Source organism: Mycobacterium sp. EPa45 (assembly GCF_001021385.1).
In the GTDB taxonomy this organism is placed as follows: Bacteria; Actinomycetota; Actinomycetes; order Mycobacteriales; family Mycobacteriaceae; genus Mycobacterium.
Map to the genome: position 1 here is coordinate 4,987,994 of NZ_CP011773.1, position 115,343 is coordinate 5,103,336.

Here is a 115,343-nt window from a genome sequence, read left to right on the forward strand (position 1 = left end):
GCGGCGGCATCGGAAACCGACGAGCCGGTGATCGAAACCGGGTCGTTCACAGTCGATCTGGCAGCCAAGAAGGTCATCAAGAACGGCGCCGAGGTGCACCTGACCCCCACCGAGTGGGGCATGCTCGAGATGCTGGTGCGCAACCGCGGCAAGCTGGTGGGCCGCGAGGAGTTGCTCAGGGAGGTGTGGGGCCCGGCGTATGCCAAGGAGACGCACTATCTGCGGGTATACCTGGCGCAACTGCGCCGCAAACTGGAAGACGACCCGTCGCGCCCGCGGCATCTGCTGACCGAGGCGGGCATGGGTTACCGCTTCGAGCCGTAACGCCGAGATCGACGCCGGCGCGGCGGAATTCGAGAAAACCCCACGGGGGTGTCGATCTCGGCGAACCGCTCGATACCCGTGGGGCGCATGTTGCCGACGGGGCGCAATGGAGCATCAGAAATCGGAGACGGCGACTGCCCTGCGAACTATGGTGAGAGGCATCAGGGCGAAGGAGTTGATCTGTCATGAATGAGCCCAAACACACGGGTGGCTGTTCCTGTCGCTGTAACGCCTGCGACGGCGGCCATCACTGTCACAACATCGGCAGCGGCTGCAAGGTCAAGCTTTAATCGAGAGGCGTCGCCACCGAAACTACGGTGGCGGCGCCTCTACTTTGGCGTTTGCCTGCCTCGTGCCGGGCCGGATATCGGCACCGAAAGCCGGGCCCACTTCGTCCCGGTCAACACGGGGACACCTGGCTGCACTTCGCGCTCGCCGTCGTGATGGTCGCGCTCGGCGTGTGCTGACCAGGCGCACGACAGGGTCTCGGACCCGGCGGTACGCCGGCCGACGCGGTGATCGCGGATTGACCTCCGGTATTGACGGGTATGCAGGCCCACATGGAGACGGCTCGTTCCGGAAGACTCCAGCGCCCGAGAGTCGGCCTGCTGGCGGTACAGGGAGCCGCGGTGCTAGTCGCCGCGGCGTTTCTGGCCGTCGCCATCGCCGGCTTCATTCCCGGGCTGACCACCCATCTGGACCAGCTGCACTGGGCGCACGAATCGCATTCCCAGCTGTTCGGAGTATTCGGGGTGTCGGTGGTGCACAACCTCGTCCACCTTGCGTTCGGTGTGGCCGGCCTGATCCTTGCGCGCACGTTCGCCCGCGCGCGGGCCTACCTGATCGGCGGCGGGGTGATCTATCTCGGACTGTGGGTCTATGGCCTGCTGATCGACCTGGCCGGACCACGAAACATGCTGCCGCTCAACAACGCCGACAACTGGCTGCACTTCGCGATCGGTGTGGTGATGACGGTGCTGGGCTTGACATTGGCCGGAACCAAGACGCCCACCGGCGCCGACGGGGTGCCGCTGATCCTGCCGGAGGACGAGGACTGAGCAGTACTCAGACGATCGACAGCGCAATCCCGTCGAGGATGTCGTGCTCGCTGACGATCAGCTCATCGATTCCCGCCCGCTGCCCCAACGAGTAGGCCAGCTCCTCGACGACGATCGAACCGCCGCCGATGACGTCGACGCGGCCCTCGTGCATGGGACCCAGCGCTGCGCGCTGCTTGCGGGTCATCCCGACAAGCTGGTCGCAGACCGCCAGCAGATCCGGGAACCCGACCCGGGAGAGGTGGATCGCCTCCGGGTCGTAGACGGTCATGTGCTGGGCCAGCGCGGCGAGGGTGGTGAAGGTGCCCGCCACCCCCACCCACGTCTTGGCCTGATCCACCGGCACGACCCGCAGCGCCTCGCCGAGCCGTTCCCGCACCACATCACGCGCGGCGGCCACCTCCGCGGCGGTCGGCGGATCGGAGTGCAGGCAGCGCTCGGTGAGCCGCACGCAACCGATATCGGCTGAGAAGCTGGCCTGCACCCGACCCGCCGCGTCACCCAACACCACCTCCGTCGAGCCGCCACCGAGGTCGACCACCACGAACGGCGCTGCGGCACTGTCGAGTTCACCGACGGCGCCGTTGAAGGACAGCTCGGCTTCCTCCTGGCCGGTGATCACCTCGGCGACCGCACCGGGCACCACCGGGTCCAGCACCTCGGCGGTCATCGAGAAGAACTCATCGCGGTTGGCCGCATCCCGCGTCGCCGACGTCGCCACCATCCGCACCTTGGCGACGTCGAACTGCTTGAGCAGCGCGGCGTAGTCGGCCAGTGCGGCCTGGGTGCGGGCCAGCGCGTCCGGCGCGAATTGCCCGGTGGCATCGACGCCCTGACCCAGCCTCACGATGCGCATCTCCCGGTGCACATCGTGCAGACGCCCCCCGGCGAGGTCAGCGATCAGCAGCCGGATCGAGTTGGTGCCGCAGTCGATGGCCGCAACCCGGTTCGTCTCTACGATGATGTCCACTCCTCTTTGTCGAGAATTCCCGCCATCCCGGGCTCGGCGGCCAGCACGGCCAACGCTTCGTCACCAAAGGGGTTGACGCCACGGCCTTTTGCCAGCGAATGCGCGATCACCACATGCAGGCACTTGACCCGATCGGGCATCCCGCCCCCGGTGAACGTCGTGCCCAACGGCTCGATCGCGTCGCGCTCGGCCAGATACGACTCGTGGGCCAGCCGGTAAGCCGCGGCGAGCTGCGGGTCCTGCTGCAGTCGCTCGCTCATCTCACGCATCAGTCCGTCGGACTCCAGCCGGCTCGCGGCTGCGGTCAACACCGGATGGGTCAGGTAGTACAGCGTCGGGAACGGGGTCCCGTCCGGTAGCCGGGGCGCCGTCTTCACAACTGCCGGTTCACCATTGGGGCATCGGTAGGCGATCTCCAGTACGCCGCGCGGCTCGCGTCCGAGCTGCCGCGCCACCGCGTCGAGATCGACGGGATCAACCACCGGGCGCCGGAGGTGGGGCTGGAAGAGGTTCCGGCGGCGGCGGGCCGGGGTCGGTCGTGGGGACCGGGGGCGGGCCGTGCGGGGTGTCGGCGATGGTGTGCCACAGCGAGGTGTACCAGGGGTCGTTGCTGCGCACCGGGGCGGCCTGCGGACCGGTGTCGGGGGCGACGACGGCACCGGCGGGCAATTGCACCTGATAGGGAATGTCGCCGGGCATCACGAAGCCCAGCCGCTCGCGGGCCTGGGCGGCGATGTACACCGGGTCCGCCAGCTTGGCTTTCTGCGACTCCAGATCGGCAATCTGCTTGCGCAGTGCGGCTTCCGAGGCGGAAAGCTGCTTCATCTCGGTGCGCTGCGCGAAATACGTCCGTACCGGGCCGGCGATGGTCAAGGTGAGCACGCAGACCACCGCGGCAAGGATGGCCGCGCGGCGCGCGGTGAAGCCGAGTCGCTGTTCACTCTGATGCTCCGCCGAGGCCGCGATCGCGCGGCGGACCGGTTCGGTGACACTGTGGCCTCTGCTGGATGTCGCCGGCCCATCGGCTCCGACAGCTTCGGGTGCGGCCTTTGTGTCCGCGGGACGCGGATCCTTCTTCGCCGTAGGCGACGTGCGCGAGCGGACCCGACCCGGCGCACCCGGCCGGGAGGCCGGGGAGCGCCGCTTCGAATCGGGCCGCTTGCTTTCCGCCACAGTCTCTTTCGGGTCCTATTCGCCGACCACGAACCGCGGGAAGGCGAGATCGCCTGCGTAGCGCGCGGCGTCGCCGAGCGCCTCCTCGATGCGCAGCAACTGGTTGTACTTGGCGACCCGCTCGCTGCGCGCCGGCGCACCGGTCTTGATCTGACCGCTACTGACGGCGACCGCCAGATCGGCGATGGTGGTGTCCTCGGTTTCACCGCTGCGGTGGCTCATCATCGTGCGGTAGCCGCTGTTGTGGGCCAGCGCGACCGCATCGAGCGTCTCGGTGAGCGTGCCGATCTGGTTGACCTTCACCAACAGTGCGTTGGCCGCGCCCCGCTCGATGCCGTCCTCGAGCCGTTCGGGATTGGTGACGAACAGGTCGTCACCCACCAGCTGCACCCGGTCGCCGATCGCGGTCGTGAGCTCGATCCAGCCATCCCAGTCGTCTTCGGACAGCGGATCCTCGATCGACACCAGCGCGTAGGAGTCCAGCAGCTCGGCGTAGAAGTGGCCCATCTGCTCGGCGGTGCGGACCTCCTTCTCGAAGGCGTAACCCTTACCGGCAGTGAAGAATTCGGTTGCGGCTACGTCGAGGGCCAGCGCGACGTCGGTGCCGAGCGTGAAGCCTGCCGCCTCGATGGCCGTCCCGATCAGATCGAGTGCCGCCCTGGTGCCGGCGACGTCGGGCGCGAAGCCGCCCTCGTCACCGAGCCCGGTGGACAGCCCCTGCTTCTTGAGCACCGCCTTCAACGAGTGATAGACCTCCGTACCCCAGCGCAGCGCCTCCTTGAAGCTGGGCGCACCGATCGGCGCCACCATGAACTCCTGGACGTCGACACCGGTGTCGGCGTGCGCGCCGCCGTTGAGGATGTTCATCATCGGCACGGGCAGGATGTGGGCATTGGGTCCGCCCAGGTACCGAAAGAGGGGAAGACCGGCACTGTCCGCGGCGGCCTTGGCCACTGCCAGGGAGACGCCGAGGATGGCGTTGGCGCCCAGCCGCGACTTGTCGGGGGTGCCGTCCAAGTCGAGCAGCGCCTGGTCGACGAGACGCTGGTCGTCGGCGGACAGCCCGATGACCGCGGGGGCGATCTCGTCGAGCACCGCCTCGACGGCTTTCTGCACACCCTTGCCGCCATAGCGGGCCGCGCCGTCACGCAGTTCGACGGCCTCGTGCTCGCCGGTCGATGCACCCGACGGAACGGCGGCGCGCGCGAAAGTGCCGTCGATCAGGGCCACCTCGACCTCGACAGTCGGGTTGCCGCGGGAGTCGAGGATCTCGCGGGCCGCGACCTGCTCGATGATGGGCACTGGCTGTCTCCTTGCGTCGTGGGGTGCGACGAATAGCCTAAATGGTCGCCGGCGCGCAGGCCTCGTTGAGCTTGGGTTCAGAGCGCGTGGCCCTGGGCGTAGGCCGTCGCCCAGTCGCGCACGGTGCGGGCGTACTGGTCGGAGTGGTTGTAGGCGTGCAGCGCGTTCATCCAACCGCGCGGCGAGGCCAGATCCTTGCCGCGGAAGCACAGGTAACCCGCCGCCGACAGCGCCGCGTCGTCGATGTTGTCCGGGCTGATCACCCCGTCGTTGTTGGCATCGACGCCGTAGAGCCGCCACGTCTCGGGGATGAACTGCATCGGTCCCATCGCCCGGGCATAAATCGGCTCGTCATTGCTGATGGTCTGCTCGTCGTCGATGATCTCGAGGTTGCCGTTGGTGCCGTCGAGATGCACCCCCCTGATCGGCGGGCTGACGTCGCCGTTGGGCGCAATGATCGCGTCGCGGTAGGTGCCGTGGTGGCTTTCGACCATGCCGATGCCGGCCAGCGTCGTCCAGGCCAGATGGCAGTTGGGATTTTCCACCTCCGCCACCCGCGCGGCGTAGGCATAGGCTTCGAGCGAGGTTATCGGGATGCCGAGTGCGGGTGCGCGCTGCGCAGCCCACTCGTGCAGCTGATCGGCCGGCCGGCCCTTGGCGTGGGTGTCGACCGCAGGCACCGGATCGCCCGGCGGCGGGGGCACACCATCCGGAATCGGCGTACCCAGCTGCCAGGAGCAACTTGCCGCCAGCAACATGGCCGCCGCCGCAACGACGGCGACAGGACGCAGCCAACGCGTTGACGACACAGCACTCCCTGGGGCCTCAATAATCTTGTTCATCGTCCCATGGCCGCCGTGTCGTTAGTCCCTACCGGCGAAGCCGACGAGTCGGTAATTTGGTTACCAGACGTCTGTTAAGGTGAGCCGAACCTTGGTTTGGTAAGCCTTGCTTGAGCGGGCAAGGTAATGAAGTTAGTTAGGACGCGCCGATGACCGACCTGGCGGCAATTCCGACCGGCATCCACACCACATACAGCGCTGCCGCGCCGAATGTCGGCGCGCAGCTGTTCGGCAGCGGGCTGATCGGCGTGCGCGAGGGTTTGGAAGCCGGGATCATCGTCATGGTCCTGATCGCGTTCCTGGTGAAATCCGATCGCCGCGACGCCCTGAAATGGGTGTGGCTCGGTGTCGCTGCAGCCGTCCTGATGACAGTGGGCGTGTTCCTCACGATCCAGTACAGCGCGTACACGGTCGACAACCTGGCAGCCGAGGCCATCGCCGGGGTGGCGTCCCTGGTCGCCGTCGTGATCGTCACGTCGATGGTCCTGTGGATGCGTAAGGCGTCGGCCAGCATGTCCGGTGATCTGCGCGCAGGAATGACGAAGGCGCTCGAAACAGGTGCGTTGGCGGTGTTCTCGCTGTCGTTCCTGGCAGTGGGCCGAGAGGGCTTCGAGACTGCGCTGTTCATGGTGGGCTACGCCGAGGCCGAGACCGCGTGGCCGCTGGTGGGTCTGTTCATCGGTGTGCTGGTGGCCGCCGTGATCGCCTGGGGCATGTACGCCGGCGCCGTGCGGATCAACCTGGCTAAGTTTTTCTCCTACACCGGCGTGTTCCTGATTCTGGTGGCGGCGGGCGTCCTGTCCTACGGCGTCGGAGCTCTTCAGACCGTGGGCTGGGTGCCCGGCCTCGGCAACAAGGCCTTCGACATCAGTGCCGCGTTCAACTGGTCGGCCTGGTACGGCGAAATCATCCAGGGCGTCCTCAATGTCACCCCCACCCCGACGGTGTTGCAGCTGATCTGCTGGCTGGCCTACATCGTCATCGTGCTTGCGCTGTTCCTGCGGCCCACCCGCCCTGCGGCCACGCAGGCCCCGGCCACTGCGGTCTCCACTGAGAAAGCCGACGCCTCCGAAGAATCGGGGCACTCCCTCCTTCCCGAAAGGTCTCATAAGTGACGCTCACCCACGGCATCAAGACCAGCGCTGCCGCTGCCGCGGCCATCCTGGCCGGAGTCTCCATGGCCGCCTGCACGGCCAAGGAGAACAAGTCCGCGGATGCGAGCCCCAAGGCGGCTTCCGAGATCACCGTCAACGCCTCCGACACCGAGTGCAAGCTGTCGGCCACGCAGGCCGGCACCGGCCCGAGCACCTTCGTGATCACCAACAACGGGTCCAAGGTCACCGAGTTCTACGTGTACGGCAAGGGCGAGCGGGTGATGGGTGAGGTCGAGAACATCTCCCCCGGACTACAGCGCAAGCTGGTCGTGCAGCTCGCCGAGCCCGGCACCTACAAGACCGCGTGCAAACCGGGCATGGTCGGCGACGGCATCCGCGGCGACTTCACGGTGACCGGCAACGCCGTCGCGGCCGACACCGAGGGTGAATTCTCCGAAGCCAGCGAAAGCTACAAGCGCTACGTCAACAGCCAGACCGACGCTCTGATCCCGGCGACCCAACTGTTCGTCGACGCGGTCAAGAAGGGTGATGTCGCGGCGGCGAAGGCGCAGTATCCAGTCGCGCGCACCTACTACGAGCGCATCGAGCCGGTCGCCGAATCGTTCCCCGACGATCTCGACCCGCGCATCGACCTCCGGGAAGCCGACCTGGAGCCGGGCCAGAAGTGGACGGGCTTTCACGCGCTGGAGAAGCAGCTCTGGGTCACCGGCCTGCAGCCCGACGCCAACGCCCTGGCCGACCAGCTGCTGGCCGACATCAAAGAACTGAACGACGGTGTGAAGGCACCGGGCTGGACCATCGACTCCACCCAGATCGCCGGCGGCGCACAGGGTCTGCTCGACGAGATCTCCAAGAGCAAGATCACCGGCGAAGAGGACATCTTCAGCCACACCGACCTGTGGGACTTCACCGCCAATGTCCAGGGCAGCCAGACCGCGGTGGCCTCGGTGCGCCCGATCCTCGACAGCCGCAACGCCGAGTTGGGCAAGCGGGTCGACAAGGGCTTCACCGACGTCGAGGCACTGCTGGCCAAGTACCGCAAGGGGGACGGCTTCGTGCTCTACGACACCGTGACCGAGCCGCAGCGACAAGAACTCTCGCGTGCCATCGACGCGTTGAGCAAGGAAGTCAGCCAGGTGCAAGGTGTCATCGCTCCCCAGTAACGACGAACGGTCGGCCCCGCCTTCGCCTGAGGCATCCCCGGGGTTGTCCCGGCGCAAGCTGTTCGGCGCGGCCGGCGTCACCGCTGCTGTGGTCGGCGCGGCCGGCGCCGGGGCGCTCGCCGGCCGGGCGGCGGCGGCCAGCACCGACAACAGCGGGCTCGACAAGCCGGTGCCCTTCCGCGGCGAACACCAGGCCGGGATCGTCACCCCGGCGCAGGACCGGATGCACTTCGCCACGTTCGACGTGACGACCGACAACAGGGCCGACGTCGTCGCCATGCTCAAAGAGTGGACGGGCATGGCCGAGCGGATGACCGCCGGCCAGGAAGCCGTCCATGACGGCGCGATCGGCCTCAATCCCTATGCACCACCGTCGGATACCGGTGAGGCGCTTGGTCTTACGCCGTCCCAGCTGACGCTGACCATCGGGTTCGGTCCGTCGTTCTTCCGCAAGGACGGCAAGGACCGCTTTGGGATTGCGAGCCAGAAGCCGCAGCTGCTCGAGCCCCTGCCCAAGTTCCCCAACGAGACCATGGACCCGGCACGCTGCGGCGGTGACATCGTCGTGCAAGCGTGCGCCAACGACCCCCAGGTCGCGGTGCACGCCATCCGTAATCTGGCCCGGGTCGGCTTCGGCACGGTGGCGGTGCGCTACTCCCAGCTCGGGTTCGGCCGCACGTCGTCGACCACCCGGGAGCAGACCACACCGCGAAACCTGTTCGGGTTCAAGGACGGAACCAACAACATCAAGGCTGAGGACACCGACACCCTCAATGAGCAGGTATGGGTGGCCAAGGGCGACGGTCCGGACTGGATGACCGGCGGAAGCTACCTGATCAGCCGGCGCATCCGGATGCGCATCGAGTCCTGGGACCGCACAACGCTTCTCGAGCAGGAGCGGGTAATCGGCCGGCAGAAGGGCAGCGGAGCGCCCAACGGACGCAAGCAAGAGTTCGAGGAACTCGATCTCGACATCGTCGACAACAAGGACACCCCGCTGATCGATCTCGACGCCCATGTGCGGCTGGCATCCCACCAGCACCTGGGCGGGATCCGGATTCTGCGCCGCGGATACAACTTCACCGACGGCTCTGACGGGTTCGGGCACCTGGATGCCGGGCTGTTCTTCATCGCGTTCGTGCGTAACCCGGTGACCCAGTTCATCCCCATGCAGACGGAGTTGGCTCGCCGCGACGCGCTGAACGAGTACATCACCCACACCGGCAGTGCGATCTTCGCGGTCCCGCCGGGTCTGCGCGACGGCGACTACTGGGGTTCGACGCTGTTCGGCTGATCGGCCTCGTCGTCGGGCTCGGCCGGCTCGACGTCGTCGGTGAGCTCGGGTAGGTCCAATTCCTCGTCGACGCGGACAGTGTCGACGTCGTCGAGCAGGTCGTCGTCGGTGACCACCTCGGGCACCAGCGGCAATTCCAGCGCCTCGGCGGCCGGCGCCGGCCAGTGCCTGCGCCACTCCTCGGCGGTGACCGCACCCAACGGGGCGACGACGTCCAGTTCACTGGGGGTATCGGTGTCGCGCCGGTTCGCCGCGATCGCGCTTTCGACGGCGCGCACGGTGTCCATGAACTCCAGCACGTGCGTGCGCAACTCGTTCTCGGCATCTCTCTCGGCCGCGACGGTCACCGACACGACCGATGCGGGGATCAGCTCGGGCGGCAGACCGGCGGTCAGCACGCGGGCGATGACCTTCTGCGCCAATGCCAGCGCAGGCTGAGCTGTCGGCACGTCGTCGACACAGGATATTCGGCGCTCGTCGCCCGATCTTTCAGCAGCCTTGCGCTGCTCCCATTGCGCCAGCTGGTCTTCCAGCGAGATCGACTCGCCGGCCAGCACGGCGGGTACCCGGTTGCCGAGCTTGCGCACCAGCGCGTCGGCCACATCGTCGATGGTGAATGCATGCTGCGATGCCTCTTCGGCAATCCGCGCATGAAAAAGCACCTGCAGCAACACATCTCCGAGTTCGTCACGCAGCTCGTTCAGATCTCCGCGGTGGACCGCGTCGAACAGCTCGTAGGTCTCCTCCAGCAGGTAGCGCCGCAACGAGTCGTGGGTCTGTTCGCTCTCCCAGGGACCCGCCGTGCGTAGCTTGTCCATGATCGCCACGGCATCGACGAGTCGCTCGCCCGCTTGCGGCTCGGGCGCGGCGATCAGCCGCTCCCCCGCGGCCAGCCGGGCCTGCACCTCGGGGTGCTGCCGATCCGAGGACAGCAGGACCGCAGCGTCGTCACCTGTGAACACCGGCCGTCCCGACGGCAGCGACCACGGCACCTTGATCGGCAGCTCCTCGGTGTACTGCACGTCGCCGCCGAGCAGCTCGACCGCCTCCACAGGCACCAGCGACGGGCGGCGGGGGTCGACCAGGATGACGGTCACCGCTCTCCCTTCGCCGCGCCGGCCGGTGTGAACGTCGTTATATCAAGCTCGCCCTGCGGTTGCCCGTCAAGTGCGCGAAGCAGATCGGCCGCCATCTGCACCAGTTCCAGGTCCCGGATCCGCGGGGCGCCGACACCGCTGCCGGCCCGCGGGATCGGCACCGTCACCGTCGAGGTTGTCGCGCGGTAGCTCGCGCCGGGATAGACCCGCTTCAGCCGAAGCTGCGCCGAGTCGGGCAGCGTCAACGGTGACACGCGAAGCGTTGTGGCAGAACCACTTCCGGTGGCCGCCAACTCGGTCACGCCGTAGCCGCGGCACACCAGCCGCAGCCGTGCCACCGCGATCAGACGCTGCGCGGGCTCGGGCAGGGGTCCGTAGCGGTCGGTCAGTTCCTCGACCACCGAGACGATGCCGGCATCGTCGGCGGCGGCGGCCAGCCGGCGATAAGCCTCCAACCGCAACCGGTCGCTGGCGATGTAGTCCGGCGGCAGATGGGCGTCGACGGGCAGGTCGATGCGCACATCCTTGGGCTCTTCGGCGGTGGTCACCGTCTTGCCGTCGGCGGCGGCCCGGTACGCCTCGACGGCCTCGCCGACCAGCCGGACGTACAAGTCGAAGCCGACACCGGCGACGTGACCGGACTGTTCGACGCCCAGCACGTTGCCCGCACCGCGAATCTCCAAGTCCTTCAACGCAACCGCCATGCCCGCACCGAGCTCGTTGTTCTGCGCGATGGTAGCCAGCCGGTCGTAGGCGGTCTCGGTGAGCGGCATCTCCTTGGGATAGAGGAAGTAGGCGTAGCCGCGCTCGCGGCTGCGGCCCACCCGTCCCCGCAGCTGGTGCAGCTGGGACAGCCCGAAGGTGTCGGCGCGTTCGACGATGAGGGTGTTGGCGTTGGAGATGTCCAGTCCCGTCTCGACGATCGTGGTGCAGACCAGGATGTCGTATTCCCGGTTCCAGAAACCTTCGACGGTGCGCTCCAGCAACTCCTCGGGCATCTGGCCGTGCGCGACGACGACCCGCGCCTCGGGCACCAGCTGACGGACCCGCGCAGCCGCGGCGTCGATGCTGCTGACCCGGTTGTGGATGTAGAAGACCTGCCCGTCGCGCAGCAGCTCGCGGCGCAGCGCCGCGGCGACCTGCTTGTCGTCGTGCGCACCGACATAGGTCAGCACCGGGTAGCGCTCCTCGGGTGGGGTGAGGATGGTCGACATCTCCCGGATACCGGCCAGGCTCATCTCCAGGGTGCGCGGGATCGGGGTGGCACTCATGGTCAGCACGTCGACGTGGGTGCGCAGGGCCTTGATGTGCTCTTTGTGCTCCACACCGAAGCGCTGCTCCTCGTCGACGACCACCAGGCCGAGATCCTTCCAACGGATCGCCGTCTGCAGCAGCCGGTGGGTGCCGATCACAATGTCGACGCTGCCATCGGCCATCCCCTCGATCACCGCGCGGGACTCGGCGGGATCGGTGAATCGCGACAGCCCCTTCACGGTGACCGGGAAGCCCGCCATCCGCGCGGTGAACGTCTGCAGATGCTGGTCGGCCAGCAGCGTGGTCGGCACCAGCACCGCCACCTGCTTACCGTCCTGGACGGCCTTGAACGCCGCGCGCACCGCGATCTCGGTCTTGCCGTAGCCGACGTCGCCGCAGATCACCCGGTCCATCGGGACCGGCTTCTCCATGTCGGCCTTGACCTCCTGGATGGCGGTCAGCTGGTCGATCGTCTCGGTGAAACCGAACGCGTCCTCCATCTCGGCCTGCCACGGGGTGTCCGGGCCGAAGGCGTGCCCGGGCGCGGCCTGACGCTTGGCGTAGAGCGCCACGAGTTCGCTGGCGATTTCTCGAACGGCCTTGCGCGCCTTGGTCTTTGTGTTCGTCCAGTCACTGCCGCCGAGCCGGCTCAGGCCAGGTTCTTGACCGCCGACGTAGCGGGACAGCTGGTCGAGGGAATCCATCGGCACGAACAACTTGTCGGCCGACTGTCCCCGCTTGCTGGAGGCGTACTCCAGCACCAGGTACTCGCGCCGCGCACCGCCCACGGTGCGCTCGACCATCTCGACGAAACGGCCGATCCCGTGCTGGTCGTGAACCACCAGATCGCCGGCGGTCAATGCCAGCGGGTCGACGGTGTTGCGCCGCTTGGCGGCCAGCCGCCTGCCTTCCGGGGCTGCGGCGCGGTTGCCGGTCAGGTCGGTTTCGGTGATGACCACGAGGTTGGCGCCGGACACGATGATGCCGTCGTGCAGCGGGCCCTTGAGCACGCCCACCACACCGGGCTTCGGCGCCTGGCCGGATTCCAGCATGGCAGCCGGAGTGTCGCGTTCACCGAGTTGTTCGACCACCCGGTGCGCCGTACCGGCACCGGGTGCGACGACCGCGGCATAACCACCGGTCAGCACATGCGCGCGCAGCATCGCGAAGATCTCGTCGACGTTGCTCTGCTGACCGCGCGCCGACGGGGCGGCCCGCACGTCGAGTTCGATCGCATTCTCGGCGGCCAGTTGGCTCAACGTCCACCACGGGCGGTTGCTCGCCCGGGCCGCGTCGCGCACCTCGTCGAGGTCGCGGAAACCGGAACCGCCGAGCTGCTCGACGTCGATCGGGGCGTCACCGCCGATCGCGGCGACCGACCACGACGCTTCCAGGAACTCGCGACCGGTCTTGATCAGGTCCGCCGCACGGGTGCGCACCTTCTCCGCGTCGCACACCAACACCGGGGTGTCGGCGGGCAGGTGATCGATCAGCAGGGCGAGTTCGTCCGGGCGCAGCACCGGCTGCAGCGCCTCCATCCCGTCGACCGGGATACCTTCAGCGATCTTCTCCAGCATCTCCCCGACGCTGCCGGTGATGTGATCGTCGTCGGGCGGACGTGTCTCGATGAGCTTGGCGGCCCGCGCGCGAACCTCTTCGGTGAGCAACAGCTCGCGACACGGCACCGCGACCACGGTGTCGACGTCGATCTCGGCAATCGAGCGCTGGTCGGCGACGGCGAACATCCGCATCTCGCTGACCTCGTCGCCCCAGAATTCGACCCGGACCGGGTGTTCGGCGGTGGGCGGGAACACGTCGAGGATGCCGCCGCGGACTGCGAATTCACCGCGCTTGCCGACCATGTCGACGCGGGTGTAAGCGAGCTCAACCAGTCGCGCGACCAGTGCATCGAAGTCGAACTCAGCGCCTACGCGCAGTGTCACCGGCTCGATGTCGGCGAGGTCGGGCGCCATCGGCTGCAGCAGTGAGCGCGCGGTCGTCACCACCACTCGCAGTGCCGGCCCCAGCCGGGCATCGTCAGGGTGGGCAAGCCGGTACAACACCATCAGGCGCGCACCCACGGTGTCGACGCCGGGCGAGAGCCGCTCGTGCGGCAGGGTCTCCCAGGACGGGAACATCACCGCCGCGTCGCCGAACACACCGCGCAATTCGGCGGTGAGGTCATCGGCCTCGCGCCCGGTCGCGGTCACCACGAGCAGTGGGCCCCCGCGGGCCAGTGCGCATGCCGCATAGAGCTGAGCACTGGCCGGCCCGACCATCGCGAGCTCGTCGGGACGTTCGGCCGCACGTTGTGCGAGTTCTACGAAGGCCGGCGCGGTCAGCGCCAAGTCCACCAGCCCCGCGATCGGGGTGTGAACATACTCCTGCCCCGGTGCGGTCATGATGACCCCATTCTAGGCGGCACGACCGAAGACGTTGCGGCGGGCCGCGATTCGCTCGCGCCCTGTGACGCAGGTCGCGTCAGCGGCCGGCGACGGTGAACCCGGGGTCCGGGATGCCTTCGGGGAACCGCTGCAGCGCGGCCACTGCCAGGGCGGCCAGTTTTTTCAGCGCATCGATCACGGCCGGATCGGGCTGCCCCGGCTGCGCCCAGTACACACCGATCGCGCCCACCGGATCGGGCCCGAGCATCGGGGTCATCACCAGGCTGCGCACGAACGTCGGCCGGTACGCGGCCTGTGGAATGCGTTCATCGCGACGGATGTCTGCGATCGCCACCGATGTGCGGTGAATCATCGCCCAGCCGCTGATGCAGTCCGAGACGGGGAAGCGCTGGCCCTTCCACAACGGACTCATCGAGTCTTCGTCCGCGTAGTAGCACATGTCGTGGTCGAGGAGGACGAACGTGGCGCCGTGCGCACCGGCGATCCGGCGCGCTGCGCCCTTCACGATCTGCTGGACATCCTCGAGCCGCTCGGCGCCCCTCAGCTGGGCGTCGACCTGGTCGATGACCTCCGGCTTGCCGACCAACGCGCCGACCCCCCTCCTGCCAGGCCCCGACAGCTTCGTTGCGACGTGTGCGTCGATTATCGCAGGTGCCATCGCTACTCGCCCTCTAACTGCGGATCGGCTTCCAAATGCGTCAGCCCGTTCCACATCAGGTTCACCAGATGAGCGGCCACTACTTCTTTCTTGGGTTCGCGGGTGTCGAGCCACCACTGCGCAGTCATCGACACCGAACCGACCAGGGCCTGGGCGTACAGCGGGGCGAGCACAGGGTCGAGGCCGCGGCGGGCGAAATCGCCGGCCAAGATCGAGGACACCTGGCTGACCGCGTCGTTGAGCAGGCTGGAATAGGTGCCGGTGCTGATCGCCGCGGGTGAGTCGCGGATCAGGATGCGGAATCCGTCGGTGCGTTCCTCGACATACGTGAGCAGGGCCAGCGCCACCCGCTCGACCCGGACACGCGAGCGGTTATTGGTCAGCGACGACGTAATGCCGTCCAGCAGAGCCGACATCTCGCGGTCGACGACCACGGCGTAGAGGCCTTCCTTGCCGCCGAAGTGCTCGTAGACCACCGGCTTGGAGACATTGGCGCGCTGGGCGATCTCCTCGATCGAGGTGCCCTCGTAACCGCGCTCGGCAAACAGGGTGCGCGCGACATCGATGAGCTGGCGCCGGCGTTCGGTGCCGGTCATCCGCGCGCGCGGCGGACGAGGCTCCTTCTCCGGTGCTGCCACTGTGAGTCCTTCCCGCGTCGCTGCGCTCCTGCCCTCCGAAAATCCTTTTCCCGGGTCGCTGCGCTCCTGCCCTCCGAAACCCCTTCCCGGGTCGCTACGCTCCTGCCCTCCGAAACCCCTTCCCGGGTCGCTACGCTCCTGCCCTCCGAGCGAGAGTAGCTGTTTGCATTAGAGTCTCAGGCGGACATTTCGGCCAGTCCGTCGTGGTGTAATCGGCAGCACCTCTGATTTTGGTTCAGATAGTTCAGGTTCGAGTCCTGGCGACGGAGCACAGACTCTTGGAGGTTCGGGTGACCACACACACCGATGCCGCCGTCCTGGTGCTGGCAGCCGGGGCCGGAACCCGTATGCGCTCCGACACCCCCAAGGTGCTGCACACCCTCGGCGGGCGCAGCATGTTGGCCCACACCTTGCACGCGGTCGCGGCACTGCAGCCCAGCCACATCGTGGTGGTCGTCGGGCACGGCCGCGACGACGTCACTGCCGAGGTCGTCCGCGTCAACAACCAAGCCACCACGGTGGTGCAGGAACAACAGCTGGGCACCGGGCATGCCGTAAGCGTCGGGCTGTCCGGGCTGCCCGCGGACTTCGCCGGAACCGTCGTGGTCACCACGGCCGATGTACCGCTGCTGGACAGCGAAACGTTGGTCACCCTGACGCAATCTCACGCCGGGGCGGGTGTGACGATCGTGACCACCACACTGCCGGATCCCACCGGCTATGGCCGCATCCTTCGCGACGCCGACGGTGCGGTCACCGCAATCGTCGAGCATGCCGACGCCGACGAGGCGCAACGCGCCATTGCCGAGGTCAACTCGGGGCTCTACGCGTTCGATGCGGCCGCGCTGCGGTCGGCACTGACCCGGCTGCGCACCGACAATGCCCAGGGTGAGCTCTACCTCACCGATGCCATCGCCTTGATCCGTGCTGACGGGCTCCCGGTGCGGGCCCAGCACATCGCGGACACCGCGCTGGTCTCCGGCGTCAACGACCGCGTTCAGCTGGCGGCACTCGGCGCCGAACTGAATCGCCGCATCATCGAACGCCATCAGCGGGCCGGGGTCACCATCACCGACCCGGCCACGACCTGGATCGACGTCGACGTCGAAATCGGAGCCGACACCGTCATCGCCCCCGGCACCCAGTTGCTGGGCATCACCTCGATCGGCTCCGGCTGCACCATCGGGCCGGACACCACGCTCACCTCGATGGAAATAGGTGACGGCGCCACGGTGATCCGAACCCACGGCGAGTTGTCGGTGATCGGCGACCATGCCGCCGTCGGCCCGTTCACCTATCTGCGGCCCGGCACCAAGCTGGGCACGAAGGGCAAGCTCGGCGCGTTCGTGGAGACCAAGAACGCGGTCATCGGTGCGGGCACCAAGGTGCCGCACCTGACCTACGTCGGCGACGCCGACATCGGCGAGCACAGCAACATCGGCGCGTCCAGCGTGTTCGTGAATTACGACGGCGAGAACAAGAGCCGCACCACCATCGGCTCGCACGTGCGCACCGGCTCGGACACGATGTTCGTCGCGCCGGTCACCGTCGGGGACGGCGCCTACACCGGTGCCGGCACCGTGCTGCGCGACGACGTGCCGCCGGGTGCGCTGGCGGTGTCGGCTGGACCACAGCGCAATATCGAGGACTGGGTGCTGCGCAAGCGGCCCGGCAGCGCATCGGCGCAGGCCGCGGCCAAGGCCAGGGAGTCCGAGTCGGACGCGGCGACGGAGTGATCGGCGTCGCCGAATGTTGCCTTTTTGGTAACCCGGGGTCATAGCACCGTACGATTGCCCCGTATCGACCTCCGACCGGCAAGGGCAGCACACAGTGGGCACGGACTGGACCGACAACCGCAAAAATCTGATGCTCTTCTCGGGCCGCGCGCACCCGGAGCTGGCCGAACAGGTCGCCAAAGAGCTCGACACCCAGGTCACCGCGCAGACCGCACGAGACTTCGCCAACGGTGAGATCTTCGTCCGCTTCGACGAATCGGTGCGCGGCTGCGACGCCTTCGTCCTGCAGTCCCATCCCGCGCCGCTGAACAAGTGGCTGATGGAACAGCTGATCATGATCGACGCGCTCAAGCGTGGCAGCGCCAAGCGAATCACCGCGATCCTGCCGTTCTATCCCTATGCCCGCCAGGACAAGAAGCATCGCGGCCGCGAGCCGATTTCGGCGCGGCTGGTGGCCGATCTGTTCAAGACCGCGGGTGCCGACCGGATCGTGTCGGTCGACCTGCACACCGACCAGATTCAGGGCTTCTTCGACGGGCCGGTGGATCACATGCGGGCCCAGCCGCTGCTCACCGGCTACATCCGGGACAACTACAACTGCGAGAACGTCGTCGTGGTCTCACCGGACTCCGGTCGCGTGCGCGTCGCCGAGAAGTGGGCCGACGCCCTCGGCGGCACCCCGCTGGCGTTCATCCACAAGACCCGCGACCCGAAGGTGCCCAACCAGGTTGTGTCGAACCGGGTCGTCGGCGATGTGGCGGGCAAGACCTGCGTGCTGACCGACGACATGATCGACACCGGAGGCACCATCGCCGGCGCGGTGAAGTTACTGCACAACGACGGCGCCAAGGACGTCATCATCGCCGCGACCCACGGCGTGCTGTCGGACCCGGCCCGCGAGCGGCTGGCCGACAGCGGTGCGCGCGAAGTGATCGTCACCAACACCCTGCCGATCGACGAGTCCAAGCGATTCCCGCAGCTGACCGTCCTGTCGATCGCGCCGCTACTGGCCAGCACCATCCGTGCGGTCTTCGAAAACGGTTCAGTGACAGGTCTTTTCGACGGGGACGCGTAGTTGTCGAGCACCATCTACCACAACCCGCGCTGCAGCACCTCCCGCAAGACCCTGGACCTGCTGCGCAACAACGGCATCGAGCCGAGAATCGTCGAGTACCTCAAGACACCGCCGTCGCGAGCCGAGATCGCCACGCTGATCGCCGACGCCGGCATCGAGGTGCGCGCGGGCGTCCGCAAGCGTGAATCGCTGTACACCGAGCTGAATCTCGCCGACGCCAGCGATGACGAGCTGTTGGACGCCATGGCGGCCAACCCGATTCTCATCGAGCGTCCGTTCGTGGTGACGCCCAAGGGAACTCGGCTGGCAAGGCCGATCGAATCGGTACACGAAATTCTGTGAGAGCGCGTAGCGCAGCCCTGCTCATCACGCTGGCCACGACCGTGGCGGCGTGCGGGACGACGCCGCCGGACTACTCCTCGATCTGGAGCACACCGCCCACCATCACCTCGAGCAGTCCCACCACGTCGGCCAAGCCGCAGCCGATCGCCGAATACCTCTACGGCGTGGGCGTCATGGGTGAGCAGGTCCCGCTGAACAAACTGACCGACATCACCGTGACTTTGCCGCGGCCACCGGGCTGGACCAAGTACGACAATTCGAACTTCTCGCCGGGCACCGAGGTGATCGCGAAGAACAACACCTACCCGACCGCGATGGTGATCGTGTTCAGGCTGACCGGCAACTTCGATGTGGGTGAGGCACTCAAGCACGCCAGCGTCGATGCCGAGATGTCGCAGAACTTCACCAAACTCAACTCCTCCACCGCTGATTTCAACGGGTTTCCCTCCTCGATGATCGAGGGCAGTTACGACCTCAACGGCCAGCGTCTGCACTCCTACAACCGGGTGGTGATTCCGGTGACGCCGGCACCGGCGTTCCAGCGCTACCTGGTGCAGCTGACGGTGACCACCCGCGCCGACCAGGCCGCCGCGGCGTCCGACGATGTCGAGGCCATCATCAAGGGCTTCAGTGTCGCGCTGAAGAAGTAGCCTCGCCGCCGCGCAGCGCTCTCATCGGCGAGCAGACGCAGAATCGCCCTTCGGCGGGCGAATTCATGCGAGTTTGCGTCTGCTCGCGAGAGATAAGGTAGCGGGATGAGTTGGACCGCTGCAGATCTGCCTTCGTTCGCCGGACGCACTGTCATCGTCACCGGAGCCAACAGCGGGCTGGGACTGGTCACCGCTCGCGAGCTGGCCCGCGTCGGCGGCCATGTCGTCCTTGCGTGCCGCAACGCGAGCAAGGGCGCCGAAGCCGCCGCCACCATGACCGGTGACGTCGAGGTGCGCAGCCTCGACCTGCAGGACCTGGCCTCGATCCGGGACTTCGCCTCCGGGGTGGACAGTGTCGACGTCCTCATCAACAACGCCGGCATCATGGCCGTCCCCTACGCCGTCACCAAGGACGGATTCGAAAGCCAGATCGGCACCAACCACCTCGGCCACTTCGCGCTGACCAACTTGCTGCTGCCCAAGGTGACCGACCGCGTCGTCACGGTGTCGTCGTTCATGCACATGCTGGGCAGGATCAGCCTCAAGGACCTGAACTGGAAGGCTCGGCCGTACTCGGCGTGGCTGGCTTACGGCCAGTCCAAGCTGGCCAACTTGCTGTTCACCAGTGAGCTGCAAAAGCGCCTGGACGCGGTGGGGTCGCCGCTGAAATCCCACGCCGCCCACCCTGGGTACTCGGCCACCAATCTGCAGGGCCACACCGGCAACCGGTTCGGCACCCGGATCTGGGACGCCGGGAACAGCCTGTTCGCCACCAGCGCCGACTTCGGCGCCCGGCAGACCCTGTACGCGGCAGCGGCGGACCTGCCCGGCAATAGCTTCATCGGCCCCAGGTTCGCGATGCGCGGGCCGACCGGCCAGTCACCGCGCAGCCCGCTGGCCCGCAACCAGGCCACCGCGACGGCCTTGTGGCGGCTGTCCGAGCAGCTCACCGGCATCGAATTTCCGCTCTGAACCCCTGATCGGCTACCCTGATGGCCGCGTCACGGCGAGGGTGGTCCAAGCCACCGTTATCGACGAGGCTTCCTATTGATGGTGCCGCCTGAGCCGTGCGGAAGACCCACTGATAACTCAGGAGCACCCATCATGGCCAAGAACGCCACCAACAACCTCACCGCCGGCGTGCGGGGTAAGACCGGTAAGGGCGCATCGCGCCAGGCCCGCCGCGAGGGCAAGGTTCCTGTCGTTCTCTACGGCCACGGCACCGAGCCCCAGCACCTCGAGCTCAACGGCCACGATTTCGCCGCCGTCCTGCGCAAGGCGGGCACCAACGCGGTGCTGACCCTGGACATCGAGGGCAAGGAGCAGCTGGCGCTGACCAAGGCCATCGCCGTACATCCGATCCGGCGCAGCATCCAGCACGCCGACCTGATCGTGGTTCGCCGCGGCGAGAAGGTGACCGTCGAGGTCAACGTCGTCCTCGAGGGCGAGGCCGCCCCGGGCGCGCTGGTCACTCAGGACGCCAGCACCATCGAGATCGAGGCCGACGCCATGTCGATCCCGCAGCAGCTGACCGTGTCGATTGAAGGTGCCGAGGAAGGCACCCAGATCAACGCCGGCCAGGTCGAGCTGCCCGAGGGCGTGACCCTGATCAGCGATCCCGACCTGCTGGTCGTCAACATCGTCACCGCACCGTCGGCCGAGGAGCTGGAGGCCGAGGGCGGCGGCGAGTCGATCGAGGAGCAGGCCGCCGACGCCGCCGAGGCAGCCGAAGCCGGCGAGGGCGAGGGCGAGTCGGCCGAGGCCGAGTAAGCCCGGATGGCCGATCCCCTGCTGGTTGTCGGCCTCGGCAACCCGGGTCCGCAGTACGCCAAGACCCGGCACAACCTCGGCTTCATGGTGGCCGATCTGCTGGCCGCCCGCATGGGCGGACAGTTCAAGGTGCACAAGCGTTCTGGCGCGGAGATCGTGACCGGCCGGCTGGCTCACCGTCCCGTCGTGCTGGCCAAACCACGCACCTACATGAACGAGTCGGGACGTCAGATCGGTCCGTTGGCGAAGTTCTACTCGGTCATGCCGACCGACATCATCGTCATCCACGACGAGCTCGACATCGACTTCGGCCGGATCCGGTTGAAACTCGGCGGTGGCGAGGGCGGCCACAACGGTCTGCGATCGGTGGCGAACTCGCTGGGCACCAAGAACTTTCAGCGGGTCCGCATCGGGGTCGGCCGACCGCCGGGGCGCAAGGACCCGGCGGCCTACGTCCTGGAGCCGTTCACCGCCGCCGAACGCACCGAGGTGCCGGCGATCTGTGAGCAGGCCGCCGACGCTACCGAGCTGTTGATCGAGGCCGGGCTGGAGCCTGCCCAGAATCACGTGCACGCCTGGTAGGGATTGCCAGCCACCATCCGAGCGCGATCAGCGCGGCCACCTCGAATCCGGCGATGCCCCGTTCCACCAAGCCCAGCGGGATCAACGTCCACCACCGTTGATCGGTTGCGATGCCGACCGCGATGGCTCCGAACAACACTGACAGCCAACCGATCCCGACGACGGTGAGCCATCGCGCGGCCCGCACGGCACCGTCCCGGCCGCGAGCGATCAGAAGCACCGCCAGCGGCAGCGCGACGAACGCAACGAGGGTCGCGACCCGGTGCACACTGCCCGACACACTCGGACCGGTGACCCAGTTGTGTTTGGGAAACGCGACGATTCCGACCAGCGCCACCACCCACAGCGTCATCGACACCGAACCAGCGGACCACGGCCGTACCCGGCCGGCCCGGATGAGCCCGTAGAGCAACCCCGCCGAACCACCCGCCAGAATCAGCACGGCCGTGACGAAAGCCGCACTGCCGGAGGTGTACACGTACTCGGAGATCGTCGCCGCGCGCAACTGCCGGCCGCGGGTGTGCTGGCCGCCGACCGTCGCATCGAGTCCGAGCACCACGACTATCGCGAGTGCCGCACCGAAACCGCCGATCCAGCCGAGCGCACGCACCATCGGCCCAGCCTACGCGCGGCCCCGCACTCCGGAGTCGATCACCTTGACCGGCTTGTGCGGGTAGCGCCGCTCGGCGTGCGCCTTCGCCGCTGAATTCGGCAGCACATAAAGGGTTTCGACCTTCTCCTGTAGCGGTCGCAACACAAGGTCCATGAACCCCTTGCGGTCGTCGAGGTAGGGCTCGATAACGTCCTCGCCGGCCGGGCAGACCGCCAGGCAGTAGGCGGCCTTGTAGTTCGCCTTGAACGACAGGCTCTGCCACATCGACGCGTTCTCCGAATCGGTGACACGCGAACGAAAGTCGGCAGCGTCTTCGCTGTCGGCGATCGTCTGCACCCAGTCGGTGAACCCGCCCATGAACTCCCGGTAGTTGTGCACCGAGCACGCCACGAAGTCGAACTCGCCGTCCTTCTTGATGGCCCCGACCGGGCACGCTGCGACACAGAGTTTGCATTCCAGGCAGGGCGAATAGTCCAGCGGTGCACCGTAACTGCTGACCGGAGCGTCGATGAGGATGGTCGCCAGCAGGATGAAGTTTCCGAATTTCGGGTGGATGACGTTGCGGTGAATGCCCATCACTCCCAGGCCGGCGGCCACCGCGACGGGCTTGTGGGCGACCACCCAGATCCGGCCGGGATAGCGGTCCATCTCCATGGGAAACGTGGCCGAAGGATTGAGCGCACGATAGCCGGCGTCCTGCAGCTCGCGGGTGATCCGGTGCGCGGCCTCGTTGATGACTTCCCCGCTGCGGTGGAACTCCTGGTTGGCCACGCTGCGCGCAACCGACCGCACGTTGTCGCGGTTCATCCGGACCACCAGCGAGATGTAGGTCTTGGTGGCGGGCAGCGCAGCCTCGACATGCTCGCGTTCACTGGCCAGGTCTGGATTGTCGACGCTGGCGAAGGCGACGTCGTCGGCCCCGGCGGCCAGACAGAGCTCGCGCAGCCACGCGGCGTCGATCACTGCCGGCGGCGCTTGGCGTTGCCGGGCTCGCACGGCCCGCACGGTCGGATGGTCAGCCAGACTCATAGCTGAGTACGGTACACCATACTCAGCTATGGACGCACGGGTGATCCCCAACACGCCGAGCGCGGAATATTCATTACCTATGTAAAGTTGTTCTACGCCATGCCCTGTCTTCCCGCGCCCCAGCACCTGTCGGCCGTGCATCCCGCTCCCGCAGCGGGGATGGGAGAAGGGAGCTGATGCGCCAGGGACCGCTGGCAGGCCGCTATCCGGCAGTGGCCGCGATGGTCACCCTCGCCCTGATTCCCTACTTGGCGCTGTCCGCCGCTCTCGATCCGCTCGTCCCGATCATCTCCGGGCAATTGCACATGACGACCCAGTCGTTGGCGCTCAGCTCGGGCCTGGGCAACGCGGCCTACGCCGTGGGCACGGTGCTCGCCGTGCAATTCGCCCAACACCTTCCGCAGCGACGGATGCTGCTCGTGTACGCCGTTGTGCTGGTGGTCGGCTCGGTCATCGCCGCCGCCGCACCGAATGCGACGGCGTTCATCGTCGGCCACGTCCTGCAGGGCCTGGCGACCAGCATGCTGTTGATCGCCGCAGCCCCGCCACTGACGATCGGGTTTCCGCGCGAGAAGCTTCGCAACACCGCGGTGATCATGAACATGTGCGTGTTCGGCGCCGTCGCACTCGGGCCGTTCATCGGCGGCGTGCAGGCCGAAGCGCACGCCTGGCGGCCACTGTTCTGGATCGTCGCGGGCGTTGCACTCTCGGCGCTCGTGTTGGCGGTGCTGACCTTCGACGATGCGCCGCCCGCCGATCCCGAGGCGCCACGTGACCTCAAGGCGATCGCGCTGGCTACCGTCGGATGCACGGCCGCCTTCGTGGGCGCAGCGCAGCTGACCACCCACGAGATCTCCGACCTCGCCGTCACCGCACCGATGTTCGGCGGCCTCGCTCTGATTCTGGCGCTGATCGTTTACCAGTTCCGCGCGCAGCGGCCGCTGTTGACCATCCGGACGATGCTGACGAGCGCGATCCCGGTGGCGGGTGTGGGTGTCGCCCTGTTCGCCGCGGCGGCTTCGATCGCGGCGACCGCGCTGACCGCGTCGGTGTTCATGCAGCACTTCAGCCCGGTCCAAGTCGGCCTCATCTATCTGCCGGAACTCGGCGGCGCCGTGGTCATGGCCGTGGTGTTCGGCGCCGTCATCACCAGGCGCGGCATGCATTACCTACCTCTCGTCGGCATGGCCCTGCTGGCCGCCGGCATCGCGGTGTTCATGGCGTCGCTGCCCGCCAATGTTCCACTGGCGCTTGTCGGTTCGGCGCTGACGGGACTGGCCTTGGGCGCCACGGTCGCGCCGGCATTGTTCGTCGCCGGTTTCTCCCTGCAGTCCGACAGTCTGCAGCGGGTGTTCGCGATCATCGAATTGCTCCGCGCCGTCGCGGCATTCATGGTGGCCCCGATCTTCGCGCACCTGGCGACGCGATACTCCGGCGACCTCGTGGAAGGCACCGGCGTCGCGCTGTGGGTGGGATTCGCGCTCGCGATCGGCGGTGCGGTGTTCGGTATCGCGGTCTATGCACTCAGCGGTGCGCGACCCCAGACACCGGATCTCGACGAGTTCCTCGACGGCGACTCCCCCGCGTGGTACTCACCCCCACTGCTGGCACGTCTGCGCGGCCTGCCCACCGCATCCCCGACTCCGGCGCAGCGCCCCGCACCGGCCACCGCACACCGGCACCCATCGCAGGCAGGTGGCCCGGTGCTGTTCGCCTACGACGGGTCGGACTTGGCCAGGCATGCGATTGCTGAAGCGGCCGAACAACTCTCGCCATACCGGCACGCCGTCGTCGTCTGCGTGTGGCAACCCGTCGACGTGGGCTTCACACCAGCCGACAGCCGGCCGTTCGACGTCGACCGGGCCAGCCAGGTGCGCCAGGCCGCCGAGCGAACCGCCGAGCACGGCGCCGCACTGGCCCGTGCGGCCGGATTCGACTCGTGCAGTCTGGCGATCGAGGCGGCGCCGACCTGGAAGGGCATCGTCGAAGCAGCCGACGAGCACCGGGCGAGCATGATCGTGCTCGGTCCACACCGGCGCAATGGTCTGCTCGGCCACCTACGCGGCAGCGTCGCCGCGGCAGTCGTGTCCCACACCGACATCCCGGTGCTGCTCGTCCCCCAGCCGCTGGATGACTGGGCACGCGAGAGTCAGCCGGTCCATCGGGAAGCCGGAGTAGTCTCGGCGCGGTGAACACCCTCCGCGAGCCCAAGGTGGCATCGGCAATCGAACGGATGTACGCCGAAGCCGGCCGGCAGATGGCGCAGCTCCACGAGCGCGGTGCCCAGTTGCGGGCGGCGAAGACCGCGCAGGAACGCGCCGATGCGTTCAGCGACTTCTACCTGCCGGTGACGCCGGAGTCGGGACAGCTGCTCTACACCCTGGTGCGCGCGACGCGGCCTGCACTGGTGGTCGAATTCGGAACATCGTTGGGGCTCTCCACAATTCATTTGGGCAGCGGTGTGCGCGACAACGGCACCGGTCGAGTGGTCACCACCGAGCTCAGCGCCGCGAAGGTCGCCGCCGCCAGGTCTACCTTCGCCGAGGTCGGCCTCGACGACGTGATCACCGTGCTGGAGGGCGATGCGACGCAGACGCTGGCCGGCATCTCCGAGCCGGTGGGCTTCGTGCTGCTCGACGGCTGGAAGGACCTGTACGTCCCGGTCGTTCAGGTGCTCGAGCCCCGCCTGAGTGACGGGGCGCTCGTCGTCGCCGACAACACCGGCCTGGCCGATGCGCAGCCCTATGTGGAGTACATCCGCGATCCCGCGAATGGCTATGTGGGCGTGAGCTTCCCGGTGCGGGACTCCGACGCCATGGAGATCAGCTGCCGGGCCTGAGCCCGTCGGCTAGGTGACGAGCGCGACGGAGTTCGCGCGACGCAGCTTGCCCGACGGCGTCTTCGGGATGGTGCCCGGCCCGAGGACCACGACATTGCGCGGCCGCACGTCGACCTCGGCAACCACCTCGTGTGCCACCTCGTGTTCGATGCGCCGCACTGCGACGGGGTCCTGCCAGGCGTTGGATTCGACGGCGACCGCGAAGGTCTCGCGAGAGTGGCCGGCGTCGAGGCGCACGGCGACCGCGCAGCCGGGGCGCACCCCTTCGACACGGCCTGCGGCGCGCTCGATGTCGGTCGGGTAGATGTTGCGGCCGGCCATGATGATGACGTCCTTGACCCGACCGCACACCACGACGTGACCGTTCTCCAGCAGGTAGCCGAGGTCACCGGTGTCGTACCAGCCGCACTCATCCTGAGCGGGCACGAAACCGCCCATCGTGATGTAGCCCGGGGTCAGTGACTCACCGCGCAGCTCGATGATGCCCACCCCGCGGGCCGGCAACACGTTGCCGTCCTCGTCGACGATGCGCGCCTCCAGATCCTTGAGCAGCGGACCGAGCGTGGCCAGCCGTCGGGTGTTGCCCTTGGCTGCGGGAACGGCCCGGCGCAGTGCGGCCAGCAGATCGGCGTCGACCTCGTCGACCACCAGCCCCGCGCCGCATTCGGAGAACGAGACCGCCAGCGTGGTCTCGGCCATGCCGTAGGCCGGCAGGATGGCCTCGGGCTGGAGACCGAAGGGCTTACCCGCGTCCAGCAGGTCCTCGACGTCGGCGGGGTCGACGGGCTCGGCACCCGACAGGGCGAAGCGCAGCGTGGACAGGTCGAACTCACCGGGCTTGGCTTGGCGCCGCAGCCGCTTGGCGAACAACGCGTAGGCGAAGTTGGGCGCCGCGGTCATCGTGCCCTTGTACTTGTCGATGAGCTTGGCCCACAGCAGGGTGTCGCGCAGGAAGTCCATCGGCGTGACCTTGACCAGCTCGGCACCGAAGTACATCGGGATGGTGAGGAAGCCGACCATGCCCATGTCGTGGAAGCAGGGCAGCCAGCTGACCATGACATCGTTGTCGATGTCGTACTTGGCGCCGATGAACATGGCCTCGGCGTTGGAGTGGATGTTGCGGTGAGTGATGACGACGGCCTTCGGTGACCCGGTCGATCCGCTCGTCAGCTGCATCAGCGCGACGTCGTCTTCGGAGGTCTCCACCGGGTCGACGGGCTCGGCGGCCAGCAGCGACTCGACGGTGAACACCTTGACGCCGCGCTCCTCGAGCACCGGCACCGCGATGAGGAACGGCTCGGAGACTATGACTGCCCTGGCCTCGATCATGTCGATGACGGTCGCGGTGTCCTTGGCCCACTGCTCCAAGTCGGTGCGCGGGGTGGGCTGGTGCAGCATCGTCAGGCTGGCACCACGCATCCAGAGCGCCTGTGCCGTCGGTGCGATCTCGACCGGAGCCCCGGCCAGCACGCCCACCGCGTCGCCGAGACCGATTCCAGCCGAGGCCAGCCCACCGGCGATGCGACGAGCGCGTTCGTGCACCTCACGCCACGTGTGCCGGACCGGCTCATGCGGCTCACCGGTGACCATGCCCTTGCTGCTGGTCATGGCACTGTGGAACATCTTGTCGGTGAAACGGCTCACGACGACCTCCTCGGCATCCGGAGCTGGCTGAACAGCGGCGTTGACGGCGACCCGAAAGCCCTGTAATTCATGCTCCACCTGCCACAACGTGCTGCATAGGAGGCACGCCAGTACGACTGGGGAGCGGTTCGGTCTCGAAATGGTGATGATGCGACGGAAGACGGGGTACTGCCGGGCCACCGCCCGCCCCGGACCGGGGTGGGCGATTCATATTGATGCAGTGCCAGGCCGCTAGTCATCACCGTCGATCATCTTAAACTCCCCTTAAGTTACCGCCAAGTTTTAGACGGTAATGAGAAGCGCGTCACAGTGCCGAGGTGCAAAAATCAGCTCACCTGGCCCGGCACAATGCGGGCGCCGTGGACCGGGCCGCTGGCCACCCGGACCGTGCGGCATACGTCGACACCGGCCAGCTCGGTTCCGACATCCACCGCCGCGGACGCCGACTCGCACAGGAACGCACATGTCGGCCCTGAGCCGGAGACGATGCCGGCCAGTGCACCCGCTTCAGCGCCCGCCCGCAAGGTTCGGCGTAGCGCGGGGTTCAAGCTCAGCGCGGCGGCCTGCAGGTCGTTGCCGAGTACAGCGGCCAGCTCGCGGGGGTTGCCGCCGGCCAGGGCTCCGAGCAGCGGCTCGGGATCGGTCAGCCGCGGCGGATCGCCCGCCTCCCGCAGCCGGTCGATCTCGCGGTATACCTCGGCCGTGGACAGTCCGCCCTGACCGAAGGCCAACACCCAGTGAAAGGTGGTGCGGGCCAACACCGTCGCCAACTCTTCGCCCCGTCCGGTGCCCAGCGCCGTGCCGCCGTGCAGAGCGAAGGGCACGTCGCTGCCCAACTGCGCGGCCAGCGCGTGCAGGTCACGACGGGCCAGGCCCAGCTCCCACAGATTGTTCATCGCGACCAACACCGCGGCGGCGTCGGCGCTGCCACCGGCCATCCCACCGGCGACCGGGATCGACTTCTCGATCAAGATCTCGACATCGGGTGCCCGCCCGACATGTTCGGCCATCAGCTCGGCGGCCTGCCAGGCGATGTTGCGCTCGTCGGCGGGCAGCTGCTCGGCACCCTCCCCCACCGTCTGCAGAGACAGCACGTCGGCGTTGCGCACTGTCACCTCGTCGAGCAGGGACACGGCATGGAAGACCGTGGTGAGCTCGTGATAGCCGTCCGCGCGCCGGTCACCGACCTCGAGGTACAGATTGACCTTGCCCGGTACGCGCACGGTCACCGATCCGGTCGGCACCCATTCGGTGGCGATGGAGCCGTTGGACGAGGACACCGGACGAGACTATCGCGCCGTGCGCAATTACCCCGGTCGTCGTCCACCTGCGATCTAGGGTCGAAGCGTGGCTCATCCGGGGCAGTCGTTCGCGGGCTACGTCGTCGGAGACGAATTGGGCCGCGGCGGCGAGGCGACGGTCTATCTCGCCCGCGACCCCGGCCGGACACCGGACCTCGTCGCGCTGAAGGTGCTCGACGTCGAACACCGGAACCCGAGCAGCGTGTCCCGGCTGGCCCGCGAGTACCGAATCGCCGCCCGGCTGCGACACCGTCACATCGTGACGGTGTACGACCACGGCCCGCACTGGATGACGATGCAGTACGTCGACGGCGGGAAAGCGACCGGGCTGACGTCACTCGACACCCGGCTCGAAGCGCTGCGCCAGATCGCAGCTGCACTCGACCACGCCCACCGGGACGGTGTTGTGCACAGTGATGTCAAGCCCGCGAATATTCTTGTGCACCAAGACTTTCGGAAAGATGGCGCGGTCCTGATCGACTTCGGCGTCGCGCATATCCTCGCCGAGGACGTCTGGCACCGGCCCGTCCAGGTGGTGACTTCGCTGCCCTACGCAGCACCTGAGCTGCTGCAGGGTCGCCTGCCGCAGGCGGCGACCGACGAATACGCACTGGCGTGCACAGCTTTGGAATTACTCACCGGCACAACACCGTTCGATTGCGACAACCCGCTGGCGCTGGTGGACGCGCACATGCATCTGCCGCCACCCGAGGTCTCGAAGACGACGCCCTGGCTGTCCAGGTCGTTCGACATGGTTCTGGCCCGAGCCATCGCCAAGGATCCGGACCGGCGGTACCCGTCATGCACCGAGTTGGTGCATCACCTCGCCGAGACGGTGCGCGGAAGCGCTCAGAACACCTGAGCCGGCCGCGATGGGCCTTCCGAAGAGTCCGTCGATGTCGTGAAGTCACCGGAGCGCTGCAACAGCCGGACGAAATCGGCGACCGTCAACGTCTCACCACGGCGGGCGGGATCGATACTGGCGGCCAGCAGTCGTTCGGCGGACTCGTTGCCCGTACCCGCCCACTCCAGGAACGCGTTGCGGGCCGTCTTGCGCCGCTGGGCGAAGGCGATGTCGATCAGGTCGAACACCTTCTGACGGAAGTCGTCATCGGTCGGCCACGGCGAGACTTCATGACGGTCGATGCGCACCAGACCGGAGTACACCCGAGGAATCGGCCAGAACACCGTCGGCGACACCATGCCGTAGCGGCGGACCTTGCCGAAGAACCGCACCTTGACGCTGGGCACTCCGTAGTCCTTGCCGCCGGGCTCAGCCGCCAGCCGCTCGGCCACCTCGGCCTGGACCATCACCATCACGGTCCGGATCGACGGGAACTCGGCCAGCAGGTGCAGCAGGGCCGGGACGGCGATGTTGTACGGCAGGTTGGCCACCACGGCGGTGGGCGGCTCGACCAGGTCGGAGCGCTCGATACCGAGGATGTCGCGGTTCAGCACGGTCAGCCGGTGGATCTCGCTGTGCGAGTGCTCAGCAACTGTCTTCGGCAGGCGCTGGGCCAGCACGGGGTCGATCTCGATCGCACTCACCGTCGCGCCACGGTCCAGCAACGCCAGCGTGAGGGAACCCAGGCCGGGACCGACTTCCAGGACATGGTCGTGCTTATTGATCCCTGAAGCGGAAACAATACGGCGCACGGTATTTGCGTCGTGTACGAAATTCTGGCCCAGAGATTTACGCGGCTTGAAGTCGAGTTCTTTGGCTAGATTTCTGATCTCGGTCCGCCCGAGCAGACGAATTGTCACGATGCACCCCTACCACACACGGGCCACGCTCCCCAGCCTTGTCGCGATCGTGTTACTTCAGCAATCGCAATTTGTTCTTCCCTGGTCGCCAGATCGGCACGCCCAGCATAGCGCAGTCCGCCGTTTCTTTCCCAGGTGTTTTGATCAAATTGCACACCGCCGTAGTAACCGTTCCCGGTATTGATAGCCCAGTTTCCGCCCGCTTCACACCTGGAAATGGCATCCCAGATGGGCCCGTTCTCCACCGGAGGCACCTCGGTTCCGGGCTTGGCGCCGACCCGCAGAACGGAATCGCGCGCCGGGACAACGACAATGTTGGCAACGGGCAGCCGGCCCGTTTCCACCCCGTTGACCTTGGCGACAGCAAAAGTCACGTCCTGCACGCCGGGCGTTCCGGGATCCTCCACGACCTGGCGGCTCATGTTCAGCGTCGGGTCCTCGATGCGCTGAGCCGCCGGCGCCAGGGGCATCTGCTGGGTGACCTTTTCGACCCGGATGCGGGTCACCTGGATCTGCATTCCGGCGATCACCGGCGAGGACGGCGCGGGGACCACCGAGTCGGCTTGTTGCAGCGGGACGCCCGCGGCGGCCAGCAGGCCTTCCACATTCGGCGCGGCCAGGTGCACGGTATTCACCACGCCGCCGTCGTTGATCTGGACCGTCTTGGCGCTGACCACGGGAAGGGCCATGCCTTCCAGCGGCAGGCGGCTGCCGCGCGAGGCGGCGGCCGGGGCGGTGTCGGTCATCCTCAGCTCGGCCAGCGCCTCGTCCACGGTCGACGCGGTGGTCCACACCTGCTTGGCGTCCTGGCCGTCCAGCGAGATCTGCAGCGGACGACTGCGGCGCAGCACGATCGTCTCGGCTTCTGCGACGGTCTGATTGGCGCCGGGGAAGAGGTCGTCGCGGTCGCCGACGGAGTAGCCATTCTCTTCGACGACATCGATGACCCGCGACTTCATCGTGCTGACTTTCATCTGGGCGCCGTCGATGTTCAAAGTCACGGTCTTGTGGGAACTGACCGCGAATGCCCCGGCACCTGCCAGCGTGAGCAGCACTGCGGCGACAACAAGTCGAAGGATCGGTGATGGTGACTGGTGCAGCTTGGTCAACGCATTCAAGAGTTTCGGTCCTGCCTAGGTGCTAACAAACAAACAGGGGCGCCAATGCGGCTCCCCTTTGATCACAAGACGGTAACGAACCATCCCGGTCCGGAGCAACCCGGGCTCGGCGCTCTCAACAGACCCTTAGACACCGTAGACCCGCTGTGCGGTGGCCGACGACTGCTCGGCCAGCAACTGTGCCGGACGGTCGACGACATCGGCCAGCGCACGCACCGTGTAGGGCAGGCAATAGGGCTCGTTGGGCGCTCCGCGGTAGGGATGCGGGGTCAGAAACGGCGCGTCGGTTTCGACAAGCAGCTGGCCCGGCGGGATCACTCTGGCCGCCTCCCGCAGGTCACGAGCGTTCTTGAAGCTCACCGTCCCGGACAAGCTGAGCACCCAGCCGGCATCGACGCAGGTGCGGGCCATCTCGGGGCCGGAGGAGAAGCAGTGGAAGATGACCGTCTCCGGCGGTCCTTCGGCGCGCAGCACGTCGAGCACCTCGGCGTCGGCGTCGCGGTTGTGGATCATCAGTGGTTTACCGGTGCGTTTAGCGAGGTCGATGTGCCAGGCAAAAGACTCCCGCTGAGCGGCAGGCTCGGCACAGCCGTCGAGCTTGCCCGGCCAGTAGAGGTCCATGCCGGTCTCCCCGATCGCCACCACCCGCTCGTAGGTGGCCAGCTGCTCGAGCTCGGCGCGGGCGTCGTCGGTGAGGGCATCAGCGCGCGTCGGGTGCAGCGCGACCGCGGCATAGACCCGCGGATCCCAGCCGGCCGCCTCGGCAGCCCAGCGGGCGGCATCGAGGTCGTCGGCGATCGTCACCGCCGCCACCACTCCGGCGGCCTCGGCGCGGTCGAGGATCGCGTGCACGTCGCCTGCGGTGCGGGCACCGCACGCGTCCAGGTGGGTGTGCGCATCGATCAACGGCGTCAACGGCTCTGGGAGCGGCGGTGGCTCGCGTCTGGCACTCACGCCCCACACCTTAGGGTTAACCCTGACATGACCAAGCCGCCGTACTACCTGACCACCGCAATCGCGTACCCCAACGGTGCGCCGCACATCGGGCACGCCTACGAGTACATCGCGACCGACGCGATCGCCCGGTTCAAGCGCCTCGACGGCTTCGACGTGCACTACCTGACCGGGACCGACGAGCACGGTCTGAAGATGGCGCAGACTGCCGCCGCGGAGGGCATTCCGACCGCTGAGCTGGCGCGGCGCAACTCCGATGCGTTCCAGGCCATGCAGGAAAAGCTCGGCGCCTCGTTCGACCGCTTCATCCGCACCACCGACGCCGACCACATCGACGCCTCGATCGAGATCTGGAAGCGGATGGACGCCGCCGGCGACATCTACCTCGACTCGTACTCGGGCTGGTATTCGGTGCGCGACGAACGCTTCTATACCGAAGATGAACTCGAGACGCGGGCCGACGGCAACAAGTACTCCGTCGAGACCGGCACCCCCGTGACGTGGACCGAGGAGCAGACCTACTTCTTCCGGCTGTCGGCGTACGCCGAGCGGCTGCTCGCCCATTACGAGGCGCACCCGGAATTCATCGGTCCCGAGGTCCGCCGCAACGAGGTCGTGAGCTTCGTTTCGGGCGGGCTGCGCGATCTGTCGATCTCGCGGACGACCTTCGACTGGGGTGTGCCCGTCCCGGATCACCCGGACCACGTCATGTACGTGTGGGTCGACGCACTGACCAACTATCTCACCGGCGCGGGCTTCCCGGACACCGATTCCGAGTCGTTCCGCAAGTACTGGCCCGCCGACCTGCACATGATCGGCAAGGACATCATCCGGTTCCACACCGTGTACTGGCCCGCGTTCCTCATGTCAGCCGGAATCGAGCTGCCCCGAAGGGTTTTCGTGCACGGGTTCCTGCTCAACAGCGGCGAGAAGATGAGCAAGTCGGTGGGTAACGTAGTGGATCCGTTCGCACTCGTCGACGCATTCGGCCTCGATCAGGTGCGCTACTTCCTGCTGCGCGAGGTGCCGTTCGGGCAGGACGGCAGCTACAGCGAGGACGCGATAATCGGCCGCATCAACGCCGACCTGGCCAACGAGTTCGGGAATCTGGCGCAGCGCTCACTGTCGATGGTGAACAAGAACCTCGACGCCCAGGTGCCCGAACCCGGTGAGTTCACCGACGCCGACCGCGAGATGCTGGCGCTCGCCGACGAGCTGTTGCCGCGGGTGCGCGCGCACTTCGACGTTCCCGCCATGCACCTTGCGCTGGAGGCGATCTGGGCGATGCTCGGCGCCGCCAACCGCTATTTCTCGGCTCAGGAGCCGTGGGTGCTGCGCAAGTCGGAGGCAGCGGGCGACCAGGAGCGGTTCCGCACAGTGCTCTACGTGACGCTGGAAGTCGTGCGAATCGCGGCGCTGCTCGTGCAGCCCGTCATGCCGACATCGGCCGCCACCCTGCTCGACCTGCTCGGCCAGAGTGAAACGGCGCGTGACTTCGGTGCGGTCGCGGTCCGCATCGCGCCGGGCACCGACCTGCCGGCTCCGAGCGGGGTGTTCCCGCGGTACCAGCCTGCTTAAGTGAGCTGCGTCACGTAGCGTCACATTCACCGGCCCCCTGGTGTCTCGAGGTCAGCACGCTCAAGCGACCTCAAAGGAGAGATGTGATGACCGAGCAACGAGTGAGAGTTGTGGTGATCGGCGGCGGTTACGCCGGCGTGATCGCGGCGAATCACCTGCGGCTGCGCGCGGGAGTGGAGATCACCCTGGTGAACCCACGTCCCGACTTCGTCGAGCGGATCCGGCTGCACCAGCTGATCACCGGTTCCGACGACGCCACGCATGCCTACGCCGACATCCTCGGCGCGGGCATCGAGTTGGTGGTCGACGCGGCCACCCGCATCGACACCGAGACGCGTCAGGTGGAACTGTTCAGCGGGCCGCCGCTGCCGTACGACTACCTCATCTACGCGGTGGGCAGCGGCTCCGCCGAGCCGGCAGTTCCCGGTGCCGACGAATTCGCTTATCCGATAGCAGATCTCGAGGAAGCACAGCGACTGACCGCCGCGTTGAACGACCTGCACTACGGGGCGCCGGTGTGCGTGGTGGGCGCCGGCCCGACCGGTATCGAGACTGCGGCCGAACTGGCCGAGCAGGGCCGCAACGTCACGCTGGTGTGCGGCCCGGTCCTGGGGCCCTACCTCAGCACGCCCGGGCGCCGGTCGGTGGCCAAGCGGCTGCGCAAGCTCGGCGTCGAGATCGTCGACGGACCGCAGGCCATGGTGACCGCGGTCGCCGCTGATGCGGTGACACTGGGCGACGGGCGCCGGCCGGCGAGCAACGTGACGATCTGGACCGCCGGGTTCGGGGTGCCCGATCTTGCGGTGCGCTCCGGGCTGCGCACCGACGCGATGGGCCGGCTGCTCACCGACGAGACGCTGACCAGCGTTGACAGCGACCGCATCGTGGCCGCCGGCGACGCCGCCGCCCCGTCCGGGCAGCCGCTACGGATGAGCTGCCAGGCCGCGATTCCGCTGGGCGCCCAGGCCGCGAACACCGTGCTGGCCCGGCTCGCCGGCGCGCAGCCCGCGGTGATCAGCCAGGCATTCACCGGGCAGTGCATCAGCCTCGGGCGGACCGGCGCCACCATCCAGATCGCCCGCACCAATGACATCCCGCTGCCGCTGTACATCGGTGGGCGCACCGCGGCGGCAATCAAGGAGGCGGTCTGCAAAGGCACCATCAGCTTCCTGCGCCGCGAGGCCCGAAAGCCTGGCTCCTACTTCTGGATCAAGGGCGGCGGTAAGCGCCCGGCTGCCGACGCAGTGGTGACCCGGTGACCGCCGCCGACGAGCACGCCGAGCGGTTCACCCTGCTGCGACCGCTGCTGTTCACGATCGCCTACGAGATCACCGGCTCGGCCACCGAAGCCGACGACGTGCTGCAGGACAGCTATTTGCGTTGGGCGACAGTGGATCTCGATCAGGTTCGGGATACCAAGGCCTACCTGGCCCAACTGGTCACCCGGCAGGCGCTGAACACGCTGCGCTCGCAGGCCCGCCGCCGGGAGGACTACGTCGGCCCATGGCTCCCCGAACCACTGCTGCTCGACGAACGCGACGGCGCCGCCGACGTGGTGCTCGCCGAGTCGGTGTCGATGGCGATGCTCGTGGTGCTCGAGACGCTGACTCCCGACGAGCGCGCAGTGTTCGTGCTGCGCGAGGTGTTCGGCTTCAGCCACGACGAAATCGCCGACGCGATAGGCAAATCCACGGCGGCGGTGCGCCAGATGGCGCATCGCGCCCGCGAGCACGTGCACTCGCGGCGGCGCCGCTTCGAGCCGCTGGACCCGCAGCAGTCCGAGCAGCTCACCACGCAGTTCCTGACGGCGGCCGCGACCGGCGACCTGGAGGGACTGATGAGCCTGCTTGCACCCGACGTGGTGTTCACCTCCGACAGTGACGGCAAGGCCAGTGCCGCCCGTCGTCCCATCCTGGGGGCGGACAAGGTCGCCCGGTTCATCCTCGGATTGTTCCGCCAGGCCACGCCCGAATACCGGGTGGAGGTCGCGAGCTACAACAGTGCCCCCGCGGTGGTGATCTATCACAACGAGCAGCCCGAAGGGGTTTTCACGATCGAGTTCAGCGGCGGCCTGGTCACCAACTTCTACGCGATGCGCAACCCCGACAAGCTGGCCGCGGTGACCGTGCGCCGGGAGATCAGCCGCTGAGTCTTTGCGTCTGCCGGCCGCAGGCGTCAGGCTATGGCGATGCGCACCGACCGGCTCGGCGATCTCGGCACCGCCGCGGAGGTGCTGCGCGCGGTGGCCGATGGCGCTGTCCGACGCGGGTTGGCGCCGCCGGCCGCGCTGGTCGGCGAGTGGTTCGGTTCCGCGGCGGTGATTGCGCCTACCGTGTCGGTACGGCCGGTCGAGCCCGAGCAGGTGTTCGCCGTACCGCCGGGACGCAGCGGTGACGCGGTCGGTGGCGGATGGATCGGCTATCTGTCGTATCCCGACGCCGCGGCAGACGGCCGGCCACCACGAATTCCCGAGGCGGCCGGTGGCTGGACCGACAGCGTGCTGCGACTGGATCTCGACGGCTGCTGGTGGTACGAAAGCCTTTCTGCCGCACCGATAGCCGGATGGGTGGCCGAGGCGGTATCGTCGCCGACCACTTCGGGGATGTACGAAATCGATTGGCAAGAGCCGGATTTTGGTCGACATCAGGACGGCGTACTGGCCTGCCTGGACGCCATCGGCGCCGGTGAGGTGTATCAGGCCTGTGTGTGCACCCAATTCACCGGCACGCTGCGCGGCTCGTCGTTGGAGTTCTTCGCCGACGCGGTGACCCGAACGACGCCGGCGCGGGCGGCCTACCTGGCCGGCGGCTGGGGCGCGGTGGCCTCGCTGTCACCGGAACTGTTCCTGCGCAGGACCGGTGACGACGTGACCTCCAGTCCGATCAAGGGAACGTTGCCGCTGCACCTGCCGCCCGACGAGCTGCTGGCGTCGGTCAAGGACGTGGCCGAGAACATCATGATCGTCGACCTCGTGCGCAACGACCTCGGCCGGGTCGCCAACACCGGAACAGTCACCGTCGCAGAGCTTCTCACGGTTCGGGCCGCGCCGGGCGTGTGGCATCTGGTGTCGACGGTGGCGGCGAAGGTGCCCCCCGAGCTGCCCAACTCCACGCTGCTGGCCGCGACCTTCCCGCCCGCATCCGTCACCGGAACACCGAAAGATCGTGCTCGTCAACTTCTTTCGCAGTGGGAGCTACGGCGTCGCGGCGTGTACTGCGGGACCGTCGGCATGGCGTCCCCGATCGCGGGCACCGAGCTGAATGTGGCGATCCGCACCGTGGAGTTCGACGCCAAGGGCGCGGCCGTGTTGGGTGTCGGCGGCGGCATCACCGCCGACTCGGACGCGAAAGCGGAGTGGCAGGAATGCCTGCACAAGGCCGCGCCGGTGCTCTATGCCCGGGAACGCAGCACCGCGTCGTAGAGCTCGCGCTTGGACGGTGCGCCCGGATGCGCCTCCACCACTTGAGCGCAAGCGTCCTTGACCCGCATTCCGTCGGCCACCAGGGCATCGACCTCGGCGACCAGGGTTCGCAGATCAGTCGTCGGGACCGCGCCGGCGAGCACCACGGTGATCTCGCCGAGCACCTTCTCGTCGGCCCACTTCGCGAGGTCGGCCAGCGAGCCGCGCAGGATCTCCTCGTGCACCTTGGTCAACTCCCGGCACACCACGACGCGGCGATCGCCGCCGAGCTCGTCGACCGCGTCGCGCAGGCAGTCAGCCAACCTTCGCGGCGATTCGAAGAACACGCAGGTGCGCTGCTCGGTCGCCAGGCCCGCGAGCCAGCCCCGCCGCGCGGACTGCTTGCGCGGCGCGAAGCCCTCGAAGCAGAACCGATCCGACGGCAGGCCGGAGACCGCCAGCGCCGTGGTGACCGCCGACGGGCCGGGTAGGCAGGAGACCGGCACAGCTGCCTCGATGCAGGCCGTCACCATCCGATAGCCGGGGTCGTTTATCAGCGGCATCCCGGCGTCACTCACCACCAGCACCGTCGCGCCGGCTTTGATGTCGTCGACGAGGGCGGGCACCCGGGCCGCCTCGTTCTGGTCGAACAGGCTGACCACCCGCCCGGTGATCTGCACGCCAAGCGACTGGGCCAGGGAGCGGACCCGCCGGGTGTCCTCAGCGGCCACCACATCGACCGTCGCCAACGCGTCGACCAGTCGCTTCGACGCGTCGCCCGGCTGCCCGAGCGGCGTGGCGCCCAGGAGCAGTCGACCTTCACCCATGCCGGACAGCCTACGATCGCAGACGATGACCACGACCGCCGATGACCTCGCCGCGCACCAGCGCGCCGTTCCTGTCATCAGCCCCGGACCGTTGGTGCCGGTTGCCGACTTCGGCCCGGTCGACCGCATCGAGGGCTGGGTTGCCACCGCGATCGTCGCCGCGCTGGCCGCGCTGACCCGGTTGATGAACCTCGGTTCGCCCACCGATGCGGGCACCCCGATCTTCGACGAGAAGCATTACGCGCCGCAGGCCTGGCAGATGCTGTTCAACTACGGCGTCGAGGACAACCCCGGCTTCGGGCTTGTCGTGCACCCGCCGGTGGGCAAACAGATGATCGCGCTCGGCGAGGCGATCTTCGGCTACAACGGTGTGGGCTGGCGGTTCACCACCGCCGTGCTGGGCGTGGTGATGATCGCGCTCGTCGTGCGGATCGTGCGGCGGATCAGCCGCTCGACGCTGGTCGGTGCGATCGCCGGGCTGCTGCTGATCGCCGACGGGGTGAGCTTCGTCGCGGCGCGCACCGCTCTGCTCGACGGCATCCAGACGTTCTTCGTGGTTGCGGCATTCGGGGCGCTGATCGTCGATCGCGACCAGGTCCGCGAGCGAATGCACAACGCGCTGCTGGAAGGCCGCATCGCCGAGACGCCGTGGGGTCCGCGTCTCGGGGTGCGCTGGTGGCGTTTCGGCGCGGGCGTGCTGCTGGGCTTGGCGTTCGCGACGAAGTGGTCGGGGCTGTACTACATCGTGTTCTTCGGCGTGATGTCGCTGGCGTTCGACATCGCCGCGCGGCGGGCGTACCGGGTGCCCCGACCGTGGTTCGGCACGATCCGCCGCGACGTCGGGCCGAGCGCGTATGTATTCCTGCTGATTCCGTTCGCGGTGTACCTGGCGTCGTACGCGCCGTGGTTCTCCTCGGAGACGGCCGTCAACCGCTACGAGGTCGGGCAGTCGATCGGCGAACGGCAATGGTTCCAGCCGCCGGACGCGATCCGGTCGCTGTGGCACTACACGTACAAGGCGTATCACTTCCATTCGACGCTGACGAACTCGGCGGGCAACCACCACCCGTGGGAGTCCAAACCCTGGACGTGGCCGATGTCGTTGCGGCCGGTTCTGTACGCGATCGACAACCAGAACGTCCCGGGATGCGGGTCCGCCTCGTGCGTCAAAGCCGTGATGCTGGTCGGCACCCCGGCGATGTGGTGGCTGGCGGTGCCCGTCCTGATATATGCGTTGTGGCGCACATTCGTTCGCCGCGACTGGCGCTACGCGGTCGTGCTCACCGGCTACGGCGCCGGCTTCCTGCCCTGGTTCGCCGACATCGACCGGCAGATGTACTTCTTCTATGCGGTGCCGATGGCGCCGTTCCTGGTGATGGCGATCGCGCTGATCCTCGGCGACATCCTGCACGCCCGCAACCAGAATGCCGAACGACGGACGCTCGGGCTGATCGTGGTGAGCTGCTATGTCGCGCTGGTGATCACGAACTTCGCCTGGCTGTACCCGGTGCTCACCGGCGTCCCGATCTCACAGGCCACTTGGAACATGGAGATCTGGCTGCCCAGCTGGCGTTGATTTTTTGGCGCGAGATCGACACCAGGGTCGTGATTTTTAGAATCCCACAGCCTTGAAGGCGTTTTCGCTGTGTTCATCGCGATTGTGTCAGACCCGCGCAGCACCATGCGGGCATGTCGTCGCCGTTCATCGGAAGCACAGCAGTCGCCGGCGGCCTGCTCACGCGGGGTCAGCTGCGCTGGAACTACACCGCTGTACACCCTGACGTCTGCATCCCCACGGGGTCCGCACGAACTCTCGACGTACGCACCCGAGCAGCGGCACTGTGGGTACCCGGCGGCACCGTCGCCGGCCGGGCGGCAGCGGCACTGCATGGGGCATCGTGGGTCGGAGCGGAAACTCCGATCGAGCTCATCGGGCGTGCCCGCCGACGCCAGCCCGGCGTCATCGTGCGCGAGGAACGCATCGGCTCAGGGGAATTCATGCCGCTGGCAGAATTGGTCGTCACCACACCCGAACGCACCGCGCTCGACCTTGCCCGTCACCTGCCGAGGGGCCAGGCGGTCGCCCACCTCGACGCCCTCGCGGCGGCTACGGGAGTCGAACCCGCCGCCGTGTTTGCGCTGGCTGATCGCTACCCGGGCGCACGAGGAATTCAACGAGCACGAGCCGCGCTGCCGCTGATGGATGCCGGTGCCCAGTCGCCACGGGAATCCTGGCTGCGACTGCTGATGATTGACGCGGGGTTTCCCCGCCCCGTCACTCAGATTCCCGTCTCCGATGGCTATACGACGGCGTTCGTCGACCTCGGATGGGACGACCCGAAGATCGGCCTGGAGTACGAGGGTGCGCATCACCAGTCGGATCGAACTCAACACGTCCGAGACATCGGCCGCTACGACATGCTCGAAGAGTTGGGCTGGTTGATCATCCGCGTCGTGAAGGAACACAGCCGCGCGTACATCCTTCACCGAGTGGATGACGCCTTCAATCGCCGCCGATTCTCACTGGCGAGATCTGCATGACGGTCGTGAATCCGGCCGATTCACAGCCCTGGTGTCGATCTCGGCGAGAGGTCAGAGTCCCAACACCGGCTTGAGTGACTCGGCGACCGCGGTGACGCCACCGGGCTTGTACCCGTTGATCGTCGCGGCGGACAGGATCACGCCGTCGACGCCGGCGTCGAGGACCTTGGTCTTGATCTGCTCGGCGATCTGTTCCGGGCTGCCGAAGACGGCTTGCTGCTTGAAGTCGTCCGGGATCATGTCGGCGGTGACGTTCTCGTCGATCAGCGCGATCGCGAGCACGCTGGTCTCCAACGTGGCGGGATCGCGGCCGATCTTCTCGCACTGATCGTTGACGACCTGGACCTTGCGGGGCAACTCGTCGAAGCCGGCGATGATGTTCAGGTGGTCGAAGTGCTTGGCGGCCAACGGAATCGTCTTCTTCTCGCCGCTGCCGCCGATCATCAGCGGGATGTGGTCGCGGAAGCGCGGGTTGGCGAACGCCTCGTTGGTGCGGTAGTACTTGCCGTCCACGGTCACCCGCTCGCCCTTGAGCATCGGCAGGATGATGTCGAGCGCCTCGTGGAGCTTGTTGAACCGGTCGGTGAAGGTGCCGAACTCATAGCCCAGCGAGTCGTGCTCGAGCTCGAACCAGCCGGTGCCGACGCCGAGGATCGCCCGACCCTGGCTGATCACGTCCAAAGTGGTGATCGCCTTGGCCAGCAGCGTCGGGTTGCGATAGGTGTTGCCGGTGACCAATGTGCCCAACTGCACCCGCTGCGTCGCATTCGCCAGCGCACCCAGAGCGGTGTAGGCCTCCAGCATCGGCTCCTCGGGCGCACCGAGCCCGGGCAGCTGATAGAAGTGATCCATCACGAACACCGAGTCGAACCCGGCCGCCTCGGCCTCCTGGGCCTGCGCGATCACGGTGGGAAAGAGCTCGGCAACGCCGGTGCCGTAGGAGAAGTTGGGGATCTGAAGTCCGAGTTTGATTGCCACGTGAGTGAACGTAACCCCGATTAAGCGGAGCGCGCGCCCCGTTTCACTCTCCGCGAACCCGGGAATAGGCGACACCATTAAGGTCAGGGCCATGAAAAGCCGCGCCGCGATCGTCCGCGAGCTCGGCGGCGCCTGGTCGGTCGAAGATTTCGAACTCGACCCCCCGCGCTCCGGCGAGGTGCTGGTGCAGCTGGCCGCCGCGGGGCTGTGCCATTCCGACGACCACATCCGCAACGGCTTCATGTCACCGCCCTCCGGACCAAGGGATGCCCCGACGACCCGTCCGCCGACCATCGGCGGCCACGAGGGATCCGGCGTGGTCGTCGACGTCGGCCCGGGCGTCACCGGGCTCGCTCCCGGCGACCACGTCGTGACGTCCTTCGTCGCGGTGTGCGGCTACTGCCGATGGTGCGCCTCGGGCATGGAGTACCTGTGCGACAAGGGCGCAGGCGTGCTGACGCCCGGCATGCCGACCGACGGGACGTTCCGTCACCACACCCTCGACGGCCAGGACGTGGGGCACACCTCGAAGATCGGCGCCTTCGCCGAACACACTGTCGTCGCGGCGGATTCGCTGGTGAAGATCGACCCCGACATCCCGTTGGTGCCGGCGGCTCTGCTGGCGTGCGCGATCCCGACCGGTTACGGATCAGCGGCGCATCGCGGAAATATCCGCGGCGGTGACACCGTCGTGGTGGTCGGCGCGGGCGGCATCGGCACCGCCGCTATCCAGGGTGCGCGGATCAACGGCGCGACGACGATCGTCGCAGTGGATCCCCTTGGCGCAAAACGGAAGTCGGCCCTCGACTTCGGCGCGACCCACACGGCGGCCTGGGCTGCTGATGCGAAAGAACTGGTCCGGGACCTGACGCGCGGGGTGATGGCGGACTGTGTGGTCGTCGCCCCCTCGGACATCACCGGTGACGATGTGCGCGACGCACTGGCGCTGACGCGCAAGGGCGGCACCTGTGTGCTGACCGGGATGGCCCCGTCCGGTCCGCTGCCGGTGCACCTGGACATCCAAGATCTGGTTCTGATGAACAAGACCCTGTGCGGAACGGTGTTCGGGTCGTGCAATCCGCGCTCTGAAATCCCCACGCTGGCAGCCATGTACACCGCCGGGCAACTGCGTCTCGACGAGATGATCACCAAACGCTATCCCCTCGATGACATCAACACCGCGTTCGACGACCTGCTGCAGGGCCGGTTGGTCCGCGGCGTCATCGACTTCGGAATCGCCTGAGCCACATGACCTCTCCCCTGTCTGGCATCCGGGTGCTCGAAATCGGTGACCGGATCGCCACCGCGTATTGCGGCAAGTTGTTGCGCGACGCCGGTGCCGACGTGGTGATGGTCGAACCAACAGCCGGGCACCGGCTGAGGCGATACCGCACGGCGGGGATCCCAGCCGCCGATGGTGACAGCCCGTTCTTTTCGTTCCTGGCCGGCGGCAAGCGCAGCATCGTCGTGCCCGCCATCACCACCGAGCTTGTGGAGTCCGCCGACATCGTCATCCTCGGTGCCACACCCCAGCAGGCCGCGGAGATGGGTGCGAGCATCGACGAGATCGCCGGCTGCACAACGCCGGTGGTCACGATGTCGGATTTCGGCTGGGCCGGGCCGTGGACCGAGCTGCCGGCCACCGAATTCACCTTGCAGGCCTGGTGCGGCTCCACCGGCTCGCGCGGCGAGCCGGACCGCCCGCCGATCTCGGTCGGGGGCGACCTGGGCGAGTTCATCGCAGGCAGCTACGCCGCGTTCTTCGCACTCGCCGCCCACCGGGGCGGCAACGGCTTCGACATGTCGGTGCTGGAGGCAATGACCACCTCGATGCAGGTGTTCTCCTGGCTGCGTAGGGAATTGATGCTGCTCGAGGTCGTCGGCCGGTCCACCGAGGTGCCGTCGGTGGAGCGCGCCAAGGACGGCTACGTCGGCATCTCGATGGCCACCGGCCAGCAGTGGCAGGACTTCTGCGCGATGGTCGAATGCCCCGATCTGGCCGACGTTCCGGAGCTGCGGTTCCAGGTCGGCCGGTGGGAACAGCGTGATCTCATCCGGGCGCGCACCGCGGACTGGTTCGCCACACATACCGTCGCGGAGATCGTCGAGCTCGCCGAGCTTTTCCGGATTCCGATGGCGGCGATCGGCAACGGTGAAACCCTCGCAGCCATGGATCATTTCATTGCCCGCAAGTCGTTCGTCGACCATCCTGGGGGGTTCCGGGCGCCGGGCCCGCCGTGGCGGATGAGCCTCACCCCGCCGCTGCCGCCGGCACTACCGCCCAGCATCGGTGGCGACACTGCCGACTGGGCGCCTGGTGCCAAATCCAGCCGCACGGGTCTGCCTCTCGAGGGTGTCCGCATCGTCGACCTGACGGCATTCTGGGCCGGCCCGGCCGCCACCCACCTGCTGGCCATGCTGGGCGCCGACGTGGTCAAGATCGAATCGGTGCAACGCCCGGACGGGATGCGTTTCGCCGGCGGCTTCCGCGCGGACGTCGAACGCTGGTGGGAATACAGCTGGGTCTTTCACGGGGTGAACTCCGGCAAGCGTTCGGTCACCCTGGACCTGGAATCCGCCGATGGCAGAGCACTTTTCGGTCGCATGGTGGCCGAGGCCGACGTTGTGATCGAGAACTTCACCCCCAGGGTGATGGAGAACTTCGAGTTGGGTTACGAGGCGCTGCGCGAATTCAACGAGCAGATCATCGAGGTCCGCATGCCCGGCTTCGGACTCGACGGCCCATGGCGTGATCGGGTTGGGTTCGCGATGACGATGGAGCAGCTCGCCGGACTGGCCTGGATCACCGGCTACCCAGACGGACTGCCGACCGCGCCGCGCGGTGCGTGTGATCCGCTGGCCGGTGTGCACGCCGCGTTCCTCACGCTTGCCGCGCTGGAACACCGGCGCCGCACCGGGCACGGCCAGTTGATCGAAGTGCCGATGATCGACGTGGTGCTCAACGCCAGTGCCCTGCAGATCATCGAGCGGGATGCCGCCGGCGTCTTGCTGACGCGGCGGGGCAACCGCGGACACGAGTTCGCCGTCCAGAACGTCTACGCATGTTCCGGCGACGACCAGTGGGTGGCTGTCAGCATTCGGCACGACGCCGATTGGGGGGCACTCAAAGAGGTTCTCGGCCAACCGGTCTGGGCGCACGATCTCGCGTATACCGCAGAGGCGGGTGATCTGATCGACGGCCACCTGGCCGAGTGGTTCAAAGACCGAGCCCTCGACTCCGCCGTCCGCGCGCTCCTCGGCGCAGGCATCCCCGCCGCGCCCGTTCTGCAACCGCCCGACGTGATCGACAACCCGGCGCTGCGGGCCCGTGGCTTCTTCCAGACAGTGTCCCACCCGCTGTGCGGACCACTGCCCTACCCGCGGCCGCCGGTCGTCGGCCGGTTCGTCGACAGCCCCGCCCCCTTACTGGGAGAGCACAACGCGCAAGTGTTCGCAGGCGAGCTGGGCCTGACGGATCACGAGCTGGCCCGTCTGGAATCCGACGACGTGATCGGGTCCTGGCCACTGGGATTGTGACCGTCCTCGCGGTGAATCCAGTCGCCGGGCTTCAATCGCCAGGTGCGGCGGGCGTAGTCGATCTCGGTATACGGCCACTGCGTGACGATGCGACCGCTCGGCGAGCGGAAGTAGCTGCCGCACTGCGTCCACACCGTCTGTTCGAGTTCGGCGGAGATCTCCTCGTTGAACCGGCGCTCGGCGTCGGGGTGCACCTCGAGCGTGCCGCCCTTGCGGCGAAGCCGCCCGACCGCATCGGCGGCCAAGCGGGCGCCGGCCTCCAGGATGTAGACGATCGAATTGCCGCCCTGATTGGTGTTGGGACCGTACAACATCAGCAGGTTCGGAAAGCCGCTGACCGCCACGCCGAGGTAGGCGCTGGGGTCCTCGCCCCACCGGTCGTGCAGCGACTGCCCGCCGGCGCCGATCACCTCGATATCCGAGAGGTAGCGGTTGGTCTGGAAACCCGTGGCCAGCACGATGATGTCGACGCCGGTCGACGACGTGGGGGTGCACACCGCGTCCTCGGTGATCGTTTCGATGGGCTCGGTCACCAGCGACACGTTGTCCTGCTGCAGCGCAGCGTAGTAGTCACCGCCGAGCAGCACTCGCTTGCAACGGAACGGGTAATTCGGGGTCAACGCCACGCGGAGCTGCTCGTCGTGGACTTTGCGGCGAAGGAACTCTTCGGCGATATTCTGCCGTCCCGCCACCCGCGGGTCGTCGAGCCGCAGCGCGGTGTTGTCGTGCTGCTCCTTCCACAGCCGCCACCGCTCGCGGCGCCCGGCCCAGGGAATGCGGCGGAACCGGTCGAGTTCGTCGGCTCTGAACGCGCGGTCGTCCTTGGGTACCATCCACGGCGGCGTGCGCTGGAAGACCGTCACGTGGGCCGCATCCTTGGCCAATTCCGGAACAACCTGCACCGCGCTGGCCCCCGTGCCGATGACTGCCACCCGGCGCCCTGTCACATCCGCGCTCGGATCCCACCGCGAGGTGTGCATGATCGACCCGCCGAAATCCGCCAGTCCGTCGATCTCGGGCAGCTTGGGCTCCCCGAACAAGCCGACCGCGCTGATCACCACATCGGCCGAGAACGCGAAACCCTCTCCTGCGCTGACGGATTCGAGATCGAGATCCCACTGCTGTGCGCCTTCGTTCCAACGCATGCTGCGCACCGCGGTACCGGTCAGCAGGTGCCGTCTCAGGTCGAAGTCGTCGGCCACCGACTCGAGGTAAGCCAGAATCTCCGGCTGCCGGGCGTAGGTACGGCTCCAGTTCCGGTTGGGTGCGAAGGAGAACGAATAGAGATGGCTCTGGATGTCGCACGCCGCGCCAGGATAGGTGTTCAACCGCCAGGTTCCGCCGACACCGTCACAACGTTCGATGATCGCCAGATCGTCGACGCCGATGCGCCGCAACGCAACCGCGGCGGCCAGGCCACCGAACCCGGCACCGATGATGGCAACCCGCGGCGAGCGCCGCCGCACGGCCGCCCGTAGACGCCCCGCCAGGTAGTGGCTATTCATCAGCATCCGCCGGTCCCGATGTCGAGACCGTCGAGCGTGCCGTCCTCCCGCCAGGCCGCGAGGATGTCGGCGTATTCGGTGGGCGTGCCGTAGAAGAAGCTGCCCTGCCGGGTGGTGGCGTTGGCCTGCCCTTCCCGGTTGTAGTACCCCGGGGTACAGGTCCGGGCGCGGTCTGCGGTACCGGCGGACCTGCCCACCACGATGTCCACCCAGCCGTCCTCGGCAGCCGTCGTCGATTCGAAGCGGGTCACGCCGCGGTCCAGCGCCTGGGCGACGATCCACGCGACGTGCGTTGCCTGCACGTCGAGCAGGTAGGGAAAGTTCACCGTAAAGCCCGACTGCGCAATGCTTTCTACGAAGAGGTTGGGGAATCCGGCAACCATGAGGCCGTGCAGGGTACGGACTCCGTCACGCCATTTCTCGGTCAGGGAGAGCCCTTCGCGGCCGAGGACCTCGAACCCGGTGCGCCGCGCGTATTCGGTGCCCACCTCAAAGCCCGTGGCGAAGATCAGGCAGTCGAGCTGGTGCTCGACACCGTCGACGACGACACCGCGATCGGTGATGCATTCCACGCCGCGGCCATGGGTGTCCACCAGAGACACGTTGGGGCGGTTGAACGTCGCCAGATAGTCGTCATGGAAGCACGGCCGCTTGCAGAAGTAGCCGTACCACGGTTTGAGTGCCTCGGCGGTGTCCGGATCGGCCACGATCGCGTCGACGCGGGCGCGGACCTCCTCCATCTTCGCGAAGTCGGCCAGCTCGCCGTCCCGCATGACCAGCAGGGTCTTGACGATACTGGTCCAGGCGTCGGCCACCAGGTCCTCGTCGGCCTCTCCGCCCGCGGTGAGCTGCTGGAAGTTCTCGATGCGGCGACGCTGCCAGCCGGGAGTCAGTCCAGCGGCCCACTCGGCATCGGTCGGCCGGTTGGCGCGGACGTCGACGGAGGACGGGGTGCGCTGGAACACCGACAAATGCGCAGCGGCTCGCGCCACGTGGGGCACGCACTGGACCGCGGTCGCACCCGTGCCGATGATGCCGATCCGCTTGTCGGCCAACAGTTCCAGATCTTGTCCGGTGTAGGCGTAGTCCCACCGGCTGGTGTGGAAGGTATGGCCGGCGAAGGACGTGATGCCGGGGATTCCGGGCAGCTTCGGCTTCTGCAGATAGCCGTTGGCCATCGAGACGAACCGGGCGCGGATCGCATCGCCCCGGTCGGTCTCCACGATCCATCGGCAGAGCCGCTCGTCCCAGCGGATCTGTCGAACCTCGGTGTGCAGGCACGCATTCCGATAGAGGTCGTAGTACTCGGCAATACGCCGGCAGTGCGCGAAGATCTCCGGACCCTTGGCGTATTTCTCGGTCGGCAGGTAACCGGTCTCCTCCAACAGCGGCATGTAGACGTAGGACTCGACGTCACAGGCGATGCCGGGGTATCGATTCCAGTACCAGGTGCCGCCCACGTCGGCGGCCTTGTCGATCAGCCGGATATCGGCCACGCCGAGTTCGCGCAGCCGCGCCCCGGTCAGCAGCCCACCGAATCCGGCACCGATGATCGCGACGTCGACCTCATCGGTCAACGGCGCGCGGGCGGCGGGCTCACCGGACCACGGGTCGCTCGCGAACCCGGCGAATTCACCGGCAACCTCGACGTATTGACCGATGCCGTCGGAGCGCAGCCGGATCTCGCGCTCGTGCGCATAGCGGGCACGCAGCGCATCGGGATCGAACGGCAGATGAGTCACGCGATATCCACCGCGCTGGCGATCACTTTGGTCTCGAGATATTCCTCGAAGCCGGCCAGCCCCATCTCCCGGCCGTTGCCCGACTGCTTGTAGCCCCCGAAGGGGATGTCGGCCGAATACCACACTCCCCCATTGACGCTGACGGTTCCGGTCCGCAACCGCGCAGCGATCCGGGCCGAGCGATCGGCATCGGAACTCCACACCGCCGCGGACAGCCCGTAGGGCGAGTCATTGGCGATCGCCACCGCGTCGTCGTCACCGTCATGGGCGAGCACCACCAGGACCGGTCCGAATATTTCCTCGCGGGCCACCCGGGCGGAATTGTCCAGGCCCCGGACGACGGTGGGCGCGATGAAATATCCGCGGTCCAGTCCCGCGGGACGGCCCCCACCACAGGCGAACGATCCGCCCTCTGCCACCGCCAGATCCAGATAGTCCTGCACCCGGTCACGCTGAAGAGCGGAGATGAGCGGGCCGCACACAGTCGCGGGATCGGTCGGGTCACCCACCGCGATGGCGGCCATCGCGTCGGCGGTCGCCTCGACGGCCTCGTCGTATCGGTTGCGCGGCACCAGCAGCCGGGTGGTGAACGCACAGCCCTGGCCGGCATGGCGGGCGACGGCGAGTGCCGCTACCCCACAGGCGCGGCCCAGGTCGGCGTCGTCGAGCACGACGAACGCCGACTTGCCGCCGAGCTCGAGAAAGACCTTGGTGATGGTCTTTGCGGCGCCGGCCATCACTGCCGCACCGGTGGCCGTCGACCCGGTGAACGACACCACGTCGACCCGGGCGTCCTCGCTGAGCCGTGCACCCAGGAGGCGATCGCTGGAGGTGACGATGTTGACGACGCCGGGTGGAAAGTCGGTGTGCTCGGCAATGATCCGTCCGACGTGAGCCGCGCACCACGGGGTCTCCGGAGCGGGCTTGAGGACCACGGTGTTCCCGGCCGCCAGCGCCGGCCCGAGCTTGGCGAGGTTGATCTGGTGCGGAAAGTTGAACGGCGTGATCGCACCCACGACTCCGTACGGCTCACGCACCAGCGCGCGGTGCGTCGCGATACCCATCGGGGACGCCACACCCAGATCGGTTCTCCACGAATAGCCTTCAGCGGTGTCCGCGGGGAATGCCAGGTCATTGACCGGACCTTCGAGATGCGAGCCATGGGTGAACGTCACCGGGGCACCCACCTCGGCGACGGTGATCTCGCGCAGTGCCTCTATCTCGGCAGTAAGGGCCGCACGCAACTGACGCAGGCAGTGCACACGCAGCGCCACATCGCGCGACCATTCGCCGCAATCGAAAGCGGTGCGCGCGGCACTGATCGCCCGGTCCATGTCCGCGGCGTCGGCGTCGGCGGCCGACCCGATCCGATCCTCGGTGGCCGGGTTGACCGTGTCGAACGTGCCTGCGCCGCCGGTGACCAGCTTCCCGTCGATCAGCAGATCGGTCACAGCGGGTCCCGCGCCACCGGACACGACATACACCGAGGGCCTCCGCGCCCGGTGCCGAGCTCGGAGGCGGCGATCGGCAACACTTCGATGCCGGAATCCTGCAGCCGGGCATTGGTTTCGGTGTTGCGCTCGTAGGCGACGACGACACCGGGAGCTACTGCCAGCGTGTTGTTGCCGTCGTCCCATTGCTCGCGCTCCGCGGTCACCGGGTCCAGCCCGGTGTCGATGACGCGCAGAGCCGTTCCCATGGCGTCGGCGGCGGCCTTCACGAACGGCACCTCGTCGAGGATCTTCACCCCGTCGGGCGTGCGCTTGATCGTGAACGCCGACAGCGAGTCACTGATCGCCGGATACATCACCAGCGCATCGACATCGACCATCGTGCAGACGGTGTCCAGGTGCATCTGGGCCCGTTCCTGGGCGATCGGGACGGCCAGCACCGTATGCGCGAGGCCATCGTCGAACAGGCTGCGCGCCAACGCCTCCGCGCCGGCCGGGGTGGTGCGCTCCCCGACCCCGACCGCCACCACACCGGGCGAAAGCAGGAGCACGTCGCCACCTTCCACCGGGGCGGTGTGCGACTCATACGCACGCCGCACACCGAGGAAGCGGGGGTGGTGGGCGTAGATCAGATCGGTCAGCGACGTTTCGCGCATGCGCGCCGGCAACGCCAGCGAGGTGATGGCCACCCGCGGGCCGATCCAGAACGACGAATCGCGGGTGAACAGCAGGTTGGGCAGCGGCTCGATGACGAAGTCCCCGCCGTGATGCATGAGCCGCACCAGTGACGTGTCGGACGTTGCGCCCGAGGGCAATTCGGTGAAGGTCATCCCCGCCATCAGCACGTGCGCCAGCGGCGCGGGCTCCAGACTCCGCAGATACGCCGAAAGTTCCTGCGCCAGAGGCAATCCCAGGCGGCGCGCATCGACCGCCGCGGAGATACCCTGCATTCTGGCGGCCCCGCTGTTCAGCGCCTCGGTCAGCAGGTCGGACAGCAACAGCACTTCCACACCGCGCGAGCGCAGCAGATCGGCGAACGCGTCGTGTTCCTGTTGGGCCCGCGCCACCCATGGCAGCCCGTCGAACAGCAGTTTGTCATTGTTGCGCGGCGTCAACCTCTGCAGCTCGGCGCCGGGGCGGTGCAGGATGACGACCCGCAGCGTCCCGACCTCGCTGTTGGAGCCAAGTGCGGCGGCAGTCACAAATAGCACCGTAACAACACTCAGGCACCTCAACTATCGTCGTCGTGTGACCGAGCAGGAACTGACGCCCGGCGAGCTCGCGGCGCGGGCCGGAGTGGCGATCTCGGCACTGCACTTCTACGAGCGCGAAGGCCTGATCAGCAGCCGTCGCACCTCGGGCAACCAGCGGCGCTACCCCCGCGAGACCCTGCGCCGGGTGGCTTTCATCCGGATGTCCCAGCGCCTCGGGATTCCCCTGGCCAGGGTCCGCGACGCGCTGTCGTCACTGCCTGCCGACCGGGTGCCCACCAGCCGGGATTGGGCCCGGCTGTCCGCGGGGTGGCGCGAGGATCTCGACGAGCGGATCGGGCACCTGCAGCGGCTGCGCGACAATCTCGCCGACTGCATCGGCTGCGGTTGCCTGAGCCTGCGCAGTTGTGCACTCTCCAATCCGGAAGACGTCCTCGCCGGCCAAGGACCCGGGGCGGCCAAGCTTTAGTTCGAAGCTTCAGGCTCGAACAGATGTGCGATATCCTCGAGCCTGTGTCTGTGTCGGTTCAGGGCGCGCTGTTCGAACACAGTGAACGCCGCGAGCTCGGTGCCGGCGCATGGATCGACATGCGCTCGGCGTGGGTCGAGGATGCCGACGCGCTGTTCGAAACCCTTTCCACCAACGTCGCCTGGCGCGCCGAGCGGCGGCAGATGTACGACCGGGTCCTCGACGTCCCACGCCTGGTCAGCTTCCACGACCTGACCTCCGAACCCGCGCCGCACCCCGCCATCACCAGGCTGCGCCGTCGCCTCAATGACATCTATGCCGGTGAACTGGGCGAACCGTTCACCAGCGCCGGCCTGTGCCTGTATCGCGACGGCGCCGACAGCGTGGCGTGGCACGGCGACACCATTGGCCGCAGCAGTACCGAAGACACCATGGTGGCGATCGTCAGCCTGGGCGCGACCCGGGTGTTCGCGCTCCGGCCGCGCGGCGGCGGGCAGTCGCTGCGGCTGCCCCAACGGCACGGCGACCTTCTGGTGATGGGTGGGTCCTGTCAACGGACCTGGGAGCACGCGGTTCCCAAGACCGCGCTGCTGAAGGGTCCGCGGATCAGCATTCAGTTTCGCCCGCGCGACGTGCGCTGAGCTCAGCCACGAATGGCGTTGACGCCGGCAACCAGAAGATCGCCGGCTCGCCGGGTGTTCACCGGCACCACCGGTTTGTCGGGCAGCACCAGCGGGTTGGCGCTCACGATGACCTGATAGACGCCGAAGTGGGCGGAATAGTTGTACGTCTCGCCCGTGCGGGTCTGGTTGTTGACCACAGCCTGCAGCACCCGGTGGACGCCGACGGTCTGGGCACCGTCGATCGTGGGCGACTCGACCGACTCCACCAGACCCCGCATCGCAGCACCGCTGAAGGTGACCTTCCGGCAGTCGGGCCCCGGTTCCGTCACCGGCACCGCCGAGTTGGTTTCGACGGCGATCACGATGAAACGGTTTCCCTCGCCTTCGGCCGACACCGCGGCCATGTTGCCCTGCGTGCCCTGCGGCACGAGCTGTCCCGTCGCGTATTTCGCACAGGACGGCGGATCAAAGGTCAGCCCGTCGGGCAGTTTCTGGCCGGCCAGCAATTGGGGGTCGATTCCGGTCTTGGCGACCTCGGAGACCGTGAAGTCGGGACCGAAGCCCGACTTCACCGTCGTCACCTTTGCGATGTCGGCTTTCGGCTCGGCAGGTGGGCCCGACGAGCATGCGGCGAGCAGTCCGGCGAACAGAACTGCGACGACTGCGCCGGGTTTCAACATCGTGGTCAATGTACCCGTTTCAGCCGCGCAGGGCTGAGACCGTCGCGACCAGAAGGTCGCCGACGGAACGGGAATCCAGTGGCGGATGCGGTGATCCAGGATCGGTGATCAGCGTGACGAACACGACGTGGCCGTCAAGGTAGGCCTGCGCGGTGATGGCCCGGCCGTCGGTTTCGGTGCCGGATTCGACGACGGTGCGCGTGCTCGCTGTCATAGCGACGGTCTGGACGCCTTCGATGGCGGGCGCCGGGGACATGGTGACGTCACCGGTGGTGTGCGCGAACGTCATCGTCCACCCGGCGCATTCGCCGATGACGGCATCACTGGGTGCCGGCTGAGCGCCAACCGCGACGACGACGTAGATGGTCCCGCCGGGCCCTGACGCCGAGTAACCGCGTGCACCGGGATCGGTGGGTGCCGGGTCGGCCAGTGCCGCGCAGTTCGGCGGGGCCGCCGTCCACCCGGATCCGAAGCCCCATAGGCCCGCCGCGCTCAACGGCCCGGCGACGTCGGCGATCTCGTAGCCGGCCGGCAACGATGCCCGGACACGTTTGATGTTGGCCGGGCTGACCGAGCCCGCGCGGGGCGATGCGCTCGAGGAAGACGACGCCGGTGCCGGAGTGCTCCGCACCGCGCACGCAGCCGGCCCGACTCCCGTCGTCAGGCTCAGTGCCGTCGTCAGGCAGACGATGAGCTGCCGCACGCGCCCTTGATACCACTGATCGTTTGCCCGATGCGCGAGGCTGGCGGACATAACCTGTCAGGCATGTGTACTCGCGTTCTGTGGAACACCAATGATCTCGCTGTCCTCAGCGGGCGCTCGATGGACTGGCCGGAGTCGACGCAGCCGTTGATCGTCGGGTTTCCCCGCGGACGCGACCGTGACGGGAGCCGTCCGACCGGGATTGTCGACGATCCGAATCCGCTTCGCTGGACCAGCCGCTACGCCAGCCTGGTGACGACCGTCTACGGATTGGGCACGGTGGACGGCCTCAATGAGGCGGGTCTTGCCGGCCACGGGTTGTATCTGAACGAAACGGACTTCGGCCGGCGGGATACCTCGAAATGTGGCGTGCAGGCCGGGTTGTGGCTGCAGTACCTGCTGGATCAAGCCGACACCGTCGCCGAGGCGCTTCGCCTGATGGAGTCCGTTCAGTTGGTGAAGGTCTCGGCGCACGGACGCGACGCCAACCTGCACGTCGCCCTCGAGGACGCCGGCGGCGACTCGGCCGTGATCGAGTTCGCTGCAGGCAGCGCGGTGGTCCACCACGGTCGCGAGTTCACGTTGATGACCAACGATCCCACCTACGACGAGCAGTTGAAGCTGCTTTCACTGCAGGACTTTTCGCATCCAAGCCGAGATATGCCGTTGCCCGGGAACGTCAACCCGATCGATCGTTTCCAGCGGGCCGCCTACTACTCCGCGCTGTTGCCCGAACCGGGTTCCCAGCGGGAGGCGATCGCGGGCGTGATGGCGATCATGCGCAACGTGTCGGTTCCGTTCGGCGCGCCGTACGGCGAGTTCGGGATCTACAACACCGAATACCGAACGGTGACCGACGTGACCAACCGGTGGTACTTCTTCGAACTGACCACCAGCCCCAACGTCATCTGGGTCGAGATGGACCGGTTGAAGCTCGACAACGGGCCGGTGGCCGTCGATCCCTACGACGGATCGCTGGTCGGCGATATCGCCGATCGATTCGCTCCGCGTGAGATGGCGTTCTAACGGTTGAGGCGCCAGATGTCGGTCGACATCAGCGTCGCGAAGGAGCACCACAGCGGGTACGGCGCGAGCGCCGCACCGAGCTTGGGATCCGCTGCGGCAGATCGGCGCGCCAAATCGGCGCTGCTGACCGCGAGTGCACCCGCCACCACGGCCGACGGGCCGAGCTTGTGAGCCTTGAAGAACAGCCAGCTCCAACTCGCATTGAGCACCAGGTTGGCGCCCAGCGCGCCGATGTAGGCCCGCGCCTTGGCTTCCTCGCCGTTGCCCCACAATTTGTCGATCGTCGCAGCCGACGTCACCGCGATATCGGCATACAGCGTGGTCCACGCGATGGGAAAGACCGCATTCGGCGGAACGTAGCGCGGTTTACGAAGCCGGGGATACCACGTTTCGACACCACGACGGCTGGCGATGCTTCCGGTCACAGCCGCTGCGGCGGTGGCCAATGAGGTTGCGACGATGGACTTTCCCATGGCCGCCAACTTACCCATGCGCAATATCTGCAAACGTCTGCCGCGCCCGGCCGTCACATAGTGGTCAGAACCAATGCTCGACGAAATCTGGCAACTGACCCACCACCGGACGTCCCATCCTCGGGATCGGAGGCGGCGGTCGCCGCCACACGCCACGACCGTGGTCCCTGCGTTGTGGTTCAACCCCTCGACCACCCTGCACCTTCGCGTTTTCGCGGCCCTAAACGATGGCGTGGCCATTTAATGGGTCTCCTGGCAAAAAATGGTTTCGCAAACATTCATGTGATTTCGCTGTGAAGGGCACTAAGCTGCTCAATCGAATTTGGTTGGGCGCTGACAACAGCGCGCCACAACATAAGGAGACTCGTTCGATGAACAAAATGACGGCGGTAGCCACGGCGGGCCTGGCCGCCGTTTCATTGAGTTTCGCGCTCGTGGGTTGCGGGTCGGACAGCAAAAACGACAGCAAGACGTCCACGTCAACGTCGACGTCCACCGCGACGTCTTCGTCGAAAAGCACTGAGGCATCGACCAGTCCGACGCAAGCCGCCGGCAAGAACAAGACCATTCAGGATTACCTGAAGGAGAACCAGATCACCGAATCGCCGGTCAAGCGCGGCGATCCCGGTGCACCGAACATCGATCTGGCGATGCCGCCGGGGTGGTCGGACGCCGGGCAGCAGACGCCCGACTGGGCCTACGGGGCGATTGTCTTCGACACCCCGCAGGACAAGAACGATCCGCCGAGCATCATCGCGATCGTCTCCAAGCTGACCGGCAATGTCGATCCGCAGAAGGTTCTCGAATTCGCGCCGGGTGAGTTGCAGAACCTGCCCGGTTGGACGGGGCTCGGCGACGGAGCCAACAAGAGCACTCTGAGCGGTTTCGATGCCGTTCAGCTCGGCGGCAACTACACCAAGGATGGCAAGAAGCGGATCATCGCGCAGAAGACCGTCGTCATCCCCGGGCAGGACGGCCTCTACGTCCTGCAGATGAACGCCGACGCACTGGACGGCCAGGAAGGCCCGCTCATGGACGCGACCAACGTCATCGACGAGAAGACCACGATCACTCCCTGACCGTTGTCGTGAGGCGGCTGCCGGTATGGGAGCGTTCCGCGCCGGCAGCCGCTTTTCAATAGGAGGAGATCCGCGTGACGTCTGAAGAGACGCAGGAACCCGAAGCGCAGAAGATTTCCACCAGCCGACGGATGGTGGCGGCGATGAGTCCGCGCGCCGTCTGGTCGATGGCCGATCCGTATCCGGTGGTGATCAAGCAGTTTGTGCAATTCTGTCTGATCATCGTCTACCCGGCGTGGATTGTCGGGATGCTGGCTTCATTGGCCATTTACGGCACGTGCTATGGCGTGCTGTGGGTGTTATTCGCGCCAATTCGATTGTGGATGAAGAAGAATCGGCCCGACGAGTACGCGGCGAGCCAGCTGAAGTAGCCGGTGCCATCCCCAATCCCGGGTCGTCCACAAACTGCCTTTCGGGTTGGTATTCCGTCGGTGGCGCGGCGCAATCTCTCGCACATGGGTTCGATCGACGTTGCGTTGGAGGCACTCGACGACGGCGTGCACCACGCCGCCAAAGACTGGGCCAAAGGCTAGGAGCGCGAGAACGCCGACGCCGTGGCGACCTGCTCCGGGCTGGGCCGCACCCCGGTGTAGCGCTCGAACTGTTCAGCCGCCTGCAGCGCGATCACCTCCGCACCGGTGATGACCTGCTTGCCCGCCGCCCGGGCCGCGACGACCAGCGGTGTCTCCGATGGCACCGCGACGACATCAAAAACAGTTCGTGCAGAGGCGATCACGTCGTCGCTGTACGCGGGCTCGTGTTCCTCGGGGCCGTCCGCCATTCCGATCGGCGTAACGTTGACGATCACCGGTGCGCGGATGTCACGCACATCCCTGCGCCAGTCAAAACCCAGCCGCTGCGCGAGCTCCGGTCCGCTGTCGGGATTCCTCGCGACGATCGTTCCGTGGTGGAACCCGCTGTCCCGGAAAGCCGTAGCCACCGCGCTCGCCATCCCGCCGCTACCGCGGATCAACACAGCCGTGTCCGGGTCGAGGCCGTGCTCGGCGATCAACCGCTGCACGGCGGTGTAATCGGTGTTGGCCGCGCTCAGCACACCGTCCTCGTTGACGATCGTGTTGACGGCATTGATCGCCCGCGCGGAATCCTCCACGTGGTCGACCAGGGCCAGCACGTCCTGTTTGAACGGCATCGACACCGAACATCCACGAATTCCCAGCGCGCGCACCCCGCCGATGGCGGCTGCGATATCGGTTGTGGTGAACGCCTTGTAGATGAAGTCCAAACCGAGTTGTTCGTAGAGGTAGTTGTGGAACCGGGTGCCGATGTTGCTTGGCCTGGCGGCCAGCGAGATGCACAACCGGGTGTCCTTGTTCAGCGCGGGCTTGGCCATGTCAACCGATGGCCCTGAGCACCTGGCGGGCCATATCGCGGATCTCGGCGGCGAGTTCCGAATCGATCTGTACACCACCAGTTTTCGGTACATCGAATACGGTCGTCACAACCCCGGGCTCCTCACGCTCCCAATGCGCACCGAAACGGTCCAGGATCGTCCGCATCGGCAGATTGTCGCCGAGCACCCGGGCCGAGAATCGCTTCACTCCCCCGACCTGTGCGGCGATGATCAAGGCGTCCATCAGGAAGTTGCCGATGCCACGGCCCTGGTATGCGTCGCCGACGATGAACGCGATCTCGGCGACCGACGGATCGGCGACATCCCGGACGAAACGCACGTCGGCGACTACCGGCCCGTCTGCACCGTCGACGAGAACCCAGACGAAGTGGTCGACGTAGTCGACCTGGAACAGGTAATTCATCAGCGCCATGCTCGGCGCGCGCATCGACATGAACCGTCGGTACAGCGTTTCGGTGGAGAACTCGACGGGTCCGTTCGACGTCCGGGCGCTGTCACCGGGCAGCACCGGACGCAGCATCAGCTCGGTGCCGTCCTTGAGGACCACCGGGATCGGAGTGACGAATGCGGCCAACCGCTGCCGGGCCGTACGAACCAGCCGCTCGCTGATCCCCGGCAGCTCAGCCATCCTCTCGAACGCCGCGTGGTCGCCGATGTAGCCGGTGAGCGGCTCGGTCGTGGTGACCGTCGCGGTGCGGGCCTTGTCACGCAGCAGCGCGATCTCGCCGACGATCACTCCCGCGGACACCGAATCGAGGACGATCTCGCCGTCGTCGCCGACGTGGCGCACTTCGGCCCGGCCCGAAGCGATCAGCAGGAACGACACCGCCTGCTCGCCCTGACGCATCAGGACCCGGCCGGCCGGGGCCTGCAACGGGCGCAGGCGCTCGGCCAGCGGGCGCAGGAGCTCAGGCCGGCACCCCGCGAACACCTCCATCTGCGCCAATCCCTCAGCGCGCACGGTGATCAACTCTGGTGCCGCCCCCAGCGCCGACGCCAGGCCGCTTTCGCCGCCTTCCGCCGTCATGCGACCTCCGTAGCCATCGACTTCGAGGCTACCGATGGGCCGCGGCCGGACGGAAGGATTCGGCACACCGACTGCGCCAGGCCGCGCTATTGTTTGCTGACACAGGACGCAAACGTCGGGGGGCTGCGTATGCCTGATCACTCCTGCCGCGTTGCAGTGGCCACGCGAGCCGCGACGACGGTGACCGCAGCGGCGCTCATCGCGGCCATGCTCACACCGATTCCCGCCGCGTCGGCAAGCTCCACGACGTCGCACGGCCCACTCCACCTGCCGGTCGTGCTGATGGCCGCCATCGACGAGTCGCCGACCACACTGGGCATCGCCGACTCCAACCTCTACACCCTGTCCGAACAAGATCTGAACAAGACACTCGATGAGCTCCAATCCCTCGGCGTGGACGATGTTCGGATAGCAGTGCCGTGGGTCTTCGTGCAGCCCACCAGCTCTCAGAGCTATGACTGGTCGAAGTTGGACATGGTGGTCAACGCGGCCGCCGACCGCGACATGGGAGTGCTCGGCGTGATCAGCGCTACCCCCGTCTGGGCCGGCTTCCCGCTCAACGGGCACCCCGACCCGGCCACGTACGCGGCTTTCGCGTCGGCTGTCGCCACCCGCTACCAGGGCAAGATCTCGGCGTACGAGATCTGGAACGAGCCGAACGGCGTGACGTTCTGGGCTCCGGTCAGCGCCAAGGCCTACACCGAGCTGCTCAAGGCCGCCTATCCCGCGATCAAGGCGGCCGACCCAGACGCGACGGTCATCGGTGGGGTCCTCGGTGCGGTCGGCAACATCCCTGGCGTGTCGACCAGTGCGGTCGATTTCGTCACACAGATGTATGCCGATGGGGCACATGGCTTCTTCGACGCGCTGTCCTATCACCCCTACCATTACGTGACCCCGTTCTCGAAGGGCACGGAGCCCGGCGAACCCATCCAACAGGTCGCGGCCATCAGCGCATTGATGGCGACCAACGGCGACGCCGCTCTCAAGCTGTGGGCCACCGAATACGGATTGCCCACCAGCGCGGTGTCCCAGACCCAACAGGCCGCCTACATTCACGACTTCGTCGTCGCATGGCAGCAGGTGTCCGGAGCCGGACCGATGTTCGTCTACACCACTCGCGACAGCGCGACGGGCGCCTTCGACGACGAGGCCAACTTCGGCATCTTCAACACCGACTGGACCCCGAAGCTTGCGGCCGACACCATTCGGGCGTTGATCGTCGATCTGGCCGACGGCACCGCCGACCCCTTCGACGTAACGCCCTACATGCCGGCCAATCCGTTCCTCCAAGCCGTTACGGTGTTCATCCGCCAATTGATCAATCAGGCGCTCGTGGTGCCGAAATTCGTTGTGCAACTGATATCCAGCGCCATCGATGCCGTGGTGAAGACCATCGCCGGGGCGCTGGGCATCCCAACTGCCGGCCGCACCGCTGCCCCGGCCACCACACGCGCGGCCCCGGTAGCCACACGAGTCGCCGACGCACCAACCCAGCGCCGAGCGGTAGCGACGAGCAAACGTCAGCCGGTGGCCAGCCCCGCGCCGAATTCACAGCGCCGCACCAAGCCCGTCGCTCAACAGCACGCGCAACAACGGGCAGCGGCCGGTGCGAACAACGGCCACGGCTCCACCGGGCGGTCTGCGCGCTGACGACTACAGGTGTTTGGACCGATTGACGAAGCGCCCGGCACGCGGCGAAAATAGCCATCCGCCACCGGCTTTCGTCCCACCGTCGACCGGGATGTTATGGCCCGTGACGAATCCCGACAGTTCCGAAGCCAAGAACAGGGCAACCCGGGCCTGGTCTTCTGGCCAGCCGACGCGGCCGATCGGCGCCCATGACTGCCACAGGTGCTCGACATCCTCGTAGCCGGTGAGGTAGTCCACCTGTGGTGTCTGGGTCAGATCGGTGCCGATGCCATTGACTCGGATGCCGTGGCGGCCCAGGTCGACCGCCAGGCACGTGGTGAAGTGTGCGACAGCGGCTTTCATCGCCCCGTACACCGGATCGCGCGGGAAGCCTCGCATCCCTTCGACCGAGTGGACGTTGACGATATTGCCGCTGCCCGCTCCGATCATGGCACCGACGAACGCCCGGGTCACCGCAAAGACATGCTGCAGGTTGATGTCGTACATCCGTTGCCACGTCTGCGGTGTGGATTCTTCGAACCCCACCAAGGGCCGGAAATCCCCGACGTTGTTGACCACCACGTCCACCCCGCCGTGTCTTCCCAGCACCGCGTCGGCCAGGCGTGCGACATCGTCGTCGACGGTCACATCGACGACGTGGCTGCGAATCACCCCGCCCTGCGCCGACACGTCGCGGCTGATTCGTTCGGCGCGCGCCGGATCGATTTCCGCGACCTCTACGATGGCGCCGTGTGCGGCGAAGAGCTTTGCGATCGCGCCGCCGATACCGTCGCCGCCACCCGTCACCACCGCAACGCGGCCCTCCAACAGGCGATTCCAGTCCGGTATCTCCGGGATGTGTACGACACCATGCGGGCCGTTGCTCATAGCGGCGCAGCCTACGCCGTCAGTACGCCAGCAGGTTCACAATCTTGCCGAACGCGCTCGGCAGCGCGGCCGCGGCAGGTACCACCGCCGACCGGGTAGGGCCATGCTCCGCCGCGTGCAGTAGGCCGGCTGTCAACAGCCGGTAGCGCCGTGACATCCGCCGCCACTGCCGGTCGTAGTCACCGGGCCGATCGGCCAGAACACAATTCACCAACAGCTCGGCACCGCCGAAGGCGATGCCGAGGCCTTCGCCGGTCAACGCGTCGACATAGCCGGCGGCATCGCCCACCAGCAGGACGCGGCCGGCCCGGCGCCCAGCCACTCGCTGGCGAAGAGGTCCCGCAGCCCGCTCGGGTCCGTGCGGGTGGCCGTTCACACGCTCGCTCAGCGCACCGAATTCGGCCAGCCTGCTCTCGAACGGCCCCTGCCGCGCGGTCAGTATCGCAATGCCCACGCAGTCGTCGGCGACCGGCGTGACGTAGGCTTCCGCGCCGTCACCCCAGTACACCTCGACCCGGTCGCTCCACGGCGCGGTGTGAACGTGCCGCCGCAGTCCCCACCGCCGCGACCCGTGACTCGGGCGCGCCAGCCCGAGCGATCGCCGGATCGGTGAATGTAAGCCGTCAGCAGCGGCCAGATAGCGCGCGCGAAATCCCCCGCACTGCACTGAATCCGAGTTCTGTGTGATCGAGCCGACGTGGGCGTTTACCACCTCGACACCCGCCGCGCCGACCGCGTCCATCAGCGCCGCGTGCAGCGCGGTACGACGCACACCCAGGCCCGGGCCGGCCTGGAAATCCGCATCCACCCGGCGTATGGAATCGAGATAGGTGATGCCCCGAAACGGCTTGCCGGACAGAGCTATTCCGAGTTTTCCCAACTGCTCGACAGTGTGGGGCATCATCCCCTCACCGCAGGCCTTGTCTATCGGTGCTCCACGTCGCTCGACGACGGTCACGCTCAGCCCGGCGCGGGCGGCATGCAATGCGGTGACCAGACCGGCCGGTCCGCCGCCCGCGACGAGGAGATCGATCACGACAGGCTTGCCAGCGCGGCGTTTTCGGTGCGGATGCGCGTGCGCAGCAGCGCCGCGTTGAGCACGGTGAAGACCAGTGCGGTGATCCACCCGGTGTGCACCAGCGGCAGGGCGACGCCCTCGGCGACAACCGCAATGTAGTTGGGATGGTGCAAGAACCGGTACGGGCCGCCGACGACGCGCGGAGCGCCCGGGATGACGACGACGCGGGTGTTCCACTGCCGGCCGAGTGTGGTGATGCACCACCACCGTAAGCCTTGCGCGGCAACGACTATCGCGAGCATCGGCCAGCCGAGGGCGGGGAGGAACGGGCGGTGCAGACCGATGACCTCCAGCAGCGCACCGGCGAGAAATCCGGTGTGCAGCACCACCATCAGCGGGTAGTGGCTCGCCCCGAACTCGACCCCGCCCTGAGCCCGGCTCCAGGCCAGATTGCGCTTCGCGACGACCAGTTCGGCCAGGCGCTCCAGCGCCACCGCAGCGACCAGCAGCACATACCAGGTCATCAGTGCCAGCGCAGCAGCACCAGTTCCGAGCAGAACCCGGGACCCATGGCCATCATCACACTCGGGCCTGCTGACGGGCGCTTGGCGATGGTGTCGCGCAACACGTGCAGCACCGACGACGAGGAGATGTTGCCGATGTCGGCCAGCGAGCGCCAGGTGAGTTCAAGCGCCTCCTCGGGGAGCTTCAGGCTGTTGACGATCGCCTCGATGATCTTGGGGCCACCAGGGTGGCAGACCCACGTGCCGATGTCGTCGATCGTGAGGCTGTGTGCGCCAAGGAAATCCCCGACGTCGTCCGGCAGGTAGCGTTCGATCACATCGGGCAGATCGGCGGACAGCACCAGCTCCAGTCCGTCGGCTCCGACGTCCCAGCCCATGGTGCGCAGGGAATCTGGATACAGATGACTGCGCGAATCGATCACATCGGGTCCGCTGGCGTTGATCTTCGCAGCCCGGCGCTCACCGACCGCGACGACGGCCGCGGCACCGTCGGCGAACAGGGCGCTACCGACCAGGCCGGGCAGCGTCGGCTTGTTCGCCGTGTAGGTCATCGAGCACAACTCGACGGACACCAATACCGCCACGCCGTCGGGATCACCGCGCAGATAGTCGTGCAGCCGGGCCACGCCCGCCGCGCCGGCCACGCAGCCGAGCCCGAACATCGGCACCCGACGGACATCGGGCCGCATGCCCAGCCGGCCGGCGATCCGGGCCTCGATGGATGGGGCCGCGACACCCGTCACCGTCGTCGACACGATGAGATCGACGTCCTCCGGCCGCAGGCCGGCTTCCTCGAGAGCACCCGCGACAGCGGCCGAGCCGAGCTCTACAGCGTTCTCGATGAACAGGTCGTTGGCTTCGCCGAAATCCTTCAGCGCGGGGTACTGATCCAGCGGCAGGACAAAGTGCCGGTTGTCGACTTTGGCGCTGCGATGCAGCTTGCGAAGGATCTCTTCATACTCGCCATACCCGCCGATGGTCAGGAAAGCTTCGGTGACCTCGGCCTGGCTGTACCGGTGCGACGGCAACTCTCCGCGCACACCGGCGATGACACTGATCGGACGCATGTCATTGACACGACGATCGTCCGGTGCGGGTTCACCAGTGTTTGCCCGCGGACCGTTGTTCGACACGTCACCCAGTATGCCTCGCCGGGCCTCCTTCGCGAATTCCTACCCGTTGGTGCATCCACGCCAACGGCCTCGGCGCCCACCAGTTCCACCGGCCCATGACATGCATGAACGCCGGGACCAGGACCAGACGAACGAGGGTGGCGTCGGCCAGGACGGCCAGCGCCAGGCCCAGCCCGAACATCCGCATGAACGACACATGAGCCGCGGTCAGGGCGGCGAACGAGATAGCCATGATGAGTGCTGCGGCGGTGATGACGCGACCGGTGTGGGCCACCCCGAGAGCGACGCTCTCGTCGTTGTCCGCGACCCCGCCCTGCGGCGATGCCAGCCAGAACTCGCGGATCCGGGACACCAGGAAGACCTCGTAGTCCATCGACAGGCCGAATGCGATGCAGAACAGCAGGACCGGAATGTTAGCCACCAACGTGCCGGTCGAGGTGGTGCCCAGGGCACCGAGGTGGCCGTCCTGGAAGATCCACACCATCGCACCGAAGGCCGCGGTCAGCGACAGCACATTGAGGACCAGCGCCTTCAGCGGGAGCACCACACTGCCGGTCAGCAGGAACAGCAGGACCAGCATGATCACCGCGATCAGGCCGAGGACGGCGGGCAACCGTGAGGTGATGGCATCGACGCTGTCGCGGTTGGTCTGCGCCGTACCGGCGAACTCGACCGCCCGATTGCCGGGCGTGCTCACCTGATGCAGGCGGGTCAGCTGATCCTCCGAACGGTCGGAGAACAGTGCAGCCGTGCTCTCCACCGTGAGCAGCGCACTGCCCGACGCCACGCCCGTCGCAGCCGTCGGCCGCCCCACGAGATTGCCACCGACGAATGCGCCCATCGGCGCCGACACCGTCGGCACATCGGGGACCCTCGACAGGTCGGCGGCGTATCGGGCGATCTGCGGATCGGGGAGCCCGGTGGCGTCCGGGATGACGACGGGGATCGCGGTCTCGGAGTTGTTGGTGAACTCGCTGCGCAGCAGGTCACCCACCTGATGAGCCGAGGCCGAGGTGGGCAGCACCCGGTCGTCGGGGAAACCGGGGCGCACACCGAGGAACGGCGCACCGAGGATCACCAGCACCACCACGCCGACCAAGCCGATCGGAACTGCCCGCTTCATCACGAATTTCGTTGAGCGATACCAGAATTGCTGTTCGATGGGGCGCGCGACAGGCTCGGCCCGGCCAAGCGTGCGACGGAACAGGCGGCGCACGTCGAGCGAGTCGAGCCGGTCGCCGAACAGGCTGATCGCGGCGGGGGTGATCACGATCGCGGCGAGTGCGGCGAAGGCGACGGTGGCCACCCCGGCGTAGGCGAACGATTTCAGGAAGTGCATGGGGAACAGCACCATCGCACCCATGGACAGCGCGACGGTCGTGCCGGAGAACAGCACGGTGCGGCCCGCCGACTCCATCGTCCGCATCAGCGCAGCCTCGCGGTCGGCCCCTTCGGCGAGTTCGTCGCGATACCGGCTGATCATCAGCAGGGTGTAGTCGATCGCCAGCGCAAGGCCCATGGCAGTGGTGAGATTCAGCGCGAAGATCGAGACATCGGTGAAGAACGTCGTCACCCGAAGGACGGCCAGGGCGCCGAGGATGGCCATCAGCCCGACGGCCACCGGAAGCGCGGCGGCGAACACGCCGCCGAAGACCCAGACCAGCACGAGGAAGCTGAGCGGGATCGCGATGGATTCCATGAGTAACAGATCGTGCTGGGACTGTTGGGTCACCTGCAGGTTGACCATCGCCACTCCGCCGGTGCGCACGGCGATGCCGTCCCGGTCACGGCTGACCTGGCCGGACAGATCCTTGGCATAGGTCTGCTGGTTGGCCTCGCTGCCGGTGATGCCGGCGGTGATGAGGCCCGACTTCTGGTCGCGGCTGACCATCGCCGCCGCGGCCTGCGGTGGCGACGTCCACGCCGACGAGATCCCGGTGACATGGCCGGATCGCTTCAGCTGGTCGATGACGTCGAGTGCGGCCGCGCGCGCCGCGGGGCTGTCGTAACGATCGCCGGCGGTCACGACGACCAAGAACTGCACATCACCCTGGTCGAACTTGTCGGTGAGCAGGTCGGTCGCGCGGGACGATTGCGAGTTCGGATCAGCGAAGCCGCTCGGCGACAGGTTCTTGGCCACCGGTACACCGAAGATGCCGATTGCCACCATGACGAGGAGCGCTACGGCGACCACCTGACGCGGCGCTGCAATAGCTAGCCGGGCGATCGCTCGCAGCAATGGTCCGTCCTTCGGTTTCAGCCCTGCCTTCTGCTGATACGTGCTCGACCAGCAGTAGGTTCACAACGCTTCCCCGAACGGCTTCGTGGCCTACGTGGCCACGGTAACCAATACGGCACCCTACGCGCATAGCTGTCCCACGCAGTACCGAAGACGCGCCGGAAGCGGGCTTCCTTGAACAGCGGCCCTACCAGGCAATATGCGGTGAATACCAGCGCAAGGGCCAACTGATCGGGCGTCCAGGTCGGCACCGTCCAGACCGTCAGAGCGAACGCGACATAGATCGGCTGCCGCGTCAGCCGGAAAAGGCCCGTCGTCGGCATCTTGGGGAAGATCAGCCTGCGGCCGCGCAGCAAGGCCATCCAGCCCAGGCTGCCGGTCTGCAGCGAGAGGCCGGCGTCGAGCATCGACTTACCCAGCAGCACCCAGGCCAACGCGTAGAGCGCGACCACCACGACCAAGGCCGGACCGCGCGCCTGCCACCAGATCATCCCGGACGGCGTCCACAGCGCGAACAGGGCGATCAGCTGTAGCGACCCGACGATGACGTAGGTGGTCGGCGCCAACGTGGCGCCGGTCCCACGCGGAGCCAGCCGGCCCAGCACCGCCCGGCCCCTGCCGGTGAGCAGCAACGAGTGGACGACCGGGAACTGAACCAACAGCGCAGCGTTCGCCACCCAGCTCCACGGGGTCGGCAACCTGCCGAACGAACGGCTCATCCCGAAGTACATCGCGGCGATCATGGCGCCGACGGCCACCGCGAACAACGCATGACAAACGAGGCCGTAGCTCACGGCCAGGACTGTCCGGCCGCCGCCGCTTCGGGCGACGGGCGAAGACGCTGTTGCCCGCACACAAACCCCTCCGGTGGCACCCGCGACCACAACGTAGCGTGGGTTCATGAATCTTCGCCAGCGATTGTCGCTGCTGCGATGGTCGGTGTTGCGCACCGGTATCGGAATCCGCAACTTCAACCGGACGGGTCAGGTCGGGGACGGCCGCGAGGCTGCGGCGGCCGACTACGTCGAGGCCAACGCGCGCCGCAGCGACATCGACAGCGTGCTGGCCACCATCGACAAGTACGCCTACGCCAAGTCGTTTCTGGTCAACATCGGCGACGAGAAGGGCGAGCTGCTCGACGCCGCGGTGCGCCGAGCCGATCCGCAATTGGCTCTCGAATTGGGCACCTACTGCGGATACGGTGCGCTGCGGATCGCACGCGCCGCGCCATCGGCGCGGGTGATCTCCGTCGAACTTTCATCGGCGAACGCCGCAGTGGCCCGGCGGATCTGGGCACACGCTGGTGTCACCGATCGCGTCAGCTGCGTGGTCGGGACCGTCGGCGATGGCGGACGCACGCTGGACGTTCTGCGCGACGAATACGGATTCACTGCCGGCACAGTGGACTTCCTGTTCATCGACCACGACAAGAACGCATACCTGGCGGACTTGCACAGCATTGTCGAGCGCGGTTGGCTACGTCGAGGCGCGGTCGTCGTCGCCGACAACGTGGGCTTCCCCGGCTCCCCGAAGTACCGCGCCTTCATGCGCGAGCAGCAGGGCAAAGGATGGCAGACCGTCGAGCACCGCACCCACATGGAGTACCAAACACTGGTACCGGACCTGGTGCTCGAGTCGGAGTATCTCGGCTGAACCGAAACGTCGGTCAGGCAGCCGCTTTGTGCGCAGCCCGACCGCTGGAACCGGTTCCCTTCTTCGCTCCACCGTCGGCCTGGCCGGTGCTCGTGCCCTGACCGGACTTGACGGCCTTCGACGACCGGCTGGAGCCGGCGTTGACCTTGGTCGGCTCGGCCTTGTTGCCGTCGGTCACGTCCGTGGCGCCGGTCGAGATCGTCTGGGTGGTCGCGGCCGGCGACTTCACCTTGGCGGCAAGCGGATTGACGACTGGAGCCGCCGCACCGGGCAGCGCCCCACGGACCGCCTGCGCAATATCGGTGACCGAGTTCGTGACGAAGTCCACGCCTGCCTTCACGACGGTGACCACTCCCTCGCGCACGGCGGCCACGACCTTGCTGATGTCACCGGTCTTGACGGCTTGGACGACGTTGTAGACCGCGGTCTGCGGCGCCACGATCAGGTGGCGAGCATTGACGAACAACTGGCCGCCAAGTGACGGATTCTGGCTGACCGCAATCCCATCCCAATTCTGCAGCAACCAGCCGTCTTCCGGATTGCCGGTCACGACCACCACCGCCGTGTTGCCAAGCGGATGGGTGAGCATGAGGGAGATGTCCGGATTGTCGACGTTCATCATCGTCCAGACCATGATGGTGGCGCCATGCGAGAAGATGACCGGATCGGTGTCACCGTTGGTGATCACGTCGGCGATCGCGCCGTTGACGCGCGCTTCGAATTCGTTGCCGTTCTCGCCCAATGGAATTGGCAATGAGCGAAGCCCCAGCGTCCAGGCCACGGGGATGAGGAAGTAACCAATGCGGCCAAGCCCGCTGTCGATCGGCGAACCCTCGAAGATGCCGGCGCTGATCTCCCGGAAGCCTCCCTCCTGGATCGGGCTCAACCCGGTATCCGTCGCCAGCGGGGCGGCCGTCTCATGCGTGCGGATCATGTCGGAGACGTAGATGCTGTCGTAGCCACCGTCTTTGAGCTTCTCCGCGATGGCTGCGGCCTGGTCCTCGCCCAGCGGGGTGAGGTTCGGTCCGGGCACCTTGGTGTCAATGCCGGCACCCGCGACGTTGCCGTAGGACTCGCCGTGCCGCACCCAGGTCAGGGTGATCGCGTCCGCGGCCCAGGCGGGCAACGCCGACATCAGGAACAGCGCAACAGCCGAGACGATCGTCGCCAGTGCTGTCGTTGCGCGGCGCGCCAACCGCCGAGCGCCTGCGTGATCTCGCATTCCGAACTCCATCTGAATCCCCCGTCGGTGGTACTGGGCGGCGACACTATCCACTGTGCGCTCGGTCACAGTACACAATGGCAAAACTGTCTACAAACACCCTGGCCAAGGTCTCGGCAAACTAACGATCTCGTGGATTCTCGGCATCGGCGCTCGCCTGCCCAGGGTGGGCGTGGTGTCGTGGAGGGCGATGCCTTCTTCTGCGATCCGCGCCGCCGGCGTTGCGGCGGCCGCGGCATGCTCCGCGTTGCTCCTGAACACCCTGCCGCAAGCCGGCGCCGCCCCCGCCTTCGACGCCAACGGCTACATCGACTCGACGGCACGCTGTTCGAGTGCCGCCGTGCTCTTCGGCAGCACCGACAGTTCCCGCGTGGCGATATGCAAGACATCCAGCGGTTATGACTATCGCGGCGTGCGGGTCCGCGACGGCGCGAAGCTGATCGTGTCCGCCTCCAATTCCGGCGATGGTTCGTTCACCGCCGTGAACGACGGGATCAGCTACACGGTGAGTTCGAGTTCGCTGGTGGTCACCGCCGGCGGCAGCGTCGTCCGTAAAGAGTCGTGGCAGGACTTCCACGGACCGCAGGCCTCGACGTCGTCGACGGCGACCAGCCCGACGCCTCCGGCAGCGACGTCGTCGGCACCTACCAGCACCACTCCCACGTCGACGACACCCTTGCCACCGCCACTGCCTGCCGAGGTGGGAGGCGGCGGGCGGCGCTGATCACGCGAAGCTCAGCGTGAGCCGCTCGAGTCGACGGACCAGGAGGCTCGGCAGCCAAAGTCCGACATCGGCGGCACCGATCGTCGCGGTCCGCTCCAACAGTTGACCGATGACAATCTGGGCCTCCAACCGCGCCAGCGCGGCCCCGACGCAGAAGTGCGCGCCCTTGCCGAAGGTGATGTGCCCCTTGCCCACCGACCGGTCGAGGCGGAACTCGGCAGGGTCATCGAAGTGGGACGGGTCTCGGTTGGCCGCGCCCCACAACAGCAGCAATCGAGATCCCGCCGGCAATTGCACTCCGGACAGTTCGGTGTCGTTGACGACGTGGCGGTAATGCCCTCGGAATGGCGGCTCGTACCGGAGCACCTCCTCGAGGAACGCCCCGAGCAGGTCGGGCTGATCTCGCAACTGCTGTTGAACGTCGGGGTTGGTCGCGAGAAGGTAAGCGGCCGAACCGATCAGCGACGCGGTGGATTCACCCCCGGCGCTGAACAGCGTGATCATCATCGACAGCGCCGCGATGTCACTCAGGTCGCCGGCGGCGCACGCCGCGGCCAGGTCGCCCAGGAGATTGTCGCGCGGCGCAGCCGCCGCCTTGCTGAATTGTTCGGTGACATACGTGCTGAGTTCCATGACGGCGACGCCGGCCGTTTCCATCTGAGCCGGAGTCACCAAACCCTCGACCACCTGGGTGGCCGAGTATCCCCACTGGATGATCTTGTCGATGTCGGCGTCGGGCACGCCGATGATCCGTCCGACGATCATCATCGGCAGGCGGTTGGCCATCGCACCCATCCACTCGATGCCGCCGCCGTCGGCATTCCTCTCCCACAGGCGGGCGGCGGTATCGGCGATGAACGGCTCGACGGCGCGGACGCGTTTGGCGGCCAACTGCGGCAACAGGAGCTTGCGGTGGAACGCATGCGCCGGTTCGTCCGCTGTTGCCAGCGCCTGCATTTCGCCGCCGAGTTCGCCGATCGGGAAGGCGGTGACGGTGTCCGGCGGCTGGTACATCATCGTGGCGGTCAGGTTGGAGGAGAAGTCATCCGGCCGAACCACCGCCTCGTTGACGGCGTCCCAACTGCTTACCGCGTAGAAGCCGGACTCACCGATGCGGTGAACGTGACCCGCCTGGTGCATGCTCGCGTACAGCGGGTGCGGATCTTGGATGTACCGGTCCTCGAAGAGCGCCAGCCCCAGATCCACGTCTGCCGATGTCATCCCTCCACGCTGAGCGGTGGCGACGGGCCGCGTCAATCGTGAGCCGCAAAGTCGCGAACACGGTCCGCTCGGGTATCGTCCTGTCGTCTCAACGATGCGTCTTCACCTGCGAGAAAAGTGCGATACGGGTTTGTCGCCGTCTCATTGTTGAGAAGATGTCGATTATGGTTCGCGGTGATTGGGTCCTCGGCGGAGATCGCGGCGCGGCGGCAGCAGATCGCATCTACGCGGCGGCTACCGAACTCGTCGTTCGCGACGGGCTGGACGCATTGGACATCGACGTCCTTGCCGCGAGGGTCCACTGTTCGCGGGCGACCGTGTATCGCCATGCCGGCGGCAAGGGTCAGATCCGCGACGCGGTACTGATGCGTCTGGCTTCGGGAATCATCGACTCGGTCAGACACGCCGTTGACGGGCTCACCGGGCCGGATCGAGTGATCACCGCGATCACCGTGGCATTGGCCCAGATTCGATCCGACCCGCTGCGTCGCCTGATTTTCAGCAGCGGTGGCGCGCTGGACCTGAGGGATCTGCATGCGTCCCCGATGCTCGCCCATCTGGCCGCCGAACTCACCGGTATCACTGACGACGATCCGCAGGCGGCGCAATGGATTGTGCGCGTTGTGGTTTCGTTCGCGTACTCGCCGGTCGCAAGCATCCGCGAGGAGCGAAAGGTCCTGGAGCGGTTCGTGGCACCGGCATTCGTTGCCACCGCCGGCACGGCGGCGACGCGGACCATTACCGGCTCGCGGTGAGAACCGAAACCACCTCGTACAACGGGTCGGACGTCGTCGATATCCCGCCGATGAACGGATGGGACAGTTCGAGGATCAGGAAGAGATTGGTCGCGACGATGAGCCCCACGATCGCCACCATCGGATAGTGCATCCCGGCTTTCTCGACCCCGTAGATGACCACGGTGCCCAGCACCATCCCACTGGTGAGGAAGATGAGCGCCCACAAAGGCCACGGCGGCCCGGTGTCTTCACGCGCGGTCAGCAGCCGGACGGTGCGGGCCTGACTTATCTTGTCCAAGTTGGAAGATGAGGTCGACAACGCGCTCTTTTGACCATCGGTCGTCGCGGAGACCTGGCGGTAGGCCGCTGACAACTGTGCCAGCGCAGAGTCGGCCTCCGCCGAGCGGACCCCGCTGCCGCTGTCCCATTCCGTGATCGCGGCTCTCTCGTAGCTCAGCAGGCCCTGCCGGATCCGGTCGCCGTCGGCACTGTCGAATGCGCTTGCTCCCCTGGCCATTTCCAGCGCGGCCGCACCTTCGGCCCGTGCATTCGCGTCGGCAGCATTGATCTGTCCCCACATCGAGGAGACGATGAAACCGATGAAGAAGGCGTAGATGAAACCGATGAAGCTGTAGGTGAATTTCGTGACGTCGTTGTGTTCGTCCCGGGTCAGGGCCGGGAATCGGCGTCGAACCCCCGCCACCAGGAGTATCCCTCCCCCGGCGACGACGATGATCAAACCGACCAGAAGCAATCCCGGCGGGATGTGACTCACCAGCCATCCACTCATCGGCGACTCCCCCACAAATGCGTCAACACCCGGCAGTTGAACACTAGTGTGCTTGCCGCGCGATCCGTTCGTCGTGGATCCGGACGAGTTCGCGGAATCCGATCCGGTGGTACTTGGGCGTCGGCTGAATACCCCACTGGTCCTGGGCGGTGTCTTTGCCCTCGGCACCTTCCGGCGGACCCAGCGGCGGGTAGGGGAACTTGCACTCCAGCGTGTCGTCGGAGTACCGGACCTTCATCAGCTCGCTGCAGATCTCGGTGAGGCTCAGCGTCGGGTAGCCGTAGTAGATCGCCATGAACGGCAGAGTGAACGCTCCTTCGACGACCAGGGCGACCAGGCACACCAGTACCGCGCGCTTGATCCATTTGTGCATTCGCGCGTAGTACGGCGTGGTGCCCGGCGGTAGGTCGTCGACCTTGTCTTCCGCGGCCGGCGGGGATGTAGTCATGATGGCTCCTTGAACCTGTTCAGTCGGTGAAGATTTCGCGGTTGACCGTGTGCAGATACGGAATCGCCAGGAACGGCGTGATGTAGAAGATGTCGTAGAGCCACCAGCCGATGACCGGCAACACCACACCGGCATAACGCACATCGGCGTACATCGTCATGTTGAACACATAGCCGCACCAGATCACCACACCCATCCAGCAGGTCACGATCATCCACTGCTGACCCCAGCGCTTCATCTGCAGAAACCCGATCGCCGCGGCGCAGCGCATCGCGAACACGGTGAGGATCAGCCCTGCGACCCAGGCCTTTTCACCGGGCCCTGCCGCACCCCCGACCCACAGCTCGTTGTAATGCCAGAAGTAACCGGCGTCGAACATGGCGCCCCAGCCCACCATCAGTACTCGGTTGATCAGGGTGTGATTGGCAACCAGGTCCAGCGCCCATCCCAAACTGTTGAGCGCACCGTCGATCAGTACGAGGTAGCCGATCAGCGTTACGATCATCGGTCGCACCGACAACCCCGCCCGTAACGCCTGGCGCTGCAGCCAGACTCCGCGCATGAAGATCGGAAAGCCGATGAGTCCGGGTGCCCACATGCCCATCAACGCGGCACCGACGATCATCCACTTGTCGGCGCGGCGTTGCGCGAGCCGCGACTGCTCGGCGTGATCCTCGAGGCCGACCGTCTCGCCGGCCTGACTGACCGAGGATGCGGTCACAAGTCCCACCAGCCGCGGGCGAAGGACATGTAGAGCTGGATTCCGAACATCACCAACAGGTAGCCGTAGATCACCACCTGCAGAATGATCAACGCCCTCTTACGCTTGCGCTCCTTCTGATCCATATCTAGCCACCTCTCTCGACATCCGCATCGGCCAAGCAGGCCGCCGCAACTTCACGCAACCCGTCATTGATCGCACCGTCGGTGCTCAACGGCGCGAGGATGCACGCGTCGGCAGCCTCCAATTCTGTTGCCCCGGCGACGATCAACTGTGCCGCCGTGACCAGCACCCTGGTCGATGGCGGTTCGAAGTGAAATGCCTCGTCCGCAGTGCGGATCGCGACCGCGCAGCGCACCAGCCGTCGTGCGACGGCCAGTTCGACTCCGGTCTCGGCGACCACCACGTCGGCCTCGCGTTCTGGCGGCAGGTAATTCATCGATAGCGTCGCGAACCGTTGCCGGAACGAGGGTTTGAGCTCCTTGAGGGAGCTGCGGTAGGCGGGGTTGTACGAGCACACCAGCATGAAGCTCTCCGGCGCCGCCACCACCTCACCGGCGCGGTCCAGGTAGAGGGTGCGGCGATGGTCGGTCAGCGAGTGCAATACCGCCAGCGAGTCGTGGCGGGCTTCCACCACTTCGTCGAGATAGCAGATTGCTCCGGCCTTCACGGCCCGAGTGAGGGGACCGTCGGTCCACACGACGTCGCCTCCGGTCACCATGAAGCGTCCGACGAGGTCCGAGCTGGTGAGGTCGTCATGGCAGCTGATCGTGACGACGGGCCGGCCCAGTAACAGCCCCATGTGTTCGACGAGCCGTGTTTTGCCGCAGCCGGTCGGACCGGTCAGCATCACCGGGATGCGCTGGTGGAAAGCCTGCTCGAACAGCACGACTTCGTTGCGAAAAGCGAAGTAGGTCTCGGTCATACGGTGACCAACTCCCGATGGACGTGGGCCAACACCCGTGGCAGATCGTCAACCCGGCGGATGCGCTGCGACCGGCGCGGGCCGAATACCTCGGGCAACGGGTCGACTCTCGTCGGTCCGACGCCGACGTAGTACACCGAGACGCCGGCGTCGTTCGCCTCCTCGACAGCATGTGCGGCGTCGGCCCATGCATAGCGGCCCTCGTAGCCTTCGTCGGAGATCAGGCCGTCTCCGATCACGATGAGCAGACGCCGTTCCGAAGGCTGCCCGAGGAGCCGACTTGTCAAGTGGCGCAGCGGTGCTCCGAGCCGCGTGTACCCGCCGGTCTCCAGACCGAGCTTGCTGGGTAGCGCGACCCGTGGGTCGTCGAAGTCCTTGAGGCAGCGCACTTCGACGCGGTGCCGAGTGTTACCGGTGAAGACGAACACGCCGTGGCGCTCCTTGGCGAGGTTCATCGCTCGTGACAGTGCGTCGGCGCACGCCAATTCGAGCCGGAAGATCCGGCCGCCCTGGGCTCCCAGAGACGAGCTGCCGTCCAGCAGCAATGCGGTGGTGACATCGCGGCTGACCGGTGACAATTCCCGGAAGATTCGCGGCTCGCCGGCCGCCCCGGCAGCCAGGTCTATGTAGTGGCTGACGTACTGCTCGACGTCGACGTCCGAGCCGTCTTCGAGTCGGCTCTTCATGGCTCGATGGGTGTGCTCTTCGAACCACTTCCGCAGATCGATCGCATCGACAACCGGTCGCTGCACACGACTTCCGTGGGAGCGTTCCAGCACCGCAACATGATTGGGCATGAAGCGCTTGGTCCATGCGTTCCATTCCGGATAGGGAATTCCCAGGCGATGCTCGGGAGTGATGTCCATGTCGTTGTCCTGCGGACGACTCGGTGGCGGCAGGTTCGTGTTGCGGACACCACCGTCACCGCCGACCGGCACCGAGTACGGCCGGGGCATGCGCTTCTGGGTTGATGTCCACGGCATCCGCCCGAATGTACGGCGAAGGGTGTCGCTCCACCCGTTCGGCGCGGTGTGGGCCAGCGGCAGGCTGCCCAGCAGGGGATCGACCGGAGGTCGTTTGTCGCTGCGCGCGAAAGCTATTGCACGATCGAGCATCTCGTCGGCGGCCAAGTCGGCGGGCAGCGTGTCGAGGTCGGGCAACGCGTGCCGTATCTCACGGATCAGGCCCGGCCAGCGAGATGCGATCCACCCCAGCGCGACGCCCGCCTCGATGACGGTGAGTGCGCGCAACTCGGGAGCCGTCAGTTCACTCAACCGACGGCCGGTGATGCGTTCCTTCGATGGTGAACATTGCAGCGCGACAGCGCATGTCACGGTTCGCCGGGTCCACTCCGGACGAATCGGGTAGGGAACGTGGACGTAGTCCAGTGTTGCATTCAGGCCGAAGCTGCGGTGTTGTCCGGTGACCAGACGGACTCCCTGGCGACGTCGTTCGCTCAGTGCGACCGCGGTGAGGGCGCAGCTACGCTCAAGCGCCATCGCGCCGGCATCGGACAACTCGGCCACGACTGCTCAGAACGTACCGATGTTGGAGAACATCCAGTACCAGAACGCGATGATCGCGATCGTGCCGCCCCACGCGGCCACGTATCGCAGGATCTCCCAGAGGTACCCCATGAACTGCATCCCTTCAGTCGGTGAAGATTTCGCGGTTGACCGTGTGCAGATACGGAATCGCCAGGAACGGCGTGATGTAGAAGATGTCGTAGAGCCACCAGCCGATGACCGGCAACACCACACCGGCATAACGCACGTCGGCATACATCGTCATGTTGAACACATAGCCGCACCAGATCACCACACCCATCCAGCAGGTCACGATCATCCACTGCTGACCCCAGCGCTTCATCTGCAAGAACCCGATCGCCGCGGCGATGCGCATGGTGAACACGGTGAAGATGAGGCCGATCTCCCAGCCCTTCTCACCCGGCCCGGCCGCACCCCCGACCCACAGCTCGTTGAAGTGCCAGAAGTATCCGGCGTCGAACATGTTGCCCCAGCCGGTCAGCAGCACCCGGGCGAGCAGCGTGTGGTTGCCGATCATGTCCAACGCCCACCCGACGGCATTGATGGCCGCGTCGATGATCACCAGGTAGCCGAGCAGGGTGACCAGCATCGGGCGTACCGCCAGCCCGCGGCGCTGCGCGCGCCGCAACAGCCAGACGCCGCGCAGGAACAGCGGCAGGCCGAATATGCCCAGCGCGGCCGACCCGATCAGGATGCCGCCGGAGATCAGCCACCTGTCCGCTTGACGCTGCGCCAGCCGCGATTCCTCCATGTGCTCATCGAGTCCGCTGCCAGCGGGTATGGACGAAGCCAGGCTCACGAAACTGACTATAGTCAGTAAAACTACGAAGACTCAATACTGCGCAGCGTTCTCACCACATAGTCATCGATCATCGCGCGCTGAGCGGGCCAGTCGTGCGTGGTCGTCAACAGCGCATAGAGGCCGAGCAGGAAGAACACGGCGCTGTTGATCGGAATTACCGCTGGATCCACCTGGCCCCGCAGTTGAACACGCTCGATCTCGCGGGCAACCGCGACGACGACGGGGTGCTCCTTGCTTTCATCTGCCGGGCGCGTTTGCGAAAAATGCAGCGCCAGAAAGTCTTTGAACAACGCGGCGCCGAGCCTGCGTTCCAGACTCATCACCAGCCGGACCGCTTCGTTGAGCGTCGATTCCAGATCGCGATCCGAATCTGCCAGGTACCGGTCGAGTTGCTTGGCGATCCGCTCTTCTTCCCGGCGCTCCAGCTCCAGTAGCACGTGTTCCTTTGTGGGGAAATGGAAGAAGAACGTACCGTGTGCGACTCCGGCGGCAGCGACAATGGCCCCGACGTCGGCTGCGGCGATGCCCGACCGCTTGAATTCGGCTATGGCCGCCCCCATGAGTCGCTCCCGGGTTTGAAGCCGCTTGGTCTCCCGCGCCGAGACCTTGTCTGCCACCGACATGCACCAACGATATCGCGCCGAAAGCCCGCCGAACTGCTGACTTAAGTCATTTTCTAGATCATCGAACTATCCGCGTCACGTAACGCCCCGGACGACCGCGCCGATATACCCAGTGGGTTCGGATTGAGCGCTTGAATATTTGGCGCCTACGTGGCCCCAATCCCGCCCCCGATGTCTGCGAGATCGTGTCGCATGCGAACCGGCATACGGCGCAGACCCAATGACGAAGGAGTATCGAAGATGAAACTGAAACGAATCGCCGCCAAGACTGCTCTTACGGCCGCACTCGGCGCCGGTGTCCTCGGCGCAGCCAGCGGCATTGCCCAGGCGGATCCGCACTGGCCGTGGCCGCAGCCCCCGGGCCCGGGCGTCAACGTCGGCGTCCCCGGCAACCCGCTGCCGCCCGGACACGGTGGCTTCCCGCCCCCCGGTCACCTGAAGTGGATCCCGCAGGATATCGACGACGTGATCGATGTGAATCCGCCTGCCTGGGCGCTGCCGGCTCCCCCGCCGCCGCTGTGGGCTCCGTTGGCACCCGTGGTGTGGAACGCCGACGCCCAGGTGTGGGGCGTGCAGCTGGGGACCTCGTTCGTGGCTCTCTGATCCCCTGACCGCGGCGGCCGTCTCTCCCGGGGCGGCCGCCGCCTCATGCCCGAACGATGTTCAGTCCGAGGTTAATTCGTCGGTCGGCTGCAGCTCGACCAACAGCGACATGCCATGCAGCGGGATCATCTCGACCGCGAAGCTGTGCAGGTCGTCGACGACCGCAATCTGCGCTCCGGTGAACATGTCCCGCACGGTCGAACCCGGCGGGAGGGTCTTGGAGCGGACGGTCCCGGCGATGTCTTCGTTGGCGAAGTTCAACACGGTCAGTTGATACTGCGCGGGGTCATCGAGTTGGTGCACCATGACCAGCATGCCGCGATGAGAGACCTCAGGGATGTCGATCTGCCGACTCGTGGCGATCCCGTAGTGCGCCCGAACCCGCAAGATCGCCTGCAACTGCCGCAGAAAGCTGGTGTCGTCATCGAGCTGCTCCGGGATAGAGCCGTAAAGGCTTCTCCCACGCGGCATTCCAGCATTCGACTTCGTCGCGTGGGGGTTCACACCCATCAGGTCATGGGCGGCGCGGTGAATCCAGCGGGTGTCTCCGCCGTGCATCAGGTCGGCGACGTCGGCTGCCGGCAGGGTGAGCATCCCGCACAGGTCCCAGCCGGACAGCGCGAACACACCCGGCTGCAGGGCGTTGAACATCGCCAACAGCAGGTGCGCACGGCGGATGCGGTCGATGTCGTCGATATCGTCCAGATCGCGATACCCCAACGTCGCAGCGATCACTGTCGCTGTGGTGCAAGCGATTCCGTTCGTTGTGAAGACCCGGTTGTACGGCGCCGCCGGTCCCGTGAGTGCCTCGGTGAGGTCGCGGCGGACCCGTTCACCGAGGGCTTCGCCGGTGATCTCGTGCCCCTTGTAGGTGTAGATGTCGTCCTTGTGGCCGTTCGACCAGTGCACGAGTTCGTAGGTCAGCTCGTCGTGGTTCTGCAGCGCGTGCACCAGCGATGCCGGATCAACACCGAGTTCGATGGCCGTACGCAGCGTCAGCCGGAGGAACTCGGTGTCAGCGGTCGCCAGCGCGTGGTGGTAGGCGGGACGGTTGACGAAGTCGTAGGACAGATCGGCGCCGGTACCGCTGGTCTCCTTGATGTCGTCGATCGTCAAGTTGAGTTCCTGGAAGGTGAAACCACCCAGCTTGCGCACCATACTTCCGATGAACTGGTTGGCCGCCTGCGACAGCGGATGACCCTCCGACCAACCGACACCGTCGTCGCCGGAGGTCTTCTCCGCACCGAGAAATCCGTTGGCGTCCAAGCGCAACCCACCAGAACCGAGGTCGGTCAACGAATGCAGCGCGTCGCCGATCACCAGTCGCATGCCGGCGAATGACGGATCGAGCCAGTTGATCGAGGGTTGCCCTTCCTTGAAGTAGTGCAAGTACACCCACCGCCGCTCGACACCGTCGATGCCGACGACAGGACGAGTCACGCTCCAGTTGGTTTCTTTGATGCCCTCGGCATAGAAGATCACCCGCTGCAGCCGTCCGATGATGTAGCCGGCCTTGTCGAGCCACTCCTCCGTGGCGGCGTCGACGTTCACCGAGTCACGGCCGTGGGGCACGTCGGGCAGATGCTCCCAGTCGAGGGGATCGATGTCGATCATGTGGTAGATACCGGGGTAGTCGGCGTACTTCATCTCCGCCAACCGGAAGTCGGCGCCCTTGCCGGTGTGGCCGGGCACGATGTCGTCGAGGATCGTGCCGCCGTACCAGTTCGCCGTGCCGCACATCTGACGGAATTCGTCCTCGGTGCCGAACGCCGGGTCGATCTGGGTGCTGATGCGGTCGAAGTGGCCGTCGACGCTGGGCGTGAGCTGCCAGCCCGCGATGCCGCCCGCGCGCTTGACAGGCCCGGTGTGAATGCCCTCGATGCCGATTTCGGCGAACGCTTTCCACATCGCCTCGTCGGCCATGGCCTTGAGAAACGACTCGTCGGGACGGGTGATGAGGGAAAGCGGATACGCGGTGAACCAAACCGATGCGGCGTCTACGGCACTGCGCGGACTGGGCGTGGCGTACGGGTTCTGCCACATCGAGCCCTGACCGGAGAACTGCTGGCTGATCTCGTTGGCATCGGCCAGCATGGATTGTGACAGAAGCCACGATACGTAAGCCTGGTTGTCCGCTGTCGGCGATCCGTCCTGGGCAATCGACCTGCGCACAAACGGATTTCGCACCCGCGGACGGAACCGCAGCGTCCGGGGTCGGGCGGGGTGCAGGTGCTCGTCGTATGTGATCTCGGCGGGCGTGTTGCCGAGTTCACCCTCGTCGGGCGGTCCATCGTCGGGTGTGGACTCCACCGTCTGCGACATGAGACTCCTGACCTTGTCTTGCCTTCACCTTGCCTGCCAAACCCGACGACGCGCCACTCGAGTATTGCCACTGGCGGTGCGGGTCGAAACGCTGCGTCAGTTCACGCGTCGCGCTTCGGGGAAGCCCACTGGCCACGCAGGATCACCTCGCGCGGCCGAGAAAGCCTGACCAGGTAGTTCCATCCGGGCGTTATCGGCAGGTGGTTGGGGGCGCTCGCATCACCACCGAAATCGATGCTGACCTTGTCGTCGGCAGATTGAGTGGCGGTGATGTTGTTGACCGAATACGCATTCTGCGGATTCGGTGTGAAATATCCGTCACTGTCATAAACCGTGACCGACCAGAACCCGTCGACGGGAACGTCAGCGAGGGTGAGCCGATAGTGGACACGGCCGTCGTTGTCCGGTGGGACGACATTGAGGTAAAGGGCGTCCCGTTCCGGGAGTAGAGCGTGTCCCGGTTCTGCCGGATGACCCGGCGCGTTTCGGGCGGTGTCAACGCGCGGTCGTGGTGGAAGGTGCCGAATCCGCCCTCGGCCACCGCGTGTCCGAAATACCGATCGGGCTCGGCACGGATGAAGTTGTCCGGGTTGACCAGCCTCGGGCTCATCACGGTGGCCAGGGTTCGATGTCCACGAGTTGCCAGCTCTTGTCGAAAAGGCGTTCGGTGGGGCCGTAAAACCGGAAAAGAACTTCGAAGTCCCCGGCCGCGTCGGTCGGGATCCAGTTCTCCTGCCCGCCGTCGGGCGGGTTCGGTCCGAAATAGAGATCAATTGATCCGTCGGTATTTGGTTGCAGACCAACGGAATTGGAGGCGCGGCTGGCCCGGGCCATGCCGCGGATCAGGCCGTGGGTGTTTCGGTCGTATGCGGTGGCCGACCAGTACAGCCGCACCGGCGCCTCGGGCGGCACCCGGAGCCGGTATGACCGTGCCCCGTTCAGCTGTACGCCGTCGGCGTCGGTGACCGTCATGAGATAGAACTGTCCGCCGCCAAGGTTCTTGGCGCTGAAGAAGCCAAAACTGTAGAGCACAGCGCGATCGTCGACCGGGTAGGCGTCGGGGTCCGCGTAGAGCGTCTGCTGGCCGTGGATGGCGGCCGGCGACGCGGGAACCGCCCAGGCGGTCCCCGGAAAGAAGGGTGGATCGAACGATGACGCGTATCTCGCGTCGAGGAATGCGTGGGCATCTCGGGCGGCTGCCGTCAGCAGCTCGACAGTTGAGTCGTCCGGCTCGAACGGTTGGCCACGCCGCATCCCGAGGGTTTCCAACTGGTGGATCATCGCCTTGTCCCGGACCAGCCATGGTTCGGCCTGGATGAACGCGTTCAACGACTCGAAGAACCGGGCGTCATAGGGAATGAGGCAGTCGAAGTCGACGCCGGCGGCGTCGCGGAAGACCGTCGGCGGCGGGTCGTCGACGAGGGGGTACAGCGCGATTCGGCGGCCGTACGCCACTGCCCTGGCCACGTCGGCTTCGCTGCTGCTGGCCACATTCGACCGGCACAGCCCGTAACCGCGATACGTGTCGCAGTGCAACGCGATGTACCCGGGAGGCACCGGGCCGGCATGGTCCGGCGGAAGGATCAGGTAGCGGCCGCCGTCTCCCCGGTCAGTGCCCGCCGGACCGACGTCGGCCAGCGCGCACTGCCAGGAATCCATCAACGAGCCGGTGATCGATCCGTCGCCGGACGGGGGGATCTCGATGACGACCGGTCCGTCGGTGGTGTCGAAGAACGGCATGTAGTAGGTCGTGTCGGGGTTCGGGGTGAGGGTCTGGTTGCGCCAGTCCGGCAACGTCGACCAGTAGAGGATCTGATTGAACCCGCCGTCGAGGGTGTCGGCGAACGCGGAGTACATGCGCTGGAAGTTGACGGCGGGCATCCCCCAGATCACCGCCTCGGCCGCGCGTGACGACAGCATGGTTTTATCCTGCCCGGTCTAGCCTCGACGGTATGGACGATCTGTCGGACGATGTGACCGCGTTCCTCTCCCAGGGGACTCGGACGGCCAAACTGGCCTACGTGGCTGCGGACGGCAGGCCGCTCGTCGCGCCGGTGTGGTTCATCGTCGACGGCGGCCAGCTCGTGTTCAACACCGGCAAGGACACCGCGAAAGGCCGTGCGCTGAGCCGCGACCCGCGGCTGGCGATCTGCGTCGACGATCAGGATCCGCCGTTTTCGTTCGTCCAGGTTCAGGGCATCGCGTCACTCGGTGAGGACCCCGATGAACTTCGCGACACCGCGACCCGGATCGCGGCCCGCTACATGGGGGCCGATCGCGCCGAAGAGTTCGGTCGGCGCAATGGCGTGCCGGGCGAACTCGTCGTGCGGGTGACACCGACGAAAGTGATCAAAGCGTTCAACGTCGCCGATTGATCTAGAAGAACGGGTTGCTGTTCTTCTGCTTCTCGGCATCGGCGGGACGTGGCCCGAACCGTGCGATGTAGTCCTGCTCGAGTCTGGCGTTCTTCTGGCGCTTGACCACGTCGACGAGATTCGGGTCAAGTCCGTGCACAGCGAGCCGATGACGTCGCCAAACTTTGTTCAGCGCAAGTGAAATCGCCAGCGTCCACAGATAAATCGGCACCGTCATCTCGGCATGCACGTACACCGGGTTCTGTTCAACCGGCAGCAGCCAGAACGGCGCCAGAATGAGGAACGGGGGTATCGCCGCCTTGAGCATGAACCGCCGGACAGCGCCCGGCCCCGCAAGATCGTTGGCGACCCACTCGCGCATGGAGGCGGGGAGCCGTCGGAACCCGTAGGAGTACATGACTAGCTGGACCAAATTTGGCCGGTCGGCGGACGTGGCATCCTCCTCGGGTAGCGATTTTCTCACCCGTAGACTACTCGCCGTCGCTTACGACAATTTCGGTGGAGCTAAGGGGAATCGAACCCCTGACCTTCTCGATGCGAACGAGACGCGCTACCAACTGCGCTATAGCCCCTTGGTCGCTAGCAGGCTACCAGTCCGGACCCGGCTTGCCGAAACCGGCGAGCTACTGGCCGGCCGCCCGCGGCAGGTCGAAGTGGCGCGCGAACGGGACCTCGTCGAGGTGCTCGAAGATCGGGTCCTCGTCGTCGATGTCCAGCACCGCGGCACCGGGACGCCGCAGCCGCGACGGCACGACGTCGAACTCGCGGTCCTCTTTGTTCTCGACGCCGAGGCGCGAACGCGCCATCCGCTGCTGCCGGCGCCGACGTACCTGCTCCTCGATCCTGGTCTGCCGGCGCAGGTAGGCCAGGTACAGCACGGTCACCACACCGGCGCTGCCGGTGGCCCACCACAGGTCCGAGCTGACCGTGAACGACAGCACCGCCGTGATGACCATCACCGCGGCCATCACCATCAGCATCCGCTTGCGGAAGCGGTACTTGCGCGCACTGACCGCCGCGGCCGTCGTGGACTCCGACCTCCGTGGACGATTCGCGCGCGGGGTCACGGTCGTAGCCGGTTCCTCCTCGGCCTCGAGACCCGAAGTGTCCTCGACATATTCGTATTCGTCGGCCGTGCCGTCCTGCGGCTCGTCGTCGGCGAGCGCCTGGAACTGTTCGGTGTCGTCACCCTTGGCCGGGGTTTGCGGCTCGTTTTCGGCGTCGTCGCTCTCGGCCACCGGCTCCTCGGCTACCGGCTCCTCGACCACTGGGGCCGGGGCCTCGTCGAACAGGCTCGGCTGGACATCGGCGCTGCGCGCAGTGCCGCCGACCGGCAGCGCGCCGGAGTCCTCGTCGACGACGTCGACGTCCAAGTAGTCGGGCTCGGCCTCCTCGACCGCTGCGGCCACCACGACCACCGTGCGGGTGCGAGACGGCTGCTCATCGGAGTCGAGTTCGTCGAACTCCTCCTCCGGCTGCCAGTCGGGGTCATGACGATGACCGGCGGACGGACCGCTGCGCTTGAAGCGGCGCGATTTCTCGTCTCCGTTGAGCACCCGGGTGGCGAGCGCGACGTCACTGGTGCGGCGGACGTTGTCGCGCTTGCTGATCAGCATCGGCACCAAGACGAACAACCACAACACCACGAGCGAAATCCAGAGCAATGACTGGGGGATGCTTGGCATGTGGCCTGCTCCTTTCCCGTCCAGGCTAGGTCCGTGACCTACGCAACCCGAGACGGCGCGCCGGAGTCAATTACACACTTGTAATTTGCCCTTGACAAGCACCAACAGCCACAAGTGTCACATTAGTAACAACTCAGCTCGCAATCACGCCCAGCGAGCCAACCCGCGGTGCACCAACCGTCCCGACACCGAGCCCTCGACCTCTTCCACCGTCATCCCCACCAACAGGTGATCCCGCCACTCGCCGTCGACGTCCAGGTACCGCCGCAGCAGCCCCTCTTCGCGGAAACCGACCTTGGCGAGCACCGCGCGACTTGCGGCATTCTCCGGGCGCACCGTCGCCTCCACCCGGTGCAGCCCGACCGGTCCGTAACAGTGGTCCAGGCCCAGCGCCAACGCGCCGGTGGCCACCCCCGCGCCGGTGACAGCGCTGGACACCCAGTAACCGATCCAGGCTGATCGCAGCGCCCCGTGTGTCACGTTGCCGATCGTGAGCTGACCGGCGAACTGCCCGTCGAGTTCGATCACGTAGGGCAGCATCCTGCCCTTGCGGGCCTCCGCGCGAAGACCCGAGCACACCGCCGGCCAAGACGAAACTGCGTGCCGCACAGTCCAATCCACTTCGGCCGTCGGCTCCCACGGCTCGAGGTGGCGGCGGTCGGCCAGGCGGATGCGGCTCCACATCGCCGCGTCTCGCATCCGCACCGGACGCAGCCGGATCACACCGGCGCCGACCCGCAGCGGACCGACTGAAGCAGGCCAGCCCGGGTGCAGGGAACTGTTACGCCACAAGTTCACTTCTGATCCGCGGTTCAGCCTCGTTGGGCCAGGAAGGCGACGTCGACGAACTCGCCGGTTCGGACCTGATCGACCTCAGTGGGCACCACGACCAAGCAATTGGCCTCGGCCAGCGTCGCCAGGAGATGAGACGAGGCACCCGGGGCGCCGCCGAGCGCCTGCACGAGATATTCACCGGTGTCCTGGTCGCGCATCAACTGCCCCCGCAGGAATCCCTTGCGGCCGGGCACCGACGAAATCGGCGACAGCGCACGGGCCTGCACGACACGCCGTAGCGACTGTCGCTTGCCCAGCGACAGCCGGATAAGTGGGCGAACCATGACCTCGAAGACCACCAGAGCGCTGACCGGATTGGCCGGCAGCAGGAACGTCGGAACCCCTTCGCGGCCGAGCTGCCCGAAGCCCTGAACCGATCCGGGATGCATGGCGATCCGGGTGACTTCCATATCGCCGAGCTTGGATAGCACCGCGCGCACATTCTCGGCCGCGGCGCCGCCGACCGCACCGGCGATCACCACCAACTCCGCCCGGTTCAGCTGGCCCTCGACGACCTCGCGCAGTGCTTTCGGATCGGCACTGACGATGCCCAGCCGGTTCACCTCGGCGCCCGCGTCCCGCGCCGCCGCGGCAATCGCATAGGAGTTGACGTCATAGACCTGGCCGTTGCCGGGGGTTCGGGCGATGTCGACCAGCTCGCCGCCCACGCTCATCACGGTCACCCGGGGACGCGGGTGAACCAGCACGCGTTCGCGGCCCACCGCGGCCAGCAGTCCGACCTGCGCGGCGCCGATGATCGCGCCGGCGCGCACGGCGACGTCACCGGGCTGGACGTCGTCGCCGGCCCGGCGGACGTAGGCGCCCGACCGAACACCGCGTAGCACCCGCACCCGCGCCTGACCGCCGTCGGTCCAGCGCAGCGGCAGCACGGCGTCGGCCAGTGTCGGCATCGGCGCACCCGTCTGCACCCGGGCGGCTTGTTTGGGCTGCAGCCGGCTCGGGGTGCGCGCACCTGCTTCGATGACGCTCATCACCGGCAGACTGATCTGCCCCTCACCCTGTTCGTCGTCGGGATCGGCGCCGATGCCCTGGACATCCACGCTGCGCACCGCGTAGCCGTCGATGGCCGCCTGGTCGAAACCAGGCAGTGGTTGTTCGGTGATCACTTCCTCGGCGCACATCAGGCCCTGGGCCTCGGCGATCGGCACTCGTACCGGTCGTGGTGCCACTGCGGCGGCCGCCACCCTGGCCTGCTGTTCCTCTACCGAACGCACCGCGCGCCTTTCTGCCTCGAGCTCCTCCTGGCGCGGGCCCGCCGCAGCTCCTACTGTTCGGTCTTTTCGGCCAGGCCTAAGCGCGCCGTCAACCATCGCCGCAAATCCGGGCCATAGTCGTCACGATCCAATGCAAAGTCAACCGCAGCCTTCAGGTAGCCGCCGGGATTTCCCAAGTCGTGTCGAGAGCCGCGGTGCACCACAACATGTACCGGATGCCCTTCCTTGATCAGCAACTCGATGGCGTCGGTCAGCTGGATCTCGCCGCCGACTCCGCGGTCGACACGGCGCAACGCGTCGAAGATCGCGCGGTCCAACAGATAGCGACCGGCCGCGGCAAAGCGTGACGGGGCGTCCTCCAGCTTGGGTTTCTCCACCATGCCGTTGACCTTGAGCACGTTCGGGTTTGCCGCGTCCGGGACCGGCTCGACGTCGAAAACGCCATAGGAGCTGACCTCGTCGTCGGAGACCTCGATGGCGCACAACACCGTGCCGCCGCGCTTGGCGCGCACCTTGGCCATCGTCTCCAGCACACCGGTCGGCAACACCAGGTCATCGGGCAGCAGCACCGAGACGGCGTCCTCATCCGGGGACAGCACCGCCTCGACGCACCCGACGGCATGCCCGAGCCCCAGCGGCTCGTGCTGCACCACCGACTCGACCTTGATCAGGGCCGGAGCCCGGCGCACCTTCTCGAGCATCGCCTTCTTGCCGCGGGCCTCCAGCGTCCCCTCGAGCACCAGGTCCTCCACGAAGTGGGCTACCACGCTGTCCTTGCCCTCGGACGTGACGATCACCAGCCGCTCGGCGCCCGCCTCGGCTGCCTCCTCGGCCACCAGCTCGATACCCGGTGTGTCGACGACCGGCAGCAGTTCCTTGGGCACCGTCTTGGTCACGGGCAGGAATCGCGTCCCCAGCCCCGCTGCGGGCACGATCGCTGTGCGCGGAATCGGGACCTCTGGCGGCCTCATCGTTCACACCCTAACGGCAACATGTTGGTCCTTCACTCTGGTGGAAGAGCGCTGTGCGCTGACATGGTGGACGGCGTGCTCGCCGGTACTAAAGCCCAACACCGGGCCGCTCTGTTGGCGGCGCGCCGGGAAGTGCCCGATGCGGTTCGGGCGGCCGAGGCCCTGGCATTGTGCGAGCACCTGGAGGAGTTCGTGAGCCCGGCGGACACGGTGTGCGCCTATCTGCCGGTGGGCACCGAGCCGGGTTCGCCGCAGCTGGTGGATCGGTTGCGTGAGCTGTGCGCCCGGGTCCTGTTGCCGGTGACCCGGTCCGACGACGACGGCGATCCGCTGCCGCTGCTTTGGGGTCTGTACGTGCCCGGCGGTCTGGTCAGCGCCCGATTCGGGCTGCTCGAGCCCGCCGAGCCATATTTGCCGGCCGCCGCGCTGGGTGAAGCAGAGCTTGTGCTGGTGCCGGCGCTGGCGGTGGACCGTCGAGGCGTGCGACTGGGCCGCGGCGGTGGTTTCTACGACCGATCGTTGCCGCTGTGCCGACCCACCACCAAACTGATCGCCGTCGTCCGCGACTCCGAACTCGTCGACGAGCTGCCCAGCGAGTCTCATGATGTTCGGATGACCCATGTCCTCACCCCCAAACACGGTCTGTTTGCGCTGGCCAACACCTAGTGAGGCCATCGGCCTACCATGCACCCCCACCTGCCCCCCTCGAAGGATTTTTTCCCATTTCGTCGTGCTGATCCCCCGGCGCGGCTTGGGGGAATGATACGTGCCACATGGCGGTTCTAGCACTTGGCACGGTAGAGTGCTAACAGACCAAGTTCCGTCCCGGAGGTTCATGTGCCGACCTACAGCTACGCGTGCACCGAGTGCGACAACCGCTTTGACGCGGTGCAGGCCTTCACTGATGACGCGCTGACCAGCTGCCCCCAGTGCTCCGGTCGGCTGCGCAAGCTGTTCAACTCGGTGGGCGTGGTGTTCAAGGGCAGCGGTTTCTACCGCACCGACAGCCGCGACTCGGGCAAGACCAGCAGCAAGTCCGAGTCGTCCTCGTCGTCGAGTTCGGAGAAGTCGTCGAGCTCCAGCGATTCGGCGAGCTCGTCGAGTTCATCCAGCTCGTCGAGTTCGTCGAGTTCCGCCGCGCCCGCGGCCGCAGCTTCCAGCTAGCGCGCCAGCCTTACTGGCGCGCAAGGCTTTTCACCGATATAGCAGCCGCCGGGCAGGCATCGGCCTTCTCGGCCTGCACGGGGTTGCGCAGTTATCAACAGCGCGGTCTGCGCACGGAAATCACGATGCCTGCCGCCGCTCTACCGTGGGCGCATGGCCTCCTCGCTCAATCCCACGCTGCCGAGCCGGATTCGGCAATGGTTGCGGCCTGACTTCACCCGGACGGTTGCGGCACGACGAGTCGCTGCCGGTGTTCTGGTCGTTCTCGCCGGCATCGCCGCGCTGCGGCCCGACCCCGACACCCATCGGACGGACGTGGTGGTCGCAGCCCACGACCTCAGCCCGGGGCTGGCCCTCTCATCCGACGACGTGAAGCTGGAAAAGCGTTCTGCCGCAACAATTCCCGATGGGGCGCGGACGACGGTCGACGATGTTGCCGGAGCCACCCTGGCCGGGCCGGCGCGCCGGGGCGAAGTACTGACCGACGCGAGGTTGCTCGGTTCGCGGTTGACCGGGCTCAGCGCCGGGCCGGATGCCCGGGTGGTGCCGCTGCACCTCGCCGACACTGCGGTGCTCGACGTCATTCGTCCCGGCGATGTCGTCGACATCATGGGTGCCGCGGACGGGGGTGGCGACGCCAGACCGATGCTGGCGGCAACGAATGCCGTGGTCGTGATGGTGTCGCCCAAGCAGAAGGCGGCCGGGGCCGGCGATGACCGGGTGGTGTTGGTGGCGCTGCCGGCCGCGGGCGCGCACGCCTTGGCCGCGGCGACGCTGGTTCAGACCGTCACTCTGACGATCCACTGACCTATCCGGCGGGCCCGGTGCCCAAGCCGACAAGTCGACGGCCGGCGTCACCAGCCCGTACTACCCTTCGAATCTCGGGGAAGACTCCAACCAGAAAGGGGACAACCGTGTTGAAAGGCTTCAAGGAGTTTCTCTCCCGCGGCAACATCGTCGACCTGTCCGTCGCGGTCGTGATCGGTACCGCGTTCACCGCGCTGGTCACCAAGTTCACCGAAAGCATCATCCAGCCGCTGATCACCCGCATCGGCGCCGGGAAGGACACCAGCTACGGCATCCTGCGCATCGGGATCGGCGGCGGGCAGGCCATCGACCTGAACGTCCTGGTGACGGCGTTGATCAATTTCGTCCTCGTGGCTGCCGTGGTGTATTTCCTGGTCGTCATGCCCTACAACCGGTTGCGCAAGAAGGGTGAGGTCGAGCAGGCGGGCGATACCGAGCTGAGCCTGCTGACCGAGATTCGAGATCTGCTGGCCGACGCCAGCGGCACGCCCAAGAAGACGCTCGGCCCGGGCACCGGCCCGAGCCCCGACACCGCCGAGACGACGAGCGCGGACAAGGACTGAACGCCAGCACCGCAACACAACAAAATGGCCCCCGGCTCGATGCCGGGGGCCATTTTGTCGACGTGCGTAGGGATCAGTTCATGTTCCAGGGTTCGCCGTAGGTGGTGACGCTGTCGCCGGCCTTGGAGATCAGGCGGGCGAAGGGCCGCAGCAGCACGCCGCCGGCCGCGCCGGTGACGGTGCCGTGGGCGTTGGCCACGGCCACCGAGCCGTTGGGGCCCGAGACGTCCACGGAGAAGGTGGCGACTTCCTGGATACCGGGGCCGTTGCCCAGGTCGGCGGAGATCGACACACCCGGGAACAGGTTCGGGGTGATCACCGAGCCCAGCGGGTTGAAGCCCGTCGGGGAGATGTTGGCGTCGTCGAGCAGGATGTTGGGGGTGGTGTAGCTGAAGTTGATGCCCACACCCAGTGACCACGGGAAGCCGACCTGGTAGCCCAGCTCCAAGGTGCCCGCGAATTGGTCGGCACCCGGGCCGACCACGCTGTAGACGGCCTTGCCGGAGTGGAACCACTCACGAGTCAGCCGGTTGCGGTCCAGGGGGAACACACCATTGAGGAAGGTGTCCCACTGCTGAACAGTCATCGTGCGGCCACCGCCGTCAACCAGACTCAGCTCGTTGTCCAAACCTGCGTGCGAGGTACCTGTCCCGACAAAGAGCGCCGCGACGGCAGCGATCATCGCCACCAGTACCCGACCGATTACCTTCATGTTCTCCCTAGCTATGTCGACGGCTGACCCGAGGGCTAACCGAGTGTGTTTTCGTGCTCGGGTCTCAACATGCTGACACCGGTCACGGCGCACAGCAGTTCAATGAGAGTCCCTCACACACCGCTCTTACGCTCTGCTCATCGTTGACACGAGGAACATAACGGGATGCCATCGGGGCGGCAACGCATAGGTGCACCTTGCGCCGAACCGGTCTTTGCGCCGGGAAGTTTGCTGGAAGGAAAGGCTCGGTTAACCGGGAACCGATTCCGCGGTGCGTAAGCGGGCGCAAACCGGACACGTCGGCCACGCCGCAGAAACCGCGCGCCTGCCGCCTGACACCGCCGGACCTGCGCATCACCACCTGCTGATCATCCACCGTGGTGCGGGGGGACGTTGTCGCGCAACCACTCATCTCGGTCATCCGCGTCGCGATTGGGTTCTGGATCGCGCTCATCGGAGGACTCCAGGGGCATATCGGAACCGAAAATCTTGTTAACTGCGATTCGGTTCTCGCGCGGCGCCGCCATCACAACGCTCCCGGATTGTGATAAAGATCACAATCTTGATATTTGCGCAGTTCACAGGGTGTTAACACAATGCCTCCGGCCCAGATGTGCGGGCCATAATTGACGTTACGCCACGGTAATAAACCGCCGTGGCCGTGCAGTGCGGAGCTTGCTTAAATCTCCAGGCTGGACAGCTGGCCGATGACATGAGTGGCCAGCGGGTTCAACGTCGCCATACCGTCGCGAACCGCGTACCGCGATCCCGCGATGTTGACGACGAGTGTGCTGCCCGAAATCCCGGCCAGCCCGCGCGACAGGCCCGCGTCGGTGATGCCGGCGGACAATCCCGAGGCGCGCAGCGCCTCGGAGATACCGAGCAGCTCACGATCGAGAATGGTTCGGGTGGCTTCCGGCGTCACGTCGCGCGGGGTGACTCCCGTGCCGCCGACCGACACCACGAGGTCGACGCCACCGATCACGGCGGTGTTGAGCGCATTGCGGATCTCGACCTCGTCGGCGGACACCACCACGACCCCGTCGACCACGAAGCCCGCTTCGGCGAGCAACTCGGTGACCAACGGCCCGCTGTGATCCTCCTCATCGCCGTGGGCCGTGCGGTCGTCGACGACTACGACGAGGGCACGCCCCACCAGCTCCCCTGGCTGTTCCATGGATGTCACCGTATATCTGACCGGTGACAGCCCGGCAGTCGCACCGGTCAGCGTCATGGGATGTTCACCCACCAACCGAATCACTGAGCGGCCTTTCCTAGCGTGACCTGCACGGTGCGGTCCGAGCCGGACGGGTCCTTGAAGGTCAGCGTCACCTTGTCACCGGGCGCCCGCGACCGCACGGCAGCGACGAGGGCGTCGGCGCTGCCGATCACCCGGTCGTCGACCTTCGTCACGACCGCGCCGCTCGGCAGGCCCGCGGCCGCCGCGGCGCCACCCTTGGTGACATCGACGATCTTCGCTCCATGCGTGGTGGTGTCATTGCTGACCTGCACACCCAGCGACGCGTGGCTGGCCGTGCCGGTGCTGATCAGCTCGTCGGCGATCCGCTTGGCCTGGTCGACCGGGATCGCGAAGCCCAGCCCGATCGAACCGCTTTGTGCATCTGGGGAATCGCCGCCCATCGTGGCAATCGCCGAATTCACCCCCACCAGCTCACCGCTCATGTTGACCAGGGCACCACCTGAGTTCCCCGGATTGATCGCGGCGTCGGTCTGAATGGCGTCGAGCACCGTGTTCTGGTTGTTGGCGTCACCGCCGGTGGCGACCGGACGGTTCAACGCGCTGACGATTCCGGTGGTGACAGTTCCTTCCAGACCCAGCGGCGAGCCGACCGCGACCACGTCCTGACCCACCCGCAGGTTGGCCGACGAGCCGAGGGAGATCGGCGTCAAGCCCGATACTCCCTGGGCGCGAACGACGGCGATGTCACTGGCCGGGTCGGTACCCACCACCGTGAAGGATGCGGTGCGGCCGTCGGCGAACGTGACCGTCGTCGTCGGGGCTCCCCCACCTGGGCCCGCGCTGGGGCCACCGGACGGTGGAGCGCCCGGGCCGCCCGGCGCGAGCGGGATCCCCGGCAAGCCGGGGATGGGCGGGGCGGCCGGTGCCGGCGCCGGAGCGCCTCCCTTGGCCGCGGCCACGACGTGGTTGTTGGTCAGGATGAGTCCGTCGGACGACAGCACGATGCCCGAGCCCTCCTCGGACTGACGGCCGAACTCGGTCTCGAGCTTGACGACGCTGGGGACCACCTTGGCCGCCACCTGCTCGACCGACCCGACCGGCAGGTTGGCCGCCGGCACCTTGGCTCCCCCGTTGGGTGACCCGCCCAGCACGGAGCCGATCGGCTGATGGTCGGGGTGGGCGAGCAGCACGACACCGCCGCCTATTCCGGCCGACACGACGGCGATCGCCAAAGCGCCCGCCATCAGCGCCCCTGCGCGCGAACTCCGGCGCGGCGGCACCGGGGCGTAGTTCAGCGCAGTCGGCGGATTCCCTTGGCGCGCAGCCTGATACGGGTCATACGGCTGACGGTAATGCTGCGGGTGCTGCTGAGTCGCGTAGCGCCAGTCGTACGGCTGCTGATAACCGGCCGTCCGCGGCGGGGGTGAATACCCCGGCGCCACAGGCTGATTCGGCCCGGGATTCCCGGGCTGCTGCGGCGGCGAATACCTCGAGTGGTCGGTCATGTCGTCGGGTAACTCTTCCTGTTCACGAGATGCTCAAACTGCTGATCACAGCTTGCCTTGCACTACTGAGAATCGACTGAGATAACACTCGGTGCGACGGCGGGTTTGCGCTGCGACGACCGTCGATCACCGTTGGTTTTGGCGATTTTGGCCGCGTTTTCGCTCTCAGCTGAATCTTCGTCATAGGCGTCGGCGGCGATGGGCAGGCCCGGTAGCAGGACGTAGAACGAGGTACCGGGCGGCTGCCCGCCGGGCATGGTTTCGCCGATGCGGATCATGCCGCCGTGTTTGACGACGACCTGTTTGACAATGGCCAGGCCGAGCCCCGATCCCGGCATGGCCCGCGCCGAAGCCGAACGATAGAACCGCTCGAATACCAGACCCCGTTCCTGCGGCGGGATTCCCGGCCCGTAGTCCGACACCACGAGTTCGGCATGGGCGGCGTCCACCTGGCGAAGCCGGACCCCGACGTGGGCACCGGAGGGACTCCACTTCGCCGCATTGTCGAGCAGGTTGACCACCGCCCGAGACAGTCCGGCCGGATCGCCGTAGACCTGCCATCCGACGACATCGACGTCGAACTGAACGTCGTTGCGGCGCCTGCGCGCCCGCTCCAGACTGCGGTCGACGATGTCGCTCAGATCGACCACCTCATGCACCAGGCCGCCGGCATCCTCTCGGGTGAGGTCGACGAGATCGCCTACCAGAGTGGACAATTCCTCGATCTGCCCGATCACGTCGGTGCGCAGGTCGTCCATCTCGCTCTCCGGCAGCCGAGGGGCGCCCGGCTTCATCGACGCCATCAGAAGCTCGACGTTCGTGCGTAGCGAGGTCAGCGGCGTGCGCAGTTCGTGCCCGGCGTCGGCGACGAGCCGGGCCTGCCGCTCACGCGATTCGGTCAGAGCCCGAAGCATCGTGTTGAACGTCTCGGTGAGCCTGGCCAGTTCGTCACTGCCGAACACCGGGATCGGCCGCAGATCGTCGGTGCGCGCGACGCGTTCGGCCGCCTCGGTAAGCCGCGCGACAGGACGCAGACCGGTCCGGGCCACCATGCCGCCGGCGATCGCCGCGACCACGACGCCGATCCCGCCTACCGCGAGCAGCACCCATTTCAGCTTGGTCATCACCGCGTTGGTGGGTGCGAGGCTCTTGGAGATCAACAGTGATCTGTTGTCGGGCAGATGCACCGCAAGCACACGCTGGTTTCCGACCGTGCGGCGAGACATCAACAACTCGCCGCTGATGACGGACTTCTCCGGCTCGCCGACCGGCAGCTTCTGGCCCTGCTGATTGGCGGTGTAGGTCGACCGGCCCGGATTGATCAACATGGCGTTGACGTCGGAATAGGCGGTGCCTTCGATGGCCTTGCCAGGATCGGCGGCCAGCGACCCGCTGGCGATCAGCAGACTCGCGCGGCTCTGCAGCTGGTTGTCGATGTCGGTGTAGAGCGCCGCCGACACCACGGCGTACACCGCGACGGCCATCAAGACCACCACCATGGCCACCATCGACATGGCAAGCAGCATCACCCGCCATCGCAGTGACAACGATGACGTCGGCTCTTCGGGCGCCCGCTCAGTCCGCGCGCGCCGCCTCAGTCGTGACATCAGGGCGGTGTCTCACGCAGCACATAGCCCACACCCCGCACGGTATGGATCAGCCGCGGCTCTCCTTCCGCTTCAGTCTTTCGGCGTAGATAGCCGACGTATACCTCCAGCGCATTGCCTGAGGTGGGGAAGTCGAAACCCCACACCTCTTCGAGAATGCGGCTACGGGTGAGCACCCGCCGCGGATTGGCGATCAGCATCTCCAGCAACGCGAACTCGGTGCGGGTCAGGCTGATGGCGCGTTTGCCGCGGTGCACCTCACGGGTCACCGGATCCAGCGTCAGATCGCCGAACGTCATCACCGCCGAATCGGATTGCTCCTCGGGGCCGGTCCGGCGTAGCAGCGCCCGCATCCGGGCCAGCAACTCTTCGAGGGCGAAGGGCTTGGGCAGGTAGTCATCGGCACCTGCGTCCAAGCCGGCGACCCGCTCGGACACCGAGTCGCGGGCCGTCAAAACCAGGATCGGAAGATCGTCGCCCGTGCTGCGGAGCTGGCGGCAGACCTCGAGTCCGTCCAGCCGAGGCATCATCACATCGAGCACGAGCGCATCGGGCCGGTCGTTGGCGATCGCGTCGAGAGCTTCCACGCCGTCCTGCGCCAGGTCTACGGAATATCCGTTGAACGAGAGAGACCGGCGCAACGACTCGCGCACAGCGCGATCATCATCAACGACAAGTATTCGCACAGCCACAGTCTCAACCCAACGCCTGAGATTGGCCTGAGAGGCACGCCGCGCGAGCAGGCAATTCGCGGCCGGCGAACGGCGTCAGCGCTTGTCGAGATCGATCAGTCCGAGGCGCGCAGCCTTGAGCAACCGGCGGGGAACCTTGTGCTGGCGACCGCCGACGGAAACGTTGACCAGACCGGTGGCCTCGGCCTTCCACTGCGCGCGCCGACTGCGGGTGTTCGCGCGCGACATTCTGCGCTTGGGCACAGCCATGACGTGCTTCTCCTTGATCAGGGGTGTCGCCGCGCAGAGACAGATAGTGCCGGCGGCCACGATTTGCATCTCAGGATAGCCGCTCACCTGCGTGGGTTCCAAAACAGCCGGGTCGGGTGAACTTGCCTCTTGACTGTGGACCGGCGGTCCCCAGTAACCTACCGGTTGGTTGGCTCGGCGGGCAGGAGCGGAGCGACCCGGGATCGAGTCCCAGTGAAGGGAAGACAGCGCACGTGGCAGAAGCGGTGCGGATCGGTAACTGTTCGGGCTTCTACGGTGACCGCATCGCGGCAATGCGCGAGATGCTCACCGGCGGCGAGCTCGACTACTTGACCGGCGATTACCTGGCCGAGCTCACCATGCTGATTCTGGGCCGGGACAAGATGAAGAATCCCGAGCGTGGCTACGCCAAGACCTTCCTGACCCAGCTGGAGGACTGCCTCGGCTTGGCCCGGGAGCGGGGCGTGCGCATCGTCGCCAACGCCGGTGGTCTCAACCCGGCCGGCCTGGCCGACGCGGTTCGCGGGTTGGCCGAGCGGCTCGGCGTCCCGGCAAACGTCGCTCACGTCGAGGGCGACGACCTTCTCCCCCGCGCGGCCGAGCTCGGCCTGGGCTCGCCGCTGACGGCGAACGCCTACCTGGGTGCGTGGGGCATCGCCGACTGCCTGCAGGCCGGCGCCGACATCGTGGTCACCGGCAGGGTCACCGACGCCTCCGTGGTGGTCGGCCCCGCCGCGGCACACTTCGGGTGGGCCCGCGACGACTACGACCGGCTCGCGGGCGCGGTGGCGGCCGGCCATGTCATCGAGTGCGGAGCGCAGGCCACCGGCGGCAACTACTCCTTCTTCACCGAGATCCCCGACCTCAGTCACGCCGGCTTCCCGCTTGCCGAGATCCACGCCGACGGCTCCTCGGTGATCACCAAACATCCTGGGACCGGTGGCCAGGTGAGCATGGGCACCGTCACCGCGCAGCTGCTCTACGAGATCGGCAGTGCCCGCTATGCAAACCCCGACGTCACCGCCCGCTTCGACACCATCGCCCTGGCCGACGACGGCGCCGACCGTGTACGGATCAGCGGTGTGCGCGGCGAGCCGCCGCCGCCGACGCTGAAGGTGTCGTTGAACAGCATCGGCGGCTTCCGCAACGCGGCGACATTCGTGCTCACCGGCCTCGACATCGAGGCCAAGGCGGCGCTGGTGCGCCGACAACTGGAGTCCGCGCTGCGCGTACGCCCCGCCGAGTTGGGGTGGACGCTGGCCCGGACTGACCACGTCGACGCCGACACCGAAGAGGCCGCCAGCGCACTGCTGACCTGTGTCGTGCGCGATCCCGATCCAAAGACGGTCGGGCGCCAGTTCTCCTCCGCCGCGGTCGAACTCGCGCTTGCGTCCTATCCCGGATTCACCTCGACAGCGCCCCCGGGCGACGGGCAGGTCTACGGTGTGTTCACCGCCGGTTACGTGCCCGCCGGTGAAGTCGCACACGTCGCCGTGCGGCCTGATGGCAGCCGCGCCGAGATCGCGCCTGCGGCAACGACGTTGGAGCTGACCGAGGTCGAAGTGCCGTCGTTGCCGGAACCACCGGCGCCAGGGCCCACCCGGCTCGTTCCACTGGGCACGATCGCCGGAGCCCGCAGCGGCGACAAGGGCGGGGCGGCCAACGTGGGTGTGTGGGTGCGCACCGAGGAGCAGTGGCGCTGGCTGGCGCACACGCTGACCGTCGACAGGCTCCGTGAACTGCTCCCGGAGACAAGGGATCTCCCGATCACCCGTCATCTGTTGCCGAACCTGCGTGCGGTGAACTTCGTCATCGACGGCATCCTCGGGCAGGGCGTCGCCTATCAAGCACGATTCGACCCACAGGCCAAAGGTCTCGGCGAGTGGCTGCGCAGCCGGCACATCGACATCCCGGAAGAGCTTCTGTGAACATCTGGAACACCCCCGAACGTCAGCAGCTGCGGAAAACGGTGCGCAGCTTTGCCGAACGCGAGATCCTGCCCCATGTCGAGGAGTGGGAGCGCGCCGGGGAGCTCCCCCGCGACCTGCACCGCCGCGCAGCAGCCGCCGGGCTGCTCGGAGCCGAATTGCCCGAGTCGGTCGGCGGCGGTGGCGGAGATGCCGCGGACTCCTTGATCATCTGTGAGGAGCTGCACGAATCCGGCACCCCCGGAGGAGTTTTCGCCTCGCTGTTCACCTGCGGTATCGCGGTCCCCCACATGGCCGCCAGCGGCGACGAACGGCTGATCGAGGCGTTCGTGCGACCTACGCTGCGCGGTGAACTCATCGGCTCGCTGGCGATCACCGAACCGGGCGGCGGCTCCGACGTCGGCCACCTACGGACGACGGCCACCCGTGCCGGTGACGAGTTCGTGGTCAACGGCGCGAAGACCTACATCACCTCGGGAGTACGCGCCGACTACGTAGTCACCGCGGTACGCACCGGCGGCGCCGACTTGCCTGGCGCGGCGGGGGTTTCGTTGCTCGTCGTCGAGAAGGGCACACCCGGCTTCGACGTGACGCGTCGCCTGGACAAAATGGGCTGGCGTTCCTCCGACACCGCCGAGCTCTCCTACTCCGAGGCCCGGGTGCCGGTCGCCAATCTTGTCGGCGACGAGAACACCGGCTTCGCCCAGATCGCGCAGGCCTTCGTCTCCGAACGTATCGGCCTTGCCGCCCAGGCCTATTCGTCGGCGCAACGCTGCCTGGACCTGACGGTGCAGTGGTGCCGGGACCGCGAGACGTTCGGCCGGCCGCTGATCTCCCGGCAGGCCGTACAGAACACCCTGGCCGAGATGGCGCGACGCATCGACGTGGCACGGGTCTATTCACGCAGTGTCGTGGAACGGCAACTATCGGGCGAGACCAATCTGATCGCCGAAGTGTGCTTCGCGAAGAACACCGCGGTGGAAGCCGGCGAATGGGTGGCGCACCAGGCCGTTCAGCTCTTCGGAGGGATGGGATACATGACCGAGTGCGAGGTCGAACGCCAATACCGGGACATGCGGATCCTGGGTATCGGCGGCGGAACCACCGAAATCCTCACCGGTCTGGCCGCCAAGGCACTTGGATACCAGGCATGACCGCGCTGAAGAGCACCCTCGACCCCACGGCACCCACGTACCTGGAGGCGGCCGAGGCGATGACCGCGAAGCTCGCCGAGATCGACGGCGAGCTGGCGAAAGCACTGTCCGGCGGCGGCCCCAAGTACGTCGACCGGCATCACGCGCGCGGCAAGCTCACCGCCCGCGAGCGCATCGAGCTACTGGTCGACCCCGATTCGCCGTTCCTGGAACTGTGCCCACTGGCCGCATACGGCAGCGACTTTCAGGTCGGCGCCAGCCTGGTGACCGGTATCGGCGTGGTGGAAGGCGTCGAATGTCTGCTGGTCGCCAACGACCCCACCGTCAAAGGCGGCACCAGTAACCCCTGGACGCTGAAGAAGATTCTGCGGGCCAACCAGGTGGCCTTCGAGAACCGGCTGCCGGTCATCTCGCTGGTGGAGTCCGGCGGTGCCGACCTGCCCACCCAGAAGGAGATCTTCATTCCGGGCGGTCAGATGTTCCGCGATCTGACCCGGCTGTCGGCGGCGGGCATTCCGACGATCGCGCTGGTGTTCGGCAACTCCACCGCCGGCGGCGCCTACATCCCGGGCATGTCCGACCACGTGGTGATGATCAAGGAACGCTCGAAGGTGTTTCTGGCCGGGCCACCGCTGGTCAAGATGGCCACCGGCGAGGAGTCCGACGACGAGTCGCTCGGCGGGGCCGAAATGCACGCCAGGGTATCGGGTTTGGGCGACTACCTCGCCGTCGACGAAGTCGATGCCATCCGGATCGGCCGGCGCATCGTGGCACGGCTGAACTGGACCAAGCAGGGGCCGGCACCGCGCCCGGTCATCCCCCCGCTCGCCGATCCCGATGAGCTGCTCGGCATCGTGTCCGCTGATCTGCGAATCCCGTTCGATCCACGCGAGGTGATCGCGCGCATCGTCGACGGCTCGGATTTCGACGAGTTCAAAGCCATGTATGGACCGTCGCTCGTGACCGGGTGGGCCACCCTGCACGGCTACCCGGTGGGCATCCTGGCCAACGCCCGCGGCGTGCTGTTCAGCGAGGAGTCGCAGAAGGCCACCCAGTTCATCCAGCTGGCCAATCGATCCAACACGCCACTGCTGTTCCTGCACAACACAACCGGCTACATGGTCGGCAAGGCGTACGAGGAAGGCGGGATGATCAAGCACGGCTCGATGATGATCAACGCGGTGTCCAACTCGCGCGTCCCGCACATCTCGCTGCTGATCGGCGCGTCCTACGGGGCAGGCCACTACGGCATGTGCGGCCGCGCCTACGATCCCCGCTTCCTGTTCGCCTGGCCCAGCGCCAAATCCGCCGTGATGGGCGGTGCCCAACTGGCCGGTGTGTTGTCCATCGTCAACCGCGCGGCCACCGAAGCCCGCGGCGGCGTCGTTGACGAGCAGGCCGACGCCGCGCTTCGGGCTGCTGTCGAAAGCCAGATCGAAGCCGAGTCGCTGCCGATGTTCCTGTCCGGCCGCATCTATGACGACGGGGTGATCGACCCCCGTGACACCCGCACCGTCTTGGGAATGTGTCTGTCCGCCATAGCCAATGCACCGATCGAGGGGACGTCGAACTTCGGCGTCTTCCGGATGTGAGTTCCCAAATGATCACTAGAGTTCTCGTTGCCAACCGTGGCGAGATCGCCCGCCGCGTGTTCGCCACCTGTCGCCGGCTCGGCATCGGCACGGTGGCGGTCTACACCGACCCGGACGCCGAGGCACCGCACGTCGCCGAGGCCGACGCCCGAGTGCGACTCGAGGGCGCTCGATCCGACGTCGCCGGCCCAGCGGCTCCGGCAGGCTACCTCGACGCAGCGCAGCTGATCGCCGCCGCGCGGGCCGCCGGCGCTGACGCGATCCACCCCGGCTACGGATTCCTCTCGGAGAACCCTGATTTCGCGAAGTCCGTCATCGATGCCGGACTGACCTGGATCGGGCCACCGGTGGCCGCCGTCGCGTCGATGGGCTCGAAGATCGAGGCGAAGAAGATGATGGCCGCCGCGGGTGTGCCGGTTCTCGACGAGCTCGACCCCACCACTGTCACCGCAGCCCAGTTGCCGGTATTGGTCAAGGCGTCGGCCGGCGGCGGCGGCCGCGGCATGCGCGTGGTGTCCGAGCTGGCCGATCTGGCCGGTCAGGTCGCCGCCGCGCAGCGCGAGGCCCAGTCGGCGTTCGGCGATCCGACGGTGTTCTGCGAGCGGTACCTGCCGACCGGCCATCACGTCGAGGTGCAGGTCCTCGCCGATCGGCACGGCACGGTCTGGGCCGTCGGCGAGCGGGAATGCTCCATCCAGCGCAGGCACCAGAAGATCATCGAAGAAGCACCCTCCCCACTGGTCGAGCGCGTTGCGGGTATGCGGGAGAGGCTGTTCGACGCCGCCCGGCTGGCGGCCGGCGCGATCGGCTACACCGGCGCGGGCACCGTGGAGTTCCTGGCCGACGAGGACGGCGAGTTCTACTTCCTGGAGATGAACACCCGCCTTCAGGTCGAGCATCCGGTTACCGAACTCACCACCGGCCTGGACCTCGTCGAGCTGCAGCTGGCGGTGGCCGACGGTGAGCGGCTCGGCGAGCAGCCCCCGGCCGCCCGCGGCCATTCGATCGAGGCCCGCATCTACGCAGAGGATCCCGCCAAGAACTGGCAACCGCAGGCCGGCCGCATCCACTTGTTCGAGGTGCCCGGCGTAGCAACCACTTTCGGCCTCATCGCCGATACCGGGATCCGACTGGACTCCGGAATCGACGGCCATGCGACGGTGTCGATCCACTACGACCCGATGCTGGCCAAGGTGATCTCGTACGCCCCCACCCGACGGCGTGCCGCCCAGGTGCTCGCCGCCGCGCTGGCCGGCACCCGGCTGCACGGCATCCGGACCAACCGCGACCTGCTCGTCAATGTCCTTCGCCACCAGAGCTTCCTGGACGGCGCCACCGACACCGCGTTCTTCGACACGCATGGCCTCGCGGATCTGGCCCGGCCGCTGGCCGATGAGCGCGTGATCCGACTCGCCGCCGTCGCCGCCGCCCTCGCTGACGCCGCACACAACCGCGCCACCGCCGCGGTGCTCGGCGAGATCCCGAGCGGCTGGCGCAATGTGGTGTCGGGACATCAGCGCAAGAGCTACACGGACACCACGAGGGATTATCACGTCGACTATCGATTCACCCGCGACGGCGTGGTGTTGCCCGACGACCCCGGCGTCGCTCTGGTGTCGGCACAGCCCGGCGAGGTGGTGCTGCGAGACCAAAACGGGGTGGCCACCACCTTCGCGGTAAGCCGTTACGGCGCCGAGGTATTCGTCGACTCTGCGCTGGGCGCAGTCGCCTTGACCGTCGTGCCCCGGTTCCCCGAGCCGGGGTCGACCGTCGAGAAGGGCTCGCTGCTGGCGCCCATGCCCGGCGCGGTGATCCGGCTCGGTGCGACGCTTGGCGACACCGTCACTCTTGGCCAGCCACTCGTGTGGCTCGAGGCGATGAAGATGGAACACACGATCACCGCGCCCGCCGACGGCGTGGTGACTCAACTCGAGGTCAGCGTCGGCCAGCAGGTCGACGTGGGAACCGTCCTGGCCCGGGTGGAGAGCCCGGACACCGGAAAAGGAGAGTAATGACCGACACCGGCTTCATCGAGAGCGCCGAACGTCAGGAGCTGCGCAAGGCGGTCGCCGCGATGGCGGCGAGTTACGGCTCCGAGTATTACCTGGCCAGGGCCCGCGCCGGTGAGCACACCGACGAATTGTGGTCGGAAGCAGCCAAACTCGGATTCGTCGGCGTCAACCTGCCCGAGGAGTACGGCGGTGGTGGCGCCGGGATGTACGAGCTGTCCCTGGTGATGGAAGAGATGGCCGCCAACGGCTGCGCGCTGCTGATGCTGGTGGTGTCGCCCGCGATCAACGGGACGATCATCAGCAAGTTCGGCACCGACGACCAGAAGAAGCGGTGGCTGCCCGGTATCGCCGACGGCTCGATCACGATGGCGTTCGCCATCACCGAACCCGACGCCGGTTCGAATTCGCACAAGATCACCACCACCGCGCGCCGAGACGGCGGCGATTGGATCCTCTCCGGGCAAAAGGTGTATATCTCCGGCGTCGACCAGGCCCAGGCGGTGCTGGTCGTCGGCCGTACCGAGGAGGAGAAAACCGGCAACCTCAAGCCGGCGCTGTTCATCGTGCCCACCGACACCCCCGGGTTCTCCTTCACCAAGATCGACATGGAGATCGTCAGCCCGGAAAGCCAGTTCCAGGTGTTCATCGACGACGTCCGGCTGCCGGCCGACGCCCTGGTCGGCTCGGAGGACGCCGCGATCGCGCAGCTGTTTGCCGGCCTGAACCCGGAACGAATCATGGGTGCGGCCAACGCGATCGGCGCCGGACGCCATGTGCTCGGCAGGGCCACCGAATACGTCAAGACCCGCCAGGTGTGGAAGACGCCGATCGGTGCACATCAGGGCATCGCGCATCCGTTGGCGCAGAACTACATCGAGATCGAGCTGGCCAAGCTGATGATGCAGAAAGCCGCCGCGCTCTACGACGCAGGCGACGACTTCGGTGCCGCCGAGGCAGCCAACATGGCAAAGTACGCCGCGGGCGAAGCGTCCACAAAAGCCGTCGACCAGGCGGTGCAGTCGCTGGGGGGCAACGGGCTCACCAAGGAGTACGGCGTTGCGTCGATGCTGACCGCCTCTCGGCTGGCACGCATCGCCCCGGTCAGCCGGGAGATGATATTGAACTTCGTTGCCCAGACATCCCTGGGCCTGCCCCGGTCGTACTGATGGACACATTGGTCACCTACACCGTCGAGGGCCACGTCGCCCGGCTGACGCTCGACTCGCCGCACAACCGCAACGCCCTGTCCACCCGGCTGGTGGAGCAGTTGCACGCCGGACTGCGGGCGGCGGCCGCCGACCCGGCGGTACGGACCGTGGTGCTGGGTCATACCGGCGGCACGTTCTGTGCCGGCGCCGACCTGAGCGAAGCATCGGACGGCGACCCGTTCGAGACCACCGCCGCGCGCGGACGCGAGATGGCCACGGTGCTACGCGCGATCGTCGAAGCGCCGGTGCCGGTGGTGGCGGCCATCGACGGTCACGTTCGCGCCGGCGGCCTGGGTCTGGTGGGGGCATGTGATATCGCGGTCGCAGGCCCGCGCAGCACGTTCGCCCTGACCGAAGCGCGCATCGGGGTGGCCCCTGCTGTCATTTCTCTGACATTGCTGCCGAAGATGACGCCGCGCGCGGCTGCCCGCTACTACCTCACGGGTGAGACGTTCACCGCACTGACGGCCGCGGAGATCGGCTTGATAACGCTGGCCGCCGACGATCTCGACACCGCGGTCGCGGGCATCGTGGCCGACCTCGGCCGTGGTTCACCGCAGGGGCTGGCGGCATCGAAATCCCTGACCACAGCCGATGTCTTGGCGCGTTTCGACCGCGATGCCGAGGGATTGGCGCAAGAGTCGGCGCGGCTGTTCGTCTCTGAGGAAGCCCGCGAAGGGATGCTCGCATTTCTGCAGAAACGCGAGCCACGCTGGCTGCGATAACACGAATGTGAGAGAACAGCGAACCCTCTTGCGGTTGCCGACCAGAGTCGTACCCTCGTAAGCGATGAGCAATTTGACGCCGCGGGATGCATCGACGCGGGCTGCTGACACAGACCGCATCCAGGTTGCCCAATTGCTTGCCGACGCCGCTTCCAAGGGACGTCTGCAGCTCAGCGAATACGAGCAGCGCTTGGCCAAGGCGTACGCCGCGCAGACCTATGAGGATTTGGATCGGCTCACCGAGGACCTGCCGGAGGCCGCCGACGCCTCGCATCGGCGCGGCGCCTCCGAGCCGGCGCCCAAGACGCTTCTATTGGCGATCCTCAGCGGGTTCGAGCGCCGAGGCCGGTGGAACGTGCCGGGCCGAATCACGACCTTCACCCTGTTCGGCGGCGGTGTCGTCGACCTGCGCTACGCCGACTTCACCTCGGCCAGCGTGGAAATTCACGCGTACTCGATCATGGGCGGACAGACCATCCTGCTGCCGCCGGAGGTCAATCTCGAGGTCCATGGGGTCGGCGTGATGGGCGGCTTCGACCACGCCGTGGACGGTCCGGGAACGCCGGGCGCCCCGAAAGTCACCATCCGCGGTTTCTCCCTGTGGGGCGGCGTCGGCATCAAGCGCAAGAATCGCAAGCCCGGTGCTCCTGACTCCGCTTGACGACTGAGCCCCAGAAACAACCTCGGCCCCTTCCAATCGGAAGGGGCCGAAGTCTTGCTGCAGGTTCGTTACTTCGAGCTGTCGCCCGAGGCCGAGGTGTTCGAAGACGGACTCGACGAGTTGGTGTCGGTGCCGGAGGGGCTCGACGGGGTGGTCTCCGGCTTGGTCTTCTTGCCAACTCCGAGCGCGTCCGAGATCTGCTTGCCGATCTTGGCGAGCGGGTTCTGCGGCTTGGCCGGCTTGGTGGCGGGCTTGGTCGACGACGTCGTCGTCTTGGGTGCCGCAGCGCCGGTCGACTTCGTCACGGCCGGGGTGCTGCCGTCGGTCGAGGGCGTAGTGCCGTCGGTCGACGGGGTGGTGGTGCCCTCGGTGGTCGTGGTCGATCCGCTCGGGGTGGTGCCCTCGGGCGTCGTGGTGCCATCGGGCGTCGTGCCTGCGGTCAGCGACTCGGTCTTGACCTCGGCGACCGCCGCAGCCTTGGGTGACTTGGCCGCCGTGGCCGATGCGGTGGTGGTGGTGGCGGCGGCGGTGGTGGTCGCCCCCGTGAGCGCGCCCTGGAAACTCTTGACCGCACCTTCGACCGCCGCGGTCGCCGCACTCACCGCGCCGCCCAGCGATGCGGCGGACGCGGCAGTCGGCAGACTGTCGCTGATGGATGTCGAGATGTAGGCCAAGATCGCCGACAGACCCGGCGTGCCGTAGTCGAACGAACCGTCCGGCGTGGCACCGTAGAAGAACAGGCTGGTCAGGATGCCGCCGCCCAGCTTGACCGGACCGACGTCGAAGGTCGGAACCAATTGTGCAACCGAGGCGACGACCGAATTGACGACGTTCGGAATGCCGTAGTAGAACGTCGCCTGCGCGGCTTGGAAGATCGGCGAGCTGGTGCCGAAGAGCTCACCGCTGCCGACGTAAGGGATTGAGGGCGCGCCGATCTCGAAGTAGTAGTTGTCGAGGTCGAAGTTCGGGACGAATGACTCGAGCGCATTGTCGACCAGGTAGTACAGCACGCCCGACGCGCCGGCGATGTAGATGTTCTTCACCCCGGGGTAATAGGTGTCCTCCGGGACGTTCGTGCATTGGTCGTTCACGACAGCGCCGCAGCCGACGTAGCCACCCCAGCCGAAGTAGTAGGCGTCGTTGATGCCCTGGATGGTGATGTCGGTGATCGCCGTCAGCGCGTACTTGGCCGTCGACAGCGGCAGCGGAGTGGATGCACCCACCGCGAGGTCATTGGTCGGAAGATACGACGGTGAGGCGGCGACGATGGCAGCGGCGCTGGCCAGTGCCGCGCCGGTCATCAGGAAGGGCCGAGTCCGTGACGCCATTGCTAGTTCCCCTTGTTGGTGCGGTTCGCCAGGGTCGTGACGAACTCGGTGCTTTGCTGATACGAATCTTAGAAGATCCTGATAGATACTAAGGGGCTGTTTGCCCTTCAGCAAGCGGTACCAAGGATTTTAGGGACTTAAGTACTTCGCAGTTTTCACAGCAATCACGCAGGACGGACCGGCATCGAATAGCTAATTGACGGTCTGGAAACGTCAGGGTTACCGCCGTGTTGCACGTGTTCGCTAGGGAACTACGCCCGAGAACGTTGACGTCAATAACAAAGTGGTTTGCCGCGCTCTTTGCTAACCACACTAACGGGCGAACCGACTCCCGCGGGCCGTACACATTTGCTGACCACCTGAGAGCTTCTCAGGTCAGCGCCTCCGACGAGACCGAAGGTAGTCGCCGACGACCGCCGCGCCGAGTCCATCCAGGTCGGGAACGACGACCCGGCCCTCCACCCGGCGGGCAACCTGATCGATGAACCTGGCCAACCCGGGGTCGTTGCCGAGCCGGAAGATCGTCACCTGAGCGCCGAGTCGGGCTACCTCGTCAAAGCCACGCACGGTGTGCGCGATGGTCCGCGGATGGGGCGGATAGTCGAAGAACACCGACGATCCCTGCCCGTCGAAGTCCTCCAGGTGGGCCGTCGGCTCACCGTCGGTGACGACCAGGATCACCGGTTGGGCGTTGGGGTGGCGGCGCAGGTGGCGAACCGCCAGTGCCAGCGCGTGGTGCAGGTTGGTGCCCTGCTCGTAGACACCCTCGAGGCCCGTCAGCTCGGCCGCGGTCACGGTTCGCGCGTAACGGCCGAAGGCGATGATCTGCAGCGCATCCGACCGGAACCTGGTGCTCACCAGATGATTGAGCGCGAGCGCGGTCTGCTTCATCGGCAACCAGCGGTTCTCCATGACCATCGAGAACGAGGTGTCGACCAGCAGCGCCACCGCAGCCTGAGTGCGGGTTTCGGTCTCCGACACCTCGACGTCGTCGACGCTGATCTGTAGCGCGCCATCCATTGCGTTCGTGCCGGCCCGGCGCAGCACCGCATTCGTCAGAGTGCGGGTGACGTTCCAGGGTTCGGTGTCGCCGAACGCCCACGGTCGGGTGGCACCGGTCAGTTCACCGGCGGCGCCGGCACGACGGGTGTCCCGCTCACCGTGGCGGCCCGAAAGTTGTTGGGCGACATCGCGAAGTGCGGTCTGACCGAGCTGGCGCATCGCTTTGGGCGACAACCGCCACTGCCCGTCGGAGCCGCGGTCCAGGAAGCCCTGGTTCATCAGCGCCCGCTCGAGTTCGGCCAGCGTCCGTGCATCGATCGCGGCCTGGTCACCGAGCTGACGGGCGAGCGCGTCGAGGTCGACGTCGTCCATGGTGGCACCGGCGTAGCTCTGCGACAGCTGCTCGGCGAGCTGCTCGAGTTCGGCGATGTCGGCCATCGCCTGCGCGCCCTCCCCCATGCCGAGGGGATTGTCACCGGAGAACTCCGACGAACCGTCCCAGTCCTCCCCCGGCCGGGCGGCCTGCAGGTGCGAGTCGAGCCGGTTGAGCGCGTTCATCAGTGACGGCGACCCAAAAGCCTGTTGCGCCAACGCATCCAGCTCGGCACGCTGGTCGGGAGTGAGGCTGTTGCGGAACCGCTGCGCTGCCGCTGCGCGCTGGGCCAGCGAATCCAGCAGCTCCTCGACGTTCTTCGGATTCTCCGGAAAGTACTGGCCATGCTTGCGCATGAAGTCCTGAAAATCTTGCGCGCTGTCCTCGCCGCGAGAGTGCTTGTCCAGCAAATCGTTCAGGTCGTCGAGCATCTCGTTGACGGCCTGCCGGTCTTCGTCGGTGGCGTTCTCCAGCGCCTGCTTCATCCCGGCGAACCGCTGATCGAGCATCTCCCGGCCGAGCAGATCCTTGATCTGCTCGTACTTCTGGCGCGCCTCGGGGCTTCGCCAGTTGTAGTCCGAAAGCTCTTGGACGGCCTTGGCCGGCGACGGTGACAGCGACTCGATCTGCAGCTCCTGGAAACGAGCATCGTCGTCGAGGGCGCGCGCCAATTCCTTGCGCTCGGACAGTACAGCCTCGTCGAGCAGCTGCTTGATCTCCTGCAGCGTGCCGTCGAGGTTGTTGCGGCTCAACAACTCTCGACGCCGCCGGTTCACCTCGGCAGCGAGCCGGTCGGCGCCCTTGGTGTTCTTGGTTCCACGCCGCAACAGCTCCGACAATGCCCGGCGCGGCGAGGTGCCCTCCATGACGTCCTGCCCGATCTGCTCGAGCGCGTCACGCAGATCCACCGGCGGGGCAAGTGGATCGGGACCCCCGGTATAGGCCGAGTACCGGGAGTCGTGCGGGTGGTGGCGATTAGCCATAGACGGTTTCGCCTTCGCCTGTCACCTTGTCGATGCGCTTGGCCAGATACAGCGCCTCCAGCGCCAGTTCGAGCGCGGCGGCGCGTTCTCCTTCGGTCTCGGCGTCGAGCCGCTTGGCGATCGCGTCGATCACCGGCAGGTCCGGCAGTGCGGCCAGCACATCCTTGGCCGCCACCTGCTCACCGGTCGTCACCGCCGAGCCGCCCTCTACGGCCGCCACCAGCGGGCCGACGTCGATGCCGCCCAGCACCCGTTGCGCGGTGTCGGCGGTCGCGCGGCGCAGCAGGTGCTCGAGCACCGCCTGCTCGCGGCCCTCCTCACCGGATTCGAATTCCAGCTTGCCGCGCAGCACGTCGACGATGGTGGAGAGGTCGACCACGCGGGCCACCGGCTCCTCTTCGCCCAGGATCGCGCCGCGATGGCGAGCCGAGGCGGCGACCGTCTCGGCCGCCGCGATCGCGAAGCGCGCCGACACGCCCGAACGCTGGTCGACCGAGTTGGACTCGCGCAGGTAGCGCGCGAACCGGGCAATGATCTGCATCAGATAGGTCGGAACCTGCGCCGACAAGTGGGCTTCCTGGGTGATCACGCCGACCTCGGCGTCGAGCTCGCGCGGGTAGTGCGTGCGGATCTCCGCACCGAAGCGGTCCTTGAGCGGGGTGATGATGCGACCGCGGTTGGTGTAGTCCTCCGGGTTGGCACTGGCGACGACCAGCACATCCAGCGGCAGCCGCAGCGTGTAGCCGCGCACCTGGATGTCCCGTTCCTCCATCACGTTCAGCATCGAGACCTGGATGCGCTCGGCCAGGTCGGGCAGCTCGTTGACGGCGACGATGCCGCGGTGCGCGCGCGGGATCAGGCCATAGGCGATGGTCTCCGGGTCGCCGAGGCTACGGCCCTCGGCGACCTTGATCGGGTCGATGTCACCGACCAGGTCGGCCACGCTGGTGTCGGGCGTCGCGAGCTTCTCGGTGTAGCGCTCGCTGCGGTGCCGCCACTGGACGGGCAGCGCATCCCCGAGGTCGGCGGCCCGCCGGATCGACTCCGGCGTGATCGGGGTGTAGGGGTGCTCGCCGAGTTCGGATCCGGCGATCACCGGCGTCCACTCGTCGAGCAGGTTCTGCAGTGAGCGCAGCAAGCGGGTCTTGCCCTGCCCGCGCTCACCCAGCAGAACAAAGTCATGCCCCGCGATCAAGGCCCGCTCCAGCTGCGGCAACACGGTGTCTTCGAAACCGAAAATGCCTGGCCAGACGTCGTCTCCCTCGGCCAGCGCGGTCAGGAGGTTCTCCCGGATCTCCTGCTTGACGCTGCGCTCACGATGCCCGGAAGCGCGTAGTTCGCCAAGAGTGCGGGGACGGGTGTCAGGTGAAGTCACCTCTCCACGCTACGACTGCCGCGCCACGGAGGCATTACGCGGTCAGCGCAACGTCACATATGGCTCACTCGGAATACCCGCGATCAGTGCGCGAAGTGCCGGGCTCCGGTGAGGTACAGCGTGATCCCAGCCTTGGCCGCGGCTTCGGTGACCAGCTCGTCGCGCATCGATCCGCCGGGATGCACGACGGCCTTCACGCCGGCCGCGGTCAAGGTCTCCAGCCCGTCCGGGAACGGGAAGAACGCGTCGCTGGCGGCCACCGCACCGCGGACCCGCTCGCCGCCGCGCTCCACCGCCAGGCGCGCCGCGTCGACGCGGTTGACCTGGCCCATGCCCACACCGACGGTGGCGCCGTCGGCGGCGACCACGATCGCGTTGGACTTCACCGCGCGGCAGGTACGCCAGGCGAACTGCAGATCGGCCAACGTCGCCGCGTCCGCGGCGGTACCGGTCGCCAGTGTCCAGTTGGCCGGGTCGTCACCGGACCCGTCCAGGGCGTCGCGCTCCTGGATCAACAGGCCGCCGCTGATCTGACGCAGCTCAGCCCCGCCGACCGGCGGTTCGGAGGCGACGAGTACGCGAATGTTCTTCTTGCGGGCCAAGATTTCCACTGCACCGGGTTCATATGCCGGCGCGATGATGACCTCGGTGAAGATCTCGGAGACGAACTCGGCCATCTCCACACTTACCGCGGTGTTGGCCGCAATCACCCCGCCGAAAGCGCTGAGCGGATCGCATTCGTGCGCCTTGCGGTGCGCATCGGCCACCGACACCGACGAGATCGCGATGCCACACGGGTTGGCGTGCTTGATGATCGCCACGCAGATCTGCTCATGGTCGAACGCCGCCCGCCAGGCCGCATCGGCATCGGTGAAGTTGTTGTAGGACATCTCTTTTCCGTGCAGCTGCTCGGCCTGGGCCAGGCCCGGCCAGCCGGCGTCATCGCTGTAGAGCGCGGCCTGCTGATGCGGGTTCTCGCCGTAGCGCAGCTGCGAGGTGCGTCGCCAGGTTCGGCCGAACCACGGCGGCAGGAACGCCGGCGCGTCACCGGACTCGGGGGCCAGGACCGATCCCATCCAGCCGGCGACGGCCACGTCGTACTCGGCGGTGTGGCGAAATGCCAATGCCGCCAGCTTCTGCCGCTCGGCAAGCGTGAAGCCGCCGCTGCGGACCGCGGCCAGCACACCGTCGTAACCGAGCGGATCGACGACGACGGCCACGCTGGGGTGATTCTTGGCCGACGCGCGCACCATCGACGGCCCGCCGATGTCGATCTGCTCCACGCATTCGTCGGCATCCGCGCCGGAGGCCACGGTCTCGCTGAACGGATAGAGGTTGACCACGACGAGGTCGAACGGCTCGATCTTCAGATCGCCGAGGGCCTTGACGTGTTCAGGCTTGCGGGTGTCGGCGAGCAGCCCGGCGTGGATGTGTGGATGCAGGGTCTTGACCCGGCCGTCGAGCACCTCGGGAAAGCCGGTCACGAATTCCACGGGGGTGACCGGAATACCGTTATCCGCAATGGTTTTGGCTGTCGACCCGGTGGACACGATGGCCACGCCCGCTTCGTGCAGACCCTGCGCAAGCGGAATCAGTCCGCTCTTGTCGTACACGCTGATCAGCGCGCGCCGGATCGGCCTCTTGCCCAAAGTCCCCGCGGTCATCCTATGGTCGCCTTTCTGCCACTCCAGGTCACACCGCGCTGAGCCAGCGCGGCCAGCACATCCACCAACAGCCGCCGTTCGGTGACCTTGATGCGTTCGTGCAACGTGTCTTCGTCGTCGTCGTCGAGAATCACGATCGGCTCTTGGGCCAGGATCGGACCGGTGTCCACACCGGCGTCCACCAGATGCACCGTACAGCCGGTGACCTTCACCCCGTAGGCCAGCGCTTCGGGCACCGCATGCGCGCCCGGAAAGGCGGGCAGCAACGCCGGATGCGTGTTGACGACACGGCCCAGGAATCGTGAAAGAAATTCCGGTCCAAGTATTTTCATGAATCCGGCGGAGACGATCAGGTCCGGACGATGCGCCTCGGTGGCGTCGGCGATCGCCGCGTCCCAGTCGGCGCGGCTCGGATAGTCCTTCAGCCGCACGCGATACGACGGGATCGACGCGGCCTGCGCGATGTCGACGGCTCGGCAGTCGCGGTCCACACCGACGGCGACAACCCGCGCGGGATAGTCGTCGACGGCGGCATTCAGCAGCGACTGCAACAGCGATCCGGTTCCCGAGGCCAGCACGACGAGGCGTGCCGGCGCGCTCGGCGGAATGTGGATCGGATGCAGCACGGCGATGAGCCTAACCGAGCGTGTTTGTCGCTTCCGGTCGCCGGGCACCCGAGGTTCCAGCCACGACTATCGAGGAGCATCGTCAATGTCGATCTGCGACACATGCGGCAATGATTACGACAAGGCGTTCACCGTCACCTTCGCCGACGGGCGCACCGCCACCTTCGACAGTGTTGAATGTGCGGCCGCCGAGCTGGCCCCGGAGTGCGCGCACTGCGGATGCCGGATCCTGGGGCACGGGATCGAGACCGAGGACGCCATCTTCTGTTGTGCGCACTGCGCGCGGAAGTCGAGCAACGCCGACGTCAACGACCGCTGGCCGGTGCCCGCGGGCGCCTAGCGTTCGGCAGGCCCCGGCTCGATGTCGTCGTCGACGACCATCAGATCCTCGACGTCCTCCAGATCCGGTGCGGGGCGCACCGGCTGCGGGGGTGGGGCGGGTTCGGGTTCGACTTCGGGCTCAGGATCCGGCTCCGGCTCTGCGTCCTCGTCGGCCACGTCGGGAATTGGCGTGGTCAGCGCTTCGTCGTCGTCCTCGAATTCCTCGTCGAGAAGCGGTTCGCCGGCCGCAACAACCGGCTCGGGTGGCTTGACCCGCTTTGGCCGGCGCAGCACGCCTCCGGTCAACGCCACCGTGAGCGAGCCGATCGCGAAGAACCAGAAGAACACCGCCGGGCCGAAGGTGCTCTGGTCCACTCCGACCTCGCCGAAATTGCCCAGCTGGCCGCCCCCGGCATAGCCCAGCACTGCCATCACCACGGCAGCCAGCAGCGATGCGACCGCCAGTTTCGCCAGCGCAGCCGGCCAGGGCAGTGGCCGGCTGGCGCATTGCTGTCCCACTGCAACCCCGGATGCGGCACCGACGATCAGCAGCGCCACCCATACCGGCCCCAGCGGTGGCGTCGGCACCGCGGCCAGGACCGGCAGCGCCGGGATGTCCCCGCCGAAGACCGTGAACGAACTGAACGTCGCGAAACCGATGTGGGCACTCGAGCCGACTGCCATCGCCGACGTCCCCACGATCACGTTGGGCACGTACAAGGCTGACAGCAACGTGAGGCTGAGCTGTCCGAACAGCGAATCGGTGACCGCGTACAGCTCGTGCATGGTGCCCCAGTGCACGACCAGCGACACCGCGGCGACCACACCCGACAATCCCAGCAGCGCCAGCAGCCCTGCCGTCGCCGCCCGCACCGTGTCACCGAGCCACAGCGGCAGCCGCAGCGCACGAAGGGCCCGCCAGCCCACCTGCGACCCCACGCCGATCAGCGCGCCGATGCCGTGGACCGCCAGAACTCCCGCGAACGCACGTAATGCACTGGGCGTCTGCAGCTCGGTGATCACCGACGAGGCGTCGTGAATGACGGCCAGCGCGATCGCGGCGAACAACAGCGGGCCACCGATGGCCGACGTGACGATCCAGCGGGTCACGAACCAGGAAGCGCGCGGCGAGGTCGCGTGCGCGCATGTGCGCGCGGTCCCCCACACCATCAGCAACACCGGCAGCAGCGGCAGCACCGCCAGCTGGTGCCCGGCGATCGAGATCGGGACCTGATGCACCGCCAGCCACATGCTGGCGATTGCACCCAGGGTGCCGGTCATGTCGCTGTTGGCGATGACGAGTTGAAGCAGCGTCACAGCCGCGATCACAACCAGTGCGACCAACGACGGGCCGAACGCGACCCGGACCAGGTCACGCGCTTGACGCGCACCGACCGGCCGCTTGTCCTCCATCCGTATCACTCGACGCGCCGGTCAGGCGTGATGCGCGAAGAGCGCCCGGTTAGGACGGGTTCTGGCCCGACGGCGACGATGACGGCGCCTGGGGCTGCTGCTGTTCGGGCTGAGCGGGCTGCTGCTGGCCCGAGCCGCTCGACGGCGGCGGGCTGAAGCTGGGGAACCCGGTCGGCGGGGTGGGCGGACCGCTCTGGGCACCGCCGAAACCACCGGTCGACGGGCCGGACGAATAGCCGCCGCCGTACTGCGTGGGGTAGTTCGGCCGCGGCGGAAGACCCTGAGGCGGGCCCTGCGGACCGGGCTGGCCGTAGTAACCACCGGGGGGCGGGCCGTACTGACCGAACTGCTCGTAGCGAGGCCGGGGCGCCGGAGCGGTGATGACACCGGCTTCCAGCAGCAGCGCCGCGACCGCCGCGATCGCCTGCAACAGAGTGAAGGCGAGCAGCAGCCACAGTCCCCAGCCGACGGAGAAGCCGGTCGGCTTGCTGATGACCTGGGCGATCGCCATCAGGACCGCGATCACCGATGCCGTCGCGATCACGCCGCCGTAATCCCTGGCCCTGGGTAGCAGTGCGGCCGCCGCGAGTAGGGCGGCAACGAGCGTGGCGACCACCGGGTAGCCGCCGCCACCGCCGGTGAGCTCGGCACCACCGAAGGGGCCGAGGTCGGCG

Annotated in this window: 110 protein-coding genes and 2 tRNA genes (2 of these 112 running past the window's edge); 47 read left to right on the forward strand and 65 right to left on the reverse strand. The window is 66.8% G+C overall.

The genetic code is table 11. The features are described from left to right. Positions 1-324: the 3' end of a response regulator gene (locus AB431_RS23500; protein WP_200902788.1), read on the forward strand. The gene continues 348 nt to the left of window position 1, outside the view; the window shows 324 of its 672 coding nt (coding positions 349-672); the start codon falls outside the window, past its left edge; its stop codon occupies positions 322-324. A 560-nt stretch (positions 325-884) separates the two neighbouring features. Beyond that, positions 885-1,382 carry a DUF4383 domain-containing protein gene (locus tag AB431_RS23505; protein WP_235435744.1) on the forward strand — a complete coding sequence of 166 codons (498 nt, stop codon included), beginning with the start codon at positions 885-887 and terminating at the stop codon, positions 1,380-1,382. A gap of 7 nt (positions 1,383-1,389) precedes the next feature. Here AB431_RS23505 and AB431_RS23510 read toward each other — a convergent pair whose 3' ends face one another. The 5 genes from AB431_RS23510 to AB431_RS23530 form a co-directional block, all read right to left on the reverse strand. Next, positions 1,390-2,352 carry a Ppx/GppA phosphatase family protein gene (locus tag AB431_RS23510; RefSeq protein WP_304413801.1) on the reverse strand — a complete coding sequence of 321 codons (963 nt, stop codon included), beginning with the start codon at positions 2,350-2,352 and terminating at the stop codon, positions 1,390-1,392. Beyond that, positions 2,337-2,834 (reverse strand): DUF501 domain-containing protein, encoded by a 498-nt coding sequence (locus AB431_RS23515; protein WP_047331966.1) that lies wholly within the window; start codon positions 2,832-2,834, stop codon positions 2,337-2,339. Before AB431_RS23515 ends, AB431_RS23510 begins: the two co-directional genes overlap by 16 nt. Then, positions 2,827-3,525 (reverse strand): septum formation initiator family protein, encoded by a 699-nt coding sequence (locus AB431_RS23520; protein ID WP_047331967.1) that lies wholly within the window; start codon positions 3,523-3,525, stop codon positions 2,827-2,829. Before AB431_RS23520 ends, AB431_RS23515 begins: the two co-directional genes overlap by 8 nt. A 15-nt stretch (positions 3,526-3,540) precedes the next feature. Next, positions 3,541-4,827, reverse strand: a complete 1,287-nt coding sequence (gene eno / locus AB431_RS23525; protein ID WP_047331968.1) for a phosphopyruvate hydratase — start codon at positions 4,825-4,827, stop codon at positions 3,541-3,543. Positions 4,828-4,904: 77 nt separating this feature from the next. After that, positions 4,905-5,636 carry a lytic transglycosylase domain-containing protein gene (locus AB431_RS23530; RefSeq protein ID WP_047331969.1) on the reverse strand — a complete coding sequence of 244 codons (732 nt, stop codon included), beginning with the start codon at positions 5,634-5,636 and terminating at the stop codon, positions 4,905-4,907. A 182-nt stretch (positions 5,637-5,818) separates the two neighbouring features. Here AB431_RS23530 and efeU point away from each other — a divergent pair, with 182 nt between their 5' ends. From efeU to efeB, 3 genes are all read left to right on the forward strand, one after another. Beyond that, positions 5,819-6,784 carry an iron uptake transporter permease EfeU gene (gene efeU / locus AB431_RS23535; RefSeq protein ID WP_047331970.1) on the forward strand — a complete coding sequence of 322 codons (966 nt, stop codon included), beginning with the start codon at positions 5,819-5,821 and terminating at the stop codon, positions 6,782-6,784. Positions 6,785-6,846: 62 nt separating this feature from the next. Next, on the forward strand, positions 6,847-7,947 hold the full coding sequence (efeO, locus tag AB431_RS23540) for an iron uptake system protein EfeO (RefSeq protein ID WP_235435961.1): 1,101 nt from the start codon (positions 6,847-6,849) through the stop codon (positions 7,945-7,947). After that, entirely contained in the window at positions 7,928-9,241 is a 1,314-nt protein-coding gene (gene efeB, locus AB431_RS23545) for an iron uptake transporter deferrochelatase/peroxidase subunit (RefSeq protein WP_047331972.1), read from the forward strand. The genes efeO and efeB overlap by 20 nt, the downstream gene beginning before the upstream one ends. Here the strand turns inward: efeB and AB431_RS23550 are convergent. From AB431_RS23550 to AB431_RS23565, 4 genes are all read right to left on the reverse strand, one after another. After that, positions 9,214-10,338: a nucleoside triphosphate pyrophosphohydrolase gene (locus tag AB431_RS23550; protein ID WP_047331973.1), complete on the reverse strand. Its 1,125-nt coding sequence runs from the start codon at positions 10,336-10,338 to the stop codon at positions 9,214-9,216. The genes efeB and AB431_RS23550 overlap by 28 nt on opposite strands. Further along, positions 10,335-13,994 (reverse strand): transcription-repair coupling factor, encoded by a 3,660-nt coding sequence (gene mfd / locus AB431_RS23555; RefSeq protein ID WP_047331974.1) that lies wholly within the window; start codon positions 13,992-13,994, stop codon positions 10,335-10,337. The genes AB431_RS23550 and mfd overlap by 4 nt, the downstream gene beginning before the upstream one ends. A gap of 79 nt (positions 13,995-14,073) precedes the next feature. Continuing rightward, positions 14,074-14,655 (reverse strand): GAF domain-containing protein, encoded by a 582-nt coding sequence (locus AB431_RS23560; RefSeq protein WP_052960379.1) that lies wholly within the window; start codon positions 14,653-14,655, stop codon positions 14,074-14,076. Positions 14,656-14,657: 2 nt separating this feature from the next. Beyond that, positions 14,658-15,251, reverse strand: coding sequence for a TetR/AcrR family transcriptional regulator (locus AB431_RS23565; protein ID WP_047331975.1), 594 nt, complete (start codon positions 15,249-15,251; stop codon positions 14,658-14,660). Positions 15,252-15,490: 239 nt separating this feature from the next. Here AB431_RS23565 and AB431_RS23570 point away from each other — a divergent pair. The 8 genes from AB431_RS23570 to pth all read left to right on the forward strand — a co-directional run bounded on the left by AB431_RS23570 (position 15,491) and on the right by pth (position 21,448). Continuing rightward, a tRNA-Gln gene (locus AB431_RS23570) sits at positions 15,491-15,562 on the forward strand. A 78-nt stretch (positions 15,563-15,640) separates the two neighbouring features. Next, on the forward strand, positions 15,641-17,029 hold the full coding sequence (gene glmU / locus AB431_RS23575; RefSeq protein ID WP_235435962.1) for a bifunctional UDP-N-acetylglucosamine diphosphorylase/glucosamine-1-phosphate N-acetyltransferase GlmU: 1,389 nt from the start codon (positions 15,641-15,643) through the stop codon (positions 17,027-17,029). Positions 17,030-17,123: 94 nt separating this feature from the next. Beyond that, entirely contained in the window at positions 17,124-18,104 is a 981-nt protein-coding gene (locus AB431_RS23580; RefSeq protein ID WP_047331976.1) for a ribose-phosphate diphosphokinase, read from the forward strand. Further along, positions 18,105-18,446, forward strand: coding sequence for an arsenate reductase (glutaredoxin) (gene arsC / locus AB431_RS23585; protein WP_047331977.1), 342 nt, complete (start codon positions 18,105-18,107; stop codon positions 18,444-18,446). Continuing rightward, complete coding sequence (locus AB431_RS23590; protein ID WP_052960380.1) at positions 18,443-19,096, forward strand: LpqN/LpqT family lipoprotein; 654 nt, start codon at positions 18,443-18,445, stop codon at positions 19,094-19,096. Before arsC ends, AB431_RS23590 begins: the two co-directional genes overlap by 4 nt. A gap of 105 nt (positions 19,097-19,201) precedes the next feature. Then, positions 19,202-20,068 (forward strand): oxidoreductase, encoded by an 867-nt coding sequence (locus tag AB431_RS23595; RefSeq protein ID WP_047331978.1) that lies wholly within the window; start codon positions 19,202-19,204, stop codon positions 20,066-20,068. Between the two features lie 132 nt (positions 20,069-20,200). Continuing rightward, positions 20,201-20,866 (forward strand): 50S ribosomal protein L25/general stress protein Ctc, encoded by a 666-nt coding sequence (locus AB431_RS23600; RefSeq protein WP_047331979.1) that lies wholly within the window; start codon positions 20,201-20,203, stop codon positions 20,864-20,866. A 6-nt stretch (positions 20,867-20,872) separates the two neighbouring features. After that, complete coding sequence (gene pth / locus AB431_RS23605) at positions 20,873-21,448, forward strand: aminoacyl-tRNA hydrolase (protein ID WP_047331980.1); 576 nt, start codon at positions 20,873-20,875, stop codon at positions 21,446-21,448. Here the strand turns inward: pth and AB431_RS23610 are convergent. After that, complete coding sequence (locus AB431_RS23610; RefSeq protein ID WP_047331981.1) at positions 21,387-22,061, reverse strand: DUF998 domain-containing protein; 675 nt, start codon at positions 22,059-22,061, stop codon at positions 21,387-21,389. The genes pth and AB431_RS23610 overlap by 62 nt on opposite strands. Before the next feature lie 9 nt (positions 22,062-22,070). Next, on the reverse strand, positions 22,071-23,090 hold the full coding sequence (locus AB431_RS23615) for an epoxyqueuosine reductase (protein WP_047331982.1): 1,020 nt from the start codon (positions 23,088-23,090) through the stop codon (positions 22,071-22,073). 176 nt (positions 23,091-23,266) lie between these two features. Between AB431_RS23615 and AB431_RS23620 the strand changes: the two genes are divergently transcribed. After that, positions 23,267-25,282 (forward strand): universal stress protein, encoded by a 2,016-nt coding sequence (locus AB431_RS23620; RefSeq protein ID WP_047331983.1) that lies wholly within the window; start codon positions 23,267-23,269, stop codon positions 25,280-25,282. Positions 25,283-25,323: 41 nt separating this feature from the next. After that, positions 25,324-25,929, forward strand: coding sequence for an O-methyltransferase (locus AB431_RS23625; protein ID WP_047333740.1), 606 nt, complete (start codon positions 25,324-25,326; stop codon positions 25,927-25,929). Between the two features lie 9 nt (positions 25,930-25,938). Here AB431_RS23625 and AB431_RS23630 read toward each other — a convergent pair whose 3' ends face one another. Continuing rightward, entirely contained in the window at positions 25,939-27,573 is a 1,635-nt protein-coding gene (locus AB431_RS23630) for a fatty acyl-AMP ligase (protein WP_047333741.1), read from the reverse strand. A gap of 326 nt (positions 27,574-27,899) precedes the next feature. Beyond that, positions 27,900-28,853 (reverse strand): 4-(cytidine 5'-diphospho)-2-C-methyl-D-erythritol kinase, encoded by a 954-nt coding sequence (locus AB431_RS23635; protein ID WP_047331984.1) that lies wholly within the window; start codon positions 28,851-28,853, stop codon positions 27,900-27,902. Between the two features lie 67 nt (positions 28,854-28,920). Here AB431_RS23635 and AB431_RS23640 point away from each other — a divergent pair, with 67 nt between their 5' ends. Beyond that, positions 28,921-29,736 (forward strand): serine/threonine-protein kinase, encoded by an 816-nt coding sequence (locus AB431_RS23640; protein ID WP_047331985.1) that lies wholly within the window; start codon positions 28,921-28,923, stop codon positions 29,734-29,736. Here AB431_RS23640 and rsmA read toward each other — a convergent pair. The 3 genes from rsmA to AB431_RS23655 all read right to left on the reverse strand — a co-directional run bounded on the left by rsmA (position 29,724) and on the right by AB431_RS23655 (position 32,719). Continuing rightward, positions 29,724-30,638, reverse strand: a complete 915-nt coding sequence (rsmA, locus tag AB431_RS23645; protein WP_047331986.1) for a 16S rRNA (adenine(1518)-N(6)/adenine(1519)-N(6))-dimethyltransferase RsmA — start codon at positions 30,636-30,638, stop codon at positions 29,724-29,726. The two genes, AB431_RS23640 and rsmA, sit on opposite strands and share 13 nt — an antisense overlap. Next, positions 30,635-31,756, reverse strand: a complete 1,122-nt coding sequence (locus AB431_RS23650) for a resuscitation-promoting factor (protein WP_082135787.1) — start codon at positions 31,754-31,756, stop codon at positions 30,635-30,637. Before AB431_RS23650 ends, rsmA begins: the two co-directional genes overlap by 4 nt. Before the next feature lie 126 nt (positions 31,757-31,882). After that, positions 31,883-32,719: a TatD family hydrolase gene (locus AB431_RS23655; protein ID WP_369802944.1), complete on the reverse strand. Its 837-nt coding sequence runs from the start codon at positions 32,717-32,719 to the stop codon at positions 31,883-31,885. Between the two features lie 18 nt (positions 32,720-32,737). Here AB431_RS23655 and metG point away from each other — a divergent pair, with 18 nt between their 5' ends. The 4 genes from metG (at position 32,738) to AB431_RS23675 (ending at position 37,709) form a co-directional block, all read left to right on the forward strand. Then, a complete protein-coding gene (gene metG / locus AB431_RS23660; RefSeq protein ID WP_047331988.1) occupies positions 32,738-34,288 on the forward strand; it encodes a methionine--tRNA ligase in 1,551 nt (516 codons plus the stop codon). 86 nt (positions 34,289-34,374) lie between these two features. Continuing rightward, positions 34,375-35,547 carry an NAD(P)/FAD-dependent oxidoreductase gene (locus AB431_RS23665; protein WP_047331989.1) on the forward strand — a complete coding sequence of 391 codons (1,173 nt, stop codon included), beginning with the start codon at positions 34,375-34,377 and terminating at the stop codon, positions 35,545-35,547. Next, positions 35,544-36,437 carry an RNA polymerase sigma-70 factor gene (locus AB431_RS23670; RefSeq protein WP_047331990.1) on the forward strand — a complete coding sequence of 298 codons (894 nt, stop codon included), beginning with the start codon at positions 35,544-35,546 and terminating at the stop codon, positions 36,435-36,437. The genes AB431_RS23665 and AB431_RS23670 overlap by 4 nt, the downstream gene beginning before the upstream one ends. Positions 36,438-36,476: 39 nt before the next feature. Continuing rightward, on the forward strand, positions 36,477-37,709 hold the full coding sequence (locus AB431_RS23675; protein ID WP_047333743.1) for an aminodeoxychorismate synthase component I: 1,233 nt from the start codon (positions 36,477-36,479) through the stop codon (positions 37,707-37,709). Here the strand turns inward: AB431_RS23675 and rsmI are convergent. Then, complete coding sequence (rsmI, locus tag AB431_RS23680; RefSeq protein ID WP_047331991.1) at positions 37,679-38,515, reverse strand: 16S rRNA (cytidine(1402)-2'-O)-methyltransferase; 837 nt, start codon at positions 38,513-38,515, stop codon at positions 37,679-37,681. The two genes, AB431_RS23675 and rsmI, sit on opposite strands and share 31 nt — an antisense overlap. Before the next feature lie 25 nt (positions 38,516-38,540). Here rsmI and AB431_RS23685 point away from each other — a divergent pair, with 25 nt between their 5' ends. Then, on the forward strand, positions 38,541-40,091 hold the full coding sequence (locus AB431_RS23685) for a dolichyl-phosphate-mannose--protein mannosyltransferase (RefSeq protein ID WP_047333744.1): 1,551 nt from the start codon (positions 38,541-38,543) through the stop codon (positions 40,089-40,091). Positions 40,092-40,204: 113 nt separating this feature from the next. Further along, on the forward strand, positions 40,205-41,056 hold the full coding sequence (locus tag AB431_RS23690; protein ID WP_047331992.1) for a type IV toxin-antitoxin system AbiEi family antitoxin: 852 nt from the start codon (positions 40,205-40,207) through the stop codon (positions 41,054-41,056). A 51-nt stretch (positions 41,057-41,107) separates the two neighbouring features. Here the strand turns inward: AB431_RS23690 and AB431_RS23695 are convergent, their stop codons facing one another. After that, a complete protein-coding gene (locus AB431_RS23695; RefSeq protein WP_047331993.1) occupies positions 41,108-42,034 on the reverse strand; it encodes an LLM class F420-dependent oxidoreductase in 927 nt (308 codons plus the stop codon). Between the two features lie 91 nt (positions 42,035-42,125). Between AB431_RS23695 and AB431_RS23700 the strand changes: the two genes are divergently transcribed. Both AB431_RS23700 and AB431_RS23705 read left to right on the forward strand, forming a co-directional pair. Further along, positions 42,126-43,277 (forward strand): NDMA-dependent alcohol dehydrogenase, encoded by a 1,152-nt coding sequence (locus AB431_RS23700; RefSeq protein WP_047331994.1) that lies wholly within the window; start codon positions 42,126-42,128, stop codon positions 43,275-43,277. A 5-nt stretch (positions 43,278-43,282) separates the two neighbouring features. Continuing rightward, the gene (locus AB431_RS23705; RefSeq protein ID WP_047331995.1) at positions 43,283-45,571 is read left to right on the forward strand and encodes a CoA transferase; all 2,289 of its coding nucleotides are present in this window, start codon (positions 43,283-43,285) and stop codon (positions 45,569-45,571) included. Here the strand turns inward: AB431_RS23705 and AB431_RS23710 are convergent. Genes AB431_RS23710 through arcA form a run of 4 tightly spaced genes read right to left on the reverse strand, consistent with a single transcriptional unit; the run spans position 45,511 to position 51,471 of the window. Beyond that, entirely contained in the window at positions 45,511-47,082 is a 1,572-nt protein-coding gene (locus tag AB431_RS23710; protein WP_082135788.1) for an NAD(P)/FAD-dependent oxidoreductase, read from the reverse strand. The two genes, AB431_RS23705 and AB431_RS23710, sit on opposite strands and share 61 nt — an antisense overlap. After that, entirely contained in the window at positions 47,076-48,818 is a 1,743-nt protein-coding gene (locus AB431_RS23715) for an NAD(P)/FAD-dependent oxidoreductase (RefSeq protein WP_235435745.1), read from the reverse strand. The genes AB431_RS23710 and AB431_RS23715 overlap by 7 nt, the downstream gene beginning before the upstream one ends. Next, positions 48,815-50,269 (reverse strand): aldehyde dehydrogenase, encoded by a 1,455-nt coding sequence (locus tag AB431_RS23720; RefSeq protein WP_369802945.1) that lies wholly within the window; start codon positions 50,267-50,269, stop codon positions 48,815-48,817. Before AB431_RS23720 ends, AB431_RS23715 begins: the two co-directional genes overlap by 4 nt. Continuing rightward, positions 50,266-51,471, reverse strand: a complete 1,206-nt coding sequence (arcA, locus tag AB431_RS23725; RefSeq protein ID WP_047331997.1) for an arginine deiminase — start codon at positions 51,469-51,471, stop codon at positions 50,266-50,268. The genes AB431_RS23720 and arcA overlap by 4 nt, the downstream gene beginning before the upstream one ends. A gap of 46 nt (positions 51,472-51,517) precedes the next feature. Here arcA and soxR point away from each other — a divergent pair, with 46 nt between their 5' ends. Together soxR and AB431_RS23735 are read left to right on the forward strand one after the other, a co-directional pair. Continuing rightward, complete coding sequence (gene soxR / locus AB431_RS23730; protein ID WP_047331998.1) at positions 51,518-51,949, forward strand: redox-sensitive transcriptional activator SoxR; 432 nt, start codon at positions 51,518-51,520, stop codon at positions 51,947-51,949. Between the two features lie 44 nt (positions 51,950-51,993). Further along, positions 51,994-52,590: an alpha-ketoglutarate-dependent dioxygenase AlkB gene (locus AB431_RS23735; RefSeq protein ID WP_200902666.1), complete on the forward strand. Its 597-nt coding sequence runs from the start codon at positions 51,994-51,996 to the stop codon at positions 52,588-52,590. A gap of 2 nt (positions 52,591-52,592) precedes the next feature. Here the strand turns inward: AB431_RS23735 and AB431_RS23740 are convergent, their stop codons facing one another. Both AB431_RS23740 and AB431_RS23745 read right to left on the reverse strand, forming a co-directional pair. Then, positions 52,593-53,252 (reverse strand): DUF5642 family protein, encoded by a 660-nt coding sequence (locus AB431_RS23740; RefSeq protein WP_047332000.1) that lies wholly within the window; start codon positions 53,250-53,252, stop codon positions 52,593-52,595. Between the two features lie 19 nt (positions 53,253-53,271). Then, complete coding sequence (locus AB431_RS23745) at positions 53,272-53,955, reverse strand: DUF5642 family protein (RefSeq protein ID WP_082135954.1); 684 nt, start codon at positions 53,953-53,955, stop codon at positions 53,272-53,274. Positions 53,956-54,018: 63 nt separating this feature from the next. Here AB431_RS23745 and AB431_RS23750 point away from each other — a divergent pair, with 63 nt between their 5' ends. Further along, complete coding sequence (locus AB431_RS23750) at positions 54,019-54,981, forward strand: linear amide C-N hydrolase (RefSeq protein WP_052960482.1); 963 nt, start codon at positions 54,019-54,021, stop codon at positions 54,979-54,981. Here the strand turns inward: AB431_RS23750 and AB431_RS23755 are convergent. Beyond that, positions 54,978-55,454, reverse strand: coding sequence for a TspO/MBR family protein (locus tag AB431_RS23755; RefSeq protein ID WP_047333748.1), 477 nt, complete (start codon positions 55,452-55,454; stop codon positions 54,978-54,980). The two genes, AB431_RS23750 and AB431_RS23755, sit on opposite strands and share 4 nt — an antisense overlap. Positions 55,455-55,825: 371 nt before the next feature. On the opposite strand from AB431_RS23755, the gene AB431_RS23760 reads away from it, so the two are divergent. Together AB431_RS23760 and AB431_RS23765 are read left to right on the forward strand one after the other, a co-directional pair. Continuing rightward, a complete protein-coding gene (locus AB431_RS23760; protein ID WP_047332002.1) occupies positions 55,826-56,533 on the forward strand; it encodes an LpqN/LpqT family lipoprotein in 708 nt (235 codons plus the stop codon). A 74-nt stretch (positions 56,534-56,607) separates the two neighbouring features. Further along, complete coding sequence (locus AB431_RS23765; protein WP_235435746.1) at positions 56,608-56,904, forward strand: hypothetical protein; 297 nt, start codon at positions 56,608-56,610, stop codon at positions 56,902-56,904. Positions 56,905-57,062: 158 nt separating this feature from the next. Here the strand turns inward: AB431_RS23765 and AB431_RS23770 are convergent, their stop codons facing one another. Both AB431_RS23770 and AB431_RS23775 read right to left on the reverse strand, forming a co-directional pair. Next, the gene (locus AB431_RS23770) at positions 57,063-57,884 is read right to left on the reverse strand and encodes a shikimate 5-dehydrogenase (RefSeq protein ID WP_047332004.1); all 822 of its coding nucleotides are present in this window, start codon (positions 57,882-57,884) and stop codon (positions 57,063-57,065) included. Position 57,885: 1 nt separating this feature from the next. Next, positions 57,886-58,932, reverse strand: a complete 1,047-nt coding sequence (locus AB431_RS23775; RefSeq protein WP_082135789.1) for a GNAT family N-acetyltransferase — start codon at positions 58,930-58,932, stop codon at positions 57,886-57,888. Between the two features lie 129 nt (positions 58,933-59,061). Here AB431_RS23775 and AB431_RS23780 point away from each other — a divergent pair, with 129 nt between their 5' ends. Next, positions 59,062-60,585: a cellulase family glycosylhydrolase gene (locus AB431_RS23780; protein WP_082135790.1), complete on the forward strand. Its 1,524-nt coding sequence runs from the start codon at positions 59,062-59,064 to the stop codon at positions 60,583-60,585. A gap of 3 nt (positions 60,586-60,588) precedes the next feature. Here AB431_RS23780 and AB431_RS23785 read toward each other — a convergent pair whose 3' ends face one another. The 6 genes from AB431_RS23785 to AB431_RS23810 form a co-directional block, all read right to left on the reverse strand. After that, on the reverse strand, positions 60,589-61,452 hold the full coding sequence (locus AB431_RS23785; RefSeq protein WP_047332005.1) for an SDR family NAD(P)-dependent oxidoreductase: 864 nt from the start codon (positions 61,450-61,452) through the stop codon (positions 60,589-60,591). Between the two features lie 19 nt (positions 61,453-61,471). Further along, positions 61,472-62,488: an NAD(P)/FAD-dependent oxidoreductase gene (locus AB431_RS23790; RefSeq protein ID WP_047332006.1), complete on the reverse strand. Its 1,017-nt coding sequence runs from the start codon at positions 62,486-62,488 to the stop codon at positions 61,472-61,474. After that, complete coding sequence (locus AB431_RS23795; protein ID WP_047332007.1) at positions 62,485-62,994, reverse strand: isoprenylcysteine carboxyl methyltransferase family protein; 510 nt, start codon at positions 62,992-62,994, stop codon at positions 62,485-62,487. Before AB431_RS23795 ends, AB431_RS23790 begins: the two co-directional genes overlap by 4 nt. After that, positions 62,994-64,052 carry a type III polyketide synthase gene (locus AB431_RS23800; RefSeq protein ID WP_047333751.1) on the reverse strand — a complete coding sequence of 353 codons (1,059 nt, stop codon included), beginning with the start codon at positions 64,050-64,052 and terminating at the stop codon, positions 62,994-62,996. Before AB431_RS23800 ends, AB431_RS23795 begins: the two co-directional genes overlap by 1 nt. 76 nt (positions 64,053-64,128) lie before the next feature. Further along, the gene (locus AB431_RS23805) at positions 64,129-66,366 is read right to left on the reverse strand and encodes an MMPL family transporter (protein WP_047332008.1); all 2,238 of its coding nucleotides are present in this window, start codon (positions 66,364-66,366) and stop codon (positions 64,129-64,131) included. Between the two features lie 17 nt (positions 66,367-66,383). Continuing rightward, on the reverse strand, positions 66,384-67,160 hold the full coding sequence (locus AB431_RS23810; protein ID WP_235435747.1) for an isoprenylcysteine carboxylmethyltransferase family protein: 777 nt from the start codon (positions 67,158-67,160) through the stop codon (positions 66,384-66,386). Positions 67,161-67,266: 106 nt separating this feature from the next. On the opposite strand from AB431_RS23810, the gene AB431_RS23815 reads away from it, so the two are divergent. Further along, positions 67,267-68,019 (forward strand): O-methyltransferase, encoded by a 753-nt coding sequence (locus AB431_RS23815; protein WP_047332009.1) that lies wholly within the window; start codon positions 67,267-67,269, stop codon positions 68,017-68,019. Positions 68,020-68,032: 13 nt separating this feature from the next. On the opposite strand, the gene AB431_RS23820 is transcribed toward AB431_RS23815, so the two are convergent. After that, on the reverse strand, positions 68,033-69,241 hold the full coding sequence (locus AB431_RS23820; RefSeq protein ID WP_158423556.1) for a histidine phosphatase family protein: 1,209 nt from the start codon (positions 69,239-69,241) through the stop codon (positions 68,033-68,035). Positions 69,242-69,431: 190 nt separating this feature from the next. Between AB431_RS23820 and AB431_RS23825 the strand changes: the two genes are divergently transcribed. Then, a complete protein-coding gene (locus tag AB431_RS23825) occupies positions 69,432-69,965 on the forward strand; it encodes a hypothetical protein (RefSeq protein WP_047332010.1) in 534 nt (177 codons plus the stop codon). Here the strand turns inward: AB431_RS23825 and AB431_RS23830 are convergent, their stop codons facing one another. After that, entirely contained in the window at positions 69,966-71,186 is a 1,221-nt protein-coding gene (locus AB431_RS23830) for a cytochrome P450 (RefSeq protein WP_047332011.1), read from the reverse strand. Positions 71,187-71,350: 164 nt separating this feature from the next. Between AB431_RS23830 and AB431_RS23835 the strand changes: the two genes are divergently transcribed. Continuing rightward, a complete protein-coding gene (locus tag AB431_RS23835) occupies positions 71,351-71,941 on the forward strand; it encodes a TetR/AcrR family transcriptional regulator (RefSeq protein WP_047332012.1) in 591 nt (196 codons plus the stop codon). Here AB431_RS23835 and AB431_RS23840 read toward each other — a convergent pair. From AB431_RS23840 to AB431_RS23875, 8 genes are all read right to left on the reverse strand, one after another. Next, a complete protein-coding gene (locus tag AB431_RS23840) occupies positions 71,925-72,713 on the reverse strand; it encodes a DUF4239 domain-containing protein (protein ID WP_047332013.1) in 789 nt (262 codons plus the stop codon). The two genes, AB431_RS23835 and AB431_RS23840, sit on opposite strands and share 17 nt — an antisense overlap. A 43-nt stretch (positions 72,714-72,756) precedes the next feature. Further along, positions 72,757-73,161 carry a hypothetical protein gene (locus AB431_RS23845; RefSeq protein ID WP_047332014.1) on the reverse strand — a complete coding sequence of 135 codons (405 nt, stop codon included), beginning with the start codon at positions 73,159-73,161 and terminating at the stop codon, positions 72,757-72,759. A gap of 19 nt (positions 73,162-73,180) precedes the next feature. After that, complete coding sequence (locus AB431_RS23850; protein ID WP_047332015.1) at positions 73,181-73,882, reverse strand: hypothetical protein; 702 nt, start codon at positions 73,880-73,882, stop codon at positions 73,181-73,183. Then, positions 73,879-74,007, reverse strand: a complete 129-nt coding sequence (locus tag AB431_RS31450; protein ID WP_047332016.1) for a hypothetical protein — start codon at positions 74,005-74,007, stop codon at positions 73,879-73,881. The genes AB431_RS23850 and AB431_RS31450 overlap by 4 nt, the downstream gene beginning before the upstream one ends. 2 nt (positions 74,008-74,009) lie before the next feature. Continuing rightward, positions 74,010-74,807, reverse strand: coding sequence for a CbbQ/NirQ/NorQ/GpvN family protein (locus tag AB431_RS23860; protein ID WP_047332017.1), 798 nt, complete (start codon positions 74,805-74,807; stop codon positions 74,010-74,012). After that, positions 74,804-76,333 carry a nitric oxide reductase activation protein NorD gene (locus tag AB431_RS23865; RefSeq protein ID WP_047332018.1) on the reverse strand — a complete coding sequence of 510 codons (1,530 nt, stop codon included), beginning with the start codon at positions 76,331-76,333 and terminating at the stop codon, positions 74,804-74,806. Before AB431_RS23865 ends, AB431_RS23860 begins: the two co-directional genes overlap by 4 nt. A gap of 124 nt (positions 76,334-76,457) precedes the next feature. Then, positions 76,458-77,105, reverse strand: a complete 648-nt coding sequence (locus AB431_RS23870; RefSeq protein WP_144418516.1) for a hypothetical protein — start codon at positions 77,103-77,105, stop codon at positions 76,458-76,460. A gap of 71 nt (positions 77,106-77,176) precedes the next feature. Continuing rightward, positions 77,177-77,779, reverse strand: coding sequence for a TetR/AcrR family transcriptional regulator (locus tag AB431_RS23875; RefSeq protein ID WP_047332020.1), 603 nt, complete (start codon positions 77,777-77,779; stop codon positions 77,177-77,179). Positions 77,780-78,019: 240 nt separating this feature from the next. Between AB431_RS23875 and AB431_RS23880 the strand changes: the two genes are divergently transcribed. Continuing rightward, complete coding sequence (locus AB431_RS23880; RefSeq protein WP_047332021.1) at positions 78,020-78,382, forward strand: hypothetical protein; 363 nt, start codon at positions 78,020-78,022, stop codon at positions 78,380-78,382. Between the two features lie 60 nt (positions 78,383-78,442). On the opposite strand, the gene treS is transcribed toward AB431_RS23880, so the two are convergent. The 3 genes from treS to AB431_RS23895 form a co-directional block, all read right to left on the reverse strand. Beyond that, entirely contained in the window at positions 78,443-80,704 is a 2,262-nt protein-coding gene (gene treS, locus AB431_RS23885; protein WP_047332022.1) for a maltose alpha-D-glucosyltransferase, read from the reverse strand. A gap of 101 nt (positions 80,705-80,805) precedes the next feature. Continuing rightward, the gene (locus AB431_RS30170) at positions 80,806-81,231 is read right to left on the reverse strand and encodes a DUF1214 domain-containing protein (protein ID WP_144418517.1); all 426 of its coding nucleotides are present in this window, start codon (positions 81,229-81,231) and stop codon (positions 80,806-80,808) included. An 82-nt stretch (positions 81,232-81,313) separates the two neighbouring features. Next, on the reverse strand, positions 81,314-82,624 hold the full coding sequence (locus AB431_RS23895) for a DUF1254 domain-containing protein (protein WP_047332024.1): 1,311 nt from the start codon (positions 82,622-82,624) through the stop codon (positions 81,314-81,316). A gap of 32 nt (positions 82,625-82,656) precedes the next feature. On the opposite strand from AB431_RS23895, the gene AB431_RS23900 reads away from it, so the two are divergent. Beyond that, positions 82,657-83,079, forward strand: a complete 423-nt coding sequence (locus AB431_RS23900) for a PPOX class F420-dependent oxidoreductase (RefSeq protein WP_047332025.1) — start codon at positions 82,657-82,659, stop codon at positions 83,077-83,079. Position 83,080: 1 nt separating this feature from the next. On the opposite strand, the gene AB431_RS23905 is transcribed toward AB431_RS23900, so the two are convergent. The 6 genes from AB431_RS23905 to AB431_RS23930 all read right to left on the reverse strand — a co-directional run bounded on the left by AB431_RS23905 (position 83,081) and on the right by AB431_RS23930 (position 87,804). After that, complete coding sequence (locus tag AB431_RS23905; protein WP_369803089.1) at positions 83,081-83,491, reverse strand: DUF5313 domain-containing protein; 411 nt, start codon at positions 83,489-83,491, stop codon at positions 83,081-83,083. Between the two features lie 87 nt (positions 83,492-83,578). After that, positions 83,579-83,651 (reverse strand) — tRNA-Ala (locus tag AB431_RS23910). A 51-nt stretch (positions 83,652-83,702) separates the two neighbouring features. Next, positions 83,703-84,764 (reverse strand): gephyrin-like molybdotransferase receptor GlpR, encoded by a 1,062-nt coding sequence (gene glpR, locus AB431_RS23915; protein WP_047332027.1) that lies wholly within the window; start codon positions 84,762-84,764, stop codon positions 83,703-83,705. A 144-nt stretch (positions 84,765-84,908) separates the two neighbouring features. Then, positions 84,909-85,562 (reverse strand): GNAT family N-acetyltransferase, encoded by a 654-nt coding sequence (locus AB431_RS23920; RefSeq protein ID WP_047332028.1) that lies wholly within the window; start codon positions 85,560-85,562, stop codon positions 84,909-84,911. A 14-nt stretch (positions 85,563-85,576) separates the two neighbouring features. Then, on the reverse strand, positions 85,577-86,833 hold the full coding sequence (glp, locus tag AB431_RS23925; protein ID WP_047332029.1) for a gephyrin-like molybdotransferase Glp: 1,257 nt from the start codon (positions 86,831-86,833) through the stop codon (positions 85,577-85,579). Positions 86,834-86,883: 50 nt separating this feature from the next. Beyond that, the gene (locus AB431_RS23930; protein WP_047332030.1) at positions 86,884-87,804 is read right to left on the reverse strand and encodes a UTP--glucose-1-phosphate uridylyltransferase; all 921 of its coding nucleotides are present in this window, start codon (positions 87,802-87,804) and stop codon (positions 86,884-86,886) included. A gap of 63 nt (positions 87,805-87,867) precedes the next feature. On the opposite strand from AB431_RS23930, the gene AB431_RS23935 reads away from it, so the two are divergent. From AB431_RS23935 to mscL, 4 genes are all read left to right on the forward strand, one after another. Beyond that, entirely contained in the window at positions 87,868-88,470 is a 603-nt protein-coding gene (locus tag AB431_RS23935; RefSeq protein ID WP_235435964.1) for a 5-formyltetrahydrofolate cyclo-ligase, read from the forward strand. A 171-nt stretch (positions 88,471-88,641) separates the two neighbouring features. After that, positions 88,642-88,968 carry an FmdB family zinc ribbon protein gene (locus tag AB431_RS23940; protein ID WP_047332031.1) on the forward strand — a complete coding sequence of 109 codons (327 nt, stop codon included), beginning with the start codon at positions 88,642-88,644 and terminating at the stop codon, positions 88,966-88,968. 153 nt (positions 88,969-89,121) lie between these two features. Then, complete coding sequence (locus tag AB431_RS23945) at positions 89,122-89,775, forward strand: SAF domain-containing protein (RefSeq protein ID WP_047332032.1); 654 nt, start codon at positions 89,122-89,124, stop codon at positions 89,773-89,775. A 107-nt stretch (positions 89,776-89,882) separates the two neighbouring features. Beyond that, positions 89,883-90,338: a large-conductance mechanosensitive channel protein MscL gene (mscL, locus tag AB431_RS23950; protein ID WP_047332033.1), complete on the forward strand. Its 456-nt coding sequence runs from the start codon at positions 89,883-89,885 to the stop codon at positions 90,336-90,338. Between the two features lie 73 nt (positions 90,339-90,411). Here the strand turns inward: mscL and AB431_RS23955 are convergent, their stop codons facing one another. From AB431_RS23955 to rpmF, 6 genes are all read right to left on the reverse strand, one after another. Next, entirely contained in the window at positions 90,412-91,050 is a 639-nt protein-coding gene (locus tag AB431_RS23955; RefSeq protein WP_047332034.1) for an MspA family porin, read from the reverse strand. A gap of 679 nt (positions 91,051-91,729) precedes the next feature. Then, a complete protein-coding gene (locus AB431_RS23960; RefSeq protein ID WP_047333755.1) occupies positions 91,730-92,284 on the reverse strand; it encodes a molybdenum cofactor biosynthesis protein B in 555 nt (184 codons plus the stop codon). A 23-nt stretch (positions 92,285-92,307) separates the two neighbouring features. After that, complete coding sequence (locus AB431_RS23965) at positions 92,308-93,756, reverse strand: S1C family serine protease (protein WP_047332035.1); 1,449 nt, start codon at positions 93,754-93,756, stop codon at positions 92,308-92,310. A gap of 62 nt (positions 93,757-93,818) precedes the next feature. Further along, on the reverse strand, positions 93,819-95,363 hold the full coding sequence (locus tag AB431_RS23970; RefSeq protein WP_047332036.1) for a HAMP domain-containing sensor histidine kinase: 1,545 nt from the start codon (positions 95,361-95,363) through the stop codon (positions 93,819-93,821). Then, the gene (locus tag AB431_RS23975) at positions 95,363-96,049 is read right to left on the reverse strand and encodes a response regulator transcription factor (RefSeq protein ID WP_036346178.1); all 687 of its coding nucleotides are present in this window, start codon (positions 96,047-96,049) and stop codon (positions 95,363-95,365) included. Before AB431_RS23975 ends, AB431_RS23970 begins: the two co-directional genes overlap by 1 nt. Before the next feature lie 81 nt (positions 96,050-96,130). Next, entirely contained in the window at positions 96,131-96,304 is a 174-nt protein-coding gene (rpmF, locus tag AB431_RS23980) for a 50S ribosomal protein L32 (protein WP_005139771.1), read from the reverse strand. Between the two features lie 245 nt (positions 96,305-96,549). On the opposite strand from rpmF, the gene AB431_RS23985 reads away from it, so the two are divergent. The 7 genes from AB431_RS23985 to AB431_RS24015 all read left to right on the forward strand — a co-directional run bounded on the left by AB431_RS23985 (position 96,550) and on the right by AB431_RS24015 (position 105,584). Beyond that, the gene (locus tag AB431_RS23985) at positions 96,550-98,232 is read left to right on the forward strand and encodes an acyclic terpene utilization AtuA family protein (protein ID WP_047333756.1); all 1,683 of its coding nucleotides are present in this window, start codon (positions 96,550-96,552) and stop codon (positions 98,230-98,232) included. After that, on the forward strand, positions 98,229-99,386 hold the full coding sequence (locus tag AB431_RS23990; RefSeq protein WP_047332037.1) for an acyl-CoA dehydrogenase family protein: 1,158 nt from the start codon (positions 98,229-98,231) through the stop codon (positions 99,384-99,386). The genes AB431_RS23985 and AB431_RS23990 overlap by 4 nt, the downstream gene beginning before the upstream one ends. Further along, positions 99,383-100,978 (forward strand): acyl-CoA carboxylase subunit beta, encoded by a 1,596-nt coding sequence (locus AB431_RS23995; RefSeq protein ID WP_047332038.1) that lies wholly within the window; start codon positions 99,383-99,385, stop codon positions 100,976-100,978. The genes AB431_RS23990 and AB431_RS23995 overlap by 4 nt, the downstream gene beginning before the upstream one ends. A gap of 8 nt (positions 100,979-100,986) precedes the next feature. Next, entirely contained in the window at positions 100,987-102,990 is a 2,004-nt protein-coding gene (locus AB431_RS24000; RefSeq protein WP_047332039.1) for a biotin carboxylase N-terminal domain-containing protein, read from the forward strand. After that, positions 102,990-104,156: an acyl-CoA dehydrogenase family protein gene (locus tag AB431_RS24005; RefSeq protein WP_047332040.1), complete on the forward strand. Its 1,167-nt coding sequence runs from the start codon at positions 102,990-102,992 to the stop codon at positions 104,154-104,156. Before AB431_RS24000 ends, AB431_RS24005 begins: the two co-directional genes overlap by 1 nt. Further along, positions 104,156-104,923 carry an enoyl-CoA hydratase family protein gene (locus tag AB431_RS24010; protein ID WP_047332041.1) on the forward strand — a complete coding sequence of 256 codons (768 nt, stop codon included), beginning with the start codon at positions 104,156-104,158 and terminating at the stop codon, positions 104,921-104,923. The genes AB431_RS24005 and AB431_RS24010 overlap by 1 nt, the downstream gene beginning before the upstream one ends. A gap of 64 nt (positions 104,924-104,987) precedes the next feature. After that, positions 104,988-105,584 (forward strand): DUF1707 domain-containing protein, encoded by a 597-nt coding sequence (locus tag AB431_RS24015; protein WP_047332042.1) that lies wholly within the window; start codon positions 104,988-104,990, stop codon positions 105,582-105,584. 68 nt (positions 105,585-105,652) lie between these two features. Here the strand turns inward: AB431_RS24015 and AB431_RS24020 are convergent, their stop codons facing one another. The 5 genes from AB431_RS24020 to purN form a co-directional block, all read right to left on the reverse strand. Next, positions 105,653-106,912 carry a hypothetical protein gene (locus AB431_RS24020; RefSeq protein WP_144418357.1) on the reverse strand — a complete coding sequence of 420 codons (1,260 nt, stop codon included), beginning with the start codon at positions 106,910-106,912 and terminating at the stop codon, positions 105,653-105,655. A gap of 375 nt (positions 106,913-107,287) precedes the next feature. Further along, positions 107,288-109,270, reverse strand: coding sequence for a VWA domain-containing protein (locus tag AB431_RS24025; protein WP_047332044.1), 1,983 nt, complete (start codon positions 109,268-109,270; stop codon positions 107,288-107,290). Next, complete coding sequence (locus AB431_RS24030; RefSeq protein WP_047332045.1) at positions 109,263-110,645, reverse strand: sigma 54-interacting transcriptional regulator; 1,383 nt, start codon at positions 110,643-110,645, stop codon at positions 109,263-109,265. Before AB431_RS24030 ends, AB431_RS24025 begins: the two co-directional genes overlap by 8 nt. An 83-nt stretch (positions 110,646-110,728) precedes the next feature. Next, the gene (gene purH / locus AB431_RS24035) at positions 110,729-112,309 is read right to left on the reverse strand and encodes a bifunctional phosphoribosylaminoimidazolecarboxamide formyltransferase/IMP cyclohydrolase (protein ID WP_047332046.1); all 1,581 of its coding nucleotides are present in this window, start codon (positions 112,307-112,309) and stop codon (positions 110,729-110,731) included. Further along, positions 112,306-112,935, reverse strand: coding sequence for a phosphoribosylglycinamide formyltransferase (gene purN, locus AB431_RS24040; RefSeq protein WP_144418358.1), 630 nt, complete (start codon positions 112,933-112,935; stop codon positions 112,306-112,308). The genes purH and purN overlap by 4 nt, the downstream gene beginning before the upstream one ends. A gap of 85 nt (positions 112,936-113,020) precedes the next feature. Here purN and AB431_RS24045 point away from each other — a divergent pair, with 85 nt between their 5' ends. Beyond that, positions 113,021-113,275 (forward strand): hypothetical protein, encoded by a 255-nt coding sequence (locus tag AB431_RS24045; protein ID WP_047332047.1) that lies wholly within the window; start codon positions 113,021-113,023, stop codon positions 113,273-113,275. Here the strand turns inward: AB431_RS24045 and AB431_RS24050 are convergent. Both AB431_RS24050 and AB431_RS24055 read right to left on the reverse strand, forming a co-directional pair. Further along, positions 113,272-114,669 carry a DUF6350 family protein gene (locus AB431_RS24050; protein ID WP_047332048.1) on the reverse strand — a complete coding sequence of 466 codons (1,398 nt, stop codon included), beginning with the start codon at positions 114,667-114,669 and terminating at the stop codon, positions 113,272-113,274. The genes AB431_RS24045 and AB431_RS24050 overlap by 4 nt on opposite strands. 49 nt (positions 114,670-114,718) lie before the next feature. Beyond that, positions 114,719-115,343, reverse strand: the 3' portion of a protein-coding gene (locus AB431_RS24055; protein WP_047332049.1) for a DUF5336 domain-containing protein. The gene runs 188 nt beyond the window's last position; the window shows 625 of its 813 coding nt (coding positions 189-813); its start codon lies off the right edge, out of view; its stop codon occupies positions 114,719-114,721.

What these genes read in the sequence shown, in the direction of transcription:
- AB431_RS23505 (WP_235435744.1), top strand. Translation starts at nt 885, where the DNA reads ATGGAGACGGCTCGTTCCGGAAGACTCCAGCGCCCGAGAGTCGGCCTG.
- efeU (WP_047331970.1), top strand. Translation starts at nt 5,819, where the DNA reads ATGACCGACCTGGCGGCAATTCCGACCGGCATCCACACCACATACAGC.
- efeO (WP_235435961.1), top strand. Translation starts at nt 6,847, where the DNA reads ATGGCCGCCTGCACGGCCAAGGAGAACAAGTCCGCGGATGCGAGCCCC.
- mfd (WP_047331974.1), bottom strand. Translation starts at nt 13,994, where the DNA reads ATGACCGCACCGGGGCAGGAGTATGTTCACACCCCGATCGCGGGGCTG.
- AB431_RS23560 (WP_052960379.1), bottom strand. Translation starts at nt 14,655, where the DNA reads ATGGCACCTGCGATAATCGACGCACACGTCGCAACGAAGCTGTCGGGG.
- AB431_RS23565 (WP_047331975.1), bottom strand. Translation starts at nt 15,251, where the DNA reads ATGACCGGCACCGAACGCCGGCGCCAGCTCATCGATGTCGCGCGCACC.
- glmU (WP_235435962.1), top strand. Translation starts at nt 15,641, where the DNA reads ATGCGCTCCGACACCCCCAAGGTGCTGCACACCCTCGGCGGGCGCAGC.
- AB431_RS23595 (WP_047331978.1), top strand. Translation starts at nt 19,202, where the DNA reads ATGAGTTGGACCGCTGCAGATCTGCCTTCGTTCGCCGGACGCACTGTC.
- AB431_RS23600 (WP_047331979.1), top strand. Translation starts at nt 20,201, where the DNA reads ATGGCCAAGAACGCCACCAACAACCTCACCGCCGGCGTGCGGGGTAAG.
- pth (WP_047331980.1), top strand. Translation starts at nt 20,873, where the DNA reads ATGGCCGATCCCCTGCTGGTTGTCGGCCTCGGCAACCCGGGTCCGCAG.
- AB431_RS23610 (WP_047331981.1), bottom strand. Translation starts at nt 22,061, where the DNA reads ATGGTGCGTGCGCTCGGCTGGATCGGCGGTTTCGGTGCGGCACTCGCG.
- AB431_RS23615 (WP_047331982.1), bottom strand. Translation starts at nt 23,090, where the DNA reads ATGAGTCTGGCTGACCATCCGACCGTGCGGGCCGTGCGAGCCCGGCAA.
- AB431_RS23620 (WP_047331983.1), top strand. Translation starts at nt 23,267, where the DNA reads ATGCGCCAGGGACCGCTGGCAGGCCGCTATCCGGCAGTGGCCGCGATG.
- AB431_RS23625 (WP_047333740.1), top strand. Translation starts at nt 25,324, where the DNA reads ATGTACGCCGAAGCCGGCCGGCAGATGGCGCAGCTCCACGAGCGCGGT.
- metG (WP_047331988.1), top strand. Translation starts at nt 32,738, where the DNA reads ATGACCAAGCCGCCGTACTACCTGACCACCGCAATCGCGTACCCCAAC.
- AB431_RS23665 (WP_047331989.1), top strand. Translation starts at nt 34,375, where the DNA reads ATGACCGAGCAACGAGTGAGAGTTGTGGTGATCGGCGGCGGTTACGCC.
- AB431_RS23675 (WP_047333743.1), top strand. Translation starts at nt 36,477, where the DNA reads ATGCGCACCGACCGGCTCGGCGATCTCGGCACCGCCGCGGAGGTGCTG.
- rsmI (WP_047331991.1), bottom strand. Translation starts at nt 38,515, where the DNA reads ATGGGTGAAGGTCGACTGCTCCTGGGCGCCACGCCGCTCGGGCAGCCG.
- AB431_RS23685 (WP_047333744.1), top strand. Translation starts at nt 38,541, where the DNA reads ATGACCACGACCGCCGATGACCTCGCCGCGCACCAGCGCGCCGTTCCT.
- AB431_RS23690 (WP_047331992.1), top strand. Translation starts at nt 40,205, where the DNA reads ATGTCGTCGCCGTTCATCGGAAGCACAGCAGTCGCCGGCGGCCTGCTC.
- AB431_RS23700 (WP_047331994.1), top strand. Translation starts at nt 42,126, where the DNA reads ATGAAAAGCCGCGCCGCGATCGTCCGCGAGCTCGGCGGCGCCTGGTCG.
- AB431_RS23705 (WP_047331995.1), top strand. Translation starts at nt 43,283, where the DNA reads ATGACCTCTCCCCTGTCTGGCATCCGGGTGCTCGAAATCGGTGACCGG.
- AB431_RS23710 (WP_082135788.1), bottom strand. Translation starts at nt 47,082, where the DNA reads ATGCTGATGAATAGCCACTACCTGGCGGGGCGTCTACGGGCGGCCGTG.
- AB431_RS23740 (WP_047332000.1), bottom strand. Translation starts at nt 53,252, where the DNA reads ATGTTGAAACCCGGCGCAGTCGTCGCAGTTCTGTTCGCCGGACTGCTC.
- AB431_RS23750 (WP_052960482.1), top strand. Translation starts at nt 54,019, where the DNA reads ATGTGTACTCGCGTTCTGTGGAACACCAATGATCTCGCTGTCCTCAGC.
- AB431_RS23755 (WP_047333748.1), bottom strand. Translation starts at nt 55,454, where the DNA reads ATGGGAAAGTCCATCGTCGCAACCTCATTGGCCACCGCCGCAGCGGCT.
- AB431_RS23760 (WP_047332002.1), top strand. Translation starts at nt 55,826, where the DNA reads ATGAACAAAATGACGGCGGTAGCCACGGCGGGCCTGGCCGCCGTTTCA.
- AB431_RS23770 (WP_047332004.1), bottom strand. Translation starts at nt 57,884, where the DNA reads ATGGCCAAGCCCGCGCTGAACAAGGACACCCGGTTGTGCATCTCGCTG.
- AB431_RS23775 (WP_082135789.1), bottom strand. Translation starts at nt 58,932, where the DNA reads ATGACGGCGGAAGGCGGCGAAAGCGGCCTGGCGTCGGCGCTGGGGGCG.
- AB431_RS23780 (WP_082135790.1), top strand. Translation starts at nt 59,062, where the DNA reads ATGCCTGATCACTCCTGCCGCGTTGCAGTGGCCACGCGAGCCGCGACG.
- AB431_RS23785 (WP_047332005.1), bottom strand. Translation starts at nt 61,452, where the DNA reads ATGAGCAACGGCCCGCATGGTGTCGTACACATCCCGGAGATACCGGAC.
- AB431_RS23795 (WP_047332007.1), bottom strand. Translation starts at nt 62,994, where the DNA reads ATGACCTGGTATGTGCTGCTGGTCGCTGCGGTGGCGCTGGAGCGCCTG.
- AB431_RS23815 (WP_047332009.1), top strand. Translation starts at nt 67,267, where the DNA reads ATGAATCTTCGCCAGCGATTGTCGCTGCTGCGATGGTCGGTGTTGCGC.
- AB431_RS23820 (WP_158423556.1), bottom strand. Translation starts at nt 69,241, where the DNA reads ATGCGAGATCACGCAGGCGCTCGGCGGTTGGCGCGCCGCGCAACGACA.
- AB431_RS23825 (WP_047332010.1), top strand. Translation starts at nt 69,432, where the DNA reads ATGCCTTCTTCTGCGATCCGCGCCGCCGGCGTTGCGGCGGCCGCGGCA.
- AB431_RS23830 (WP_047332011.1), bottom strand. Translation starts at nt 71,186, where the DNA reads ATGACATCGGCAGACGTGGATCTGGGGCTGGCGCTCTTCGAGGACCGG.
- AB431_RS23835 (WP_047332012.1), top strand. Translation starts at nt 71,351, where the DNA reads ATGGTTCGCGGTGATTGGGTCCTCGGCGGAGATCGCGGCGCGGCGGCA.
- AB431_RS23840 (WP_047332013.1), bottom strand. Translation starts at nt 72,713, where the DNA reads ATGAGTGGATGGCTGGTGAGTCACATCCCGCCGGGATTGCTTCTGGTC.
- AB431_RS23845 (WP_047332014.1), bottom strand. Translation starts at nt 73,161, where the DNA reads ATGACTACATCCCCGCCGGCCGCGGAAGACAAGGTCGACGACCTACCG.
- AB431_RS31450 (WP_047332016.1), bottom strand. Translation starts at nt 74,007, where the DNA reads ATGGATCAGAAGGAGCGCAAGCGTAAGAGGGCGTTGATCATTCTGCAG.
- AB431_RS23860 (WP_047332017.1), bottom strand. Translation starts at nt 74,807, where the DNA reads ATGACCGAGACCTACTTCGCTTTTCGCAACGAAGTCGTGCTGTTCGAG.
- AB431_RS23870 (WP_144418516.1), bottom strand. Translation starts at nt 77,105, where the DNA reads ATGGAGGAATCGCGGCTGGCGCAGCGTCAAGCGGACAGGTGGCTGATC.
- AB431_RS23875 (WP_047332020.1), bottom strand. Translation starts at nt 77,779, where the DNA reads ATGTCGGTGGCAGACAAGGTCTCGGCGCGGGAGACCAAGCGGCTTCAA.
- AB431_RS23880 (WP_047332021.1), top strand. Translation starts at nt 78,020, where the DNA reads ATGAAACTGAAACGAATCGCCGCCAAGACTGCTCTTACGGCCGCACTC.
- treS (WP_047332022.1), bottom strand. Translation starts at nt 80,704, where the DNA reads ATGTCGCAGACGGTGGAGTCCACACCCGACGATGGACCGCCCGACGAG.
- AB431_RS23895 (WP_047332024.1), bottom strand. Translation starts at nt 82,624, where the DNA reads ATGCTGTCGTCACGCGCGGCCGAGGCGGTGATCTGGGGGATGCCCGCC.
- AB431_RS23900 (WP_047332025.1), top strand. Translation starts at nt 82,657, where the DNA reads ATGGACGATCTGTCGGACGATGTGACCGCGTTCCTCTCCCAGGGGACT.
- glpR (WP_047332027.1), bottom strand. Translation starts at nt 84,764, where the DNA reads ATGCCAAGCATCCCCCAGTCATTGCTCTGGATTTCGCTCGTGGTGTTG.
- AB431_RS23930 (WP_047332030.1), bottom strand. Translation starts at nt 87,804, where the DNA reads ATGAGGCCGCCAGAGGTCCCGATTCCGCGCACAGCGATCGTGCCCGCA.
- AB431_RS23935 (WP_235435964.1), top strand. Translation starts at nt 87,868, where the DNA reads ATGGTGGACGGCGTGCTCGCCGGTACTAAAGCCCAACACCGGGCCGCT.
- AB431_RS23945 (WP_047332032.1), top strand. Translation starts at nt 89,122, where the DNA reads ATGGCCTCCTCGCTCAATCCCACGCTGCCGAGCCGGATTCGGCAATGG.
- AB431_RS23955 (WP_047332034.1), bottom strand. Translation starts at nt 91,050, where the DNA reads ATGAAGGTAATCGGTCGGGTACTGGTGGCGATGATCGCTGCCGTCGCG.
- AB431_RS23960 (WP_047333755.1), bottom strand. Translation starts at nt 92,284, where the DNA reads ATGACGCTGACCGGTGCGACTGCCGGGCTGTCACCGGTCAGATATACG.
- AB431_RS23965 (WP_047332035.1), bottom strand. Translation starts at nt 93,756, where the DNA reads ATGACCGACCACTCGAGGTATTCGCCGCCGCAGCAGCCCGGGAATCCC.
- AB431_RS23970 (WP_047332036.1), bottom strand. Translation starts at nt 95,363, where the DNA reads ATGTCACGACTGAGGCGGCGCGCGCGGACTGAGCGGGCGCCCGAAGAG.
- rpmF (WP_005139771.1), bottom strand. Translation starts at nt 96,304, where the DNA reads ATGGCTGTGCCCAAGCGCAGAATGTCGCGCGCGAACACCCGCAGTCGG.
- AB431_RS23995 (WP_047332038.1), top strand. Translation starts at nt 99,383, where the DNA reads ATGACCGCGCTGAAGAGCACCCTCGACCCCACGGCACCCACGTACCTG.
- AB431_RS24000 (WP_047332039.1), top strand. Translation starts at nt 100,987, where the DNA reads ATGATCACTAGAGTTCTCGTTGCCAACCGTGGCGAGATCGCCCGCCGC.
- AB431_RS24005 (WP_047332040.1), top strand. Translation starts at nt 102,990, where the DNA reads ATGACCGACACCGGCTTCATCGAGAGCGCCGAACGTCAGGAGCTGCGC.
- AB431_RS24010 (WP_047332041.1), top strand. Translation starts at nt 104,156, where the DNA reads ATGGACACATTGGTCACCTACACCGTCGAGGGCCACGTCGCCCGGCTG.
- AB431_RS24015 (WP_047332042.1), top strand. Translation starts at nt 104,988, where the DNA reads ATGAGCAATTTGACGCCGCGGGATGCATCGACGCGGGCTGCTGACACA.
- AB431_RS24020 (WP_144418357.1), bottom strand. Translation starts at nt 106,912, where the DNA reads ATGGCGTCACGGACTCGGCCCTTCCTGATGACCGGCGCGGCACTGGCC.
- AB431_RS24025 (WP_047332044.1), bottom strand. Translation starts at nt 109,270, where the DNA reads ATGGCTAATCGCCACCACCCGCACGACTCCCGGTACTCGGCCTATACC.
- purH (WP_047332046.1), bottom strand. Translation starts at nt 112,309, where the DNA reads ATGACCGCGGGGACTTTGGGCAAGAGGCCGATCCGGCGCGCGCTGATC.
- AB431_RS24045 (WP_047332047.1), top strand. Translation starts at nt 113,021, where the DNA reads ATGTCGATCTGCGACACATGCGGCAATGATTACGACAAGGCGTTCACC.
- AB431_RS24050 (WP_047332048.1), bottom strand. Translation starts at nt 114,669, where the DNA reads ATGGAGGACAAGCGGCCGGTCGGTGCGCGTCAAGCGCGTGACCTGGTC.